Source organism: Gilliamella sp. Nev3-1 (assembly GCF_001690435.1).
Lineage (GTDB): Bacteria > Pseudomonadota > Gammaproteobacteria > Enterobacterales > Orbaceae > Gilliamella > Gilliamella apicola_C.
In genome coordinates this window covers 57,672-173,014 of record NZ_LZHN01000074.1, presented here as the reverse complement: position 1 = coordinate 173,014, position 115,343 = coordinate 57,672, and the positions used below count along the sequence as shown (strand labels likewise).

Genomic DNA, 115,343 nt, shown 5'->3' with positions numbered 1-115,343 from the left:
CGTTTAGGATGTAATGATAAAAGCGCTATATAGCGCTTTTTATTTGCCAGATATCCAAAATATTACTTAATAATTTGTGAAATAAATCCCAATATTTTACAACACTGTTTTGTACTGTTAATTTTTCCATTAATAATCTAGATTTTGCTATTATTGGAACTTAGCATTATGTCTTCACAACCAGCTTCGTTAATGCCACGGGAAAAGCTGTTAAAATTTGGCGTTGAAACTCTCAGTGATGCAGAATTACTGGCACTTTTTTTACGAACAGGCACCAAAGGCTTACCTGTTTTAGAGCTATCACAAAAATTGTTAAATGAGTTTGGCTCTTTTTATAACTTAATTAATGCAAGCCATAGTGATTTTTGCAAAAAGCATGGGTTAGGCACAGCGAAATACACCCAACTAAAAGCTGTTGTCGAGCTGTCACATCGTTATCTAAAAGTTAAAATATCCAATGAAAACTCACTAACTTCACCAGCACTAACCCACCATTATTTAGCTAGCCGTTTGGCAGATAAAGAACGTGAGGTTTTTATGGTGATTTTTCTAGATAACCAAAATCATGTTATTTCATCAGAAGAAATGTTTATCGGTACCTATAATTGTGTAGAAGTTCATCCGCGAGAAATCGCTAGACGAGCATTACAATATAATGCCGCTGCATTAATTTTGGCACACAACCATCCTTCAGGCATGGCTGAACCCAGTCAAGCTGACCGTGCGCTAACAGTAAAAATAGATGAAGTTTGTAACTTGATTGATATTCGTATTATTGATCACCTTGTAATTGGTAAAGGCGAATATGTCTCTTTTGCCGAACGGGGATGGATTTGATAGCCATTTTTACTTACAATGTGACATTATATATTAATGTATACATAAGCCTGTTTTTATGAATCAACAACTAGAATTACTTGAAACTAAAGTTGCTTTTCAAGAAATTACCATTGAGGAATTAAACCGTATGGTAGCAACCCTTCAAGCAGATATCAGCAAATTAAAAGAGCAATTGACTTTATTATCCCAAAAGCTACAAGCAACACAATCATCGAATATTGCCAACTTATCGGAAGAAACACCACCGCCTCATTATTAGCTAACTATACTTACATCGATAATTGTTATTCAACCTGTCTTAGTTAGTTGATAATGCTTTAGTATCATTTAACCAATAACTAACTTTAAATAAAGTTGGCAATTTATAATTTAAAATATAATTACAATAAATGTAAATGAGAAAATAAAAAACCGGCATATAGCCGGTTTTAATACGCAATGATTTAATAATTATTCAGCTGTTGCTTCTGCTTCTACTGCAGGGCGATCAACTAATTCGATATAAGCCATTGGAGCATTATCTCCATCACGGAAACCACATTTTAAAATACGTACATAACCACCAGGACGGGTGGCAAAACGTGGGCCTAAATCTGAAAATAATTTCTTCACTGTATCTTTATCACGGATACGAGCAAAAGCCAGACGGCGATTAGCTACGCTATCGCTTTTGGCTAGCGTAATTAACGGTTCAACAACACGACGCAACTCTTTTGCTTTAGGCAATGTAGTTTTGATGATTTCATGTTCAACAAGTGAACTTGTCATGTTACGAAACATTGCTTGACGATGGCTGCTATTTCGGTTCAGTTGACGACCACTTTTACGATGGCGCATAACTTTATCCTTCTTATATAAATTTTATCTTAGTCTTCAACAATACTTGCTGGTGGCCAATTCTCAAGACGCATGCCTAAAGATAAGCCACGAGAGGCGAGCACATCCTTAATTTCAGTAAGCGATTTCTTACCAAGATTAGGAGTTTTAAGTAACTCAACTTCAGTACGTTGCACTAAATCACCAATATAATGAACTGCTTCTGCTTTTAAGCAATTAGCAGACCGAACAGTTAATTCCAAATCATCTACTGGACGTAAGAGAACTGGATCAAATTCCGGTTTATCTTCTTTCACTTCTGGTTGACGCACATCACGTAAATCAACGAAAGCTTCAAGTTGTTCAGCCAAAATAGTTGATGCACGACGAATAGATTCCTCAGGATCGATAGTCCCATTTGTTTCCATATCGATAACAAGCTTATCTAAATCCGTACGTTGTTCCACACGAGCAGCATCAACAGAATATGCAATGCGCTCTACAGGGCTATAACATGCATCAACTAACAAACGACCTATTGGTCGTTCTTCATCTTCTGACTTAACGCGAGCAGAAGCAGGGACATAACCACGTCCTCGTTGTACACGAATACGCATACTAATTGAAGCATTGGCATCAGTAAGATGACAAATTACTAAATCAGGATTAACAATTTCAACATCACCATCGTGAGTGATATCAGATGCGGTTACTGCACCAATACCTGATTTATTTAACGTCAGCATAACATCATCTTTAGTATGTACACGCACTGCTAATTTTTTTAAATTAAGCAAAATATCAAGTACATCTTCTTGAACGCCTTCTTTAGTACTGTACTCATGCAGAACACCGTCAATTTCAACTTCGGTTACTGCATATCCCGGCATAGATGATAATAAAATGCGGCGTAGTGCATTACCTAAAGTATGACCAAAACCACGTTCAAGTGGCTCTAAAGTCACTTTGGCGTGTGTTTGGCTGTATTGAACAACATCAACTAGGTGAGGTTTTAAAAACTCTGTTACAGAACCCTGCATTATGTCCTCTCTTAAGTGCTAAACTTTACTTAGAGTAAAGTTCGACGATCAAATGTTCGTTGATGTCAGCAGATAAATCTGAACGTTCTGGTAAGCGTTTAAATACGCCTTCCATTTTGCTAGCATCAACTTCTAACCATGTTGGTTTTTCACGTTGTTCAGCTAACTCTAAAGCGGCTTTAATACGTGCTTGTTTTTTTGACTTTTCGCGAACACTAATCACATCTTCAGGTGAAACTTGGTAAGATGCAATATTTACAACGCGACCATTAACAAGAACAGCTTTATGACTAACTAATTGACGAGCTTCAGCGCGAGTAGCACCAAATCCCATGCGATAAACAACGTTATCTAAGCGACGTTCTAAAAGGCCAAGTAGGTTTTCACCTGTATTGCCTTTAATACGCGCTGCGCTTTTGTAGTAATTACGGAATTGACGTTCTAAAATTCCATAAATACGTCTAACTTTTTGTTTTTCACGTAACTGAACACCATAATCTGATAAACGCGGTTTACGCGCACCATGTTGCCCAGGAGCTTGTTCTAATTTACATTTACTGTCAACCGCTCGGACACCAGATTTAAGGAATAAATCTGTACCTTCACGACGACTTAATTTGAGTTTTGGTCCCAAATATCTTGCCATTTTATTTCTCCAATAATCCTAAACATTCAATGTTTAATAAATTAAACACGACGTTTCTTTGGTGGACGACAACCGTTATGAGGAATCGGAGTAACATCAGTAATGTTAGTGATGCGATAGCCCGCAGCATTTAATGCACGAATTGTTGACTCACGACCAGGACCAGGTCCTTTTACCATAACTTCCAGATTCTTAATTCCGTAATCTTTGACAGCTTCAGCACAACGTTCCGCTGCTACTTGAGCTGCAAAAGGTGTTGACTTACGAGAGCCACGGAAACCAGAACCACCAGCGGTTGCCCAACCTAACGCATTACCTTGACGATCGGTAATAGTTACGATTGTATTGTTGAATGATGCATGAATATGAGCTATACCATCAGAAACTTGCTTTTTTACACGTTTACGTGTACGAACAGGTGTCTTTGCCATTTAATTATACCTCAATTATTTCTTGATTGGCTTACGCGGTCCCTTACGGGTACGAGCGTTAGTCTTTGTGCGTTGACCGCGAACAGGAAGTCCACGACGGTGACGCATGCCACGATAACAACCAAGGTCTAATAAACGCTTGATACTCATAGTTACTTCACGACGTAAATCACCTTCAACGGTAAATTTAGCGACTTGTTCACGTAACTTTTCAATCTGATCTTCAGATAGTTCTCTGATCTTAACATTTTCAGGAATACCGGCTTCAGAACAAATTGTCTTAGCACGGGTAGCTCCAATACCATAAATCGCTTGTAAAGCAATCACAGCATGTTGTTGATCAGGAATGTTAATGCCTGCTATACGGGCCACTATGCACTCCTTTATTGTTAATGTTTAGCAAATTCACCATACTGAAAAGCCCGTTTTCAGGATACTCAAACGGTGAATTCACAACTAAATCTAAGCTGGCTATTCTAGCCAGCTTTACTATACTTTGGCAAGTAAAATATGCAAATCAACTTCTAGTTAAATAAATTAACCTTGACGTTGTTTATGTTTACCTTCAACGCAAATGACACGAACAATGCCATTACGTTTAATGATTTTACAATTTCTGCATAATTTCTTGACTGAAGCACGAACTTTCATATTTTTCTCCGTAACTTCTGGCTAACTTATCGACCGTAGCCTTTAAGATTCGCTTTCTTTAACATTGACTCATAACGATTTGGCATCATTAAAGTCTGTACTTGTGCCATAAAATCCATGATTACAACAACAACAATTAATAACGATGTTCCACCAAATTGAACCGGAACTTTCATTGCACTTGTCATAAACATCGGAATCAAACAAACAACAGTAATATATATCGCACCAATTAGTGTTAAACGAGTCATCACTTTGTCAATATACTTAGATGTTTGTTCGCCTGGGCGGATACCTGGAATAAATGCACCAGATTTTTTAAGCTGATCTGCTGTTTCCCTCGGATTGAAAACCAATGCTGTATAAAAGAAACAAAAGAAGATAATTGCCGCCACAAAAAAGATTATATATAACGGTTCATCATGAGAGAAATATTGATAGATAAGTACCATAATATATCTCCAGCTTTCACCATCTCCTTGGAACCAAGAAGCCATCATAGATGGTAACATAACAATTGTTGAAGCAAATATTGCAGGAATGACACCTGCCATATTAATCTTTAATGGTAAATGCGTGCTTTGCGCCGCATAAATACGACGACCTTGTTGTCGCTGTGCATAGTTAACAACAATACGACGTTGACCACGCTCAACAAAAACAACAAAATAAGTCACACCAACCACTAAGGCAGCGACCACTAATAGTAAAATCGGATGCAGTGAACCAGAACGAGCTTGTTCAATAGTTTCATATATTGCATGAGGAAGACCAGCCACAATACCAGCAAAGATAATGATCGAAATACCATTGCCTACGCCTCGCTCTGTGATCTGCTCACCTAGCCACATAAGAAACATAGTGCCAGTAACTAAGCTAACCGATGCAATAAAATAGAAAGAAAATCCAGGATTAATCACTACATGACCGTAATCTGGATGATTAGGTAAACCAGTCGCAATACCAACAGCCTGCACTATCGCTAACCCTAATGTGCCATAACGCGTATACTGACTAATTTTCTTACGGCCTGATTCACCTTCTTTCTTCAATTCTGCCAATTTAGGACTAATTGTAGTTAATAGCTGCACTATAATCGATGCAGAAATATAAGGCATTATCCCTAAAGCAAAAATTGAAGCACGGCTTAAAGCACCACCAGAGAACATATTGAACATACCAACAATACCATTTGAAGATGCTTTTGCTAGTAAGTCCGATAACGCTTTAGTATCAATACCAGGAACTGGAACATAAGAACCTAGACGAAAAACAATAAGCGCTAAAAGCACAAACATTAAACGTCTTGTAAGCTCACCGCTACCACTTCGTGCTCTTTGAAAATCTAATCCTGGTTGCTTTGCCATCTTTCTAATTATTCCTCAATTTTTCCGCCAGCAGCTTCAATTGCAGCTTTAGCACCTTTAGTTACTCGAATACCACGAACAGTTACTGGTTTAGTTACTTCGCCAGATAACATGATTTTTGCATATTCGATATGTGAATTAATCACATTTGCAACTTTTAAGCTATTTAAGTCAACAATATCGCCTTCAACCTTCATCAAATCAGAAAGACGAACTTGAGCTGTAACTAAAGCTTTACGTGAGGTAAAACCAAATTTTGGTAAACGACGATATAAAGGCATTTGACCACCTTCAAAGCCACGGCGAACGCCACCACCTGAACGGGATTTTTGACCTTTAACACCACGAGTACCTGTTTTACCTAACCCAGAACCAATTCCTCGGCCTAGGCGTTTCGGTGCATGCTTTGAACCTTCAGCAGGAGATAAAGTATTTAAACGCATTACTATTACTCCTCAACTTTAACCATGTAATAAACTTGGTTTACCATACCGCGAATTGCAGGAGTATCCTCACGCTCAACAGTATGACCAATACGACGTAATCCTAATCCAACTAACGTTGCTTTATGCTTCGGTAGACGACCAATAGAACTACGGGTTTGTGTAATTTTAATTGTTTTTGCCATGGTTAATTACCCCAAAATTTCTTCGACGGTTTTACCACGCTTAGCAGCAACCATTTCTGGTGATTTCATATTTTCTAAGCCATCAATAGTTGCACGAACCACATTAATTGGGTTAGTAGAACCATATGCTTTAGCTAGAACGTTACGAACACCAGCAACTTCTAAAACGGCACGCATCGCACCACCAGCGATAATACCAGTACCTTCTGATGCTGGTTGCATATAAACACGAGAACCTGTGTGAGCACCTTTAACTGGATGCTGTAAAGTGTCGTTGTTTAAAGCAACATTAATCATATTACGACGTGCTTTTTCCATTGCTTTTTGAATTGCTGCTGGCACTTCACGTGCTTTACCATATCCAAAACCTACGCGGCCATTACCGTCACCAACAACTGTTAGTGCAGAAAAACTAAAAATACGACCACCTTTTACGGTTTTAGAAACTCGGTTAACTGCGATTAGTTTTTCCTGCAGTTCACCAGCTTGTTTTTCGATGTTTGACATCTTTAACTCCTACCTTAGAACTGTAGGCCAGCTTCGCGAGCAGCATCTGCTAGCGCCTGAACTCGACCATGATATTGGAAACCTGAACGATCAAATGAAACTTCTTTGATATCTTTCGCTAATGCACGCTCTGCAATTGCTTTACCAACCGCCGCTGCTGCATCTTTGTTTCCGGTGTATTTTAAACTTTCACTGATAGCTTTTTCTAATGTAGAAGCGGCTGCCAGTACTTCTGATCCGTTTGGTGCGATAATTTGCGCATAAATATGACGCGGAGTGCGGTGAACTACCAAGCGAGTTGCAAGTAATTCATGCATCTTGCGACGCGCTTTAGTTGCACGACGGATACGAGCTGATTTCTTATCCATAGTGTTACCTTACTTTTTCTTAGCTTCTTTAGTACGCACAACTTCATCTGCGTAACGAACACCTTTACCTTTATAAGGTTCAGGACGACGATAAGCACGGATATCTGCAGCCACTTGTCCAATTAACTGTTTATCAGCACTTTTGAGTACAATTTCAGTTTGAGAAGGACATTCAGCTGACACACCTGCAGGTAATTGATGTTCAATTGGATGTGAATATCCAAGAGATAAACCAATTGCATTACCTTTAACTTGTGCACGATAACCAACACCAACTAGCTGAAGTTTTTTAGTAAAACCTTCAGTAACACCAATAACCATCGCATTAATCAATGCACGAGCCGTACCAGCTTGAGCCCAAGCATCAGCAAAGCCATCGCGAGGAGCAAATTTAATTTGGCCCTCTTCTTGATTAATCACAACAGCATTATTTATTGTGCGAGATAACTCGCCATTTTTACCTTTAATCGTAATTACCTGACCATCGAGTTTTACCTCTACGCCAGCAGGAACAACGACAGGTGCTTTTGCAACACGAGACATTCTTTTCTCCCTTACGCTACGTAGCAGATAATTTCACCACCAAGACCCGCTTGGCGTGCTGCACGATCAGTCATAACACCTTTAGAAGTAGAAACAACTGCGATACCTAATCCAGCCATAACTTTTGGCAATTCATCTTTACGCTTATAAATACGTAAACCTGGACGGCTAACACGTTTAATACTTTCTACAACAGCTTTGCCTTGGAAATATTTCAAAGTAATTTCCAATTCTGGCTTAGTGTCACCAACAACTTTATAGTCCCCGATATAACCTTCTTCTTTTAGCACATTGGCAATTGCCACTTTTAGCTTAGAGGAAGGCATGGTGACTGCAACTTTATTCGCAGATTGACCATTACGAATACGGGTCAACATATCTGCTATAGGATCTTGCATGCTCATCTATAACACTCCCCTGATTACCAACTTGCCTTTTTAAGACCAGGAATCTCACCACGCATGGCTGACTCACGAACCTTAATACGGCTTAAACCAAACTTACGAAGGACGCCATGAGGACGACCAGTTTGACGACAACGACGACGTTGACGTGATGGACTAGAATCACGAGGAAGCGTTTGCAATTTAAGCACTGCATTCCAACGATCTTCATCTGATGCATTAAGATCAGAGATAATCGCTTTTAATTCTTGACGCTTTGCAAAATATTTTTCTGCTAGCTTTACGCGTTTCTTATCGCGTTCAATCATTGATTGTTTAGCCATTATGCCCTACCTTACTTACGAAATGGGAAGTTAAAGGCAGATAATAAAGCTCGGCCTTCTTCATCTGATTGTGCACTGGTTGTGATAGTAATATCTAAACCACGAACACGATCAACTTTATCATAATCGATTTCAGGGAAAACGATTTGTTCACGAACACCCATGCTATAGTTACCACGACCATCAAAAGATTTTGCGCTTAAACCGCGGAAATCTCGAGTACGAGGAAGAGCAATATAAACTAGACGTTCAAAAAATTCCCACATACGTTCGCCACGTAAAGTGACTTTACAACCAATAGGATACCCTTGACGGATTTTAAAACCAGCAACTGATTTGCGTGCTTTAGTGACAAGTGGTTTTTGACCACTGATTGCTGCTAAATCTGCAACAGCATTATCTAATAATTTCTTATCAGTAATTGCTTCACCCACACCCATATTCAAGGTGATCTTTTCGATCCGAGGGACTTGCATGACAGATTTGTAGCCAAACTGTTCTTGCAGTTTATTTACTACCTGTGCTTTGTAGTAATCATGCAGTTTCGCCATCGTACACTCCAAATTACTTAATTGATTAATTCATTAGTAGACTTATAAAAACGGACTTTTTTACCGTCTTCAAAACGAAAGCCTACGCGATCTGCTTTGCCTGTAGCTGGGTTAAAAATTGCCACGTTAGAAACATTAATTGCTGCTTCTTTTTCAACAATTCCACCTTCTTGATTTAATGCAGGTACTGGTTTTTGGTGTTTTTTCACCAAATTAATACCTTCAACAATCACTTTACCTGTAGACAAAACGCTTTTTACTTTACCGCGCTTACCTTTATCTTTTCCGGTTAACACGATAACTTCATCTTCTCGACGGATTTTCGCTGCCATTACCCGCTCCTTACAGTACTTCTGGTGCTAATGAAATGATCTTCATAAACTTCTCAGAGCGAAGTTCACGAGTGACCGGTCCAAAAATACGCGTACCAATCGGTTGCTCACTGTTATTGTTTAAAATAACACAAGCATTACGATCGAAACGAATGACAGATCCATCAGGACGACGAACACCTTTTCTAGTGCGCACGACTACAGCTTTAAGCACATCACCTTTTTTAACTTTACCACGAGGAATTGCTTCTTTAATGGTAACTTTGATGATATCACCTACCGCTGCATAACGACGGTGCGATCCACCGAGAACCTTGATACACATTACGCTACGTGCGCCAGAGTTATCGGCAACATCTAGCCTAGTCTGTTCTTGGATCATTTTAATGCTCCGTATAAATAAATTATTGTCTAATCTACCTTCATCCACCTCAACTACCATGGATAAGAATAGACAACCAAAAACCCACTTATGTGAGGGCGCATAGTATAACACCACTCAAATAAAATGGATAGCATAAAATAAACGGCTACTAAGCCGTTTATTATATTATGTACAGTTTTTAACCAAAAAGATTAAATAACTGCTTTTTCAACGATTCGAACAAGAGTCCAAGATTTGGTTTTTGATAATGGACGACACTCTTTAATTTCTACAGTATCACCAATACCACACTCGTTGTTTTCATCATGTACATGCAATTTAGTCGTACGTTTAATGAACTTACCATATAACGGATGCTTCACTTTACGTTCAATAGCTACAGTTATAGATTTATCCATTTTGTCGCTAATAACACGACCTTGCTGAGTACGAATTTTTACTTCAGTAGTCATATTACGCACCCGCCTTCTCAGTTAATAATGTTTTAACACGTGCAATATTACGACGCACTTGTTTTAACATATGAGTCTGTGTTAACTGACCTCCAGTTAATTGCATACGTAAGTTAAATTGCTCACGTAATAAATTAAGAAGTTCAGTATTTAACTCTTCAACGCTTTTTTCGCGTAGCTCTTTTGCTTTCATTTACATCACCGTCTTAATCACAAAGGTGGTTTTAATTGGCAGTTTTGCAGCTGCCAACGCAAATGCTTCACGAGCAACTTCTTCCGGTACACCGTCCATTTCATAAAGGACTTTACCTGGTTGAATCTGAGCAACCCAGTATTCAACGTTACCCTTACCTTTACCCATACGCACTGCAAGTGGTTTTTCAGTAATTGGTTTATCAGGGAAAACTCGAATCCAGATTTTACCTTGACGCTTAACTGCACGAGTCATTGCACGACGTGCCGCTTCGATCTGGCGCGCAGTCAAACGACCACGACCTACAGCCTTAAGACCGAATGTACCGAAACTAACATCAGTACTTACAGCAAGACCACGATTGCGGCCCTTGTGCACTTTACGGAATTTTGTACGCTTTGGTTGTAACATCAGCGACGCTCCTTATTGTTTTCGGCCTTTGCGCTGCTTTTTCGGTTGAGCAGCAGGTTGTTTTTCTGCTTGTTCAACGGCAGCCATACCACCAAGGATCTCACCTTTGAAGATCCACACTTTAACACCAATAATACCATAGGTAGTTAATGCTTCAGACAATCCATAGTCGATATCAGCTCGTAAGGTATGTAAAGGCACACGACCTTCACGGTACCACTCACTGCGAGCAATTTCAGCGCCGCCTAAACGACCACTTACTTCAACTTTGATACCTTTAGCACCCGCTTTCATTGCGTTTTGTACCGCACGTTTCATAGCACGACGGAACATAACACGGCGTTCTAACTGAGAAGTAATGCTGTCAGCAACTAATTTTGCATCAAGTTCTGGTTTGCGAACTTCTGCAATATTAATTTGTACCGCAACATCACGCTTCTCTTTTTTGTCTTTATATTTATTGACAATAGAAGCTACGGCATTACGTAATTTTTCAACGTCCTCACCTTTTTTACCAATCACAATCCCTGGACGAGCGGTGTGAATAGTAATTCGAACGTTAGTTTCTGCTGAACGGTCGATCACAATTTTAGAGATTGACGCTTGAGCTAATTCTTTATTTAAGAATTCACGCACTCTAAAATCACTTTCTAAATTATCAGCGAATGTCTTTGTACCCGAATACCATGTAGATGTCCAAGGCTTAACAATGCCTAATCGGATACCATTTGGATTTACTTTTTGACCCATTGCTATTCTCCAGCCTAGCGATCTGAGACGATCACGGTGATGTGACTCGTACGCTTCAAAATTCGATCTGCACGACCTTTCGCACGAGGCATAATGCGCTTCATGGTTGGACCTTCGTCTACGAAAATTTTCGCAACTTTTAGATCATCAATATCAGCACCATCGTTATGCTCTGCATTAGCAATAGCAGACTCTAATACTTTTTTAACAAGTACAGCCGCTTTTTTATTGGTGTACGTTAAAATATCTAGTGCCTGAGACACTTTCTTACCGCGAACAAGATCTGCAACTAAGCGAACTTTTTGTGCAGAAGAACGAGCGTGGCGGTACTTTGCAATTGTTTCCATCTCTTTCTCCTACTTATTTCTTCTTAGCTTTCTTATCAGCTGCGTGACCGCGATAAGTACGAGTCGGCGCGAATTCACCCAATTTATGACCAACCATTTCATCGGAAACATAAACTGGAACGTGCTGACGACCATTATGGACAGCGATGGTCAAACCGATCATGTTAGGAAAGATCGTTGAACGACGGGACCAAGTACGAATTGGTTTCTTGTCCCCGCTTTCCACCGCTTTCTCTACCTTCTTCAGCAAGTGTAGGTCAATAAAAGGACCCTTCTTGAGAGAACGTGGCATAGCTAATCCTCTATATTAATTATTTCTTATTGCGACGGCGAACAATATACTTATCAGTACGTTTGTTGCTACGCGTTTTCAATCCTTTGGCTTTTTGACCCCATGGAGACACAGGATGTTTACCAAAGTTACGACCTTCACCACCACCATGTGGATGGTCTACCGGGTTCATTGCTGTACCACGAACAGTAGGACGAACACCACGCCAACGCGTTGCACCCGCTTTACCTAGTACGCGAAGCATATGTTCTGAGTTACCCACTTCACCAATAGTGGCGCGGCAATCAGATAATACTTTACGCATTTCACCTGAACGTAGACGTAATGTTACATAAGCACCATCACGTGCAACGATTTGCACATAGCTACCAGCCGAGCGAGCGAGTTGTCCGCCTTTACCTGGTTTCATTTCAATGTTATGCACGGTAGAACCGACTGGAATATTGCGCATTGGTAAACAGTTACCTGTTTTAATTGATGCATCAACACCAGATTGGATCTGATCACCTGCTTTTAAGCCTTTAGGCGCTAAAATATAACGACGTTCACCGTCTTTATATAAAACCAATGCAATATTTGCACTACGGTTTGGATCATATTCCAAACGTTCAACAACTGCTGGAATACCATCTTTATTACGCTTAAAGTCGACAATACGATAATGTTGCTTATGACCACCACCGATATGACGGGTAGTGATTCGACCATTATTATTGCGACCACCAGTTTTGCTTTTTGAATCAAGCAACGGTGCATAAGGCTTACCTTTATGCAACTCTGGGTTAACCACTTTAACAACGTGGCGACGACCCGGAGATGTAGGTTTACACTTAACAACTGCCATTGTTCTTACTCCTCCGAATTACTCAGCGACGCCAGCAAGGTCTAAATTTTGACCTTCTGCTAAAGTAACGTAAGCTTTTTTCCAGTCGCTACGGCGACCGATTTGTTGACCACGACGTTTAACTTTGCCTTTAACAACAAGTGTATTAACGTCATCTACTTTAACTTCAAATAGTTGTTCAACTGCGGCTTTAATCTCTCTCTTAGTAGCATCTTTAGCAACTTTCAATACTAATGTATTTGTTTTTTCCATTGAAATAGATGCTTTTTCAGAAACATGTGGTGCTCGCAGGACTTTAAGCAGACGCTCTTCACGAATCATGCTAACATCTCCTCTACTTGTTTAACGGCATCAACAGTGATAACCACTTTGTCAAATGCAATCAAACTAACTGGATCAATACCTGCTACATCACGCACATCAACTTTATGCAAGTTACGTGCTGCTAAGAAAAGATTTTCATCAACTTCAGAAGCGATAATAAGAACATCATTAAGATTCATATCATTTAATTTCTGAGTTAATAATTTAGTCTTAGGTGCTTCAACAGTAAATGTTTCAACCACAACTAAACGTTCTTGACGCACTAATTCAGAGAAAATACTCTTTAATGCACCACGATACATTTTACGGTTAACTTTTTGGCTATGATCTTGTGGTTTTGCTGCAAATGTTACACCACCACTACGCCAAATTGGGCTCTTAATAGAACCTGAACGAGCACGACCAGTGCCTTTTTGACGCCATGGTTTTTTACCTGAACCAGCGATTTCTGCACGAGTTTTTTGTGCGCGTGAGCCTTGACGAGCAGCAGATGCATAAGCAACAACTACTTGGTGAACTAACGCTTCATTAAACTCACGTCCGAAGGTAGTTTCGGAAACAGAAAGCGCTTGCGCGTCTCTTACTACTAATTCCATCTCTATCTCCTCGACGTTAAGCCTTGATTGCTGGTTTAACAATTACGTCACTATTGATTGCACCAGGAACTGCACCTTTAATTAATAAAAGGTTACGTTCTGCATCAACACGCACAATATCTAAGTTTTGAACTGTTACACGTTCATTACCTAAGTGACCTGCCATTTTACGACCTTTAAACACTTTACCCGGAGTTTGGTTTTGACCGATAGAGCCATGACCACGGTGTGCCAAAGAGTTACCATGAGTCGCATCTTGAGTACGGAAATTCCAACGTTTAGTAACGCCAGCAAAACCTTTACCTTTAGATGTTCCAGTAACATCAACTTTTTTAACGTCAGTAAAAATATCAACGTTAATACTTTGACCTACAGTAAATTCACCTTCTTCAAAACGGAATTCCCATAGACCACGACCAGCTTCAACGCCAGCCTTAGCGAAATGACCTGCTTCAGGTTTATTTACGCGGCTTGCTTTTTTACTGCCAGTAGTAACCTGAATAGCTTGATAACCATCATTCTCAAGGGTTTTAACTTGAGTAATACGATTACTTTGAACTTCTACTACGGTGACAGGAATAGAAACACCCTCTTCAGTGAAGATTCGTGTCATTCCTACTTTACGACCGATTAAACCAATCATTGTTTCGACCTCTCAATCATTCAGCCTAGGATTAACCTAAACTGATCTGCACATCAACACCGGCAGCAAGATCTAGACGCATTAAAGCATCAACTGTTTTTTCAGTTGGCTCAACAATATCAACTAGACGCTTATGAGTGCGAATCTCATACTGATCACGCGCATCTTTGTTAACGTGCGGAGAGATCAATACAGTAAAACGCTCTTTGCGTGTCGGTAATGGAATAGGACCACGAACCTGCGCACCTGTGCGCTTCGCAGTTTCTACAATTTCAGCAGTTGATTGATCAATCAAACGATGATCAAACGCTTTTAACCGGATACGGATTCTTTGGTTCGACATGAGACCAGAGCTCCATTATTTAAAAGTTATAACAAAAGACTACTCCTCTTGCCCTGTTTCGATTGACAGGAGAGTGTAATCCGTTCTTTTTCGTAACCCCCAAATCGGGAGTATTGTCGATATAATTAGCTATTTTCTGTTGTAGAAATTATATCTTTTCATCATTTGTTTATATAAAGGCAATAAACAAAGTGGGCTGATTATACCCTGTTAATTAACTAACGGCAAGAAATAAATACAGATATTTAGAATCGAAAGATATGGCTGTTCGCTTGATTATCGGTTCAAAATTATGAAATTTAAAACGAATCACCAAGCTTAATATTATTCTTTACATCAAATTATAGATAGGTAATCATTCTGACTATTAATTAATGATCTTCTTTGGCGTGATTAAGGCTATATCTTGGAATTTCGACTTCTAGATCTTCATTCGCTACACGAGCTTGACAACTTAAACGGCTATAAGGCTCGACTCCCCAGGCTTTATCTAACATATCATCTTCTTGCTCATCACTTTCCTCAAGTGACTCGAACCCTTTACGAACAATACAGTGACATGTAGAACAAGCACAAGACATCTCACAAGCATGCTCTATTTCAATATCATTGCGCAATGCCACGTCTAAAATAGATTCACCTTCCTGCGCTTCAACAGTTTTTCCTTCAGGGCAAAGATCGGCATTGGGTAAAAAAGTAATTTTTGGCATAATAATCCCGTTAGTTAAATATCATCAACTTTATGGCCAGCTAAGGCACGATGGATTGACCTATCCATTCGCCTAGCGGCAAAATCTTGTGTCACACTATCAACAATTTTAATGTGCTTTTCAATTGTATAACTATCATCTGACTCACGTGCTACTTGCAATTGGCGCTGAGCGGCTAAAATTTGGCTAAGCTCGCTATCGTTTAATAAATCAGCATCTTTGTCTAAAGCGCCTTGTAAACTCTCTAGCACACGTGCCGCCTCAACTTTTTTTTCAGCAAGCATTCTGGCTTGTTTATCTTGCTGTGCATGACTAATTGAATCTTGAATCATGGTCGCAATCTCTTTATCGGTCAGACCGTAAGAGGGCTTAACTTGAATTGTAGCTTCTACACCAGTTGATTTTTCCATCGCCGTAACACTTAATAAACCATCGGCATCAACTTGAAAAGTCACCCGTATATGTGCACCGCCAGCGGGCATAGCAGGAATTCCCCTCAATGTAAACCGAGCTAAGGAGCGACAGTCGGCAACACTTTCACGCTCACCTTGCAAGACATGAATCATCATGGCTGTTTGACCATCTTTAAAAGTGGTAAATTCTTGCGCTCTTGCACATGGAATAGTGCTATTACGAGGAATAATCTTTTCGACTAGTTCCCCCATAGTTTCAATCCCTAAAGACAATGGAATGACATCAAGTAGCAGCATATCAGAATCAGATTTATTCCCTACTAATATATCCGCTTGAATGGCAGCTCCAATAGCAACAACTTTATCTGGATCAATAGACGTTAACGGCTGGGTTTTAAAATAATTACCAACTAATTCTCTTACTAACGGTACTCGAGTAGAACCACCAACCATAACGACTTCAAGCACTTCATCCACGCCTATTTGCGCATCTTTTAACGCCCGACGGCAAACAGCCAAAGTGCGTTTAACTAATGGCTCTATTAATTGTTGAAAATGCTGACGAGTAATAGTTAATGATTGATTATTAAGTGTAAATATAGCAACATCTTCATTACTCAGTAATATTTTTATATCCGTCGTTTGATCACTAATATTTTGATTAATAATAGTATCTATATTATCAGTTAAGCCAAATTCCTTTTTTATATAGTCAGCAAGCAACCTATCAAAATCATCACCACCAAGAGCAGAATCACCACTGGTTGCTAGCACTTCAAAAACGCCTTTATTTAGGCGAAGAATCGAAATATCAAAAGTTCCGCCACCTAAATCATAAACGGCAATGACCCCTTCTTTTTTAGAATCTAAGCCATAAGCAATGGCGGCGGCAGTTGGTTCATTTAATAAGCGAAGCACATGTAAACCAGCTAATTTTGCTGCATCTTTAGTTGCTTGCCTCTGGGCATCATCAAAGTAAGCTGGCACAGTTATCACAGCACCGTCAATTTCACCGTTTAAACTTTCTCTTGCTCGTTCGGCGAGTGCAACCAAGATATCAGCAGAGACTTGTACTGGATTGACCTGACCATTAGGCAGATTTAATAACGGGACACCACTTTCTGTTTGCGAAAAGGTATAAGGAAAATGGGATTGTTCTATATCTGCTAAACTTCTACCCATTAATCGTTTAACAGAACTAACCGTATTTTGGGGATCATTTATAGCATTGGATTTGGCATATTTACCAATAGTAATAACAGGGTTATCATCATGATCAACACCGTAATGTACAACCGATGGCAACAATGAATCGCCTTGCAAATCGGGTAAAACCTCGGCTTGCCCACTACGAACCGTTGCTACGAGTGAATTAGTTGTACCAAGATCGATACCCACTGCAATGCGACGCTGATGTGGCATTGGTGTTTGTCCTGGTTCACTAATTTGTAATAATACCATTTAATCTATCTCTATTGATTCATCACTTATCGTAAATTATAAATCAAATTGTTTGTCTTGTAACTTTTCGATTTGTTCAATCAATCGAGCTAGATAACGAAGCTTATAGATTTGATTAAGCGCACTTTGCCAATCTTGTTTTACTATGTCTTGTTTTACTATGAGTTGTAATAGTTGGTTATATACCATTTTTTCACGTTCGATAATTTCTTTATGAAAGTCATCTAATGCTTGAAAATTAGCTTGGTTTTCAATACTATCAAGCTTCTCACGTAAAGCAAATTGCTCCATTAAAAAATCGGCATCATGAATGATATTTTTTTCTGTGGCAACACCAAAACCTTGCAAAGATAGATAATATTCCGCAGCTTTAATTGGATTTTTTAGGATTTGATAACCATCATTAATGGTGGCTGATTTTTGCACAGCGGCCATTTTTTCACTATCAGTTGCTACAGCAAAATTATCTGGATGATATTGCCGTTGCAATTGCTGATAATGGGTTGTTAACGAAATCACATCCACCGGCAACTGAACAGGTAAATTGAATAACTCGAAATAATTAACCATAATTATTGCGCCCAATTACACGTTAAAACTTTCACCACAACCGCATTCATTATGAGCATTAGGGTTATTGAATTTAAAGCCTTCATTTAGCCCTTCTTTGACAAAATCAAGCTCTGTTCCATCAATATAAACTAAGCTCTTCTTATCAACGATAACTTTGACATGTTTATCTTCAAAGACACTATCATCGTCATTAATCACATCGGCAAACTCTAAAACATAGGCCATACCTGAGCAACCGGATGTTTTAACACCTAATCGTAATCCAATACCTTTTCCACGATTAGCCAAAAAAGCTTGAACACGATCAGCAGCGCTATTAGTCAATGTGATTGCCATTAACGTTGTCCTTTTTTCGTTTTATAGTCATCGATTGCTGCTTTAATCGCATCTTCGGCTAAGATCGAGCAGTGAATTTTAACAGGCGGTAAAGCCAACTCTTCAGCAATATCCGTATTTTTAATCGCTTCGGCCTCATCTAATGATTTACCTTTAATCCATTCGGTTACTAAAGAGCTTGATGCAATTGCGCTACCACAACCATAGGTTTTAAACTTAGCGTCCTCAATAATGCCATTATCATTCACTTTGATTTGTAAACGCATTACATCGCCACACGCAGGCGCCCCAACCATGCCACTACCGACATTAGGATCATTTTGATCAAAAGAACCTACATTACGAGGGTTTTCATAATGATCAACAACTTTTTCACTGTATGCCATAATTTGCTCCTAATATTAATGGGCTGACCATTTAATTTTTGTTAAATCAACACCATCTTTAAACATTTCCCAAAGTGGCGATAAATCTCTTAATTTATCAATAGAGTTTTTAATTAATTTAATCACATAGTCCACTTCTTCTTCAGTACTAAATCGACCCAATGAAAAACGAATTGAGCTATGCGCAAGCTCATCATTGAGCCCTAATGCACGTAGCACATAAGAAGGCTCTAAGCTCGCTGATGTGCACGCCGAACCAGATGAAACCGCTAAATCCTTTAAAGCCATCATAAGCGATTCACCTTCAATATATGCAAAACTCACATTTAAAATATTTGGTACACTGTGTTCTAAAGAACCATTGAGGTAAACTTCTTCGATATCTTTTAACCCATTCCATAAACGATTTTTTAGCGCTAAAAGGCGAGGCATTTCAGCTGCCATTTCTTCTTTGGCTATATGGTACGCTTCACCCATACCGACAATTTGGTGCACAGGTAACGTGCCTGAGCGCATACCGCGCTCATGACCACCTCCATGCATTTGCGCTTCAATTCGCACACGAGGCTTACGTCTTACATAAAGTCCACCAATTCCTTTTGGACCATAAATCTTATGACCAGAAAATGACATTAAATCAACTTTTAACTTGGCCACATCAATGGGTAATTTACCTACAGATTGTGTTGCATCAACATGAAAGACAATGCACCGTTCACGGCACATTTCACCAATTTTCTCGATGTCTTGAATAACACCTGTTTCATTATTAACATGCATAATAGATACAACAGTTGTATCACTACGCATTGCCTCTGCAAGTTTATCTAAATCAAGAATACCATCTGATTCAGGAGCTAAATAAGTTACTTCATAACCTTCTCGCTCAAGCTGGCGACAAGTATCAAGCACGGCTTTGTGCTCAGTTTTACAAGTAATAATGTGCTTACCTTTCGCTTGATTAAAATGAGCAGCGCCTTTGATAGCTAAATTATCGGCTTCAGTTGCACCAGATGTAAAAACAATTTCTCGTGAATCAGCACCAATAAGATCAGCAATTTGATTGCGAGCAATATCAACTGCTTCTTCTGCTTGCCAACCAAATTTATGAGAACGAGATGCCGGGTTACCAAAAATCCCATTTGGGGTTAAATACTGCATCATTTTTTCAGCAACTCTAGGATCAACAGGGGTTGTCGCTGCATAATCCATATAAATAGGTAGTTTCATTAATCACTCCCAATGACAAATTCTATATTCTATTTTTATTAATTGATCTGAACGTGTTGTATATTACTTTGTCGGCTAGCAACGGCTTTAACTTCTTTATCATTAACCAATTCACTTAACGTAATGCTAGTTAAAAAGTCCTCAATTCGCTCACTTAGTTCATTCCACAATGTGTGAGTTAAACATCTCACACCACCTTGGCATCCATCTTGCCCATGACATTTTGTTGCATGCACTGTCTCATCAACAGCTTTAACAATTGAGCTAATCGCAATTTGATCCATAGAGCGACTCAATATATAACCGCCACCAGGACCTCTAACACTCTGTACTAAGCCATTTTTACGTAAACGAGCAAACAATTGTTCAAGATAAGAAAGTGAAATTTCTTGACGTTCTGAAATCTCTGCAAGTGATACAGGCCCTGAATCAGCATGTAATGCAACATCAAGCATTGCTGTCACCGCATATCGTCCTTTTGATGTCAATTTCATTAATCATTCCCCTATGCGTTATCGCTTTATTGTATATATCCATTTAATTTAGTCAAGTATTTAGTTGAGTATTTTAGTAGGAATTAAGCCGTTAGTTGATTATCGACGAATCGTAACAGAATATGCTAATCTAACGAACTAAATTAATATAGGAGTTAAGGGATGAAATTAGTATTACGTTATTTTTTGATAATATGTCTACTTTATACATGTAGTATTTACACAGGTAGTGTTTACGCAGACAGGTCGCAAAAGGAGCAACGAGAACATTATCAAAAATGGCTTAATTCCTATCAATCGCTTAATTTTGAAGACCAACAAATATTGCTTTCTAGCATAAAAAATTATCCATTATATCCTTATGCTGCTGTACAGTTTTTTCAAAAAAATATCAAATTGGTTTCACCTGAAATGGTAAGTGACTTTGTTAACCAATATAAGGACTTTCCATTAACAGACTCACTAATACAATCTTATCTAACAGAACTAAGTTCTCGTCAAGACTGGAATTCAATCATTTCTTTTCCAAAAGATAATTCTATTCTCTCTAATTGCCGCTATCAGTATGCATTACTACAACAAGGAAATAACCAAGCTACCTTCAGTACTATCGAATCACTTTGGAAGACTAGCAAAGAGCTTCCTTCTGCATGTGATCCATTAATCAACGCTTGGACTCAAGCAGGTAAACGAACAGCTAATTTAATACTATTACGCATTGAACTTGCTATTGAAGCAAATAATTTAAAATTGGCCAAACATCTAACTAACCTACTTGATGACAACAACAAAACAACTAAAATCAATTTGCTCGCTGTACTTGATAATCCCAAAAAGTTAGAGGATTTTTCAAAAAATATTAAAGCTAGCACCTTCACTAAAAAAGTAGTCTTAGCATCATTCCCTCGCTTAGTAAAAACTGATATGAATTTAGCTGCATTGTTATTGCCAAAATTAGTTAAACAGCAGGCGTTAACTGAAGTAGAGCAAGCTGAATTACAAAAGAGTTTAGCCAACAGCTACTTTAAAGATTCCGCTACTAGTGAACAAATAAAATGGCGTGATAACTATATTACAAAATACCATGATACGGCATTGGTCGAAAAGCGTATCCGCCTTGCCATAGATGCCTATAACTTTTCTGATATTGCCTATTGGCTAGCGCAATTATCACCAGAAGATCAATTAAAAGAAGAATGGCAATACTGGCAAGCTCGAGTATTACTCAATAATAAACAAAAAAATGAAGCTAATAAAATTTTACAAGCGCTCACAAACAAACGTGGATTTTATGGCATGATAAGTGCACAAACACTTAACCAACCTTATTTACTTAAGAACCAGTCGCCAAAAATTACACAAGCAGAAATATCAACATTAAAAGCCAAATATGACAATCAACCTTATGTAAAAAGAATTAACGAATTACGTTATTTTGGTATGGTATCAGAATTAAGTAACGAATGGCGTTATATGTTGAATCACCAAACAAATAAAAGTGAATACTTAGCATTATCTCAATATGCCTTACAAAAAGGATGGGGGGATCTTAGCATTCAAGCAACCATTGTTGGCAAGCTTTGGAATAACTGGACGGAACGTTTACCCATTATGTACAAAGATTTATATAACAAAGCATTAAAAAATAAAAGTATTCCGCTTTCTTATGCTTTAGCGATATCTCGTCAAGAAAGTGCCCTTAATAGCACCGCTAAATCGCCAGCTGGTGCTCGCGGGTTAATGCAATTAATGCCAGCGACAGCAAAAGAAACAGCTAAAAAAGTAGATACAGTGACTTATGTCTCATCGGCACAATTGTTTGATCCTAAAACCAATATAGAATTAGGCACTTCGTACCTAAATACCGTTTATCTACAAAATAGTAATAATCGTATATTATCTTCAGCAGCTTATAATGCTGGGCCTAATCGTGTAAAAAAATGGCTTAATAACAGTAATGGTAAACTTGACGCAGCCGCATTTATTGAAAGCATACCGTTTACGGAAACACGTAACTACGTAAAAAACGTATTGGTATATGATTATATTTATCAAACAATCTTAGGAAAGAAAGATGTCAATATTCTTAATCCCAATGAATTTAATCAACAATATTAATGGTGATTACAATGAAAACTAAAGAATGGAAACAAACCGTTGGAATATTACACCAAGCATTTAACGATGGTTATTCACTTGATATATTAAAGTTATTAATGACTGCTGATGAACGCGACGCTTTAATTACTCGCGTCAAAATTATACATTCATTACTTGATGGTTCAACCAATCAGCGCCAGCTCAAAGAGCAACTTAAAATTGGGATTGCAACAGTAACTAGGGGATCAAATAGCCTTAAAGAGGCAACTCCAGAATTCAAAAAATGGTTAGAAAATATTTTATTAAACTCAGATAACTAAATATATCGGTCAATGTCTATCTACTGCTTTTTAGATCTTGTTATAACAAAATTAGTTGCTATAAATTTGGTTGGATATTGACTTCACTTTCTGTCACAACCGGCACACAATAATCGCACTCCATATGTGTAATATTCTTAATTGATTCAGTAATGTCATTATGATGATTATGATGAATTTCAATTACACAACTGGAACTGCGCAAACGTACCTTTAACGCTGGCATCGCGGCTAAATGAACTTGCGAAATAAAATCACTAAACTCATCAGGAGTGCCAATATATTTAAAACAAAGATATAAACCACCCTCACTTACAAATTGTTCTATGTACTCAAGATTATTATTCTGATCTAAGGCAATGGTATAAAAAAGATCTCGCTCATTGTCATTATCTTTACTTTTTAAGATCTGATTAAATGCATAAATTTTATCGGGTAGATTCTGATTTTTGTGTGTACAGCGAGATAAGTAATTATTAAAAAACTGCTCTCGGAGTTTAATTTCTTCATCTAGCAATCGACTTAATGTACAATTATTTTTATAGGTAATTCCCCAAAAAGTTTGTTTTGGCATATTAACAAATTTTGGCTCAGGCAATAAAAGCTGATTTTTATTTAGCTCAATAGCTGGTGTTAACCCTGTAGGATCCCAAAATTCTCCTCGACGATAACTTGCTGGGGTTTCATTAAATTGTTTTTTAAAAGATCGGGTAAATGTTTGCTGAGAATCAAAACGATATTGCATTGCAATATCTAAAATAGGCTTACTTGTCATACGTAAAGCAAGCGCTGCATAAGTTAAACGGCGATGACGAATATAAGTACCAAGAACCTGACCAGTAACTTCTTTAAACATGCGTTGTAAGTGCCATTTTGAATAACCTGATTTTCGTGCAACATGATCAATAGATAATGGTTGTTCCAAATTCCTTTCAATCCAAACGATAAGATCTGAAATAATACTAACTTGATTCATAAAACCCCATCATAATGTCAAATGGCAAACATCAACCGATTATGACTTAATCCTAGCAATAAGCAAGGTCTAAGTAAAAATTATTTTCTTTCAAATTTAGCAAAAAGAATGGGCGCCAGCTTGGTGTTCTGTAATATCTCTAACACCTGCCAGTTCAGGAAACTCTGCCATTAATTGTTTCTCAATGCCTTCTTTTAAAGTGTAATCAACCATTGAGCAACCATTACAACCGCCACCAAATTGCAATATGGCATAGTTATCTTCTGTCAATTCAACTAAGCTCACATGCCCGCCATGGTTTGCCAATTGTGGGTTAACTTGAGCTTGAATCACATAATTAACGCGTTCAATTAATGGGGCATCATCAGCCACCTTTTTCATTTTCGAGTTTGGCGCTTTTAATGTCAATTGTGAGCCTAACTCATCAGTCACATAATCAATGACAGTTTCTTCTAAAAATGGTGCACTAATATCATCGATAAAAACTGAAAAATCATTAAATTTCTCTTCTATATCGCTATCTTCTACTGTATCAGCTGGACAATATGAAACCCCACATTCTGCGCTTGGTGTGCCTGGGTTCATAACAAACACCCGAATTTGTGTTCCATCCGGTTGATTAGCAAGCAATTTTTTAAAGTGCTGTTGAGCTGATTCAGAAATAGTGATAATAGACATAACCCCTCACAGTAATGTAATTAGGTACAAATAGACCTAACATCATTTATTATAATAGTTGACTAACTTTCTTGGTTATTATAGGGATTGTTTAGGATTTTACAATACTGTACGGCACAAACAAACAACATGAACACTTGTTGCACCACATTTTTTTAATTGTTGGCTAATGGCATTAATTGTATTACCAGTTGTGACAATATCATCAATAAGCATTACCGATTTGTGCGAGAGATGTTGGCGGCACATAAAAAGTGTTTCGACATTCGTAATTCTTTCGGTAAGTGATAGATTTTTTTGATCACGTAAATTTTGCTTACGGGATAACAAATGAGGGTAAAAATCACAATTTAGCCATCTAGCGATCGGTTTTGCCAATAACTCGGCTTGATTAAAACCTCGAGACCAGTAGCGAATGTGATGTAACGGCACACAAGTCACCAAATCAGGTTTAATTAAAGCACCTGCTTCTCGTCGTTGATACCATGCCAAAAACATTAATCTTGCCAATGCAATATTTAATTCAATTTTACTGTAGAACTTAAAATGATGAACCAATTTTTTTAATGGATTAATATAATCAGACACAGCTATCAACTCATCCCAGTGCGGTTGCTTTGCACGACATCGATAACAGATATCAGTCGATAAAGAATGCGGTAAACAGCACTGATGACAAACCTTATAAAATTTAGGTAGATTTTTAACACACTGACAACAAATGCCATGATGGGGCAAAAATAAAGGCATATCACACAAAACACATCGCATAAGATTTAATAAACTGTTTGTAAAAAATTTTCAGGTAATATAAAGTGTTAATATAAAACGGTAGCAACCCCAAACAACAATTGGTTATAAGAGTGCCACTTTACCTACTCGAAATTATCAAGACACATTAATACAATAGGAATATTACTTTCGTTGTATACAAGAAAATACTTCTGCGAGTTACAACACAAAAAATTACCTAATTTTTCATAATAGTTATTTATAATAATCAAATATCCAGTATAATCACCCAACTTCCACAGGATAAAGGAATTAATATATGGAAAAAATCAAAATGCTATTTATTACAGCATTACTCACTTTATTTTCTACCGTTGCTTTAGCTGATACCAAGGTATTATTACAAACCAGCATGGGGGATATTGAACTTGAATTAGACAGCGAACACGCACCGATCACTACGAAAAACTTTCTTGATTATGTTAATAGTGGTTTTTATGAAAATCTAACTTTTCACCGAGTCATTCCTGGCTTTATGATTCAAGGTGGTGGAGCTGATGATCAACTAAAATTCAAAGACAATAACCCACCGATTAGAAATGAAGCGAATAATGGCTTAAAAAATGAGCGCGGCACGATTGCAATGGCAAGAACCAGTGATATAAACAGTGCAACTAGCCAATTTTTTATCAACGTTGTCAATAATGATTTTCTTAATTACCAATCACCAGAACAATATGGCTATGCCGTATTCGGTAAAGTAATTAAAGGGATGGACGTTGCCGATAAAATCGTCGCTGTTCCAACTAAACGTATGGGACCTCATCAAAACGTACCTGTTGAGCCTATTTATATTAAAAAAGCTGTGGTTATTGAAAGCAATTAAACATTAATACTTGCTCAAGAAATAAAAAGCCACTTTTACACTTAATACCATTCAGCTAAGCTTTTTTAATAGAATCTGGTAACGTTTTTAGAACAACGAATGCTGCGCCTTTTTGGGCGCTTTCTTTTATCAGGAAAATATAACGTTTTCTTGCATACAGCAGAATTATTCAATATGACAAAGAAAACCATTCTATGACCAGATTATGGCGATATGAAATAGAAGGTTAGCTCACGTTAATGGTTAGCGATTTCAGCTAATGAAAGAAGCACATTAGATAAAGCATAACTCACCCCATGCTGTTTTAATCCTGCACTAAATTTTTTGTGCCATACTGTGTTCTCCTATGATTGTTAGCTATATCATAGATGCGGTATTTGTCCATTTTTATTCTATAATCACTGTGGAATTATAACCGTGTATCGGCGGTATTGTGAGCTAAAACTTCATTTTAAGGCTAAGCGTAAAAAACGTATACCACCATGAAGCTTTGAAAAGCTATCGGCTCCTAATAAATAAAGTAAATGTTGGTCAATGAATTTTATGAGTGGCAATAGTTGTATCCATATATCCTGATAGCGACTGTTTAGAATTACCAAAATAAAATTACTCACGCATGAATAAAAAAATCCAACTATATTTAGTCGGCTTAATTTCAATGCTAAAAAAATACAATATAGATATATTGGATTTATATAATTTTATAAAGCTATACATTATCGTTGATTTAGTGAGAAATATGCACTAATATTTACTTCATTTAAGTTATCGGATTTTATTATGAAAAAAACTTTATTTATTTTATCTATATTCCCTTTTTTAGCATTAGCTAATGATTCGCTTGATAAAAAAATTGACACATGCAAATCTATGACTGATAGCAAGCAAAGACTCTCTTGTTATGATTCTCTTTTTGAAAGAAAAGTTGAGGTAAAATCTGATGAAAACAATATGGGTAAATGGGTTGTTACAGAAGATGTATCACCAATAGACGATAGCAAGACTGTAATGCTAACTCTTGATGCAGATACGCCAATACAAGTGAGATACGGTGAAAAAACTCCTTACCTAGTTATACGCTGCAAAGAGAAGATAACTGAAATGTATATTGGGTTTGATACTTTCTTGGGTTCTAACACAATTTATCCAACGACAAGAATTGATTCAGAGAAAGCCGTTTCAAATATGAAATGGTCAATTGCAACCAACCATAGCTCTATGTTCTATCATGGTTCTAATAATAAAACATCTGTAAAAATCACTGATTTTCTGAAAAATCTACAAACAAAAAACAAATATTTTGTGCAAGTAACACCGTATAGCGAAAATCCTGTCAATACCACATTTACTATAACTGGGCTTGATGAAGCTATAAAACCTTTAAGAGCCGCTTGCGGTTGGTAGAAGCCCTGAAAGGGCTTCTAATATTAACGCTGAGCAATTAGAGTTTTGTAATTATGTTTAACGATACTTAAAATCTGATTTGATTTATCTCGTTATACTTTTAGTTATGTGCAAGATTTCGCATTCTATGACTTTTTTATCTTAATTTAACATATAGTTATAATATCTTGATTAAAAAGCACCTTTAAAAACTTAACACTGATCAGTTAAAAAACTCCTGCAAATACAAGAAAATGTTAAAAGTTATATTTTGGCCTGACAAAATATAACGCCCCAAAAAGGGGCTTTCGTTGTTCTAAAATCCGTTACTCTATTCGATTAAAAAAGCTTAACTGAATGGTGTTACTTTCACAGTGGCTTTTTTAGCTTTCTGATAAATTTAGAGATTATTTAAGGTGACTAAGCAAATTAGCAACCGTCCTAATCCCTACTCCTGTTGCCCCTGCAGCCCATAAGGCGGTGGCGCTTTTACGGAATGTTGCTGAACAATCGATATGTAGCCAATTTTTCTGATAATTTTCAATGAAATGTGATAAAAAGGCCGCAGCGGTACTGGCTCCTGCGGTATTAGGCAATCCTGAGTTTGCCATATCGGCAAACGATGATGGGAATTGAGAACGGTGAAATTCTGCTAATGGTAATCGCCAGAATGCTTCATTTTCAATATGGCTACTAGCTAACAATTGGTTAGCAAAGTTATCATCAAATGTAAGTAATGATTGATAATCATTACCCACCGCAATTTTTGCCGCACCTGTAAGGGTTGCGCAGTCAATAATATAATGCGGTTTGTCGTTATCGGCACAAATTAAACCATCAGCTAACACAAGTCGTCCTTCAGCATCGGTATTATTAACTTCTACCGTTTTACCGTTACGGTAATGAATAATATCGCCTAATTTAAATGCATTACCGCTCACTAAATTATCGGCACAACACAAATAAAGCTTGATACGCTGATTTAACCCTCTTGCAATTGCCAATGCTAAAGCGCCCGTTACTAGTGCAGCGCCTCCCATATCAGCACGCATTGATTCCATAAAGCTACTTGGTTTTAAGCTATAGCCACCAGAATCAAAGGTAATACCTTTACCGACTAAACAAGCAACAATTGGCGCTTTAGGGTTTTTAGTCGGATTATAATCAAGTTCAAGAAAAGCGGCAGGCCTGTCCGATCCCTTACCTACCGTATAGATCCCCGTATAATTGTGTTCTTTTAAAGCTTCGCCTGAAATAATTCTATGAGCCACATCAGACGAGTAAGTACTAATTAAATTAGCAGATCTTGCCGCTAACTCAACAGGGCTTAATGTCTCGGCTTGCTCATTAACAATATCCCGACACCAATCAATAATCGCTAAGCGATGTCCCAATTCTTGTTCGTCTTTAGTATCAAGTTTTGGTCCAATTACTTCAGCGCTTTTTTTGGCATTACGATAACCTAACAAAAAATGCCAACAAGCTTCAAGATCCCAATCTTCGCCAACTAACTTAACCGAATTGATTTCTTGGCTATCTAACTTTCGCCCTGCACGTTGAATCATATCCAAACGACGTTCAGCTTTATAGTGAATAGTAATAGTTTTATCTGAGAAGCTCAGCAGTGCGTCTTTTCCCCACTGGGTTGGAGCCTCTTGATTAGAAAGCAAAATCGATAACATTGACATAGTAAGTACCTTAATCATTTATGAATCGGAAACAATGGATTAATTCTAATCAGAAACATGTTAATATGGCAAGTAAAGTTAAGCATAAATAAGGATTAGTCATGAATTGTATTGTACCAATAAAAAATGGAATTAATTTTCGCGATTTAGGCGGTATTAAAACAATCGACGGTCGCCAAATTCGCTCTGGCATGTTATACCGTTCAGGTGCCTTCTCACTTATTACACCAGAAGAGCAAAATTTTTTATGTGATGAATTAAATCTGCATTATATTTTGGACTATCGCGATAATGACGAAATTGCGCGGAATCCCGATAAATTATGGCAAAATACTCATTACATTAATGTACCCGCTAACCCTTTAAACGATACCGTCACAGCAAGTTTAACAAGTGAAATAGGAAATAATCCATTAACGCTTAAAAAAAGCTCACCATTTGATTTTATGATTAAACTTTATCAGCTACTTCCTTTTAATAATCTTGCCTATCAAAAACTTGCATCAACGTTACTTAACGCACAAGGAAAACCATTAGTACAACATTGTGCCGTAGGTAAAGATCGCACGGGTGTTGGCACTGCGCTAACGTTATTTGCTTTAGGTGTGAGTGAAGAAACTATCATGCAAGATTACTTATTGACTGAAGAGCTTTTATCAGATTATCGAGAAAATCTATTAAGTAAATACAAACATAAAGTAACGCCTGAAGAGTTTGAAAACCATAAAGTGATTTTTGCGGCTAAAAAAGAGTACTTAAACGCCGCCATTAACGCAATCAAACAACGTTATAGCACGATTGATAATTGGCTCGCACAAGAATATCAATTGGATAACAGCAATAGAAAAATCTTACAAGACATTTATTTAATCTAAAAAGATAAATAAGTTAGGGTTATTAATTGTCGGATTTACTCACACTATTTACCATATTAAGAGAAAATTCTATGATGGATAGGTAAAAATAATGCTGAATATGCGTATTCAACAATCTTTGAAACAATTTATTTTGGCTCAATTTAGGTATTATTTGAATATCTTATTATTAAGGAGAGTAAATGGCCATTCCTGATTATCAAACATTGATGTTACCACTTTTAAAATGGTTATCTGATGGAAAACCTCACACAGCGAGAGAAACCTATAATCACTTAAGTCGGTTATTTAAATTAACCGCTGATGAGATGAGTCAGGAACTACCCAATAGCAATCAACCTATTATTGAAAATCGAATTGGCTGGGCGAAAACGTATCTTAAAAAAGCAGGGTTGATTAATAATACCCAGCGAGGTATTTGGCAAATAAGTGAGCAAGGCTCAAGGTTGTTACAAACTAATCCCACTAAGTTAACCAATCAAGAGTTATTAAATATTCCTGAATTTTTATCATTTAAACAGCTATCGCACTCATCAGAAAATCAAACCAAACAAACTGAAGTCAATACGGATGAAAATACACCAACAGAATTAATGGATTCTTCTTATCAAAAAATACGAGAAACATTAGCCGCAGAATTACTTAATTGCATTAAAGCTTGTTCACCAGCGTTCTTTGAACGTTTAGTTGTTGATGTTATGTTAGCATTGGGTTACGGTGGCTCTCGCCATGATACAGGAAAGGCAACACGTTTAACCAAAGACGGCGGGATTGATGGCATCATCCAAGAAGATAAACTAGGGTTAGATATGATCTATCTACAGGCTAAAAGGTGGGAAGCAACCGTTGGCCGACCTGATATACAAAAGTTTGCTGGTGCGCTACAAGGCGAAAGAGCCAAAAAAGGCGTATTTATCACGACTTCTGATTTTAGCTGTGAGGCAATCAATTACGTTAAACATTTAGATGTAAAAATCATTTTAATTAATGGTGCTAGATTGGCTGAATTAATGATTGATTACAATGTGGGTGTTTCAACGAGACAGGTTTATGAAATGAAACAAATTGATGGCGATTACTTTGAAGATGCAGATTAAAAACCCACTATCGTTATCTAACTTGAAATATTTTTCAAATTCTGGCGTAATATTGGAGTCTAAAATAGGTAAAAATAAAAACTTCAATAAAATCAATGGGTTTTCTGACTGATTTTTTTACCATGTCGATTTATCGTTCTTTCTGACACATCATAGCCCTATATTCCTGATATCGTGCACTAAGCTTAATGCGACTATACGTGCACCAAAATGGTTAGCGATTTTCAGTTAATGAAAGAGGGGCATGAGATAAGGCATAATCCCCCACCTATTGTTTAAGCTCTACTAAGTGTTTTGACTATAATGAGTTGTTCTATGATTGTTATTTATATCATAGAAGTGATATTTGTCCATTTTGGGATAGCCCATCAAATAAAATTTAAGGTATAACAATGATGATATCTATTTGCCATACTAACCTCGTGGCAACATTCTAGCCTTTACGATTGCACCACCAATTGCCTAATCGGCACATCGCAATTAACAGAAAGATGAATATCGCCAATTTGTTGATACTGATAATAAAAGTCCTGTCCAAATGGGGCGTTAATTAACTGGTTTTCAATATCTACTTTTACCGATCTTATTTGCCAAACGCCTTTAGCATATAATTTCAGCGCAGATTCCTTTAATGTCCAAAGTTGCCAAAAGGCGGTTAATGTATCGCTTTGTTTTAGCATCCATTGATATTCTTCATCAGCAAAAAAATTTTTGGCGACATTTACATAATTGTGACGCGGCCGAGCAACTTCGATATCAAGCCCTACCTTGCCATTTAACGATATCGCAACCGCGACCCAATCTTGGCTATGGCTGATGTTAAAATCAGGAAGATGCGGCGCTAAAAAGCAGGGACGGCGATTATCGCCAATGATCATCATCGGCAAATTAGCAATTTGACAATATTGTTTAAGTAAATTCGCTAAAATTGATCGACAAACTAAAAACTGTTTTTTCCGTGCACCATTTAATAATTGAGCATCATTAATGACTTGTGGTGACAGTAGTGAATAATTCACTTCTGCTGTATCTAAATGGGCAAGTTGGGCAATTAACATGTTGGATAAGCCAGTTTAAACAAAAATTATTTTTTACTATTTTAACAGCATGCTATGCTAACTGTTATCGAAATTTATCAGATCACTAAGGATGCGTCATGTCTTTACAAACAAAATTAGTTCATGCTGGTCGAAAAACTCGCTACACCCAAGGAGCGGTAAATTCTGTTATTCAGCGAGCTTCATCGCTGGTTTTTAACTCAATAGAAGCCAAAAAAGAAGCCACAGAAAATCGAGCAAAAGGGGCTCTATTCTATGGGCGCCGTGGCACATTAACCCATTTTGCCCTACAAGAAGCCATGACCGAAATTGAAGGCGGTGCAGGTTGCTACCTTTATCCTTGTGGGGCCGCAGCAATTGCTAATGCCATTTTAGCTTTTGTGAAAAATGGCGATCATATCCTTGTATCTGAAGCCAGTTATGAACCTACTCAAGAATTTTGTGAACATATATTAAAAGATTTTGGAGTAGAAACCGATTACTTTTCGCCACTAGTGGGGAGTGATATTATCAAATATATCAAACCCAATACTAAAGTTGTATTTTTAGAATCACCAAGCTCAATTACGATGGAAGTCCAAGATGTGCCAGCAATCGTTAAAGCCATTCGCAGTGTGAATCCTGAAATCGTCATTATGATGGACAACACTTGGGGAGCCGGCGTGTTATTCAAAGCGTTAGCGCACGGCATTGATATCTCAATTCAAGCTGGCACTAAATATTTAATTGGTCACTCAGACGCCATGTTAGGTACCGCGGTTACCAACCAACGTTGTTGGGATAAGTTACGTGAACGATCTTATTTAATGGGACAGATGTGTGATGCCGATACAGCCTATATGGCAACGCGTGGATTACGAACCCTAGCAATTAGGCTCAAGCAACATCACGAAAGCAGCTTAAAAGTGGCAAATTGGTTAGCCAATCATCCTAAAGTGGCAACCGTCAATCATCCAGCATTAGAAAGTTGCAAAGGGCATGAATTTTTTAAACGCGATTTTAGTGGTGCCAGTGGTCTATTTTCATTTGTCCTTCAAGAACATTTAAGCGATGTCCAATTATCTGATTTTTTAGATAACATGACCCACTTTTCCATGGCTTATTCATGGGGCGGATTTGAATCATTAATTTTAGCTAATCAACCTGAAGATCTTGCCAAAATACGTCCAGTATCGGGGATTGATTTTAAAGGTACATTAATCCGATTACATATTGGTCTTGAGGATCCTGATGACTTAATTGCTGATCTTGCCGCAGGCCTAGATAGAATCGAACGACATAAAAATAAAGTGAATGCGTTACAAAGCTTGGTATAAATAAGCATAAATTAGTAGAAATGGATAGCAGATGAGCCATCAAAGCCAAACACAAATCGACAGCATGGTTGAACAAACTATTTTACCACACCTAAATGGCCGACAATCGCTACTCGTTGCCTTTAGTGGTGGCGTCGATTCGACCGTATTAATGCAAGCATTAGTCAATTTAAAGCAACAGTTACCACATCTACAACTTAGAGCAATTTATATTCATCATGGTTTAAGTGCAAACGCTGATAACTGGGCGGCACATTGTCAACAACAATGCCAAATTTGGCAAGTGCCATTAATTATTGAAAAAGTCAAACTTGATCAACAAGCAGGCAATATTGAAGAACAAGCCAGAAATGCACGCTACCAAGCCATTTATCACCATTTACATCATGATGAAACCTTGTGCACCGCACAACATCTTGATGATCAGTGCGAAACCTTTTTTTTAGCGCTAAAACGTGGCAGTGGCCCAACTGGCTTATCTGCAATGCCGATTGAAAACGGAAACCATCTTCGACCACTACTAACCATTACACGCGCACAAATTGAAGCTTATGCTAAACATCATCAGCTTAACTGGATAGAAGATGAAAGTAACCAAGATGATCACTACGACCGCAATTTTTTACGCTTAAAGGTATTACCACACCTTAACCAACGTTGGCCACATTTTTCGCAAATGGTGGCTCGCAGCGCTGAATTATGCCAGCAACAAGAAGCATTAATTAATGAATTATTATTGGCTGATTTTAAACAAGCCACAACCGAGCAAGGGCAATTGTGTTTAACACCATTATTTGGCTATTCAGAATATAAACGTAATGCCATTTTACGCATGTGGTTTCGATCGCAACAAATCAACATGCCAAGCCAACAGCAACTCGCCTTAATTTGGCAAACCGTTGCTTTAGCTAAAGAAGATGCCAATCCCCAATTTATATTACATAACAAACAAATCCGTCGTTATCAAAACCAGCTTTATCTATTGCCATTATACCAAAACATTGAATCGCAAATGCTTAATTGGGATTTAACGTTGCCGTTAACACTCCCTGATAATGTGGGGCAATTACAGGTGAATTATCAACCCCCTTTACCTTGCCGTTTACCCCATGCAGATGAGCAAGTGACCGTTCGATTTCATGCTCAAGGGCAACTACAGATTGTTAATAGAAAAGGCTCAAGAGCGATAAAAAAACTATGGCAAGAACATCATATTCCACCGTGGATGCGAACACGAATCCCAATGGTTTACTATAATGAACAGCTTATCTGTGCGGTGGGCGCTTTTGTCACAGAACAAGGAAAAGGCGCACAAATCGGTTTCAAACTCATCAATAATGGCTTATAGGTTTTATCGATAAAGTTTGATACGCAAAACAATAATATATTTAAAAGGTTAGCTAAAATAATCATATTTGTTAAAGCCAATATAGCTTAGTTAAATAACAGCAATTAAGGTTAATATGATTATCAGAAAATATTAGGATTTATCATCATGATGCTTCTATCTGATTATCTAAAATCTACAGATATTGAATTAATCCATAGTAAGTTAAAAAAACTGGCCATGACAAGCTTAACGCACATTCTTAATAATAACTACACCGAATTAGAGCTTAATACGAAGCAAGATATCAAAACACTAACTTTTCAAGAAAGTCTAAGTGTAATTTTAACGGGAGATTATACTGAACCTGTTTTTCAAATGTGCTTAAAAATTTATAAAGATGAAATGTATCTTGGTTATTATCACTATTTGACAACATTAGACCTTACCTTTGTTGATGAATTCTTTGTAATCAGATAGAATCAATTATTTGATTATATATCAATTAGATATTAAATTATGATGAAAAAATTACATTTATTAAGCTGCTGTCTTTGCCTGTTACTACCATTAAAAACGCAAGCTGTTGTTGTCAATGATGTGACAGGCATGACACCAGTACAAGTCGCGGCTATTGTTCAGCCTGAATCCACCCAACAAGTTGCTGAGCTGGTTAAAAACGCCTCTGGACCAATCAGTATAGCTGGTGGCAAATACAGCATGGGTGGACAAACTGCAATAACAGGGGCAATCCAGATAGATACCAAAAAACTTAACCATGTGATTGATTTTAATCCTGAACAAAAACTTTTAACCATTGAATCAGGTGCCAACTGGCGCCAAGTGCAAGAATTGATTGATCCTTACAACTTATCAGTGAAAATTATGCAAAGTTATGCCAATTTTAGCATTGGTGGATCACTCAGTGTTAATGTGCATGGTCGCTATATTGGGGAAGGCCCTATAATACTATCAGTAGAAAAATTCAAAATTGTACTGGCTGACGGCTCAATAGTCATCGCTAGCCCAAAAGAAAACTCAAATATATTTTATGGCGCAATTGGTGGTTATGGCGGTTTAGGAATTATTACTGAAGTCACATTACAACTTGTTGATAATGTTAAAGTTAAGCGCCTCAGTGAAGTCATGCCAATAACAAAATATTACTCGTATTTTACTCAACATATTCGTTCTGATAAAAGTGCAATATTCCATAACTCGGTAATGTATCCACCTGATTTTGAAACAGTTCGCGCCGTTACATTTAAACAAACCCAAGAGCCATTAACTATTTTAGACAGGTTAAAACCTAATACACAATACTCACGGACTCAGGAACAAAAAATAAAAATCGTCACCTCATCAACTTTGGGCAAACAGTTGCGTAAATTATATGATGAAGTTGATTACACAAAACAACCTGTCATGTGGCGTAACTATGAAGCAAGTTACGATGTATCTAATTTAGAGCCTATTGCAAATAAAGACAAAAGTTACGCACTAGAAGAATATTTTATCCCAATAGAACGATTTGATGATTTTTATCCAGAACTCATTGCTATTTTGAAAAAACATCAAGCTAATGTCATCAATATTTCGATTCGTCATGCTAAGCCAGATAGTGGCTCGCTACTAGCATGGGCTAAAACTGAAGTGTTCGCTTTTGTTATTTATTATCAGCAAGCAACTGATGAAAACAGCAAAAAACAAGTAGGCATCTGGACTCGGGAACTAATAGACGCCGCACTAGCAAACAATGGTAGCTATTATTTACCTTATCAGTTGCATGCCACGGCTGAACAGTTTCAGCGTGCCTACCCACAAGCAGCACGTTTTTTTAAGCTCAAAGCACAGTTAGATCCAAACAATAAATTCAGCAATATGATGTTAGATAAATATCACCCTAAAAAAGCTGAGTAAGCAACTGACAAAAGCCAAATAGCCTATTGCGGTATTGATGCTTAAACATAGACATAAGCTAAAATATTTTAACAACATTTATACGAATTTATTGAATTGATTAATGATAACGAATAATAAAGGAGGCCATTAGCCTCCTTATGCTACCACCAACTTTATACGATTTATTTTCCGCTCTTGGCCTTCCAACGTTTGAGTAACAATGCATTGGTAACCACACTCACACTACTTAACGCCATCGCTGCGCCAGCAATCATTGGGTTTAAATAACCTAGCGCCGCTAATGGAATACCAATCAAATTATAGACAAACGCCCAGAATAAATTCTGCCTGATTTTATTATAAGTTCGACGCGAAATATCAATCGCATCAGCGATTAAAAATAAATTGCCTCGCATCAACGTAATACTTGCTGCATGCATTGCCACATCGGTGCCCGTTCCCATAGCAATACCGATATCGGCAGCAGCTAAAGCGGGCGCATCATTAATACCATCCCCGACCATAGCCACTTGATTATTGGCTTGTGTATAGCTTTCTTTCTGTAATTGATAGATATAATTTGCTTTGTCTTGAGGCAATACTTCAGCAATAACTCGATCAATAGCTAACTGATCACCGACATAATTTGCTGCTTTCTGATTATCACCAGTTAACATTACCGTATTAACATGTAGTTGATGAAGCGCATCAATTGCACTTTTTGCTTCATCTTTAATCATATCAGCAAAGCCTAATATCGCCAAAATCACCACATTGCCTTCTAACTGTTGTTTAGCTAAAAATGAAACGGTATAACCTTTGTTAGTTAATTCGCTAATTTTATCATCCATATTCATAACATAAGCGTTTAATGACTTCATCCAACGCAAACTTCCTAAATAATATTCGGTATTATCAAGGGTAGCCATTACACCTGAACCTGTTACTGAAGTCATATTTTGCGCATAACGAAACTGCCCTGCTTTACTTAAAATCGCCTTAGCAAGTGGATGCTCACTACCCGCTTGTAATGACGCAGCAATCGACAAAATTTGCTCAGGCGTCTCGCTACTTATAATATCCATTTCGACTAATTCAGGTTTGCCCATGGTTAAAGTACCTGTTTTATCAAATGCGACCGTATTAATACTGTGCAGTGTTTCTAATGCTTCGGCATCTTTAAATAAAATACCATGACGAGCAGCTACTCCAGTACCAACCATAATGGCTGTTGGCGTTGCCAACCCTAAAGCACATGGGCAAGCAATCACTAACACCGCAATACAATAAAGTAATGCTTGTTGCCAATCATGCGATATTATTCCCCACACCAATAACGTAACAAGTGCAATTAATAAAATCATCGGTACAAAAATCGCACTAATGCGATCAACAATGCGTTGAATCGGCGCTTTTTTTTCCTGAGCTGATTCAACCATTCCGATAATCTTCGATAGTGTTGAGTCGGCCTGAATGGCGGTCGCTTTAACAATCAATAATCCTTCACCGTTAATCGTGCCACCAGTAACCACATCGTTAACCATTTTATTGACAGGCAAACTCTCACCAGTTAACATCGACTCATCGCTACTTGATTGACCTTCTATCACAATGCCATCAACCGCGATACGATCACCAGGTTTAACAATAACAATATCACCAACTTTAACTTGGCTTATTGGTAAACTTACTTCCTGATCACCTCGCCTAACTAAGGCGATATCCGGCCTTAAAGCACAAAGTGCTTCAATCGCTTGTGTGGTCTGATGTTTAGCGCTTGACTCTAGCCATTTTCCCACCAAAATTAAGGTGATAATCACCACTGAAGACTCAAAATAAAGATGTTCAGTATTTCCCGTTATAAATTGATAAACTGAAAGCCCATACGCCGCACTCGTGCCGATAGCAACCAGTAAATCCATATTGCCTGACAACGCTTTAACCGCATTAAAAGCACTTCGATAAAATTTTGCCCCCAAACCAAATTGCACTATAGATGCAATAACCAATTGCAACCAAGCAGGCATCATCAAATTCAAACCAAACAAAGCTAATAACATAGGGAAGACAAAAGGAATGGCAAAAATAATAGCAACAATAATTGGATATATAGATGATTGCCTTTTAGATTTTCTTTGATTATCCGTTGATTCGGTAATTTCAACCGCATGATAACCAGCTTTATCCACTGCCGACATTAATGCTTCCAGCTTAACAGAAGCATTAGCATTAACCATTGCTATTTCGGTAGCAAGGTTAACACTAACATCAATCACTCCATCTACTTTCTTGATTGCCTTCTCAACGCGCCCAACGCAAGATGCACAGCTCATTTCTTCGACAATAAAATTGTATTGGACAGTTTTCATTCAAAGCATCCCCCACTTATTATTTATGTTGTTGGCAATTAGTATATACCCAAAATAAAAAAGGGTTCACGAAAATAAGCATAAAACAGCAGGGTAAGATTAACCCTGCCTTAGGAAAAAAAGGAAGGTTAATTACGAAGATTTTCTGGCCATTCGTTTTGGGTAGAAACCAATAAATCTTTAACAACACGAGGGTTACCCGCCACAATATTACCAGAAACCATATAGTTATTACCGCCAGCAAAATCAGTAACAACCCCACCAGCTTCGCGCAAAATAAGCTCACCAGCTGCGATATCCCACGGTTTTAGGCCAATTTCAAAAAAACCATCTAAACGACCAGCAGCAACATAAGCAAGATCTAACGCAGCCGAGCCAGCACGGCGAAAATCACCGCATTTAACAAACAATTTTTGTAAAACAGTAAAATAACTATCGCTGTATTGTTTCGCTTTAAATGGGAGCGCAGTAGCAAGCACACTTCCCTCCAAACCCTTGGCATTACTAACACGAATACGATAACCATTAAGCTGAGCACCTTTACCACGAGCGGCGGTAAACAGCTCATTACTCATTGGGTTATAAACCACAGCAATTTCGGTTTTACCTTTAACTCGGGCAGCGATTGACACAGCAAAATGCGGAATATTTTTGATAAAATTAGTCGTACCATCAATTGGATCGATTATCCACTGTGTATCAGCATCATTCCCTTTCGCCAAACCACTTTCTTCAGCAATAATAGTATGATCAGGGTAAGCTTTTTTGATTGTCTCAATAATCAAAGCTTCAGCTGCACGATCAGCATTAGTAGCAAAATCATTAGTGCCTTTGGCTTCAATCTCGATTGAACTTGGGTTTTCATAAGCCTTAATGGCAACATTCCCTGCTTTACGAGCAGCACGGATAGCGATATTCAGCATCGGATGCATAATTTTCTTCCAATTGATGATGTTAAAGAACGGGTTGATTTAGCAAAGCAATTAGCCTTACTAAAAATTGGAGTATAGTATAAAGGTTTTACAACCTTATTACCAGACTATACCTGCATTGATGACAAAAATAGATTTAATTGATCTTGATAAAAAATCGTAAAAATTTTTAATAAAACAAGCTCAATTTTTATTGTAAAAATCAGCAGGTAATGTTTTCTCTCTATTTTTTATTTATTTTGTTGTTTTAAAATGGCTTTGTTTCGAGTGTTTGGTTTTCGCATAAAAAATAAGCCATTGATGATATTGCCCGATTTAGGAGATTTGTGCCCAATATTTTACAACGCCACGTATGGCGTTAGATGGCTAAAAATAAGATATTTTTTCACTTAAAAAACAGGTCAGGAAAAATACTGATTTTATTTTTCTAGATTACACCCAAATGCTGACGCCATACCTTATTCGGCGCCAAAATATATCGCTGATAAAGGCGATAAACAAAGCCTTACCCATTTATTAAGCAGAATAACCGCTTTCTATTCGCATTACTCTCGAAATTATTGCATAATACACAGCGTATAAATTACCGAAATTAAGTTAGGAATAATTATGGAACTTCTTTGTCCAGCTGGATCGTTGCCCGCTCTTAAAGTAGCAATCGATCATGGTGCTGATGCCGTTTATATTGGTTTGAAAGATGATACCAATGCCCGCCATTTTGCTGGTTTAAATTTTAATGAAAAACGGTTGTTAGAAGCTTCAGATTATGTACATAAACGCGGTAAAAAGTTACATATTGCCATTAATACTTTTGCTCATCCTGAAAATTTCCAACGTTGGCAACATGCTGTCGATACAGCTGCAAATATTGGTGCTGATGCGTTAATTATTGCTGATCTTGCCATGCTTGATTATGCGGCTGGAAAGTACCCTGATCTTGAGCGTCATGTTTCTGTGCAAGCGTCTTCAACCAATGAAGAATCGATTAAGTTTTACTATAACAACTTTCAGGTACATCGTATTGTGTTACCGCGTGTACTTTCGATGCATCAAGTTAAACAACTATCACAAGTTTCTCCTGTTCCGCTAGAAGTATTTGCTTTCGGCAGCCTGTGCATTATGGCGGAAGGACGTTGTTATTTATCATCCTATTTAACTGGTGAATCACCCAATACAGTTGGGGCTTGTTCGCCAGCTAAATTTGTTCGCTGGGAAGAGACCGAAAAAGGGCTTGAGTCACGACTCAATAATGTGTTAATTGATTGCCATAAAAAAGGTGAAAATGCGGGTTACCCAACGCTATGCAAAGGGCGTTATTTTGTTGGCGATAAGCTTTATCATCCAATCGAGGAGCCAACCAGCTTAAATACCATTGAGCTATTACCTGAACTATTTGCTGCTAATATTGCCTCGGTTAAAATTGAGGGGCGTCAGCGTAGCCCTGCTTATGTTGAACAAGTAACCAAAGTATGGCGACAAGCCATCGATCGCTATAAAGCCAATCCGCAATCATTCCAAACAGAAAAAAGCTGGATGGATACGCTTGGATCAGTTTCAGAGGGAACACAGACAACATTAGGCGCTTATCACCGTAAATGGCAATAATTTAATTTTTTTATTAAAACAAATAATTAAAAAATATACATTTTAAATGTAATATTTCGCTTTTTATATCTTCTGTTTTTTGTAAATAAATACAGGTGATAAGGTATTATCTTTAATAATTTAATTCATTTAATATAAACAATATTGTGAGCAAAACTATGAAATACGCATTAGGACCAGTGCTTTATTATTGGCCTAAAACCACAACAGAAGCGTTCTATTACGCCGCTAGAGAGAGTCAAGCGGATATTATTTATATGGGCGAAACAGTATGTACCAAACGCCGTGAAATGAAAGTTGCCAATTGGATTGAACTGGCAAAAGAAATTGCTAAATCGGGTAAACAAGTAGTGCTTTCAACCCTAGCATTACTTGAAGCGCCATCAGAATTAAACGATTTACGACAATTAGTTAATAACGGCGATTTTTTAGTCGAAGCAAATGATTTAGCTGCCATTAATATTGCGCAAGAGCATAAATTACCATTTGTTGCAGGCCCTGCTATTAACTGTTATAACGCATTAACTTTAAAATTATTACAAAAACAAGGGATGGTGCGTTGGTGTATGCCAGTTGAGCTTTCTCGTGACTGGTTAACCAATGTACTTAATCAATTTGAAAATTTAAATATTAAGCGAAATTTTGAAGTTGAAATATTCAGTTATGGTTATTTACCTTTAGCTTATTCAGCGCGTTGTTTTACCGCTAGATCAGAAGACAAGCCTAAAGATAAATGTGAAACATGTTGCATTAATTATCCCGCTGGGCGTGAAGTGTTCTCGCAAGAACAGCAAAAAGTATTTGTGTTAAACGGTATTCAGACTCAAAGTGGTTATTGTTATAACTTAGGCAATAATCTTAAAGAGATGAAAGGATTAGTGGATATTGTTAGAATTTCACCACTTGGTCTTGAAACGCTCGATATTGTCAAACGGTTCAAAGCTAATGAAGATGGATTAAATCCGCTACAAATTGAACATAAACGAGATTGTAATGGTTACTGGAATGGTATTGCCGGACTTGAACTTACCCAATAAGCATTTTGTGCCTGAGCAATTTAGGGCGGATTTTCCTGCGCTTAATAGTGAAAGTGTCTATCTTGATTCGGCAGCAACCGCACTTAAACCACAAGTGATGGTTGATGCAACGCTTGCCTACTATTTAGAAAATACCGCAACAGCCCAGCGTAGTTTGTATAATACCGCACTGCAAGTCACCGCAACGATTGATAAAGCAAGACAAAATGTTGCTAATTTAATTCACGCTCAAAGTAGCACTGAAATTATTTGGACTCGTGGTGCGACTGAGTCATTTAATTTAATTGCGCAAAGTTACGCTCGTCCGTTACTACAATCTGGCGATGAAATTATTGTGAGCGAGTTGGAGCATCATAGCAATTTATTGCCTTGGTTGATTGTTGCGGAGCAAACAGGCGCTAAAGTCATTCAATGGTCGTCAGATGTTAATGAGCTATCTTTATTAATGTCTGCTAAAACAAGAATTGTTGCAATAACGCAAATGTCGAATGTAACGGGTTTTTGCCCTGATTTAGCTACAATTAGCCACATTGTTCATCAACATAATGCGGTTTTAGTTGTTGATGGTGCGCAAGGCATTGTTCATCATGCGCTTGATGTCCAGCAATTAAATATCGATTTTTATGCTTTTTCAGCCCATAAATTGTATGGACCAACGGGTCTTGGTGTTTTATATGGTAAAAAGTCCTTACTTGAACAAATGTCGGTTTGGCATGGTGGCGGAAAAATGCTAAAAAGCGCTTCATTTGATGATTTTATTCCTGAAGATCTTCCCTATAAATTTGAAGCAGGCACACCCAATATTGCTGGCATTCTTGGCTTTAACGCAACACTTGAATGGTTAAAAAGTTGGGATAATAAGCAGCAAGCAGAAAACTACACAAAGCGACTCGCTGACTACGCAAAATCACAACTAAACCAATTTGCGGATATTCAATTTTATAGTGTGGATAGTAGCCCGATTATTACGTTTAATATCAATGAGATTCATCATAATGATATTGCTATCTTATTAAGTGAACAAAATATTGCGATCCGCACTGGTGAGCTTTGTGCCCAGCCTTTGATGAATAAATTAGGATGCCACGGAGCGGTTCGTGTTTCATTGATGCCATATAATAATCAGCAAGATGTGGATAAATTTATTTCAGAGTTGCAAAATGCAATTGAAATATTAGTGTGATTTTATACTGAAACGTATAGTTTCCTGAAACTTTTTTACAAGCAGTTAACCGTAAATAGGTCAATATTATGCTATCACAGCAAAGCTTAACCGAATTATTTGCAAAGCAACGTACTTGGCAAGATCGTTATCGACAATTAGTAATGCTAGCAAAGCAATTACCTGATTTCCCTGAAAATGAAAAAACTGAGCAGAACCAAGTCCACGGATGCGAAAACCGTGTATGGCTAACTTATCAAAAACAACAAGATAATAAGTATATTTTTCAAGGTGATAGTGAGGGAAGGATCGTCAAAGGCTTGTTGGCCATTTTAATCATCATTGCCAATCACAAAACAGCACAAGAAATTGCAGCTATCGATTTTCAATCCCTATTAAGTCAGTTAAAAATTTCTGATGAGCTAAGCCAATCACGTTTGCAAGGGCTTGCTAAATTAATTGAGCGCATAAAATCGGTTGCATAAAAAAGGGGCTAATGCGCCCCCTGTCTTTTATATAGTTACCGTTAATTTTCAGTATAAGTGTAAAGTGTAATGACTTTTTTTACACCACTGACTTTACTTGCAATTTCAGCTGCTGCTTTACCTTCTTCTGGGGTAACCATTCCAATTAAAAACACTTCGCTATTTTCGGTTACCACTTTAATTTTGCGAGCTTTTGTTTTAGCATCTAAAACTAACCGAGATTTAACTTGAGTTGTTATCCAAGTATCATTAGTAATAGTTACTGCCCCAACGGGCTCCCCAATACGAATTTGGTTATAAACTTTTTTTACTCCGTCAACTTGATAAGCAAGCTTTTCTGCTTGTTCAACTTGTTGACTATTTGCTTGTCCAACCAAAAGGATATTACCACCATAAGCACTCGAAACAATACGCGAACCAATAAACAAAGGTCCATGGTCTTTAATTTTTATCCCCATACGTGAACTGAGCGTTGTATCATCAACTTGGGTACCAGTAGTGCGAGGATCAGAGGCAACTTTTGCCGTAGCCCCTGCACCAATTCCTATAACAGCAGCAACGCAGCCTTGCAATATTAATGTGCAAGAGATTAACATTGCCATTATGGCGATCTTTTTCATTATAGCTCCTTATGATTTATTGCTCTGTAATAATCAAATTCTAATAGATTGTTTGTATTATGCCTTGTAGATATTGATTTGCAAATAATTTTATGATTTATGCTAGCTTATAGCAGCATTTCTATTTTATGAAACTATATCATAAATTTCTGTTTGAATTTCAAGTGTTATTTTAGTGTGAAATCTGCTATCTTTGTATAATAAATAAAATAAATCAGATGATTGGAATACAAATATGAATCAAGATTGTGTTGATTGGCTATATGGTTTATCTGCACCAATGGTTGTAATAAACATAGAAAATGGAGCTAGTTATACTTCGCCATTTTTTTATCCAGATCGAGATTTTGTTGATATGAAAGAGAGTTGGGCTATTGATTCCCGTGAAACTTTACTTAACTGTGTGTTCGGCATGGTTGATGATGGGCACGCTTCAGCATTGTCTAAATATTATTTGATGTATTCTCGACTTTCCGAATTTGATTGGTATGACCATTATCAAGAACAAGATGACTATCAAAAAGTTTTGCTTGATTTTGTCAAACAAACCTTTTCTGTGTGTGGTACTGCAGGTATCCGTAGTTGGGATTATGCTCGAATGGGATATATCTTACGAAATGGTACTACTAATAAATATATCACCGAACAAGAGGCCTTATGGATTCTTTCTCGAATAGGGCTCCGTTGTCAATATTATTATAGAAACTGGCACCATTACTTTACAGGCTGGTTTGTTGGTTATCAATATTGGATATCACTCAATAGCAAAGAAGACTTAGAAACATTACGCTGTGAATTGACTCGAGCATCACGCGCTCATACCATGGCAAATTTACATGAAGATAAAGATGCCCCACATAATCATTTACCTTGGTATATTAATATTGAAGAACTAGAAAAACCAGAGTCACTAATGGAGTATGATTGGTCATGAATGAAAATATTTGGCAACTGTTAGGCATTGAAAAAACAACCGATCAAGCGGCTATTCGTCAAGCATATCGAGCACAATTACCTTCATATCACCCTGAAACTGATTCCGATGGTTTTAAAGCATTACGCGAAGCCTATGAGTCAGCAATAAAATATGCACAATCGCCCGAAATAATGGTCGATGAACCTAAGTCTGAATCAGAACAACAAGAAGTATCAGTATCCTTAACAGAAGAACAGCTTAAAGCCAATGAAATTTGTGAGGCTTATCAAACATTGTTAGATGATCCTCAACGTTGTTTTAATGTTAACGAGTGGCAAAAATTTATTGGTTCATTTTATGACTACTCAATGGCAGTTATTGATTCTGTAAAATGGCGATTGTTAGAAATAAGTTATGAATCAAAAAATATATCAGAGTCATGTGTCAAACTATTAGCCGATAGTTTACGTTGGCGGCAACAGCTAATGATCCAATTTGCCGATGATTTTGAAAAGTATGATAGTTATTTAAATCATATTGATCGCGGTGATTTATTTGATTACACATGTTTGCCAACAACCAATAAAACACTACAAAATGCAACTATCGATTATATATATAATGCCAAATGGTTATTTTGGGAACGTAGATCAGAAGATGTTTATGCATTTTTAGCTCAAGATACCATTATTTATCTTCCTGATGATAAGAAATTTATGCTCGAATTTGCTCATTGGCATAGTACTGCGAGCCTAAAAAATCAATCTATTTTAGATTATGCTTTAAAATGCATTGCCGAAGGCGATGAAGATGAAAATATTATTATCGAGTGGAAATATATTGCCGCCATTCAATATACGCTACTTGATAATAAACAAGAGTCCTTACAATCTTGGCTAGATCTTTATAGTTCAGGCCATTATCAAGATAAAGCAGCCAGCTGGATAGCTGGTTGGTGCGAATATTATAATAAAGATTATTTCCCATTATTAATCATGGCTCTTAATAATTCTTACTGTATTGCTATAGATAACACTGAAAATTATTTAAATGCAATACCTCAGCTAACAGCAACAACTGTTTCACGATTAGCGGAACTAGAGGATAGCGATTATTCCCCTGAAATAGCCAATTTTATTGACTGGGCTTTAAATGTAAATTGGAATTATAGACAAGTTTTATCCATGCTATTACTTGATGACGGTACCAATCGATTGTATCGCTTATATCGCCATGCCATCATGCTTCGCCACGGTAATGAAAGATTATTGCAAGAAATCCTTGATGAACGCAGCGATGATCCATTTGAACAATTTATTTTGCAAAATTTACAACGGCAAGCACGACAAAACCTAACATGGTTATCAGAACTACCGCCCGTACAAGAGTTTAAAGCTTGGCTATATGATAGTGATGAAAATACGCCTATCCCAGCTAAATTTGATCCTAACTCTGAAGATAATCATTGTTTTTATTGTCGTTTATGGCTAGATAGGCTTGATTATTTGCCGTTTGTTGCCATATTTCATCTTTATAATAATTTAGAGTATTCATATATGGAAATGTATGATTGGGTAGCTTTTCTTACAATACGAATACCTTACAAACTACCTGCTCCACCAGATGCTTCTATCTGTTCAAGTAATAAAAATGCCTATTGGCAATGGTATCGTAATTGTTTATTAGTTATATCAATTGCCAGCCAGCCTTTTGCAACGGCCAAATATCTTCAAACTGAGAATAATACATTCCAACTACCGAATGACAATTTGCTATCTCCTCTTATTAATATTTTTAAACAAGGAAACTGGCAAAATGAAACAGAGTTATATAATCTGATTAACAATGACAGTAAGTTAATTAATTGCATCTTAATAAATTATCCAAATTCAATTGAATCGTATATTGATGATACACCTGATAGCATTGATTTTAAGGAAATTGAGCAAAAACTTGAACAAGTATGGCAACCTAAATTAGCAAAACAAAACCCTCTCTACTTGATTATTTTATACAACATAGTATTTTATAAACCCGATCAAAAAACAAAATTAGATCAGATGTTGAAAAGTGTTACTGGTGATAATAAAGAGTTAATAGAAACAGCAAAAAATCTAAAAAAGAGTTGGATTGCACCATTTTTTGATCGCAGTATGAAATACAATTATACTAAACAAACTGATGAAATAATGATACTTACTAAACGTTTGTCTAGCTATTACGGTATATACGATGAAGATGAACTTGAAGTGTTATACAATTTTAAAAACAACAGTGACAATGATTTAGTCTTACGGCTTTGTGCAGCATTACTTATAGCAAAAAATCATGAAAATCAACAAAAACTGGAATCACAGCCATTACCTAAAAATAAATGGTGGCAGTTTTGGCGTTGGAAAGGACGAACTAATATAAAAGGTTTTATTATACAATTATGTTGTAGCTTCATTGTGTTAGGATTGATGATCGTACTTAACAGTAATTCTGAATTGAATAGTCCTACTTTTTCTATGATTTGTTATTCTATTGCTGTAACCAACATGATTTTTGCTTTAAAACGACGTTTTAATGATATTGATAGAGGAGAACCCGTGACCCAAATGTTGGTTTCTCTCTTATTTTTTATGCCATTTTTGGGTTCCGGCATCAAACACACTAACCGTTTTGGACCACCAGTGGAAAAAACACCCAAAGAAAAGGAAAAGTAAACAAAATAAAGTCCTCTTTTTTATCTCTAAAAAAGAGGACTTTTTATATTTTTAAAATTTTATTGGCTATCGATTCAGATCTTTTAGATTAGATTCAATTTCACAACGAATTTTGTTAATTTCTTCAGAATTTTGTCTATTTAATACTTCCATAAAAACTTCGATATATGATCCAATTAATAGACGTTCATCACCCAATGATTGTGCCCATGCACGTTCCAGCCTTGCTAATAAAGTACGATTCGGCATTTCGTCGCGAGGGTGAATTTTAAGTGCTTTTAAGCGATCATGACTGTCTTGTTTTTGTTTGTCTGTTAATCCAATTGGACTATGATCAATCACTTTGCCATGTTGTTTGCCTGTCTCAAGTAAAACCACATCAACTTCTAATAAGCCATTTAGATCATAACTAAAGCGAACATCAATCCCTTGTGTTTTTTCCATTGGCGTTAGAGGCACTTCAAACTCATCAATTAAAACATTGTTTTCAACGCGTGGATTTTCACCTTGATAAACCGAAATACATATCACTTTTTGCTGAGGGTGAGTTGTGTAAAATGTTTTTACTTTCGAAGTTGGTACAATAGTATTACGTTCAAGAATGGGTGAAAATAACCCACTGACATTATTTGAACAACTTTCAATCCCAAGAGTATAAGGACACACGTCGGTGAGAATGACTTCTTCTACATCTTTATTACGCAATCGGCAAGCAGCTTGAACAGCGGCACCTTGAGCGACAATTGTAGTTGGGTTTATATGACGATATGGTAATTTTCCAAATAATTTAGTAACCAATTCGCGCACCACTCCAAGTTGTGATGAACCGCCAACTAATACAATATGCTCTAGCTGATTAGGCTTTAAACGTGCATCATTTAACGCTTGTTCGACCGGTGCTCGTAAACGATTAAGTAACGGTAACCAGATCATTTTAGCTCGGCTTTCATTGAGTGCAAATTGCCACTGCTTATCTTGCCAAAACCACGTCAAATTATGCATCTGTTCACCATTTAATTTGCATTTTAATTGCTCTGCCAAATCTAACAATCGAGCATAATCATCTGCTGGAATATCTTGTTGTTTAAGATTCCACTCACTTAAGCAAGCTTTAACAAGCTCTTGGGTAAAATCTTCACCACCTAAATAGTTATCACCTGCCGAAGCATGCACTTCAATAATTGGCATCGAATATTCAAGCACAGTCACATCAAACGTGCCACCACCTAAGTCAAATACTAAAGTATTACCTGATTGTTCTTCGTGTAATCCGTATGCCATAGCAGCTGCTGTTGGTTCATTGATTAAACGCACAGCATTTAATCCCGCTAACTCAGCAGCAAAGCGAGTCTGCTTGCGCTGCTCATCATTAAAATAAGCAGGCACCGAAATGACAACATCACAAATTTCTTGCTTTAAAAATACTTCTGCATCCGCTTTAAGTGATTTTAAAACCATCGCTGAAAGTTCGGTTGGCGTAAACTTTTTGTCGCCTAATTCAAAAACTTTGTTTGAACCTAAAAAGCGTTTAAAAGCGGCTGCACTACGATTGGGATGCGTGGTTAAACGGGACAATGCCGCATGTCCGACTAGAATAGAATCGTCTTCGTCAACACTAACTGCAGATGGTGTAACAACTTCACCAATTGAATTAGGAATAAGGAATGGTTTTCCATCTTGCCAAACACAAATTAAACTATTTGTCGTACCTAAATCAATACCTATCGGGTAACTCATAACCCCTCTGAATAATATAATAATTTCCTATTGTTCAGATTATATACTAGTGATCACTTGAATTGCAAAAATGATGTTAAAAACTGGTAAAAACAGTCTATGAATGTTCTTTAAAGATAACGAGTTTATTCGTTAATTTCGATAATTTGACTAACCAGTTTTCCTTTCTTTAATCTTGTGACGATAAATTCCCCAACAGTCACCTGCTCACAGCGACGAACCACTGTGTTATTTTGGTTTATGGTGACAGAATAACCTCGCTCAAGTGTAGCAAGTGGGCTAACATTATTGAGTTGCGAAGTTTGTAACACAAATTGATGCTGTGACTTTGTTAATTTCTGATCAATTAAATTAATGAGTTGCTGCTGTTTTTGTCGAACCAATTGCCCTAAATAGGTGATGTTATTTTGTGGCGATACTCGTAATAATCGTCTATCTAAAAAATTATAGCGATTTGACTGCTTGAAAAAATATTGCTGAATATTTTCATATAATGAATGACGATAGGTTAAAAGTTGATTCAATTGTTTTTCTAATTTTGTTTGTGGATGTTGAGTCTGCAATAGATGATGCCATTTATTGAGTTTTTCTCGACACTGCATTAAATAATAATCCATTGCCATGGATAGATGCTGTTCTTTTGCTTGAATGCGTTTTATCTGATCTAAATTATCATGACTTACTAACTCGGCAGCAGCAGATGGTGTAGCCGCTCTGACATCAGCAACAAAATCTGCAATGGTAAAATCAATTTCATGTCCAACCGCACTAACCGTCGGTATTTTGCTTGAAAAAATGGCTCTTGCTACTATTTCTTCATTAAATGACCATAAGTCTTCAAGCGAACCTCCGCCTCGCCCAATAATTAACACATCACATTCTTGCCGAATATTGGCAATTTGAATCATCTTAGCAATTTGTCCCGCGGCCTCATTGCCTTGTACTTGAGTTGGGTAGATGATTAAATGTAAGCTAGGATCACGGCGCTTTAATATCTGGCAAATATCATGTAGCGCAGCACCCGTTGATGAAGTGATAATGCCAATGGTACGAATATTTTCAGGCAGTGGCTGTTTATACATGGGATCAAATAAACCTTCGTCTGACAGTTTTTGTTTTAACTGCTCAAACTTTTGCTGTAGTAATCCTGCTCCTGCGGGTTGAATTTTATCAATAACTAGTTGATATTCCCCGCGCGATTCATACAGTGTAACTGTTGCTCGAACTAAAACTTGCTGTCCATTTTGTGGTGTAAAGCCAGCACGGAAATTACTATTGCGAAACATTGCACAGCGCACCTGTGCACTGTCGTCTTTTAATGAGAAATACCAATGACCCGACGATGGACGAGAAAAGTTTGAGATTTCGCCTATCAACCAAACTTGGCCAATAGCATCACAAAGCAACTCTTTCACCATTTGATTGAGATCTTTAATCGATAAAATTGAACTACCTTGCATGCTATTATCCTTATGGTAACTATATTTATGGTTATGCTAAATCAAATTGAGCCCAAATTGGTGCATGATCAGATGGTTTTTCCATCGCTCTAATATCATAATCAATACCTGTTTGCAGGTAGTAATTCATCATTTTTTTGCTAGCTAAAATCAAATCGATACGTAGCCCAATATGGGTATCAAAACCTTTAGAACGATAATCAAACCAAGAATATGTTTTTTCTTTTGGATAAGCATTACGGTAAGTATCAGTAAAACCAAGTGACATTAAATTTTTTATCCATTCACGCTCTTCTGGCAAAAATGAACATTTACCTGTACGTAACCAACGTTTTCGGTTTTCTTCGGTAAGACCTATATCTAAATCGGTTGGGCAAATATTCATATCCCCCATTATTAATGATAATTGGCTATTTAATTGTTGCTGTTCGATATAAGTTATTAGATCTTGATAGAATTTACGCTTAGCAGGATATTTTATTTCATGATGTAAACTTTCACCTTGCGGAAAATAACCATTAATTACCATCAAATTGCCTTGGCTAGTTGGTAACTCAGCAATAATCAAACGGCATTGTGCGTCTTCGTTATCGGTTGGAAAACCACACTGTACTGAAATGGGTTTTTGTTTAGTTAACAATGCCACACCATAGTGACTTTTTTGCCCGTGATAATATAAGTGATAACCAAACTGAGCAAGCTCTTCAACGGGAAATTGGTCATTATGTACTTTGGTTTCTTGAAGACCAATAATATCTGGTTGGTGGATATCAATAATTGCCGCTAGCTGATGAATTCGGGCTCGAAGGCTGTTAATATTAAAAGAGATGACTTTCATGATTATTTTATTGTGTTACATTTAATGTTGTAGTTGCCCCATCCTACCAAAAATACGTTATACTGTTAAGCTATTACATAAAGAGTTGTCATTTGTGATAAAAGGAATAGCCGAATATGTCTACGGAATTAACTGCCTTGCGCGATAAAATTGATGAAGTTGATAAATCAATTTTATCATTAATTACCAAACGATTAGCATTAGTTACCGAAGTTGGTGAAGTAAAAAGTAAACATGGTATTCCTATTTATGATCCTAAACGTGAAGCAGAGATGCTAAATAAAAGGAGACAAGAAGCTGAAAATGCGGGTATACCTCCCGCATTAATTGAAGATATTTTACGTCGTTTGATGCGTGAATCGTATATTAGCGAAAATGACAAAGGTTTCAAAAAAGTTTATACAGGCCAAGGTTCTATAGTTATTGTTGGTGGTAATGGACAAATGGGGCGGTTGTTTGCTCGGTTATTTACATTATCAGGCTACCAAGTTAAAACGTTAGGCTCTAAAACTATGCATCAAGCTACTGAAATAGTTGCTGATGCTGCTGCGGTTATTGTCACAGTGCCAATAAATAAAACTTGTGAAATCATAAAGCAATTACCGCAATTGCCAACAGATTGTATCTTAACGGATTTTACTTCTATCAAAGCTAAACCACTTGAAACAATGCTAGAAAAGCATCAAGGACCAGTTGTCGGATTGCATCCTATGTTTGGCCCTGATGTGCCTAATTTAGCCAAACAAATCATCGTTTATTGTGAAGGTCGCGAACCTACTAAGTATCAATGGTTAATTGAGCAAATGCGTATATGGGGTGCTAATTTATGCGCTATTGATGCCAAAGAGCATGATAAATGCATGTCGTTCATTCAAGCATTACGCCATTTTACCTCTTTTTCATACGGCGTAAATTTACAACGTGAACAGGCTGATTTAGAGCAACTAATTGCACTATCATCTCCTATCTATCGGCTTGAGCTGATGATGGTTGGACGGTTGTTTGCTCAAGATCCGGCTCTTTATGCCGATATCATTATGGCATCAGATGATAATATCGAATTAATCAAGCGCTATTACGAGCGCTTTGGGCAAATGGTGAGATTAATTGAACAACGTAATAAAACTAAATTTATTGATAATTTTAATGAAGTCACCGCCTGGTTTGGCAATTATGCAGAACGCTTTATCAAAGAGAGCCAAGTATTATTAAAATTTGCCAATGATAGTCGAGAATAGCTTTATACTGAAACGTATATTTTATTGAGTTTTTTTACAACTTGGGGTATGCGTTTTATCAAAAAATAATCGCATACAACTTTAAAGTAAAGTATAGTTAATTAAATGTTGTCCAAAATAACAAATATTAGTGTAAGGGAACAAAATGTCTAATCGGAAATATTTTGGTACAGATGGGATCCGCGGTAAAGTTGGAATGTATCCTATCACACCAGATTTTGCGCTCAAATTAGGCTGGGCAGCGGGTCGTGTGCTTGCCAAAGATGGGGTGAAAAAAGTATTAATCGGTAAAGATACTCGCATTTCAGGCTATATGCTTGAGTCAGCACTGGAAGCAGGTTTTGCCTCCGCTGGCGTTGCCGCTGCTTTTACAGGCCCTATGCCAACCCCCGCCATAGCCTATTTAACTCGTACTTTTCGGGCTGATGCTGGGGTGGTCATTTCTGCTTCACATAACCCTTTTTATGATAATGGTATTAAGTTCTTTTCAGCCGAAGGGAAAAAGCTTGATGATGCTATTGAATTAGAAATTGAGGCTGAGCTTGAAAAAGAGATCGATTGTGTAGAATCAAAACAACTTGGTCGAGCAAGCCGTATCACCGATGCAGCGGGACGCTATATCGAATTTTGTAAAAGCACATTCGATCATGATTTAAGTCTAGCTACATTAAAAATTGTTGTCGATTGCGCTAATGGTGCGACTTACCACATCGCTCCTAAAGTATTACGAGAGCTTGGCGCGCAAGTGATCAAAATTGGTTGTGAACCTGATGGTGTTAATATCAATGAAAACTGTGGTGCAACTGACGTTAAGGCTCTCGCTAAATGTGTTATTGATGAAAAAGCAGATTTAGGCTTTGCATTAGATGGTGATGGCGATCGTATCATCATGGTTGATCATAAAGGACGCAAAATTGATGGTGATCAAATTATTTACATCATTGCTCGCGAGGCACTGAGACAAGGTCAACTCAAAGGTGGAGTTGTTGGCACATTAATGAGCAATATGGGGCTTGAAATTGCACTTAGAAATCTTGGAATTCCTTTTGTCCGAGCCAAAGTGGGTGATCGTTATGTGCTTGAAAAATTAGTAGAAAAAAACTGGCGCTTAGGTGCTGAAAATTCAGGTCATGTGTTATTATTAGATAAAACCACCACCGGTGATGGTATCGTTGCGGGCTTACAAGTACTAGCGGCAATGGTGCGTAATGATATGTCATTAGCTGATTTATGCAGTGGCATGACAATGCTACCGCAAGTCTTAATTAATATCCATTTTTCAGGCAAAGAAGATCCACTAAATAGCAATGTAGTAAAATCAGCTATTGAACAAGCAGAAAAACAGCTTGGCAATCATGGGCGAGTTTTGCTCCGTAAATCGGGTACAGAACCACTTATTCGCGTCATGGTTGAGGGAAACAATGAAATGGAAGCACAAAAATTAGCAGAAACTATTGCCATAGCGGTTAAAAATTAAAAATAGCCTCATTTATGCCCATTAATTAAGCCATTGATTGAACAATATTTGGTTTAAAATAATGGGTAAAGTTGCGCATATTTACACAAAATTAGTAAAAAGTGTCTAAATTTTTAATTTCGTTAATCAAAGGTTGACTTAATATAGGTAATTGGGTTTAAAATAGTGGCTTCAATTATTACAACGATTGCTTATACCTTTTCTTGGTAAATAAGCAGTATTCTTTGTTTTTAGAAATAAGTAAGAGGGTTATATGTCTGTTTCCTCTCCAGCTTCACCACAAGCTTACATCAAGCATCATCTTGAGAACTTGCAAGTAGGTTCGGGTTTTTGGACCTTAAACCTTGACTCACTGTTCTTTTCAATTCTACTTGGTGTAATCTTTTTATGGATTTTTCACCGCGTTGCTAAAAAAGCAACTAGTGGAGTGCCAAGTAAATTACAATGTGCTGTTGAGATGATTTTTGAATTTGTAAACAATACCGTTAAAGATATGTTCACAGGTCAAAATAAACTCATTGCACCATTAGCTTTAACAGTGTTTATTTGGGTTTTTTTAATGAATTTTATGGATCTTATCCCGGTTGACTTTCTACCTTATGCAGGCCAATACCTAGGTCTATCACATTTAAGGGTTGTTCCAACAGCTGATGTTAGCATCACTATGTCAATGTCTTTAGGCGTGTTTGCCCTTATTATTATTTATTCTATTAAATATAAAGGGATTAGTGGTTTCATTAAAGAATATACACTTCACCCTTTCAATCACTGGGCATTTGCGCCTATTAATTTAGTGCTTGAATTAGTTAGCCTTTTAGCTAAACCTGTTTCTTTAGGACTTCGACTTTTCGGAAATATGTATGCTGGTGAACTTATCTTCATCTTAATTGCTGCATTATTACCTTGGTGGTCACAGTGGGTATTGTCATTACCTTGGGCCATCTTCCATATTTTAATTATTACATTACAAGCATTTATTTTTATGGTGTTGACGATCGTTTATTTAGCTATGGCGTCGGCAACGGAAGATCATTAATTTTAATATTTTTTTGATAATAAACTGGAGTATATAATGGATATTAGTATGTTATTTGTAGCCGCAGGTATAATGATGGGATTAGCTGCAATTGGTGGTGCAGTTGGTATTGGTTTATTAGGTGGTAAATTTTTAGAAGGTGCTGCTCGCCAACCAGAATTAATGCCTATGTTACGTACTCAATTCTTTATCGTTATGGGCTTAGTTGATGCGATCCCAATGATTTGTGTGGGTATTGCGCTTTATGTTATTTTTGCTGTCGCTGGCTAATAAAAATTTAAGAGGAATCGTGTCATGAATATGAACGCAACGCTCCTCGGCCAAGCAATTACATTTGTATTGTTTGTTTGGTTCTGTATGAAGTTTGTTTGGCCTCCAGTTATTGGCGCAATTGAAAAGCGTCAAAAAGAGATAGCCGAAGGACTTGCTTCAGCAGAAACAGCAAAAAAAGATTTGGAATTAGCCAAAGCAAATACATCTGACATAATGCAACAGGCTAAGGTTGAGGCCAATGCAATTATTGAGCAAGCAAACAAACGCAAAGCAGCCATTCTTGAAGAAGCAAAGCAAGAAGCTTCTCGTGAAAAAGAACGAATTGTTGCTCAAGGGCTTGCCGAAGTAGAGGCCGAACGCAAACGAGCTAAAGAAGAGCTCAAACAACAAGTCGCTACACTCGCTATTGCTGGTGCAGAAAAAATTATTCAACGTTCTGTTAATGAAGCCGCAAATAGCGACATCATTGATAAACTCGTAGCTGAACTATAAGGAGATATGAGCAATGGCTGACTTAATTACGATTGCTCGCCCTTATGCTAAAGCCGCTTTCGAGTTTGCGGTAGAAAAAAACAGCATCGAATCATGGCATAAAATGCTAGTGTTGACATCAGAAGTAAGCAAAGATGCTCAAATAAAGAGTGTTTTAACATCTGACATGAAAGCCGATTCGGTGGCTAATTTACTCATCAATATCTGCAAAGATGTGTTAGATGAGTTTAGCACTAACTTTATTAAGATTATGGCTGAAAACAAACGGTTATCACTTCTTCCCGAAGTACTAACTTTGTTTGAGCAATATTGTTTAGAGAAAGATGCCCAAGCAGATGTAGATGTGATTTCTGCTAGTGAGCTAACCAATGAACAACTTAATAAGATTTCTGTCGCTGTCGAAAAACGTTTATCACGAAAAGTAAAACTAAAATGTCACATAGATAAATCGCTCATTTCTGGTTTTATTATTCGTACGGGCGATATGGTTATTGATAGTAGTATCAGAGGGCGTTTAAATCGTTTAAATGACGCTCTACAGTCTTAAGGGGACTGATAATGCAGCTAAATTCAACTGAAATAAGTGAACTAATTAAAGAGCGGATAGCTCAGTTCAATATTGTGAGTGATGCTCACAATGAAGGAACTATCATATCTGTAAGTGATGGTATCCTTCGAATCCATGGACTAACTGATGTAATGCAAGGTGAAATGATTGCATTACCAGGAGGTCGCTATGCAATGGCTCTCAACCTTGAAAGAGACTCTGTCGGTGCAGTGGTCATGGGACCATACGAAGATTTGTCTGAAGGAATGAAAGTCCAATGTACTGGTCGTATATTACAAGTACCAGTCGGTGAAGGTTTATTAGGTCGCGTTATTAACACACTAGGTGAGCCAATTGATGGTAAAGGTTCACTTCAACATGATGGATTTTCACCAGTTGAAGTTGTTGCCCCTGGTGTTATCGATCGTAAATCCGTTGATCAAGCATTACAAACTGGCTATAAAGCCGTTGACTCAATGATTCCAATTGGCCGAGGTCAGCGTGAACTTATCATCGGTGACCGTCAAACCGGTAAAACAGCACTTGCTATTGATGCGATCATCAACCAACGTGACTCTGGCGTAAAATGTATCTATGTCGCTATTGGACAAAAACAATCAACTATTGCCAATGTTGTGCGTAAACTTGAAGAACATGGTGCATTAAAAAATACGATTGTTGTTGTTGCCTCTGCATCTGAATCAGCAGCATTACAATATTTAGCACCATATGCAGGTTGTGCAATGGGCGAATACTTTCGCGATCGTGGTCAAGATGCATTAATTGTTTATGATGATTTATCTAAACAAGCGGTTGCTTACCGTCAAATTTCGTTATTACTTCGTCGCCCACCTGGACGTGAAGCTTACCCTGGTGATGTATTTTATCTTCACTCGCGTTTACTTGAACGTGCTGCGCGTGTCAACGAAGCCTATGTTGAAGAGTACACTAAAGGCGAAGTTAAAGGTAAAACAGGTTCTTTAACTGCATTACCAATTATTGAAACTCAAGCTGGTGACGTTTCGGCATTCGTACCAACTAACGTAATTTCGATTACTGATGGTCAGATATTCCTTGAAACTAGCCTATTTAACTCAGGAATTCGCCCAGCGGTTAACCCAGGAATTTCAGTTTCACGTGTAGGTGGTGCAGCGCAAACTAAGATAATGAAAAAATTATCAGGTGGTATCCGTACTGCGCTTGCACAATATCGTGAATTAGCTGCGTTCTCACAGTTTGCATCTGACTTAGATGAAGCAACAAGAAATCAATTAAGCCACGGTGAAAAAGTAACCGAATTGTTAAAACAAAAGCAATACTCACCAATGACTGTTGCTGAACAATCAATTGTACTTTACGCCGCTGAGCGTGGTTATTTAGAAGATGTTGAACTTGCTAAAGTGTTACCATTTGAAACCGCACTACTTGCTTATGCTCATAGTCAACATGGCGATTTTGTTAAACAAATTGATGAGACCGGTAATTACAATGATGAGATTGAAAGTAAGCTAAAAGCATTACTTGAAAGCTTTAAATCAACTCAAACTTGGTAAGGGTGGGGGTAAAAAATGGCTAATGCAAAAGAAATTAGAACCAAAATTGCCAGTATCCAAAGTACGCAAAAGATCACTAAAGCGATGGAAATGGTTGCTAACTCTAAAATGCGTAAAACGCAAGATAGAATGGCCGCTAGCCGACCATATGCAGAGATGATCCGTGAAGTAATTGGACATTTAGCGTTAGCTCAGATAGGCGCCAAACATCCTTATTTAGAACAAAGAGATGTAAAGCGAATTGGCTACCTTATCATTTCAACCGATCGTGGTTTATGTGGTGGTTTAAATATCAACCTTTTTAAAAGTGTTATTGCCGATATGTCAGCATGGCAAGAAAAAGGGGTGGAAACTGATGTTGCTTTAATTGGCTCTCGAGGTGTTTCATTTTTTTCATCATTGAAAACAAACATCTTAACCCAAGTCACTAACTTGGGAGACGAGCCAACTTTATCCAATTTAATTGGTCCGGTAAAAACAATGCTTGAGGCATATGACAGCGGTAAAATTGATAAATTATATATTGTTACCAATAAATTTATTAATACGATGTCGCAAAAGCCAACAATACAGCAATTATTACCATTACCACCATCAGAAGATAAAGAGCTCAAAGCTTCATCATGGGATTATATTTATGAGCCTGACGCTAAATCACTATTAGATGTGATTTTACGTCGCTATATTGAATCACAAGTCTACCAAGCAGTGGTTGATAATTTAGCGAGTGAACAAGCAGCAAGAATGGTAGCCATGAAAGCGGCAACAGATAACGGTGCAAACCTAATTAATGAATTGCAAATTGTGTATAACAAAGCGCGCCAAGGTGCGATTACTAATGAATTGATTGATATTGTATCCGGTGCAGCCGCGGTTTCAGGTTAGTGCTAAATATTGGCTTATAGTTAAGAAAAAGACGTAGAGGATTAAAAATGGCTACTGGAAAGATTGTCCAGATCATCGGTGCGGTGGTTGATGTCGAATTCCCCGAAGATGCAGTACCAAAGGTATATGACGCATTAGAAGTGGAAACTGGCACTGAAAAATTAGTTCTGGAAGTTCAACAACAATTAGGTGGTGGCGTTGTTTGTTGTATTGCGATGGGATCATCTGATGGTTTAAGACGTGGACTTAAAGTGGTAAACACTGGTCACGGCATTGAAGTACCAGTGGGGACTAAAACACTGGGGCGTATCATGAACGTACTTGGTGATCCGGTTGATAAAGCAGGTCCAATTGGGGAAGAAGAGCGTTGGGCTATCCACCGCGCAGCACCGACTTATGAAGAACTTGCAAACTCAACTGAATTACTTGAAACAGGTATTAAAGTTATTGATTTAATTTGCCCATTTGCTAAAGGGGGTAAAGTGGGTCTATTCGGTGGTGCTGGTGTGGGTAAAACCGTTAATATGATGGAGTTAATCCGTAACATCGCTATCGAACACTCTGGTTACTCAGTATTTACAGGTGTAGGTGAACGTACTCGTGAAGGTAATGACTTTTATCACGAAATGAAAGAATCAAACGTGCTTGATAAAGTATCGTTAGTTTATGGTCAGATGAATGAGCCACCAGGAAACCGTTTGCGCGTTGCGTTAACTGGTTTAACCATGGCAGAAAAATTCCGCGATGAAGGTAAAGATGTATTATTATTCATCGATAATATTTATCGTTATACCTTAGCTGGTACCGAAGTATCTGCATTATTAGGTCGTATGCCATCGGCTGTAGGTTATCAACCGACATTAGCCGAAGAAATGGGCTTACTACAAGAGCGTATCACTTCAACTAAAACTGGTTCAATTACTTCAATCCAAGCTGTATATGTACCAGCAGATGACTTGACTGACCCATCACCAGCAACAACATTTGCTCACTTAGATGCAACAATCGTATTGAGCCGACAAATCGCCTCATTAGGTATCTATCCAGCGGTGGATCCATTGGATTCAACCAGCCGTCAATTAGATCCTTTAGTGGTTGGTCAAGAGCACTATGATTGTGCCCGTGGTGTTCAATCGATTTTGCAACGTTATCAAGAATTAAAAGATATTATTGCGATTCTTGGCATGGACGAGTTATCAGAAGAAGATAAATTAATTGTTGCTCGTGCGCGTAAGATTCAACGCTTCTTATCTCAACCATTCTTTGTTGCAGAAGTATTTACTGGTTCACCAGGTAAATATGTACCATTGAAAGATACGATAAGTGCATTTACGGGTATCATGAAAGGCGATTATGACCATATACCAGAACAAGCGTTCTATATGGTTGGTTCAATTGATGAAGCGATTGAGAAAGCAAAATCTCTCTAGGAGATTCATTGAGCAGATCGTATTAACGGAGATAGTAATATGGCACTAACTTCCTATCAATTAGAAGTTGTTAGTGCTGAATCTCACCTATTTTCAGGTGATGTTCAGCGAATCAGAGTAACTGGTCAAGAAGGCGAGCTCGGGATTTATCCTGGTCATACACCTTTACTCACAACAATAAAACCTGGTATGGTTGGTATTGTGAAAACGAATGGCGAAGAAGAGTTTATCTATCTGTCTGGTGGTATTTTAGAAGTTCAACCTAACATCGTAACCATCTTAGCAGATACTGCTATTCGCGGTGAAGACTTAGATGAAGCAAGAGCACAAGAAGCGGTAAGGCAAGCGCAGGAACATATTAATCACCTAAGTGATGATGTGTCATTTGCTCAAGCATCTGCCGAACTATCTAAGGCATTAGCAAAAATTCGTGTTATTGAATTAACTCGCCGTGTCGGCCAATAATTTGCTTTTTATGTTGTAGTGCACGAAAAAGGTTACTGGATAGAATTGCTGAGTAACCTTTTTAATTTTAGCGTTCCAAATGTTAAGCGTTAGTTTTCTTTCAATACTCTTCAGTATTATTTTCTTATTAAATTGATACTGAAACCTACATTTTTCTAAAACTTTTTAATAGAAAACTCGCAATAACTTAAAATTTCTTTTTTATTTAAATATAGGAAAATTAGGGTTATACCTACTACTTAGCTGTTTTCGTAAAGTAACAAGGGTAGTTATTCAACAGTTTTTGAAACAAAGTAAACTACACCCAATCCAGCAGAGCAAGAATCATAAATATCATTTTCATTAGCCTCTACAGCGTCATTTTTCGTTATGGCTTGATAACTGTTACCATCATCATCATAGAAAACAAAATGATAAACTTGTGTATATATATACTGTTTTTTTATTGTAGTATTTGTATTTTTCTTCTTTTCTGAAGCCAATAAGGTGACTTTGGTTTTGGACGGATCTAAATTTCCCATATCAACGATACCAACATATTGCATCTGCCTTAGTGCATCGTTCATAAACTGATTTGAACAATTAGGTACTTTAGCAAAAGAGATAGCTGGTAATATTAGCCCAATAATTAAAATAATTTTTTTCATATTATAACCTTAATCTTGTTTTCCTTATTCTGTATAGCTAACTTGTAAAGCTACAGTATCAATTCATTAAATAAATTTTGAAATCTTTGGCAATCTGATCCATTAATCAAAATAATCAATTTGGCGTTTTGATACTAAATAACTATCAACTTCACCTATTGAGCAGTCTTTATTAGAAGCTTCACTTTTGGTGATAACTTCATAAGCTTTATTTTTATTATCATAAAAAACAAAATGGTAAATTTGCGTATATAAATCCTTACTTTTCTGTTCAGATGCTAAAAGGGTTATTCTCAATTTTGATTGATTCAAGTTTTCAATCTCCACTATATTACTATTTTTCAACCACTCCTTAGCCTTATCCAAAGCGCGAGTATGGCAATCTGGCCCTTTAGCAAAAGATAGCATTGGGCATAATATTAACAATATTACTAAAGAAAGCTTTTTCATATAATTACCTTAAGTTATTCTTTTTTTAAATTATATTATTTTTATCATTGACTAAAAACACGCTAAAATGCCAAATTTACTTGCCTATTATTAGATAAGCTACTAATGAACTTGACTTTTGGATATTAGATATTTATTCACATCACTGATTGAACATTCTTCATATGATGCTTGGCTTTTGGTAATAACTTGGTAGCTATTACCATGTGTATCATAAAAAACAAAGTTATATATTTGCGTATACACCCCTTTTTTTATTTCTTCTGATACCAACTGTGTTATTTTAGTTTTAGATTCATCTAACTTTCGAATATCGACTATGTTCTCGTTTTTCATCCAAGCCAAAGTCATATTCATCGGCCAAGAATAACAATTAGGTCCTTTAGCAAAAGAGGCTAATGGGCACAACATTAACAATATTAGTATAGAAAACTTTTTCATCTTATTACCTCAATTCATTCATTTCTTATCTTTGGCAGAATATAACCACTTAATAATTTAACAATAGTTCGATTGATAACTGGCTAATAAGTTTTTGCCCTTGCCCAACTTACCTCTTCAATTAAACTTATTGTTTTCACATAATTATTTAATTTAATTATTTTATAGTGAGTTAGCTTATCATAAACGTGTATTGTTAATACACTATTTGTTATATTAATCCTCGCCCCCAAAATGGATAAATGCCACCGCTGTGATATCAATAAAAAGGGGGGAAGCAAGAGCTTCATATTTGGCCTTCTGGTTTAGATAAACAAGTCAAAGAAATTGGTGATAAAAAAGGCTAAACCAATGAAAATGATTAAGCTAGTTGTTATATTGTTGGTTAATTTTATAGGGGGATTACTAAGTTATCGATAGTGTTATCACTTTATCAGGAAACACGGTACACCTGAGTCTTATTATTTACTATTTTATGGTTTGTGTTATTGCTGTTTTATTATTATTTCAATCGTTATATTAAATAAAACGACCATCAGGTTTAGTTTTTTGTGGGATGATTGTTGGTATTTTAATAAGTTTTATCTTATGGATTACCTGTCCATTCATTGTGGAAAATTATCATAGATCATCAGCCCTGAATGTAGATATTATTATAATCTATCTATTTATACCATCAGCTATTACCCTTAATTTCGCCATATTTCCAGTAAACTTATTGTGTTGTCATTACTCAATTGTTTGGATTGAAAAAATATATAATAAAATTATTCATATGATTAGGTCATCTTAAACCGTATAGAGACAACCAATACGGTATGTCCATTCAAATTAAGTTCTAGTACAATAAAAATCAGTCAGAAAAACCATTGATTTTATTGAAGTTTTTATTTTGAAAAAATGATAAGAAATAATAACATGAATCCTTTTGCTGCAAGCTATACCTTATGGTGTACGGGTTAATACATTAAGTCTATTGTAAAGGCGGATACTATTTAATATTTTGGCTAGGATCATATAAAGTATTGAGATTTAATCTTACATAACTTATTAAATAAAATAATATTATGGATTTTTATAATAAAAAAAATGATATAGTATGAAAGATTAATTTTTGATTATTAATAAAGATGTGATTTTTTAATGAAGAAAATTACTTCCTTCTTATTTTTTATACCCATTATATGGTTAATGTTTTCTTTTTCATGTTTAGCTAAACCAAAAGTTATCCATGTTCTTGTTGCACTATGTGATAACAAATACCAAAAGATTGTTCCTGTTCCAAAAGCTATAGGTAATGGACAAGATCCAAAAAGTAATCTTTATTGGGGAGCCGCTTATGGTTTTAAAACCTATTTTGCAAAACAAAAAGAGTGGCAAGTTATAAAAATTAATCGGCCAAGCAATGATAAAATATTAGAAGAAATAATTTATAAACATCAAAATCAAGATGTTTATATCATAGCGCAAGCATATAATGGTAAATATATAGATGATACTGTCAATGATTTTCTAGATTATGCTGCTGGTAAAAAAGAGCAATCCTATTTGTTTGGTGATAAAAAAGTTATTGTTGGAGGCAAGGCTGACTTAGTTGTTTATATTGGTCATGATTCGTTAATGGAATGGTCATGGCGTAAATATTTACCTGATAGCTGGCGATGGGAAACACTCTCAAAAGAGCAACAGGCAAAACAAAAATCGCGTTATGCAGCAGTATTTGCATGCAAAAGTCAGCAATATTTTTCACCACCGCTATCTCGTTTAGGTATTACGCCACTGATTTTAACTATGCACCGAATGGCACCTGAAGCATATAGCGTTTATGCAATGATTGATAGCTGGCTAAAAGTTGAACCAAAAGAAGTTACCCGCCAAAAGGTAGCAAGCGCTTATAGCCAATATCAAAAACTAAATAAGCCAGCATTACAGATTTTTACAACTGAATATAAGCAATAATCCTAATTATTTTTTTAATCACACGATAAGCACTATAGATGTTTAATTTATAGCAAAATAATTAAATAGCGAAGGTATATATACAATTATGAAAGCACCTAAAATTGTCATTTTAACTGGCGCTGGTATTTCAGCTGAATCTGGATTATCAACGTTCCGTGCACAAAATGGATTGTGGGAAGGGTATAATGTAGATGATGTTGCAACCTATGAGGGATATATTCGAGATCCGATTGCTGTTCATCAATTTTATAATATGTTGCGTAATAAATTACAAGATCCTAATGTAAAACCCAATGCTGCGCATTTTGCATTGGCAGAACTAGAACAAAAGTTAGGTTTTGATAACGTATTAATTGTGACACAAAATGTAGATAATTTGCATGAACAAGCTGGATCAAAAAATATTATTCACATGCATGGTGAGTTATTAAAAGTTCGTAATGAAAAAACAGGGCAGATTATTGATTGTAATAAAGATATCGATTATGCACAAAATACATTAATCCGCCCACATATTGTTTGGTTTGGAGAGATTCCATTACAAATGGATGCTATCCATGACGCACTGTTACAAACAGATTATTTTATTTCAATAGGTACATCAGGGAATGTTTATCCAGCAGCGGGGTTTGTTCAGATTGCAAATCAATCTGGTGCTAAAACCATTGAACTGAATTTAGAGCCTAGCTTTAAACAAAATTTATTCCAAACAAAAATTTATGGACCTGCAAGTAAAATTGTTCCTGAATTTATTAAGACATTTATCTAACAATAAACGCTATTTTAGCTTTTTTAGATAATTTTTATTACCCAAATTATTCATTTGGTTATAAATCCATTTAGCTCTTTTTTGTACCCGTTCACTTGCTATTGTTGGACTCCAACGCCTTGGGTTAGGTAATATTGCTGCAAGTAAACTTGCTTGCTTTGCAGTTAACTGATTAGCACTAACATTAAAATAGTGCTGAGCGGCGGCTTCAATACCAAAAATACCCTCTCCCCATTCAGCACAATTTAAATAGATTTCCAGTATACGTTTTTTGGGCCAAAATAGTTCTATCCACAATGTAAACCAAGACTCAACACCTTTGCGAATCCAGCTACGAGATGGCCATAAAAAGATATTTTTAGCAACTTGCTGAGTGATTGTGCTAGCTCCTTTGATTTTTTTGCTATTTTGATTATGATCTAAGGCGATGCGAATAGCATTAAAATCAAATCCCCAATGCACAGCAAAATTTTGATCTTCTGAGGCTATTACGGCAATTTTAATATTGTCCGAAATTTCATTCCAATCTTTCCAAACTCGTTGTTGAGGTATATTCCAATGCATGACTTTACGTTCTATCATTAACATAGACCCATATGGAGGATTCCACCAACGCATAACTAAAGTTGAAAAAACAGATAGTAGCATTAGTCCGATTATTACCTTTTTGGCAATGGCTAGAATTTTTTTTAATAAACGAATCATGCTAATTTTATATAATATAAAGTAAAAAGGTAGATAAGATACGATATATTATTGTTTAAATAAATATCTTTTTATAAAATCAACAATTTGAATTGGTTGATTGATATCAAAAATAGGCACAGAAACATCTAATGGTTCATCACTGGCTATCGCTATTGTAAACTCATCTATATAGAGGGGCTTTTTATTTGCTTGACGATGACAAATGATTTTAGGAATATTTTCGTCTTTAAATCCTTCAATCAATATAATATCAACATCATTAAATTGATTAATGAGCGTGATTAAATCTGCTGGTTTATTCGGTGTTTCTTGAATCATTGCATAACGATTATTACATGCAATAATTGTTTGCAAAGATCCAGCTTTTCGCAATTCATAACTATCTTTACCAGGAATATCAAACTCAATGTTATGGTGCGCATGTTTTAATGAACCAATAGTAAAACCTTGTTCAACGAATAATTCAATGATCTTTTTTAGTAAAGTTGTTTTGCCGTTACCACTATAACCACAAATCCCAATAATTTTCCGGTTGTTCATCGATTCTTTACTCTAATGTGCTATATTGAAGATTAGGTAATATTACACTATTTTATACAATGCCTGTTGGAGAAGGAGCGTTATATGTACGATTTTTTGAATGATTATAATCAAACGGTTCACCCTCATTTACTAAAAAATTTTATTGATATTGCTGATAAAAAATTGAGTGGTTATGGTTTAGATGATATCTGTGATCATGCAATAGAAAGCATAAAAAAACAATTGAAATCACCAAAGGCTGATATTCATTTTATGCCTGGAGGAACTATTACTAATTTAACAGTAATTTCACATATATTAAGACCTTATCAAGCGGTTATTGCAACTGACACAGGGCATATTAATGTGCATGAAACTGGCGCTATTGAGGCGACAGGGCATAAAGTGTTAACAGTGCAAACGGAAGATGGGAAACTGACACCAGAATTGATTAAGCCTGTTTTAACTCATCATTGCGATGAGCATATGGTACAACCTAAACTTGTCTATATCTCAAATACGACAGAACTCGGTACGGTATATACCAAGCAAGAACTCAAAAAACTATATCAATTTTGCCAAAAAAATCACCTTTATCTTTATTTAGATGGTGCAAGATTAGCGATGGCATTAACGGCAAAAGATAATGATATTACTTTTCCTGATTTAGCAAAATATACTGATGTATTTTATATTGGTGGAACTAAAGTGGGGGCTTTTGCTGGTGAAGCGGTGATATTTAATAATCTTTCCATTAATCAAGATTTTCGTTTTAGCATGAAGCAAAAAGGAGCAATCTTAGCCAAAAGCTGGATTATTGCCATACAAATTAAAGCATTAATGCAAAATAATCTTTATTTTGAGTTAGGGAAGCACAGTAATGAGATGGCTGATAAATTAAAAACACTATTTGAGAAAGCAGGGTTAACATTTATCGCCAAACCACAAAGTAATCAGCTATTTGTTAATTGTCCAATCCAACTGGCTGAAAAAATTCTTGCTCATTACGCCGTAGATAATCTTGGACAAACTGATGCTAAACACATTGGTTTGCGTTTTTGCACCTCATGGTCCACACAAGATGAAGAAATAGAATTATTTGCTGAGCAATTTCAGAAATGGTTAGCATAACAAATAAATAGCGATTAGGCGTTGATATGAACTACTTTAAATAAAATAACCTGCTCCCATTATTAAGGCTATATTATCTATTGATAAATAGCCTTAATACCGATGATATACTTATCTTATTTCTATCTCAGTAGTTTTTTATTTGATTTGCTTGTTTAAGTTCTTCAGGCGTATTGATATTAATAAAACAAAAAGTCTGATCATTAAAATCAACGGATTTTGCATCAATTTGTTCTAAAAATGACATTAATTTACGATTACCTTGTTCCAAATACAATTTAAGTTTTTGGATAACTGCTTTATGAATAAGCAAAATAGTTGGGTGATTATACTGACCATCACACGGGTAGATTGCTTTGCTGTTTGAAGTATGTATTGCTAAACGCGCGATTAAATCATTTGGTAAGAAAGGGGTATCACAACTAACAAATAAATTCCAATCTGTTTCACTACGTAATAACCCACTGTAAATGCCAGATAATGGCCCTAAATAGCCAGTTAGATCATCGCTAAATACTGGGTATTGAGCTTTTCGATATTGATTAGTATTACGATTGCAGTTAATCATAATTGAGTCAACTTGAGGTTTGATATGGTTAATGACATGTTGGTAAAGCGGTTTTCCGTTTAACAACAGTAATCCTTTATCATCACCATTCATTCGTAAACTTTGCCCTCCTGCTAGAATAATTGCAGTAATTGGTACACTTTTCATAAATTATTTCTCTTTTGCATTGCCAAAAAACAAAATAACATTACTATATAACAAAGTTGTTTTAAGTTTTAGCATACATATTTTAAACATAGCAGCTCAATTATTCATGAAATTGAGTATATACCAGCCTGTTTTTAATATGTAAATTAAATTTTATATCATCATCTTCAATTGCTTTGAGGATTAAAAAAGGTATTAATTATGAAATGTCATCGTATTGATGAAGTAATGGAATTATTACAACCCGCTTGGGAAAGTGATTCAGATCTTAACCTATTACAATTTTTAGCTAAATTGGGTCAAGAAGCGGGGTTTGAAGGTGAATTAAAGGACTTGAGTGACGAAGTTTTAATTTATCATTTAAAAATGCGAGGCTCAGATAAGAGCGAAGCTATTCCAGGCCTAAAAAAAGATTATGAAGAAGATTTTAAATCTGCGTTGTTAAAAGCACGTGGAATTATAAAAGAATAAGGAGGATTATGAATATGAAAAAAACGCTGATAGCAATTAGTATTGCACTTTTTTCTGTAAACTGTTTTGCAGATGAAGGTAAAACAACAACTAAATCCGAAGTATCAACAACCACAACTGCGCCAGAGCCGATCGAATTAGGCAAACAATATGCTGCATTGCCAACAAACCCTTCACCTGACAAAGAAGTTATAGAGTTTTTTTCGTTTAATTGTCCAAGCTGTTTTAGATTTGAAATTCAAAATCAAGGTTCGCACACCATTGGTAAAGCTTTACCTGAGGGAGTCAAATTTAAACGTTATCATTTAGAGGATTTTGGACCACTAGCTAAAGAGCTTGCGCAAGCGTGGGCTGTAGCGAATGTCCTTGGTATTGAAGATAAAGCTTCAGTTGCACTTTATAATGCAGTTCAAAAAGATAAAACAATAAAAACAGCTGATGATATTAAAGTGGTTTTTGAAAAATTAGGTATCAGTGGTGAAGTGTATGATAAAACCAAAGATGGCTTTTTAGTTAAAGCCTTTATGGCGCAACAAGCAAGTGCAATTAAAGAGATGAAACCAGAGTCTATTCCTACTGTTATTGTTAATCGTAAGTTTTTTATCATAGCAAATCAACTTAATATAACTAGTGATGAAGCATTTATTAATGACTATGCAAGAGTGACTGCATTTGTTGCTGGGTTAGATCCTAATGCAAAAGTAGAGCAAAAAACAAATTCCGATAAAAAATAATGTGATGATATATCATTGTTATCATTTTTTACTAAAAGTATAACTTATTATTTTTAATAGATAAGTTAAGCGTTTAGTACTAATATTACCATCCCTTTGCATAGCTATTTTATGCAAAGGGATTTTTTATTATAAGAATATGATTATTCTCTTTCTAAAGCATGAATAGGATCAAGCTTAGCAGCTCGTCTTGCTGGAAAGTAGCCAAAGATAATGCCAATTATACTGGAGCAACTAAATGCGGCAATAATGGCAAGAATGGAAAAACTCATAGCAAATGACGTAACAACAGCATTAAAAACAAACCCAATAGCAAATGAAAGTAAAATACCTATTGTTCCACCAATTAGGCAAACTAATACTGCTTCGATCAAAAATTGTTGTAGTATATCACTTGAACGAGCACCAACCGCCATACGTACACCAATTTCGCGAGTTCTTTCGGTGACCGAGACTAACATGATATTCATCACCCCAATACCGCCAACAATAAGTGAAATTAGCGCAATAGCTGAAACCAATAGAGTCATTACCCGAGTTGAGGAATTAATTGTTTCTCGTATATTGTCTGAGTTAAAAATATAAAAGTCTTTTGTGCCATGCCTTTTTAACATAATTTGATTAATAGCTTGCTCAGCAACCGATAGATCAACATTATCGTTAACGCGTACCGTAATACTTTTTAATGACGTTTGCCCAACCATACGATTAATAACTGTGGTATAAGGTAACCAAATATTTAAACTCTCATTGCTACCAAACCCTTGTTGTTGTTTGGTAGCAATACCAATTATTCTTACTGGTAATTGTCCCACCATTAAAATTTTTCCAATAGGATTTTGATTGGCAAATAATCGTTTAACCGTATTTTCATCGATTACCGCATCTTGTGTGGAAGCAATAATACTTGTTTCATCGAAAGATTTCCCCTGTGTAATATTATAGCCACGAACGGCAAAAAATTGCTCACCAACACCATTTACAGTTCCTATTACAGCAAGGTTGTTAATTCGAAAATAGACACTGGTTGCAAGGTTTGGGGTCGTACTATGAACAAAGCTTTGTTGAGCTAAAAAATCCGCATCAGATGAGCGCAATGTAGTGATTTTATCCGCATTGCGATCACCAAATCCCGATCCGGCATAAATTTCTAAAGTACTCGTTCCTAATGAATTAATATTAGATAAAATTTTTTGTTTGGTACCTTGACCTAACGCAACAACTGACACCACAGAGGCAATACCAATTATAATACCTAACATAGTTAAAATAGTTCGTAACCGTTGTGAGACCATCGATAAAATAGCCATTTTAAACGCATCACGAAAACGATAATATTTTGCCCAGAAATTATCTTGCGTTTTAGTCGCTTCGATCTGCTTAACTTGGCGATTAGCATTGCAATTTTGTTCAGATTGGTAATTTTGGTTAATTGAATCAGAAACAATATTCCCGTCACTAATTTCAACAACTCGCTGGGCACTTTTAGCAATATTTGTATCGTGAGTAACAATAATAACCGTGTGACCTTGTTGGTGTAATTCTTGTAATATTGCCATCACTTCTAAACCACTTTTACGATCGAGGGCTCCTGTTGGTTCATCAGCTAAAATAATTTGTCCACCATTAATTAAAGCTCGACCAATACTGACTCGTTGTTGCTGTCCTCCCGATAACTGGCTAGGTTTATTATCTATTTTGTCGGCAAGCCCTAAACGGGTTAAAATTTCATTCGCTCTTTTTTGTCGTTGCTCGCTGGTAATACCCGCATAAATAGCAGGAATTTCTACATTTCCACGTGCGGTTAGTGCATTTAATAAATGATAACGTTGAAAGATAAAGCCAAAATGCTCACGACGTAATTCAGCTAGCTCATCAAGGGATAACTTCCTTGTTGCGCGTCCACTAATAGAGTAAGTCCCTGAGGTTGGTTTATCTAGGCAGCCTAAAATATTCATCAAAGTGGACTTTCCAGATCCTGAAGCCCCAATAATAGCTACCATTTCACCAGCATTAATTGTCAGATTGATGCCTTTAAGAACTTGTATGGTTGAATCTCCTGCAGGAAACTCACGAACAATATTCTCAAGCTTGATAAGCGGTATATTATTCCCCATGTTAGAATCGAATCCTTGGTGATCTTGCATTATTGCCTATTGAAGCGCCATTAGCACTACTGACCACAACAATATCACCTTCTTTAATACCTGATTTTATTTCAACATTGATATTGTTATCGGCACCCAAAATAACCTCACGCTCTTCAATTTCTTTATATTTATTTAACAGATAAATAACCGCTTTATTTTTGTCTAATTTTTTTTGGATTGCTTGAGAAGGAATAGTTAGCACATCTTTTGCTTCGGACAAAACGATATAAACTTGCGCTGTCATTGAAATTCTTAAAATATGATCGGGATTATCCACATCAAATAACCCATTGTAATAAATTGCACTTTTTGTGGATGATGAGCTTGACGAGGTTGCCTCTGTATTAATCGAGTCTGGCGCAGGCTCGATTGCGCGCAGAGTTAAACCATCAAAACGCCTATTAGGTTGACCTAAAATAGTAAAATAAACTGGCATTCCTTTTTTAACATTAACCACATCAGCTTCAGAAATTTGTGCCTCAATGGTCATTTTATCAAGCTGAGCTACTTTAACTATGGTTGGTGCACTTTGCACGGAGTTAACTGTTTGCCCTTCATCGACTGGAATTGCGACAATTACACCATCAATAGGTGAGCGAATTTTAGTATATCCTAAGTTCACTTTCGCTGTATCTACAGCAACTTGTGCTTTAACAATATCGGCATCAAGTGCTGCAATATCGGCTTTAATTACATCAAGCTCGGCTTTTGCTGCATCCAAATCAGATTGAGCACCAACGCCTTTATTAACTAACTTGCGATGGCGATCATAAGTTAATTGATAGTTAATTAATTTCGCTTTTTTAGCTTCACGCTGTGCTTCTAAACTATTGAGTGATGCTTCTGATTGTTTTAAATCATTACTTTGTTTAAGATCGTCAATCTCGGCAATCATATCGCCTTGTTTAACTTCATCACCCAATTCAACATAAAGCTTTTTAATTTGACCTGAAACTTGAGCACCAACACTGACTTGTTTAAATGCACTAATTGTCCCATCTGCTAGGACTGTTTTTTCAATATTGCCTTTTGTTGCTGGTGACGTAATATAATTAACTGTCGTTTGCGAAGAGAAAAAAATTATTTTTGTAATATAAATAATTGCAAAAGTAATGACGGCTATGAATAAATACTTTTTTTTAAAAAACTTTAACAATCTTTTTCATCCTTATGTTTTGTTATTATTTTTTAACCATTGTATCGCAATAAATAAAAATGAAATTGATAACTATTATTAATAAATTGTAATAATTATGAAAATTATCTAATATAAATTATCTATTTTATACTACAACGCATATTTTTCTGAAACTTTTTTACAATAATTGAACGACCCAATCAGCCATAATGTGATCTTTATTCTGATTTATTCGCGATTGCGCTATAATGGCGCAAATTTCTAGAGTTGATGAAGATAACAAAGCAATGGCACTAAAAATAACATCAAAATGTATCAATTGTGATATGTGTGAGCCTGAGTGCCCAAACGAGGCTATCTCAATGGGCTTTGACACATATGAAATCGATCCGAATAAATGTACGGAATGTGTGGGTTATTATGATCATTCTACATGCCAGTGTGTTTGCCCTATTCAAAATGCAATTATTGCCGATCCTCAACACGTTGAAACACAAGAGCAATTACTCGTAAAATTTGAGCGACTTAAAGCTATTACTAAATAATCAGCTAGATTTAACATCGATGCGTAATTCTTTAGGAATTTCAAACGTGATATTTTCTAAAATGCCATCCGTTTCAATGAGTGATGTACAACCAAGAATTTTTAAGTGATCAATGACTTGCTGCACTAAGATATCGGGGGCAGAAGCACCAGCGGTTACCCCTATCGTATGCGCATTTACTAACCACTCTTTTTGGATGTCTGAAGCAAAATCAATTAAATAAGCCTGTTTACTGTTGCGTCTAGCAAGCTCTGCTAGACGATTTGAATTAGATGAATTTTTAGAACCGACGACCAAAACAATATCTGCGCATGAGGATAGTTGTTTTACCGCTTGTTGGCGATTGGTTGTGGCATAGCAAATATCATTTTTACGTGGACTACGAATATCAGGAAAACGTTTTTTTAAAGCGACAATGATCTCGGCAGTATCATCAACCGATAAAGTTGTTTGAGTGGTAAAGCAAAGGTTATTTTCGTTTTTTACTTGTAGTTTTTGTACATCATCGATCGATTCGACTAAATAAATACCACCTTCAGGGTTATTATACTGCCCCATTGTCCCATCAACCTCAATGTGACCAGCATGACCGATTAAAATAACTTCTTCGCCACGATAACTAGATCGAGCAACTTCCATATGTACCTTAGTCACAAGTGGGCAAGTCGCATCAAAAACACGCAATTTACGTTGTTTTGCTTCTTCTCGAACGGCTTTAGATACACCATGCGCTGAAAATATAAGAATCGTGTTATCGGGGACTTCATTAATATCTTCAATAAAAATAGCACCTAATTCTTTTAGGCGATTGACAACGTAACGATTATGTACAACCTCGTGGCGGACATAAACGGGTGCGCCAAATAATTCTAGTGCACGTTCAACAATGGTGATAGCACGATCAACACCGGCACAAAATCCACGCGGGTTAGCTAAAATAATTTGCATGTTATGCCGTCTTCTTCGGTTTTTTGTAACTACAGAAAATAAATAAGCCAATACCAGCACAAATTGCACAGTCAGCAATATTAAAGGTTGGATAATGCCAATTACCAAAGTTGACATCTAAAAAGTCAACCACAAAACCATGGTAAATACGATCAAATAAATTACCAAATGCTCCTCCCAGAATCAGTGATAATGAAAGGTTCTCTAATTTTTGTTTACGACTATTGCGATATAACATGTGCATAATCACGACACTGATTATCAAAGCAAAAACAGCAAGCATTGTACGTTGACCTTCAAAAATGCTAAAGGCAGCCCCAATGTTGCGGACATAAGTGATCGAGAAGAAGGGTAGAAGGTTTACTGATTCAAATAACGAGAAGTTATTTATAATCCAAAATTTACTTGTTATATCAATGATAAAAACAATGATTGCAAATAATAACCAGTAAAGTCCGTTATCTTTTTTCATATAATTTATGCTCATTATTATATTTCCGCCGACAATCGTCGGCGGGAAAGGTACTAAGTTGCTATAGGGATCGCTATAGCTGATTTTGTGCGTTAAATGGCTTTATTATTGCTTATGCAAAATACCTTATCTCGCCATTGCCATGGATGTTTTCCTCACAACGCTTACATAAATGTGTTGTTGGTTCATTATCTGTTGTGTAGTGCCAACAACGAGGACATTTATCGCCTTGTGCTTTGGCCAACTCAATTTTCAGTCCTTGAATATCACTTTGTACCGCGTTTTCTGGTGCTGTTTGTAATGGTTTAACACTAGCTTGTGATGTAAGTAAAACAAAACGTAACTCGTTTTCTAAGTTAGCTAATGTTGTAGCAATCTCTTCATCAGCATAAAGAGTAACATCCGCTTCAAGAGCACCACCGATTACTTTATCATTACGACCTTGTTCAAGTACTTTATTCACTTCGCTACGAATTGTTAAAATTTTCGACCAGTATTCACTATTCAAGATTTCATTATCCGATAATGCAAATAATGCGCTATACCATTCATCTTCAAAAACGAATTCTTGTTTTTCTGCTGCTGGTAAGTATTGCCAGATTTCATCTGCAGTAAATGATAAGATCGGAGCAATCCAGCGAACCATCGCTTGAGCAATATGATATAAAGCGGTTTGACAACTGTGGCGTGCAATACTATCACTTTTGGCTGTGTACTGACGATCTTTAATGATATCTAAATAAAATGATCCCATTTCGATTGAACAAAATTGCATAATGCGTTGTACAACTTTATGGAAATCATAATTTTCATATGCCTGAATAATGTGTTCTTGTGCTTCTTTCGCCATGCTCACCGCCCAGCGATCAAGTACAACCATATCATCTGGCTTAACCATATCGGTCACTGGATCAAATCCATTTAAATTCGCTAGCAAAAAGCGAGCAGTATTACGAATACGACGATAGCTATCCGCCGCTCGCTTGATAATTTCATCTGAATAACTCATTTCACCCGAATAATCGGTAGATGCAATCCATAAACGTAAAATATCGGCACCAAGCTTATTCATCACTTCTTGGGGGGTAACGATATTACCGAGAGATTTAGACATCTTACGACCTTGTCCATCAACCACAAAACCATGAGTAAGTACTTGCTTATAAGGTGCTTTGTTATCAATTGCAGTAGATAACATTAACGAAGACATAAACCAACCACGATGTTGATCTGAACCTTCTAAATATATATCGGTATCATGACCTTCGAATTCTGGACGAGCGCGAACCACCGATGAAAAAGTAGATCCCGAATCAAACCAAACATCTAACGTATCAGGAACTTTACGATAATCATCAGCATCTGGACCGAGAAGATCTTTAATGTCCGCATCCCACCAAGCTTGAATGCCATCTTTTTCAACTAGCTTAGCTATTTTTTCAATTAAAGCTAATGTGTCTGGGTGAAGTTCCTCAGTCTCTTTGTGTACAAACAATGTCATAGGTACACCCCACGTACGCTGACGAGAAATACACCAGTCTGGGCGATTAGCAACCATAGTTTCAATGCGCGCTTGCCCCCAATCCGGGATCCAACGCACTTGTTTAATTTCTTTTAATGATTGCAAGCGCAAATCTTGTTTTTCCATGCTAATAAACCATTGCGGTGTCGCACGAAAAATAACGGGTGTTTTATGGCGCCAACAACATGGATAGCTATGTTCAATATTTTCAAAGTGTAATAATGCATTATGTTCTTTTAAGATCTCAACAACGGCTTTATTCGCTTTAAATACAAATAACCCGTCTAAGCCTGCACCTGTTCCTGGCAAGTAACAACCATTACCACCAACTGGATTTGCCACTTCAAGACCATATTTTTGACCGACCATAAAGTCTTCTGTACCATGTCCGGGTGCGGTGTGTACTGCACCAGTACCAGCATCAATAGTAACGTGATCACCAAGTACAACTGGCTCATCAAAATCAAGAAATGGATGTTTAAAACGCAATAACTCAAGGGCATCACCATGACAGTTACCTAACACTTTCCATTCTCTGATATTGGCGCGTTGCATCACAGACTCAACTAAATCAGTTGCTAAAATTAAGCACTCTTTATCATTGATTTGAACAAGTTGATATTCAAAATCAGCATTTAAAGCTATCCCTCGGCTAGCTGGTAATGTCCAAGGGGTGGTTGTCCAAATAACAGCATAAATGGTTAAATTAGTATTGATACCAAATTTATTTGCTACGGCTTGATTATCAACAGCTTTAAATCTCACATCAATGGCAGGCGATGATTTATCATAATATTCCACCTCAGCTTCAGCCAAAGATGACATACAATCCGTACACCAATAGACGGGTTTGGCACCTTTTACTAAATGGCCATTTTTTATAACGTTACCTAAAGTGCGGATAATATTTGCTTCCGTATTATAGTCCATTGTACGGTAAGGATTTTGCCAATCACCCAATACACCCATACGGATAAAATCCGCCTTTTGTAGTTCAACTTGTGAAGCCGCATAATCACGGCAAATTTGGCGAAATTCAGCAGACGAAACTTTAACCCCAGGTTTACCAACTTGCTCCTCAACTTTTTGCTCAATCGGTAAACCATGACAGTCCCACCCAGGGATATAAGGTGAATTATAGCCACTCAATCCTTTTGATTTGATAATAATGTCTTTAAGGATTTTATTAACGGCATGACCAATATGTAATTTCCCATTGGCATAAGGAGGACCATCATGCAAAATAAAGCTTTTTTTGCCTTTTTTCGCAGAGCGAATTTTGCGATAAAGTTCTTTATCGTACCAATTTTGTAACATTGCTGGTTCGCGCTTAGCAAGATCGCCTCGCATAGGAAACCCTGTTTCAGGTAGATTCAATGTATTTTTATAGTCTGTCATGCTGATTTATTCCAGTTAAATTTGTTGATACTACTTTTAATTGGTTAATTGTGCACTGATATTTTTCGCAGTGCAAACATCTTGTGTAATTTGTTGTTTTAATTCTGCTAATGAATCAAATTTTTTCTCATCGCGTAATTTTTCGATGAATGTTATGTCTAAATATTGTCCATAAATATCATCCGAAAAGTCAAATATATTCACTTCTAAAATCGCCTTTTTTCCATTAATGGTTGGTCTTAAACCAATATTGGCAACGCCATCATAAAGTTGATTATTACAAATATTTCTAACTTTAACAAAATAGACGCCTTGTAGTGCAGGCTTTTTTCGGTGTAAGTGAATATTTGCGGTTGGAAAACCTAATTGTCTTGCCAAAGCATTACCATGTATTACGCGACCTTGAATGGTATAATCTCGACCTAAAAGACAATGAGCCAATTTAAAGTCGTTATTTAAAAGTGCTTGGCGCACAGCAGTGCTACTAATACGAAAATTATTCCAAACGAATGTTGGCATACTTTCGACGATAAAATCGTTGGTATGTGCATATTGCTGTAAAAGGTTTATATCTCCTTTACGGTCAAATCCAAATCGAAAATCATCACCAATGGCGATATATTTAGCTTGTAGCTCATTAATCAACCAATCTTGAATAAAATGATTCGCTGACATGTGAGCAAATTTTTTTGTAAATGGAATTGCGAGAATATAGTCAACACCAAATTTTTCAATAAAAATGACTTTTTCCTGAAATGAAGTTAACCGTGAGGGCGCATTATTTTGTGTAAAAAACTCTAACGGTTGTGGCTCAAACAACATAACAACTGTAGGCAAGTTTCGTTTTTTACCTTGTTTAATAATATGGTTAATTAACTGTTGGTGCCCTAAATGAACGCCATCAAAATTTCCCAAGGTTAAAACACATTGAGAGAATTGATTTTTTAAATTAGTTATACCACGGATAATCTTCATGAAAACAATGTTATTTATATTAAGTAACCAAGAATTATACCAATCTTTATTGAAGATGCACGAAATATAAAGCTAGGTATTGCGGTTTTCTATCGAGCTTTTTGTACTAGTTTTGGCAACAGCTTGATTGTTGACCAGTGTCTAAAACTTAATTAGCCAAATATAACCATTAGTAAGATCAGTAATGATTAAGTGCCCGTAAAAACTCTTGTCTTGTGCTTGGATTAGTTTTAAATCCACCACCAAGCGCAGTAGTTGTTGTGATGCTACTAGAGTCTTTAATTCCTCTTGCTTTTACACAGTAGTGGGTGGCGTCAATTGAAACAGCAACATTGACCGTACCAAGCAAAGTTTGTAGAGCCACTAAAATTTGCTGGGTTAACCGTTCTTGTACTTGGGGACGCTGTGAAAAAAACTCAACAATGCGATTGATTTTAGACAGGCCAATTACTTTATCTTTTGGAATATAAGAAACCGTTGCTTTACCGTCTATTGTTACAAAATGGTGCTCACATACACTAGTTAATGTAATGTCACGAACGGTAATCATCTCATCCACTTGCATTTTATTGTCGATTAACGTAATTTTCGGAAAATTTTCATAATAAAGGCCAGAAAAAATCTCATCAACATACATTTTTGACACACGATGAGGGGTCTGAGCAAGGCTGTCATCTGTCAAATCAAGTTCCATTAATTTCATAATTTCACGAAAATGAGCCTCGATTTTTGCTTTACGCTCATTATTATTCATAGCTAGATGGCATGATGGAGTTTCAAGATTTTTGGCTGCTAGTGCATCTTTGACTTTTTGCGCGGCAAGACTTAATACTGTCATTTATCAAATACTCAGGTGAAATTGAATACAATATTATATAACACTTGTTGTGCAATACATAGTTTTTTGCTGAAACGTCTAACTAACCTGAAATATCTTTACATTATATTATCTATGATGATAAGAATATTATGACTAATTAGGTTATACTGTCAGTTATTATATAGCATAACGTTTAGGTAACTATAATGCCAAATAACACACCAATTATTTTAATTGATGGATCTTCTTATCTTTACCGTGCTTTTTTTGCATGCCCTCCGTTAACTAATGCCAAAGGTGAACCAACAGGCGCTATTTTTGGCGTCATTAATATGATTCGTAGCTTGTTAAATCAATACGATCCGACACATATTGCTGTTGTATTTGATGCTAAAGGCGGATCGTTTCGTAACGAAATTTATAGTGAATATAAAGCTACTCGTGAAGCGATGCCTGAAAATCTTCGCCCACAAATTGAGCCTATTCATACCATTTTAAAAGCGATGGGACTACCACTGCTTTGTGTTGAAGGTGTTGAAGCAGATGATGTAATTGGTACATTGGCTAGGCAAGCAGAAAAGGCAAATCTTGAAGTCTTGATTAGTACTGGCGATAAAGATATGGCGCAGTTAGTAAGCGATAAAATTACACTTATTAATACCATGAATAATACCATTCTTGATTCAAAAGGTGTCATGGAAAAATTTGGTGTTCCACCAGAAAAGATGATTGATTATTTAGCGTTAAGAGGTGATTCTTCCGATAATATTCCTGGTGTGCCTGGAGTAGGTGAAAAAACAGCACAAAGTTTATTATCCCAATTTGATGGCGTAAAAGATATTTATAATCGATTAGATGATGTTGAAAAATTGGCTATTCGAGGAGCTAAATCCTTAAAACAAAAATTGATTGATAATCAGAATGATGCTGAACTTTCTTATCTATTAGCAACAATCAAAACGGATGTTAAATTAGATTTTACCAATGAACAATTATTGATCGGAAATATTGACGTTAATGCGTTAATTGAGTTATTTAGTTATTATGGTTTTCATCGTTGGCAAAAAGAATTAATTGCAGGTACCTTCCTAAAGCAACAAAAAAATATGGTTGTCGAGATTGAAGATGATTTATTTTCTCAAGAACAACCTACAGCAACTTTGCAAAAAAATGAAACCGATTACCAGTGTATATTAACCAATGAACAACTCGATGAATGGATAACCAAATTAAGCAACAGCAAGCAATTTGCTTTTGATACCGAAACGGATAATGTTGATCATGTGCACGCTAAATTAGTTGGTATCTCATTGAGTGTTGAACCTTACCAAGCGGCTTATATTCCACTTGCTCACCAATATTTAGGTGTTCCAAAACAGCTTCCTCTCAATGATGTTCTGGCTAAATTGAAACCAATACTTGAAAATCCAGAAATAAAAAAAATCGCTCAAAATGCAAAATTTGATTACAGCGTATTGGCCAACTATGGCATAACCGTTCAAGGTATCGCATTTGACACTATGCTTGAATCTTATGTACTAAACAGTACTGAACGTTATGATATGGATAGTTTGGCCAATCGCTATTTGAACCACAAGACGATTACTTATGATGAATTAACTAAATTTGATAAAATTCAAGTTACTATTGATGCTATTGAGGTAGAAAAAACCACACAATATGCTGCGGAAGATGCCGATATTACATTGCAATTGCATCATAAGTTATGGCCAACTCTTGAAAAAAACCAAAAATTAAAAAAACTATTCACTGATATTGAAATGCCACTTGCTATTGTAATAGCTGAAATGGAAAGAACAGGCGTTCTGGTGGATGCTAAATTATTAAATAAGCATTCAGCTGAGTTGAATAACAAATTGAACGAAATTCAAGAAACGTTACAATTGTTAGCAGGTGAAAAATTTAACCCAGCATCACCTAAGCAAATTCAAGTCCTTTTATTTGATAAGCATCAATTACCAGTACTCAAAAAAACGCCCAAAGGCGATCCTTCAACTAGTGAAGAGGTTTTGAGAGAGCTAGCTAATCAATATGAGCTACCACGCATGATTTTACTTTATCGTAGCTTAGCTAAGTTGAAAAATACGTATACTGATAAATTACCATTAATGCTTAGCCCAGTTGATCATCGGATACACACTAATTATAACCAAATTGGTACGATAACAGGACGATTGTCTTCAAATGAGCCTAATTTACAGAATATTCCTGTTCGCAATGAAGAAGGTCGTCGAATTCGACAGGCATTTATTGCACCAACAGGTTATAAGATTATTTCTGCCGACTACTCACAAATCGAATTGCGTATCATGGCACACTTATCGCAAGATAAAAGTTTACTTGATGCTTTTTCTCACAACAAAGATATTCATCGTGTCACAGCTAGCGAAATTTTGGGAAAATCTGAATCTGAAGTAACTTCTGAAGAGCGAAGACGAGCAAAAGCCGTTAACTTTGGGCTAATTTATGGTATGAGTGCATATGGCTTATCAAAACAAATTAATATTGCTCGAAAAGAAGCCCAATTTTATATCGATCGCTATTTTGAACGCTATCCAAGTGTTCAAACGTATATGGACGAAATCCGCCAACAAGCGACAGAACAAGGTTATATTGAAACGCTATCTGGTCGACGATTATATCTACCTAAAATTAAATCAGGAAGTGGCATTGAACGCCGAGGAGCTGAACGAGCCGCCATTAATGCGCCAATGCAAGGTACGGCGGCTGATATCATCAAAACAGCGATGATTAAAGTAAGTGAATGGATTAAAAGCCTGCCTATAGGTAATATTAGGATGGTGATGCAAGTCCACGATGAACTCGTATTTGAAGTAAAAGAGGAATTGATTGAACAGTATCAAACTCAAATAAAATCAATTATGGAAAATTGTTATCAGCTATCTATACCATTAAAAGTGGATGTCGGCGTGGGCGATAATTGGGATGAAGCACACTAATGAGGCTAGATCAGTACTAAATAAATTAGCTTTAACTTAAATAAAATGGCTAAATGTTAATTTTATACTGAAACACATGCTTTTCTGAAACTTTTTTACACAGCATGGTTTAACTTTCTAACATTAATGGCACTATTGCCGAAACCTTTCGGCGTGTTAGAATAGGTAACTAAATCAAATTTATATCAAAATGTTATTCTGTCAGAGCAACAGGCAGAATAAGAAAAGGGAGCGTAAGCCACAGTCTGGTTAATGAGGCGCTCGTTTTTGTTATTTTTAGGATTATTTCATGAAAATCAAAACCCGTTTTGCACCCAGCCCAACAGGCTATTTACACGTAGGTGGTGCTCGTACTGCACTTTATTCTTGGCTTTATACTCGCCATGCAAAAGGTACATTTGTATTACGTATTGAAGATACCGATCTTGAGCGTTCAACACCCGAAGCGATTGAAGCGATTATGGAGGGTATGAATTGGTTAAAATTATCATGGGATGAAGGTCCTTATTATCAAACTAAACGTTTTGATCGTTACCATCAGGTCATTGATGAAATGTTAGCCAAAGGTACCGCTTATCGTTGTTATTGTTCTAAAGAACGCCTTGAAAAATTGCGTGAAGAACAAATGGCAAAAGGTGAAAAGGCGCGTTACGATGGCCATTGCCGTTGTGATTCGGTACAAAAAGAACATTCTCATGATGAACCTCATGTTGTTCGTTTTGCTAATCCTATTGATGGTACCGTTATCTTTAATGATTTAATTCGTGGACCGATTGAGATTGCCAATAAAGAGCTTGATGATCTTATTATTCGTCGCACTGACGGTTCACCAACTTATAATTTCTGTGTGGTTGTTGATGATTGGGATATGGAAATTACTCACGTTATTCGTGGAGAAGATCATATTAATAACACACCTCGTCAGATTAATATTCTAAAAGCGTTAGGTGCACCGATTCCTGAATATGGACATGTATCGATGATCTTAGGAGATGATGGACAAAAATTATCTAAGCGTCATGGTGCGGTAAGTGTAATGCAATATCGTGATGATGGCTATTTGCCTGAAGCTCTACTTAACTATTTAGTGCGCCTTGGTTGGTCTCATGGCGATCAAGAGATATTTTCAGTACCCGAAATGATTAGTTATTTTTCATTAGATGCGGTGAGTAAATCAGCCAGTGCATTTAATACTGAAAAACTACTTTGGTTAAATCACCATTATATTAATCATTTAGATGCAGATTATGTTGCTCAGCATTTAGTTTGGCATATGAATCAACAAGGCTATGATTTAGCTAACGGTCCCGATCTCATTACAATCATTAAGCTATTTGGCGAACGTTGTAAAACGCTAAAAGAAATAGCTGAATCTTGTTCTTATTGTTATCAAGACTTTGCTGAGTTTGATGCTGATGCGGCTAAAAAACATTTACGTCCAGTCGCCAAAGAGCCATTAGAAGCAATTAAAGCAAAAATTGAAGCGATTGCTGATTTTGATTGGCAAATTGATAAAATTCACCATGCCATTGAAGCAACGGCAACTGAGCTTGATGTTGGTATGGGAAAAGTCGGCATGCCACTACGCGTTGCCGTAACAGGCATCGGGCAATCACCATCGGTTGATGCGACGGTTTTTGCAGTTGGTAAAAAGCGCACGCTTACTAGAATTGATAAGGCGCTGGCATATATTACACAGCGAGAACAATCTCAAAATTAATAGACATTTATTGCAGGGGATAGATACCCTGCAATTATTTTTGCCAAATCGAGAACTATTATGGTTCGCTTAAAAAAACGCTATTGGATATCACTGAGTATCTTATTTTTGATCGTACTATTTTGCTTGTATGGATGGCGTTATTGGCAGTCATTCAAGCAGAAACATGGGATTATGGTCGACTGGCATGGTGCTAGCATTGGTTTTAAAGGTCTTACTTTTGATGAACTTACTGTAAGTAAGCAATCTCAAATCTCTATAACGGCTAGAAATGTGTTAATTTCGTGGTCACATTTATCAGCAAACAATTTGGATGTTCACTGGCAAATAAATCAATCTGAAACGGTTTTAGATTCTGTCGGCAACGTAGTTGATACTGCTACTGAAAATCTTAATCAATCCGATCTTGATCTCTCTTTGATTCCAACGATTATTTATTGGTCACCTAAGACAATTCATATAGATACATTGCGATTTTATGAACAAGATAAAGAACAATTAGATTTAAAAGTCGATATCAGTAAACAGCAACAAGCTATACAACTTAATCTATCAACCAATACTCAAGATATCACACAATTATCGGCAACTTTATTCTTTGATCAAACTGCCTCACAGTTTAATGTACAAAACGGTCTTTTTAAGTCATCTTTAAATCAATTTGGTCTAAAAAATAGTCATGTAATATTGCCATTTACTGGCTGGGTGTCTGGTAATCAATTGGCGTTAATGACTTCAGATAAAGCTTCAATTAACATAGAAAAGACGAATCTTTCTAACGATTTAATCCTTGACTCTGCCGCAGGGAATTTGAACATTCAACTTGAATCAAAAATTCCATTTGATCGTAATCAACTCTTTGTTACAGCAATGCTAACGATGAATAAACTCAATGGTATTTATAAAAGTAGTGAAATCAAATCGGTGACAGGTGATGTCAATATTATTGTTAAAGATAACCGATTTATGATTTCGACGCCGGCGTTAAATGTCCAAGAAGTAAATATGGGTATCGCCTTTAAAAAGGTAAAATTAGTGGGTAGTTATTCCGCTTCATTTAAAGCTCCTAGCAAAGGAGTAGTGACTTGGAAAAAGCTTCAAGCTAATATTTTTTCTGGTTCAATTTTTATTGAACCGAGTAAATTGAATTTAGCTAAATTACCCCAACAATTAAGCTTAAAGCTAAAGCAAATACAGTTAAAAGAGATTCTTGCTAAATACCCAGCTGAAGGACTTGCTGGGGTAGGTACAATTGATGGTTATTTACCCGTTACATTACTAAAAGCGAAAAAGAAAGATGGATCTGTGTTTGAACTTGCGATTAAAAATGGTCAGTTAACCACAATCAACGAAGGCTATTTACAGTTTGAAAATTCTGCTTTGAAAAATTATGCACAAAATAACCCTAATATGAAAATACTCACTGATATTATTAAAAATTTTCATTATACTAAGCTACAAGGTACTGTTAATTATGCCAACGAAATAGCCAAGCTTGGATTAAATATTCAAGGAAGCAATTTAGATGTCGAAAATGGCAAAGCGGTTAATTTAAATATCAATCTTGAAGAAAACATGACTAAATTGCTGATGAGTTTACAGTTGTCTGATCAAATTAGCGAACCAGTTCGTAAACGAATTCAAGCACATTTAAAAAAAGAATCTTCAAAATAAGGGGTTATTTTATGATGCGAAATGTTATGGTTATAATGGTATTAGCAGGTATGTTAATCGGATGTTCGCCGACGGTTAAAGTACAAGCACCTAGCGAGCCAATTAATATCAATTTAAACGTTAAGATAGACCATGAAATTAATATTAAGGTTGATAAAGCATTAGATAATATAATCAATAAATCTGGATTATATTAATTGTATAAGTTTTATTTTCATCTATTCTTTTGATTGTGGTCAATAGAACAATCTATATTCACACTCAAATCAATAAAATATGATGTATTTACTAAGGAGTTTGTTATGACTATCTGTAAAAAGGCAACCATAGCATTATTGTCCATTATGTTATCTTTTTCTGCATTTGCATTAAATTTAGAGCAAGCTATGGATTCATTAAGCCAAGCCAAAGCGCAAGGTCTTGTTGGTGAACAGGCTGATGGTTATTTAGGCGTTGTTAAAAATGAAGGCGACGCCAGTGAAATTGCGCAACTGATTAATCAGGCACGTAAAACCCAATACCAGAAAGTGTCCAATGAAAGCCATGTCCCTTTAAATGAAGTAGAAAAAAAAGCGGGTAGTAAAGCGCAAGAAAAGACACCAGCAGGCCAATATATAAAACGACAAGGTCAGTGGTTAATAAAATAATCATTGCTTTTTGCAACAACCGAGAAAGTATAACGACATTGCACTTTAATTGTGTATTAATAATGTGTATGCTGTTTGCTTAAATGTTTGTTTACCGCTTTTTTATATTTATCTATTTAATAAAAAGATGGTAAAGTTTTTATCTAATTAGTTTTTACTTGTAATAGTATCGCTTATGCGATTTGAAATGGAGAAAATCAATGTGTTCGATTTTAGGTATTCTTGATATTAAATCAGATCCAGAACAACTACGAACAAAAGCACTAGAGTTATCATGTCTACAGCGTCATCGTGGTCCTGATTGGTCTGGTATTTTTGCGTCTGATAAAGCTATTCTTGCTCATGAACGTTTATCAATTGTGGATGTCAATACAGGATCTCAGCCCCTTTATAATAAAGATAAAACCCTAGTTTTAGCGGTAAATGGCGAAATTTACAATCATCAAGAACTCCGAAATCAGTACAAAGATCGTTATGAGTTTCAAACAGGTTCTGACTGTGAAGTGATTCTTGCTTTATATCAAGAAAAAGGTATTGATTGCCTTGATGAATTACAAGGTATGTTTGCTTTTATCCTTTATGATATCAATAAAGGGAGCTATTTTATTGGCCGTGACCACATTGGTATTATTCCAATGTATACAGGTCATGATGAAAATGGCACATTTTATGTTGCCTCTGAAATGAAAGCCTTAGTACCAGTTTGTAAAACCATTGAGGCTTTCCCTCCAGGATGCTATCTATCGAGCACCGAAGGTGAAATCAAAACGTATTACAAACGTGACTGGATGGATTACGAAAATGTGAAAGACAATAAGACGGATATTAATGCACTGCGTGTTGCATTAGAAGATTCGGTAAAAAGCCACTTAATGTCTGATGTGCCTTACGGTGTTCTATTATCAGGTGGGCTTGATTCTTCGGTCATTTCAGCAATCACTAAAAAATTCTCAGCACGCCGTGTTGAAGATCACGAAAAATCAGAAGCATGGTGGCCACAGTTGCACTCATTTGCTGTAGGTTTAAAAGGTGCTCCAGATCTTAAAGCTGCACAAGCGGTTGCTGATCATCTAGGTACAGTTCACCACGAAATTAACTTTACCATTCAAGAAGGTATTGATGCGATTCGTGACGTAATTTATTTCATTGAAACTTATGATGTCACCACTATTCGTGCGTCCACACCAATGTATTTAATGGCGCGTAAAATCAAAGCCATGGGCATCAAAATGGTACTTTCTGGTGAAGGTGCTGATGAAGTGTTTGGTGGTTATCTCTATTTCCACAAAGCACCAAATGCCAAAGAGTTCCATGAAGAAACCGTACGCAAATTAGCAGCGTTACATATGTATGATTGTGCTCGTGCTAATAAGGCAATGGCGGCATGGGGTGTTGAAGCTCGAGTTCCATTCCTTGATAAGAAATTCTTAGATGTTGCTATGCGCATTAATCCAAAAGATAAAATGTGTGGTAGTAATGGTAAAATGGAAAAACACATTGTGCGCGAAGCCTTTGAGTCTTATTTACCAGCATCGGTTGTTTGGCGTCAAAAAGAACAATTCTCTGACGGTGTGGGTTATAGCTGGATTGATACATTAAAAGAGATTGCCGAAAGTAAAATTACTGATCAGCAATTAGAAAATGCAAAGTTCCGTTTCCCATACAATACGCCGACTTCAAAAGAAGCCTATATGTATCGTGAGATTTTTAACGAACTATTCCCACTTGAAAGTGCAGCTCATTGTGTACCTGGTGGTCCAACAGTTGCTTGCTCAACTGCGAAAGCAATTGAATGGGATGAATCATTTAAAAACCTAAACGATCCGTCAGGGCGTGCGGCGGTAGGTGTGCATAATGATGCCTATAAGAAATAAAGATTAGACTCAAGATAACATTATCTAATTCAAATCTGTAAAAAGGGCTATATGCCCTTTTTTTATATTTAGCTGGAGTATTCTGATTAATCTAATTTTTGTAAAATTCAATTTAACTAAAATATCATAGTTTAATAGCTATATATTCCCCATTTTTCACTCAACGATAACCTAATCATTTATTGAAAACTTTTCATTCTTTTAAAATTTAGTTTGTCCGTTTCATTGATTGATATGTGTTTTTGAAAAAACGCAATTTTCTATACATCATGTCTTGAATCATTTTATGAAAATATTTTATTAAATATGTGATCTAAATTCATTTTTCTCTGAATTTAATAAACTATACTTAATGTTACCAGTCACATAGTGATTGGGTAGGAAGTAGATACTGTTTATTTTCCAATAAATATAATTGTAAGAGTGGTGATTTATTAATTAGGAGCATTGAGTGAAAAATTATAAAATTGCAATAATCAACTCAAGTAGTTTTGGGAAATATTTTCCTGATCATTTAAAACGATTAGAAAAAATAGGTGAAGTAAAACATTTTACTTTTGAAAATAGTATTTCTGGAAAAGAATTAGCTGATGCATTGCAAGGGTTCAATATTGTAATTGCAAGTGTCAGACCATTTTTTGATAAAGCATTTTTTGATAACAAAAAAGATCCTTTATTTTTACTTTCTCGCCATGGAATAGGGTTTAATAACGTTGATGTTATTGCTGCTAAAGAGCATGGAACAATTGTTACTATTGTTCCCCCGTTGGTTGAACGCGATGCTGTTGCTGAAAATGCAGTAACCAATTTGCTGGCATTAATCAGACAAACAGTGCAATCTCAAGCTGCCGTTAAGTCAAATGAATGGAAAAATAGAGCCTCTTTTTTAGGTATTAATGTTACTGGTAAAGTTGTTGGTATTATTGGCTGTGGCAACATTGGTAGTCGAGTAGCAGAAATATTTAAACATGGTTTTAATGCCCAGCTACTTGTTGTTGATCCTAATGTCAATAAACAGTGGGCGAGTGAAAATAACATTGAAATTGTCGATTTAAATTATCTACTACAACATGCAGACATCATCTCTTTAAACGCATCCTTAAATGAAACCAGTTACCACATTTTAAAAGCGCACCAATTCTCTTTAATGAAAAAAGGTGTTTATATCACCAATACCGCAAGAGCTGAATTGATTGATGAAAGCGCATTATTAACTGCGCTTGATAGTGGTATTGTTGCTGGGCATGCAACTGACGTAATGTATGCTGAACCAGCATATAACGATAACCCCTTAGTTAAACATCCTAAAGTGCTTGTTACACCACATACTTCCGCTTATGCAATTGAATGTTTGCAAGGTATGGGGGAAAAATGTGTGCAAGATGTAGAGAATTTTGTTAATAAACTAGAACTTCAATCAGTTGTTTCTTAATGATTTATTTTTAATTATTAAGTAATAATAAAAAACATTAAGGAGTTTATATATGCCAGAAATGCATGTAACTTTTCTGCAGGCAGCGATTATTTCTGTATGGGTTGCGATGGTAATGTCACGGGGATTGGGGGGAGCAACATTAACGTTAAGATTTACTCCAATGATGACAGGTTTAATTGTTGGTGTTGTATTTAATGATATTGCAAATGCAATGATAACAACAGCTGCAATACAGCTAATTTATATGGGTGTCTTTTCTCCTGGTGGTCAAATGCCATCAGAGCCTTCCATTGCTACAGCAGTTGCTGTTCCTGTTGCATTACTTGGAAAAATGGAACCAACAGCTGCTGTTGCGGTCGCTGTCCCTGTAGGTTTATTAGGCTCTTATTTATATCAACTACGATTTTTCTTTAATACTATGATTATGAAATTAACTGAAAAATATGCGCAAGAAGCCAATAGTTCAAAATTAACTTTCTCCATAATCATACTACCCATTATTTGTAGCTGTGCTTTATTTATACCATTTATGTTTGTCGCATTATACTTTGGTGCGCCGATTATTGCCGATGTAATTAAATCAAATGCTGGTGGACTTGTTTTTCATATCCTTAATGTTATAGGTGGTGGGCTGGCAGCTGTTGGTATTGCATTAACCATTTATGTGATTGGTAAAAAGAGTTACATCATATTCTTCTTATTGGCTTATTTTATTGCGGTAATTGCAAAACCACTTAATGTAACAATGGTAACCTACGCCATTGTTGGCGCTATTGTTGCATTTATTTTTGTTTTAGCAAAAAGTGAAGCAGTGAATTGTGCGGCAGAGCAACCTAGAAATAATCCCAATAATAACAATCAAGATGATGACGATTATTAATCTGTAGTTATTCGATTAATAAACTAGATAGAGGAATATTATAATGACAGAAATCGTACAAGAAAGTATTGATCTGAAGCCAGAAGCAATCACGAAAAAGGATATCACAATTGCTTGGTTACGATGGTATTACGCAAATGAAATCCCACACTCATTTGATCGTTATCTTGCTGCATCTTTAATGTGGGGATTAATGCCAATTCTTAAAAAACTATACAAATCAAAAAGTGAACTTGCTGCTGCCTATCAAAGACATTTATTGTTCTTTAATACGCAAATAACATGGGGTGGTGGGACAATTTCGGGAATTATGGCCTCACTTGAATCTGTTAGAGCCGATGAAGTTTATCAAAATAAACCTATCAGTATTGATAATGACGTACTTTATAACACTAAAGCAGGTTTAATGGGGGCTTTAGCTGGCATTGGTGATGCTATTGATTCTGGTACAATACAATATATTTTTATTGCAATTGCACTCCCTTGGGCACAAGAAGGATTGGCTATTGGTGCATTATTCCCCTTCTTTGCCTTTGTAATCTACCAACTTTTTGTAGGCTATTATTTTGCTCAACTAGGATTTAAATTAGGAAGAAACGCTGCGACAGAAGTTGTGGGTAACAAAATGCAGATGCTTATCGAAGGCTTATCTATTTTAGGTTTATTTATGATGGGCATCTTAGCAGCTAGCTATATTAAAGTATCCTCAAGTTTAAAATTTACCTTATCAGGCAAAGATTTTGTTATACAAGATACATTAGATAAGATTCTACCTGGTGCGTTACCCCTCATTGTTGTAATGGGATTGTATTTTTATTTCTCCCAAAAAGGTTTAAAAGTAACCAGAGCATTAGTAGGATTAACCATTATACTTGGTGTTTTAGCAGCAATTGGTATTTTATAAAATAATTAAAAAAGAGGTTTTAAATTATGGGAAAAGTTGTTTTAGCTCGAGTGGATAGTCGTCTTATTCATGGTCAAGTTGCAACTAATGTTTCTAAAGCGGCTGGTGCTAATGCTTTATTTGTTGCAGATGACTATTCAGCAAATGACGAATTCACAAAAAATATCATTCTAGGCGCCGGAGCTAGCACTGGACATAAAATCAGAGTACTAAAAGAAGATGGTGCTGTAAGATATTGGAATGATCGTAAGTACGATGACTTTAATGTTATCTTACTTACTAAAAATATTGAAGTAATGTATAAAATCATTAAAGCAGGCGTACCAATAACAAACCTAAATATTGGAGGTTTACCGCTAGTACCTGGGGCAACATCAATAATTAAAGAAGTATCGATAAACAAAGAGCAACTTGATCTATTGATCGATTTACAAAATAGTTACCCAGATATGGATATCTACTTTCAAGCAACGCCTTCATTGAAAAAAATAACATTAAATGAAGCAATCAAAATGTTTGAGTAATATAGGAAGGTAAAAATGATAGGTGTCTTATTAATTAGCCATGGCAACATGGCTGCGGGAATGAAAGATAGTGTAACAATGATAGTTGGGGAACAAGACAAATTTGAAACACTATCACTTAATCCAGGGCAAGATATTAATCAATTAAAAACGGATCTATTTAATTGTTCAAAATCTTTAGATTCAGGCAAAGGAGTCTTAATTTTTGTCGATCTATATGGAGCCTCTCCTTACAATGCTTCAATGAGATGCGTGCCTCAATGGCGTGAATTGGGTATGGATGTTAGAGTTATTACCGGCATGAGCTTACCAATGGTAATTAATGCGGTATGTAATAGAGACTCATTGTCAGTACAAGAATTAGCCAAAGAGTGTCTTGAGGCGGGTCATGATAATATTCAAGACGCTATTGCTAATATTACTCATTCCAACCAATCTCAGAATGAGGATGATTATTAATTAGTTTAATTTTGCTAATTGATAATATTATCAAGTGTATAGTGAATATGATTAACAAAGTCATATTCACTATAATGTTTAATTTTTATATCTAAATAGTTTATTAATAATGGAAATACTTAAAGATCTTGTGCTCCGATACTGTGTCATATTTGGTAAACGATTTTCTGCTAAACAAAAGATTGCTTTTTTAAGAGTGATATCTAAAGAACTAATTCAATTAGGCTATATGGTTGATGCTAAACTAGCCAAGTTGAAATTAGCAACAAGACGATATGAAAACTATTACAATGCTTATATTGGTGATTTCAATAAAGCTGAATTAATTATTTGCACTTATTACGATACTGGCGTTAATAACTTTAATTTTCAAAAAAAATACGCATTTTCTCCACAATTTAGTAAATTAAGTTACTTTATCAGTATTGCGCCAATCATTATTTTATTCATTGCTTCATTGATACTAAATTATTTTGTTTTTATTCCTGATATCCGTACTCAAGGTTTTTTTAGTATTTCAGGCGTTGGCTCAATTATTTCAACGGTTTTGTTATTTTTTTTCGTCTTTAAATTTAAAAGTGGCATTCCTAACCAAAAGAACTTTGTTTGTAATTCATCAAGCATTATTACCATCATAAATTTAATTAATAAACTTAATAAAAAAGAGAAGAAAAAAATAGCTTTTGTTTTATGTGATGGTGGCAATAGTAACCAATATGGTTTAAAAATGTTGGAAAACTATTCTAACCAAATGAAAAACAAAAAATTTATTTTTATCGATAGTATTGGCAATGGTAACAAGTTAATATTTCTAAAACCGCAACAATCAAATCTACAACTAAAAAATATTACTTTTTACAGTGACAAAATGGAAACACAACTACCTAATTACATCATGATCACATCGGGTGATATAGATGAAAATGGTAAAATTGTTATAAAAAATGCCCATAGCGCAAAAGATAACTACTTGTCGGATAAAGTGATAAACAAACATACTCAATCCCTGCTTGAAATAAGTCGAGCATTGATAAGTAGCAATAATGATAAATAGTAGAGGTAACGTTATTGTGAAGATAAGAAATCACCCCAACCAAAATAATTAGGTAGGGGTGATACATCAATTAATGCGCAACGCCTTTTGGTGCACCAATCGGTAAAATAGTACGACCAAATTGCTCATTAATCACTTCTGCCATTGCCAAATAAACGGCACTTGCTCCACAAATAATGCCTTCAAAACCAGCAATATGAATAATACTATGATTACCTGAAATATTACCAATAGCTAATAAAGCAAATAAAATGGTTAAACTCGCAAAAACAAATTGTAATGCTCTATTACCTTTTAATGTACCAATAAACATAAACCCAGTAAAAATGCCCCATAAAGCAAGAAAAATACCAACAAAAGTTGCATCAGATGGTGCTGTGGCAGCAGAGGTCGGTAAATACCAAATGCCCACTAACGCAATCCAAAAGAAGCCATAAGACGTAAATGCTGTAGTACCAAACGTATTGCCTTTTCGAAATTCTAAAATGCCAGCAATGACTTGTGCAAGACCACCATAAAAAATACCCATCGAGACAATAACCGTCATAGCAGGGAAAAATCCTGCATTATGAATATTTAATAAAATTGTTGTCATACCAAACCCCATTAAGCCTAAAGGGCCAGGATTTGCAAGTTTTGTTTGTTCCATAAGGATCCTATAAATTAAGTTTGATGATTAAAAAGAGCGGCAATAATAAGTGCAGAAAACGCGATAATCAAGATTTCAGGAAAAATTATTTTTTATCACCCCTTGATATTAATAATAATGTTCCCATTTATGTGAAAACAAAAACATTTCTTTGTGAAATTAAGGGCTTGAAAATTCATATTTAAACCCTATATACAAGGAATAAATTACAGATTTTTAGGAGAATAAATTATGGGTAAAATTATTGGTATTGACTTAGGAACAACAAACTCATGTGTTGCTGTAATGGACAATGGTCAAGCAAAAGTATTAGAAAATGCAGAAGGCGATCGCACAACTCCTTCGATTATTGCTTATACCCAAGATGGTGAAACATTAGTTGGTCAACCAGCAAAACGCCAAGCTGTAACCAATCCACAAAACACCTTATTTGCAATTAAACGTTTAATTGGTCGTCGTTTTGAAGATGCTGAAGTGCAACGTGATGTTAGCATCATGCCATATAAAATTGTGAAAGCAGATAATGGCGATGCATGGGTTGATGTTAAAGGTCAAAAAATTGCACCACCACAAATTTCTGCTGAAGTATTAAAGAAAATGAAAAAAACAGCAGAAGACTATCTTGGCGAAGCTGTTACTGAAGCAGTAATTACAGTTCCAGCTTATTTTAATGATGCTCAACGCCAAGCAACTAAAGATGCAGGCCGTATTGCTGGGCTTGATGTTAAACGCATTATCAACGAACCAACAGCTGCAGCACTCGCTTATGGTTTAGACAAAGATGTCGGCAACCGCACTATCGCTGTTTATGACCTTGGTGGTGGTACATTTGATATCTCAATCATCGAAATCGACGATGTTGATGGTGAAAAAACCTTTGAAGTATTAGCAACAAATGGTGATACACACTTAGGTGGTGAAGATTTCGACTCACGCTTAATCAATTATTTAGTTGACGAATTTAAACGTGAACAAAACTTTGATTTGAAAAATGATCCACTTGCTATGCAACGCTTGAAAGAAGCAGCAGAAAAAGCAAAAATTGAATTATCATCTGCTCAACAAACAGATATTAATCTACCGTATATTACAGCTGATGCAAGCGGTCCAAAACATTTAAATATTAAAGTAACACGTGCAAAACTTGAGTCTTTAGTTGAAGATTTGGTTAAACGCTCAATGGATCCTGTAAAAACAGCATTACAAGATGCAGGTCTTTCTGTTTCTGACATTAAAGACGTTATTCTTGTTGGTGGCCAAACACGTATGCCAATGGTTCAAAAAGCGGTTGCTGACTTCTTTGGTAAAGAGCCACGTAAAGATGTAAACCCTGATGAAGCGGTTGCTGTTGGTGCTGCTGTTCAAGGTGGTGTACTTGGCGGTGATGTTAAAGATGTTTTATTACTTGATGTTACACCATTGTCTTTAGGTATTGAGACTATGGGTGGTGTGATGACAGCGTTAATTGAAAAGAACACAACTATCCCAACTAAACATAGCCAAGTGTTCTCAACTGCTGAAGATAATCAATCAGCCGTAACTATTCATGTATTACAAGGTGAGCGTAAACGTGCGGGTGATAATAAATCATTAGGTCAATTCAATCTAGATGGTATTCAACCTGCACCACGTGGTATGCCACAAATTGAAGTGACATTTGATATTGATGCTGATGGTATTTTACATGTATCGGCAAAAGACAAAAATACAGGACGCGAGCAAAAAATTACGATTAAAGCCTCTTCAGGATTAAGCGAAGAAGAGATTCAAAAAATGGTAAATGATGCGGAAGCTAATGCTGATGCAGACCGTAAATTTGAAGAACTAGCTCAAACTCGTAACCAAGCCGATCATCTTGTTCACTCAACACGTAAACAAGTGACTGAAGCTGGTGATCAGTTATCAGCTGATGATAAAAAAGCAATTGAAGATGCCGTAAGCGCTTTAGAAGTTGCCGCTCGTGGCGAAGATAAAGCAGAAATTGAAGCAAAAATTAATGCATTAATGGAGGCATCTAAAAAATTGCTTGAATTAGCACAACAACAAGCCCAAGCAGCTCAAGGTGCGGGTCAAGCAAATAGCGGAAGCTCTACTGCGCAAGATGATGTTGTTGATGCAGACTTCAAAGAAGTTGATGGTGATAAAAAATAGACATTAACTAAAATGTTTTTTAATGAGTTATTTCAACAAGTTTTAAACATATAACAAGTTAAACGGGCGCGAGGTAACTCAAGCCCGTTTAGTTCTTTATGAAAAGAAACAAAAATAAAGGTTAATTATGGCGAAGAAAGATTATTATGAAACATTAGGCGTTAGTAAAAGTGCTAGTGAAAGCGAGATAAAAAAAGCCTATAAACGTCTAGCCATGAAATATCATCCTGATAAAAACCAGGATAATAAAGACGAAGCTGAAGCAAAATTCAAAGAAGTAAAAGAAGCCTACGAAATCCTAACTGATCCGCAAAAAAAGGCGGCTTATGATCAATATGGTCATGCGGCATTTGAACAAGGGCAAGGAGCAGGATCTGGTGGTTTTGGCGGATTTGGTGGTTTTGGTGGTGGAGCATTTGACGATATATTCAGTGATTTTTTTGGTGGAGGTAGAGGGCGTAGTCAAACCACTTCTCGGGGTAATGACTTACAATACAATATCACCCTAACATTAGAAGAAGCCGCAGCCGGTGTTAGTAAAGAAATTAAAGTACCAACTTGGGTAAGTTGTGATACTTGCCATGGACAAGGAGCTGAAAAATCATCGGATGTGGTGACGTGCAATACTTGTCATGGTTCAGGTGTTGTACAAATGCGACAAGGTTTTTTTGCCGTGCAACAAGAGTGCCCAACTTGTCATGGGCGAGGAAAAGTTGTAAAAAATCCATGTAAAAAGTGTCATGGTGAAGGTCGTGTACAAAAAACGAAAACACTTTCTGTTACTATTCCAGCCGGTGTTGATACAGGTAATCGTATTCGACTTTCTGGCGAAGGTGAAGCAGGTTTAAACGGAGCACCTGCAGGCGATTTATATGTACAAATGCAAGTTAAACCACATGCTATTTTTGAGCGAGATGGTACAAACCTGCATTGTGAAATCCCGATTAATATTGCACTCGCATCACTTGGCGGGGAAGTTGAAGTACCAACGCTTAATGGTAAGGTCAGCTTAACGATTCCTGCTGAAACACAAACAGGAAAAATGTTCCGACTACGTGGTAAAGGCATTAAATCGTTGCGCGGTAGCACTATCGGTGATCTTTACTGTCATGTTGTGGTTGAAACACCAGTCAACTTAACAAGCAAGCAAAAAGAATTGCTAAAAGAATTGGCTGAAAGCTTTAAAGCTGACAAAAGTTCTAAACACAGTCCCAAAGAAAAAAGCTTTTTTGACAAAGTGAAAAAGTTTTTTGAATAAAAAAATCACAGCTGAAATAATAGCGAGATTAGGCTACTAATCTCGCATTTAAATTATATAACATTTTTTAATTTAAATATTTTTAGTTTTTCTACTTTGATAAAATAAAGTTTCCTTACAACAATATTTTCATTAATAATCTTATTAGATAATCGATAGTTATTAACTTTAAATGAATGTAGTATACATTAGTTAAATTATTAATATTAGTTATGTATGATTTTAATGGCATGAAGGGAATAATATATATGTTTTTTAAAAATTTTTGGAAAAAATCACCTCCTAATATTAAAGACATACCAAAAGAGCAACAAAGCTCACAAAATCATTTAAGTTTGATAATTCAGGACTTTTGGCAACAGGTAAAAAAATCTGAACAATCTTTTAATGAATTTGAATTTATCGATATAATGAAAAATATCAATAAGCTATTAGATGAAAATCAGTTAGATGTAATTGCTGAAATTACTATAGGGGATACTAAAAAGCATAAAATTATTTTTACCACAAATGGAAAAATTGATCGATTCGAGTATGTAATGGAAATTACCCGACAAGCACCTGATCTTCAGTTTTTCGAAGTAGAAGCATTTCGTCAGCGTATTAATAATGTAGATACATTTGTTATAAAATCTAAAGAGAGTTCTTTCTCATTAGGCGCAACTGATTTATTAATTCAATATAAAGAAAGTTATCGTAAAATATCTATCGGTATTATGTTTGCTAAGACTGTTCCAGAAGATATGGTAAAACAAGCAGAAACGATGGCATTGATTTATCTCGATCATCTATTGGGTGAATATGATTTTGCTGTCAGAGTAGAATCTATTGAGTTTTTAAAGACAGATCACAATGCTGCTACAATTCCTGCTAACCAATTTGTCACTATTTTTGATCGATTATGGAAAGAAGATTTAAAACACACAGGTGTACTTAATGCTCAAGAGGATCAATGGATTGTATTTGAATTAACTGATCTTAAAATGCTAGTGCATCGTAATGAAGCGGCTAATTCTTTGGTAGGGCATGAAAATTATTGTTATGCACTTAATGTTATCGTTGATATTGATAGCAAAGAGACTCTTTCACTTGTTTATGAATTAGAAGATGCTATCAATCTTGCTTTATGTGCTGATGAGCGAGGTATTCATTGTCAAAACAGTTTTAGTCAAGGTATAAGGAATATGTTATGGCATGTAGGAAATAAACACTCAGCACTTCAGTTAGTACAACAAATAACAAACCGATATAATACATTATCAGTTAAAATTGAATGCGAGTTCGATCCTTTCTGGCGACAGTACTTACGTTGGGCTGAATGTCATCAAGCATAAAAAGTATCTACGATTAATGGATACTTTTCCTCACTAATAACTATTGCGTTAGTATATTGTTATATTTAAGTCATAAAAAAAGATAACCTAATTACTTAGATTATCTTTTATAAAACTTGAACTCAATTTAATTAAATTTTCGTTGTAAATGTACGAGCAATAACGTCGCGTTGTTGTTCTGCAGTTAACGAGTTAAAACGCACTGCATATCCAGAAACACGAATTGTTAATTGTGGGTATTTTTCTGGATTTTTTACTGCATCTTCTAAAGTTTCACGACGAAGAACGTTAACATTTAAGTGTTGACCACCTTCAACTTTGATGGTTGGTGCAACATCTAATGGAACTTCACGATATTCGAATTGACCTAATTCGGCAGTTGGGATAACTTGATCTTCTTTATAAACTGATTTAGCTGCCACACAACGAGCTTCTTTAGTAGCGTCATCTAATAACCAAAAAGAGTTAAGAAGTGCTGCATTGTCTGCTTTAGTAATTTGGATACCTGTAATCATTTTAAATCCTCCTAACGGGGCCTTATTGCCCTAAAATAACTAGGGTTAATATAGCACTTTCAAAATTTGATTAAAGTCAAAAAAAGCTATCAATTCAATAAGTAATACCTTTAGTTAGTATTTTTTCTATGTCCCTGAAAATCTATTTATCGCATTAATTCTTTTAAATTTATTAACTATACATTTGTATTATCTAAACATAAGGGTAGATAACATAATACTTTATTTAGTGTAAAGTGTAGCGTAATTGGAAGTATTATAAGAATATTTTATTAGCATTGCTGTCTTGAGCAATAAAGCAACATTTTATATTTAAATAAATATTTTGGTTTAGTGAACCTTAAGCTCATTAGCATTAGGTTTATTATGATTTTTAGGTATAATTATTGCAATCAGCAAATAGTGTTGTTGAGTCATATAAAAATTAGAACATAGGTATTGTATGAATAATCAATTAACATGGCATGATGTTATTGGCGCTGAAAAAGAAAAGCCCTATTTTCAACAAATAATGCAATTTGTGGCATCTGAGCGGGCGAAAGGTAAAATTATTTATCCACCACAGCATGATGTGTTTAATGCATTTCGTTTTACGCCATTTAATCAAATTAAAGTGGTGATTTTAGGGCAAGATCCTTATCATGGCCCTAATCAAGCACACGGACTTTCATTTTCTGTTTTACCAGGAATTAAGCCACCCCCATCGTTATTGAATATCTATAAAGAATTATCAGCAGATATTGAACATTTTAAGATTCCTTCTCATGGTTATTTAGCCTCTTGGGCAACTCAAGGTGTATTATTATTAAACAACGTGCTAACGGTTGAAGCAGGACAAGCCCATTCTCATGCAAAAATAGGTTGGGAAACTTTTACTGACCATGTGATAGCAGCAATCGATCAATATCTTGAAGGAGTGGTTTTTTTATTGTGGGGGTCTCCTGCGCAAAAAAAAGGGCAGTTTATTAATCGCCAAAAACATCATGTATTAACTTCAGTACATCCATCGCCGTTATCCGCCCATCGAGGTTTTTTGGGCTGTAAGCATTTTTCCAAAGCAAATGATCTAATTATACAGCAAGGTAAAACTGCTATAGATTGGCAGCCAAAGCTACCGGAAAAAGTGAATGAGTAATAAAAGACGTCGAACAAGTTTGCAAGAAATTGCCAATTTAATTGGGATAAGTAAAATGACAGTCAGTCGTTTTCTACGTGATCCTAACCTTGTATCAAAACCACTCCAATTACAAATTTCAGCAGCGATAGATAAGCTAGGATATATTCCCAATAAAGCACCCGATATGCTGTCTAACGCTAAAAGTAATGCTATTGGTATTGTGTTCCCTTCTTTAACCAATCAGGTTTTCGCCGATATTTTAAAAGGTATTGAGATGGTGACTGATGTAAGAGGATATCAAACCATGATCACCCATACCGGATACAGTGCTGACAAAGAAGAGTTACGTTTACGCTCATTACTTTCTTATAATATTGACGGGTTAATTTTAACGGAAAGAACGCATACTCCAGCAACATTAAAGATGATTGAAATTTCGGGTGTTCCTGTGGTTGAAATTATGGACAGTGTTTCACCTTGTCTTGATATGGCTGTCGGATTTGATAATTTTACTGCAACGAAAAATATGATTCATCGTATGATAGATAAAGGGCGTCGTAATATTGTTTATTTTAGCGCAAGGCAAGATCAACGAAGTATTATTCGTCAACAAGGCTATGAACAGGCAATGCAAGAAGCGGGATTAAATCCACGAACATTAGCAACTAAAGAAGCGTCATCTTATGAGTTAGGCGCACGATTTTTGCATCAGATTTTAACAGAATTACCTTGCGTTGATGGCATTTTTAGTACCAATGATGATTTGGCCTTGGGCGTATTATTAGAGTGTCAGCGAATGCGTATTGAAGTTCCAAAACAGATAGCGATTGTTGGCTTTCATGGGCATCAAATTGGTCAATATATGAATCCTAAATTAGCTTCTATACAAACACCAAGAATTGAAATGGGGAAGATTGCGGCTGAACTGTTATTAAAACGAATCAACGGCGAGAAGATTGATCGAAAAGTGGTTGATTTGCCTGTTGAATATTTAGATGGAGAAAGTATTTAATAAAATAAAAGGTAACATTGAAATTATTAACCCCATCACGTTTGGTGATGAGGCTAATAGCAAACTATAACCCTTTAGGGTTTTCACCGTATTGGTTGCTGCCTGGTGTTGAATCTAGGCATGCAAACACAAATAACACAATAGCGCCAATTAGTGGGATTAATCCAATCAAAATCCACCAACCTGATTTATTAATATCATGTAAACGACGTACTGTAACCGCTAAACCAGGAATAATTAGTGCAAGAGAAATAATGCATTGGACAAAAACCATCACTGATAGTAATGAATGGCTGATTGAGCCAAAAATTAAGGCAATAAAGTTTAATGCAATCCCTAAAAGACAATTGAAAAGAACATACATCCAATACTCTTTTCTACGTGCTCGCCCATTAAAATTTGCATAATTTTTTGTAATACAATCAATAAACCAATTCATTCTTTATATTCCTTTTTTAATTAAATTACTGAAATAAATTATTCAGGCCACATATTTTAATGAAAAAAAACAAAAATAAAACTCATTTTTATTATTAAATTACTTATTTTTGCATGTTTTTTTATTAATAGTTATATTACTAGTCTACGTGTTACTAGTTTTCATCAAGTGAGATCTATGTTAAAATCACCGCTCAGTGGTTATTTATACCGACTAACCGATTATAGAAAATAACACTGAGGCTCTCCATGAAAATAGTTGAAGTAAAACACCCTCTTGTCAGTCATAAAATTGGATTAATGCGTGAATACGACATTAGCACCAAAGAATTTCGTGATCTTGCCAGTGAAGTTGGCAGTTTATTAACTTATGAAGCAACGGCTGATCTACCTACCGAAAAAGTAACGATAGAAGGTTGGTGTGGGCCTGTTGAAGTTGAACGTATCAAAGGTAAAAAAATTACCGTCGTACCTATCTTGCGCGCAGGTTTAGGTATGATGGATGGCGTGCTTGAACATATACCAAGTGCCCGTATTAGCGTTGTTGGTTTTTATCGTAATGAAGAGACTCTCGAACCTATCCCTTATTTCCAAAAGTTAACATCTGATATTGAAGAACGAATGGCTTTAGTTGTGGATCCAATGCTTGCAACAGGTGGTTCAATGGTGGCAACAATCGACCTGCTTAAAAAAGCAGGTTGTAAAAATATTAAAGTATTAGTTTTGGTTGCTGCACCAGAAGGTATTAAAGTACTTGAACAAGCTCACCCTGATGTTGAACTTTATACCGCATCAATTGATGAGAGGTTGAACGAAAAAGGCTACATACTACCAGGACTTGGGGATGCTGGAGACAAAATATTCGGCACAAAATAAAATCTCAAATTTTAGACCGGTTAAACCGGTTTTTTTATGCCTGTCAAACAGGCAAGTTATACAAAAAATTTAGTTAAGTAAGAGAGGCGAGATGTGAGCAACATCACAACAGACAAAACAGAAAATATAACATCACAGCATAAGCATTCTTGGCAGGATATTTTTACTGGCGCACAAATGTTATTTGTCGCATTTGGAGCATTGGTATTAGTACCGTTGTTAACTGGGTTAAATCCCAATGTAGCGCTTTTTACTGCTGGAGTAGGTACTTTATTATTTCAATTAACCACGAAAGGTAAAGTACCGGTATTTTTAGCTTCATCATTTGCGTTTATTGCCCCTATCTCATTTGGCGTTGCGCAGTGGGGGATCCCCGCTACTTTAGGTGGTTTAGTTGCCGCGGGTTTGGTCTTTATGTTTTTTGCTTTCTTAGTCAAAATGAATGGTAGCCATATTATTGACCGCATTTTACCGCCGGTTGTGACAGGCCCAATTATTATGGTTATTGGCTTATCGCTTGCGCCGGTTACCGTTGGGATGGCAATGGGTAAAAATAGTGGACTACAAGCTGAAAATTATCAATTGATTCTTATTTCAATGGCATCATTATTAACGACTTTAGTGGTAGCTATTTGGGCAAAAGGATTTTTAAAATTATTACCTATTATTTCGGGTATTGTGGTTGGTTATACGCTTTCTTGTATGTTCGGTATTGTCAATTTTCAACCAGTGATTGATGCGCCATGGTTTAAAGTACCTGATTTCACATTTCCTGAATTTCACTGGCAAGCCATTTTGTATATGCTGCCAATTGTGATTGCACCAACCATTGAACATGTGGGTGATATTATGGCAATTAGTACTGTCACAGGTAAAGATTACACGCGTGATCCTGGCTTACAGCGCACATTACTCGGTGATGGACTGGCAACATCGACAGCGGGATTTTTTGGTGGTCCACCCTGTATTACTTATGCAGAAGTAATTGGTGCGGTAACGTTAACACGTAATTTTAAAACTCGCGTCATGACATGGGCGGCAATTTGGGCCATTTTAATGTCTTTTATTGGCAAGATAGGCGCTTTTTTAAGTTCAATTCCAACAGTAGTCATGGGGGGAATTATGGTGCTATTGTTTGGTTCCATTGCATCAGTAGGCATAAATATTTTAGTTAAACACAAAGTGGATCTTTCCGTGCCTCGAAATATGTGTATTGTCTCATTAGTCTTAGTTTTTGGGATTGGTGGGATGATCTTTGATTTTGGATCGTATGCTTTACAAGGTATCAGTTTGTGCGGAATTTTAGCCATTGTGTTAAATCTGATCCTGCCACATCAAATCAAACCGACTGATAACCACTAAATTAATTCAATTATCGTTGACTATAAATATAGTCAACGATATTTATAATATGGCTATGTTAACCTATTACTATAAATTCTCAATTAATCGCCAAACGGTATAGAATTCTGAATATTTTTTACAAAAATATCGCTTAAAACGTGAATATCCCATTTTCATTAAAGTCGCTATCTCTTTCTGTTTTTTCATTCATGGGTGGGCAAGCTATTTTGCTAATTGCTGATTAATACGATGGTTATCACAGATTTTTACTAGTAGGTGCTACAAATTCTCAATTAATCACAAAACGGTATAGGATCGTGAATATTTTTTACAAAAAATATAATCTAAAAAGTGAATAGGTGGATAAATACCTCATAATTATCACACAACTTGCGTATAAAATTATATTGCCTGTTTTATACTCAATCTATTTTATAATTTTATTTATAAATAAGCTACTTATCCGTGATAAGACGAAAGTTTTTATATGGTTATTACAGTCGTTTGTCAAAAAGTTTCAGAAAACTATGTGTTTTAGTATAAAAACACACTTATCAGAAAATAAGTGTGTTTTTAGCAATAAACGCTTTATTTCACTGGACGCATCGTCGGGAATAAAATAACATCACGGATAGTATGGCTGTTAGTAAATAGCATCACCGTACGGTCGATACCAATACCAAGTCCTGCCGTTGGTGGCAAACCATGCTCAAGGGCAGTAATGTAATCTTCATCATAGAACATTGCCTCATCATCGCCAGCGTCTTTTTGGGATACTTGATCTGCAAAACGTTGTGCTTGATCTTCTGCATCATTGAGTTCTGAGAATCCATTGCCAATTTCACGGCCACCAATAAAAAATTCGAATCGATCAGTAACAAATGGGTTTTCATCATTACGACGAGCCAGCGGTGAAACTTCTGCTGGATACTCAGTAATAAAGGTTGGTTGAATTAAATTTGCTTCAGCCACTTCTTCAAAAATTTCAGTGACAACACGACCAAGTCCCCAACCTTTTTCAATTTTGACGCCAATAGATTGGGCAATGGCACAGGCTTTATCAAAATCATCTAAATCGGCATTATTGGTTTCAGGACGATAATGGCAAATCGCTTCACGCATGGTCATTTTAATAAATGGTTTACCAAAATCAAAAGTATGATCGCCATATTGCACAACAGCATCGCCAGTTACAGCAATAGCTAAACGACGGAATAATGCTTCTGTTAATACAATCAGATCTTTGTAGTCAGCGTAAGCCATATACATTTCCATCATGGTGAATTCTGGATTGTGTCTTGGCGATACCCCTTCGTTACGGAAGTTACGGTTAATTTCAAAGACACGTTCAAAGCCACCCACCACTAAACGTTTTAAATAAAGTTCTGGCGCGATTCGTAGATACATGTCTAAATCAAGCGCATTGTGATGCGTAATAAATGGTTTCGCTGATGCGCCACCTGGAATGACTTGCATCATTGGGGTTTCAACTTCCATAAAGTGATTTTCAAGCATAAAGTTACGGATTTCGCTAACCACCTTTGAACGCGCTTTAAACGTCTCTCTTGATTCTTGATTGGTGATAAGATCCAAGTAACGCTGGCGATAGCGCATTTCTTGATCAGAAAGCCCATGAAACTTATCAGGTAATGGGCGTAGTGCTTTGGTTAGTAAACGAATTTCTTCACAATGAATAGAAAGCTCGCCTGTTTTCGTTTTAAATAGGTAACCTTTCGCACCGACAATATCACCTAAATCCCATTTTTTAAATTGCTCGTTATAAAAGCCGTCAGGGAGATCATCACGGGTAACATAAAGTTGGATCTGCCCAGCAACATCTTGCAAAGAAACAAACGACGCTTTCCCCATAATACGGCGCATCATCATACGTCCTGCCACCGTTACGGTAATTTTGTTTTCAATGAGTTCTTCGTTAGTTTTATCGCCATATTGTTTGTGGAGATCGTTTGAAATCGCATCACGGCGAAAATCATTAGGAAACGCAACACCTTGTTCGCGAAGATGAGCGAGCTTTTCGCGACGTACTTTTAGTTCGTTATTTAACTCTTCAATTTGATTTTGTTGATCTTGCTGCTCTGTTGACATAGTTTTACCTTTTATTTATAGCCAAGCGGTTTATAAGCCTGCTTTTAAGCTTTCTTCAATAAATTGATCTAAATCGCCATCTAATACGGCCTGCGTATTACGCGTTTCAACGCCAGTGCGTAAATCTTTAATACGTGAATCATCAAGCACGTAAGAGCGAATTTGACTGCCCCAGCCGATGTCAGATTTGTTTTCTTCCATCTGTTGTTTTTCGGCATTTTTTTTCTGCATCTCAAGCTCATACAGTTTTGCTTTTAACTGCTTCATAGCTTGATCTTTATTGCTATGTTGTGAACGGTTATTTTGACACTGCGTCACAATACCAGTTGGAATATGGGTAATACGTACGGCAGACTCGGTTTTATTCACATGCTGCCCACCGGCACCCGATGCACGGTACACATCAATGCGAAGATCGGCTGGGTTAATGTCGATATCAATATCATCATCAATTTCAGGATAAACAAATACTGACGAAAACGAGGTGTGGCGTCGATTGCCTGAGTCAAATGGGCTTTTACGGACAAGGCGATGCACCCCAGTTTCCGTACGTAACCAACCGTAAGCATAATCACCCGATACTTTAATCGTTGCTGATTTAATACCGGCAACATCGCCATCAGAGACTTCCATCACGTCGGTTGCAAAGCCTTTTGATTCAGCCCAACGCAAATACATCCTAAGTAACATTTCAGCCCAATCTTGTGCTTCAGTGCCTCCTGAGCCTGATTGGATATCCAAATAACAATCTGCGCTATCGTAATTGCCTGAAAACATACGCCGAAATTCAAGGCCGGCCAGTTTTTTTTCTAGTTGATCAAGTTCGCTGTTTGCTTCATCGAAAGTCTCTTGATCTTCCGCTTCAATAGCCAGTTCAAGTAAGCCTTCAACATCGTCAAGACCTTGCGTTAATGAATTGATAGTATTGATAATTTCATCTAGTGCGACGCGCTCTTTACCTAACGCTTGCGCTTTTTCGGGATCGGCCCAAACTTCGGATTGCTCTAATTCAGCATTGACTTCTTCGAGCCGTTCTTTTTTTACATCATAGTCAAAGATACCCCCGAATCACAGCCGTGCGTTCGGTAAGTTCTGCTATCTTTGATTTAACAGGATTAATTTCAAACATGATTTAAATTGATTTGCTCAGTTTTATGATTTTTTACAAGCGTTCATTGTAGCGGATTTGGGCATAATTTAGCAATTGCCAATTACCGTTTTGACTTAAACTTGATGAATAAAGTGCTCAGCGAAAAGTAAAAATAGCGCATAAAGCGCCATCTTTTTAGTTGAAGATATTTAGTGCAAGCTAGGTTATTTTTTTGCTTCAGCGTATAGCTCAGCAACTTTATCCCAGTTAACCACATTCCAAAATGCACCGATGTAATCAACACGACGATTTTGGTATTTCAAATAATAAGCATGTTCCCAAACATCAAGCGTTAGGATAGGTGTACCAAAAACGCCAGCAAATTTATCCCCCATTATTGGAGAATCTTGGTTAGCTGTTGAAACCACTTCAAGTTTACCATTTTGTAATACTAACCAAGCCCAACCAGATCCAAAGCGAGTGGCTGCCGCTGCTGCAAATTTTTCTTTAAATGCATCAACTGAACCAAAATCTTTTTCGATGGCAGCTTTAAGTTCACCTTTTAGTTCGGTACCGATTTTTAATAATTCCCAGAAAAGCGTGTGATTAACATGACCACCTACATTATTTTTAATGCCAGTAAGTTTATCAGCCGGCACTTTATCTAAATTTTTTAATAAATCGCTTGGGCTAAATTCTTTAATTTCAGCAGGTAAAGTTTCAACGATAGCATTGGCATTGTTGACATAGGTTTGATGATGTTTATCGTGATGAAGATGCATCGTTTCAGAATCGATATAAGGTTCTAATGCATCATAAGCATAAGGTAAAGGGGGTAAAGTATAAGCCATGAAATTTGCTCCTTTCATATATTAGGTATTATCAACTACTTTATCTTATGAGTATACGGGCTATTAGAATAGCCCTCAAACTATCACTTAGATAGTTAGTGGCTATCTGTGATTAGGCTGATGATTATTTTTCTAATTAGCTTTCATTACTTGCTATAAATGGAGTATACATCATAATTGCATGGTTTTCGCTGATGAGCTTTTCTTCGACATGGTTATCAATTAAATGTGTTTTGCGTTGCCATATTTTATTATGTCTGGTGTAGCCTCCCCACCACTGTTGTTCAATGCGATGATCGGTTTCTAGGATTTCATAATGATGAGTTAAGGGGATATTAGCAAGTAATTCACCATGTAAATATTGATCATCAAGCCAAAGATTAAGCCGGTAAGTGGTATTAGTTTTATTGAGTAATTGTAAATCTACATAGTTATAAGACAAGGTCGCGCCACAAGCAAAAGGAATTGTACGATTGATATCGGGGAAAACATCAAAACTATGCCGCCAACGCTCCATAATGGTGAGATCAGAATGTAACACAATCCAATAAATCAAATTACCTAATTGGCATAATCCACCACCAATATCTTTGCCTATCTGTCCATTATGTAATGATAGCCCTTCTAAAAATCCTCGTTTTTTGGATGGACGCCCTACTTTTTGCCAGATCGAAAAACGTTGATTGGGCTTAATGATTGAACCATTAAGTTTTTCAATGGCTAATCTAAGATTCGTGATCTTGTTATATTGTAAATACATATCAACATCTTTTAGTGGTCTTAATAAAACAGACTGATGTTTTTTGTGTGAATAACAACAGGTATTATTATTTATGTCGACAGTACTATAAATGTTACGATGTCGCCACCAATCTAATTTTCGTTTTAAGATAAAATACTCTTTGCCTAATTTCAGCCTTAATTTACTGCGTTTTATCGGTTTATCGACAATGATACCTTTCATATTTTCTATTCCCTTATCTACAATATATAATCAGTTATTTTTCTAAAGATGATTGATAGTGCTGGCTCAACTTGTCGAGAAAAGCGAAAAGTTTTTGATTCATTGCCGTGTAATCATGCGAGCGAAGCATTTCAGGCGTATCAACAAAGCGGTAATTGGCAGCTTGATTAAGCTCTTTTTGCGAATGGGCAATCAGCAATTCAACAACTTCAGGCGTGAACTCCATATGGCATTGAAACCCATAAACGAATTTATTATAAGCAATGATTTGCCGAGGGCAGCCTTCACTATAAGCAATAATTTGGGCATCTTTGGTTAAACCAGGCATATCATTGTGCCAATGGCCAACTTCTAATGCACTTCCAAAATCAGCAAATAAAGGATTGGCTTTACCGATTTCAGTTAGTGTAATAGGAAACTTCCCAATCTCTTTTTCTGGGCTTTTGGCATAGTTTGCCCCTAATGCTTCGCCAATTAATTGTGCACCTAGACACACACCAATGACCATTTTACCCGCTTTTATCGCAGATAAGATCACGCCTTGTTCTGCTATGGAATCAAAATGGGCACACTCTTGTTTGGTTGTTGACGGCGATTGTGGACCACCCATAACAATAAGAAAGTCGATATCATCAATGCAATTAGGAAGCGGTTCATTAAGATAAATGCGAGAATAAGTTATAGTGTGATGATTATTTATCGCCCATTGTTCATAAGCTCCAGGCGCTTCAAAAGCTTCATGAATAATAAAATGTATATGCATTAATAAAGACTCCTTGCCTATAAATATTATCACCAAAATCATGGTTCAATGACATTATATATATCTAACAATAAATTTATTATGAATAATTTTTTCGCAAATACAATATAGACTTTTAATATCAACAGGATAAAAATTTGGAATAAAGGAAAGAAGCTGTGTATAAGAAGTAATTTATCTCAGATGGCTTTGGGATTTAGAAGTTGGCTCCTCCAACAGGACTTGAACCTGTGACATACGGATTAACAGTCCGCCGTTCTACCGACTGAACTATGGAGGAACCGAAATGTAGCGCACATATTATAGATTTAATGGCGCTATGTCAATAGTAAAATGATTTTTTGTGTTAATTACCTCCTTTTAGGATAATTCAAGTGTTAGGATTGTCTTGAATAAGTGTTTTTGTCTGAGTAATTGTTGTGGATGCGAACCGAGCTCTTGTTGTGGGATGCTCTGTTTTAGATCGCGATAATAATCAATCCAATAAGGCAAAATTTGATTTGTCGTTACATCCTTAAAATTCATTGAATATAATGCGAAATAATCACTACCTTGTTTAGTTTTAAAGGCATAAGTAATCAGTTCACTGCAATAAAAACCTTCCGCATTGGGATGAAAGCTATGATTGTAAGGTGAACCTAAGCAATGTTTAGCTCGCTTTAATGCATTTTGAATAACAGCTAAATCATGGATCCTACCAATGATATTACGTCTAGCCATACCAACAAAGTCAGGCAAAGATTGTTCAATTACGCCATATTTTTGTGTCGCTTCAATGACGCTATTATTGCCAATATATAAACCGACATGATTGATATTTCTTGTTATCTCATCCATATTAGGCACTGCGCCAGAACGGTTTATAGCATCACTAAAATCATTATCGTCGTTAAGGCTTTGGAAAATGATATCGCCACTTTGAATATTATTGATTTTTAGCACGATAACGCCATAGCGAAAACATTACACAAGTTGCAATAATAAATTTAAGTGCATCAATACCAACAAATGGAAAATAACCCACTTTTAACGCATCAATAAACGTAATATGTAAATAGCCCATTAAATAAACAACGCCAAATACAAATAACAATTGATGTGCAAAGGCAAATGCAATTAAGCCTAAAATGAAGCGACGATCATACCCCTTTTCTGCTGCAAAACCAGCTAAATAGGCACTAAATACATAGCCATATAAGTAACCGGAAGAAGGTGATGCTAGCGCCATAATCCCACCACTGCCATTAGCAAATAGCGGTAATCCCATCGCACCTAAAAAAAGGTATTGGATTATTGCTAATGCGCCTAATTTACGACCTAAAAAAGCACCAATTAGCAATACTGCCAATGATTGTAATGTAAATGGAACAGGATAAGTCGGAATACTAATATTAGCGGCTAATCCTAAAAGTAATGCTGCGCCGGTGGTGGCCAATAATTTACGTTGCCAAGAAGATAAATTGACCAGTGTCGTGATAAATGTTGGATAATACGAAGAGAGTTGTTGTTTCATTATTTTCTACCTTTGATACATAAATAGTAGAACTATAATAGCGCAACGTATTTCAATGTAAACTATTTTTTATATAAAAAGTTTACATTAAGATTAATTTGTTGCTATCTCACTCTAAGATAAAGAGCGGGATAGCAAAAAACAAGGTTTTGCTTAAACTAAGTAAGGATTGCTGATTCGTTCATGACCAAAACTTGACATTGGGCCGTGTCCTGGCACAAAAATAAAGTCATCACCAAGAGGTAATAATTTGTTAGTGATTGATGCAATTAAATCGGTATGATTGCCTCGAGGAAAATCAGTTCGTCCGATACTGCCTTTAAATAATACATCGCCGACAAAAGCCAATTTATCCAAATGATTAATAAAAACAATATGTCCTGGAGTATGCCCTGGGCAAAAAAGCACATCAAGGGTAATTTTACCTATTTGGATCTGATCCCCTTCTTTTAACCAACGATCAGGTAAAAAACTGTCAGTATGTGGAAAACCAAACTGTACGCATTGTTGTGGCAAAGAGGTTAATAAAAATTCATCTTCTTGGCTTGGTCCAATAATCTTTACATTATAATGTTGAGCTAATGTGGTTGCCGCACCAACATGATCCAAATGTCCATGGGTTAATAAAATCTGTTTAATATTTACGCCCAGTTTTTCAACGGCTTTTTTCAGTAGTTCTGGTTCACCGCCAGGATCAATCAATGCGCCCTCCATGGTTTGATCACACCAAATAATGCTACAGTTTTCTTGAAAAGCGGTAACGGGGATGATTTGATACTGAAACATATACTTATCTCCTTGTTTCTTGGTTATGGGTGATTAGATTTTGGCCATCTTCTTTTTTTAGTTGCGCAAAAATAATGCTTGATAGCACTGTAACCACACCGAGTATAACAAATGTTAATTGAAATGCGTGAATAGTACTAGCTGAGTTGCTAATTAATCGCAGTAAAACTGCACCAAATCCTGTACCAAAACTAATAGCAAGTTGTTGATTCACTGCCATTAAACTATTGCCACTACTTGTATTTTCGTTTTCTAAGTTCGCTAAGGTTATGCTATTCATCGCGGTATATTGCATAGAATTGATACCACCGATACAAAATAGCAATAAACTGATTAAGATAAGGGGTGTTGATAAATTTAGTAGAGACATTAAAATAATCATCACGCCCGCTAAAATGGTATTAGCAACGAGCACAAAACGATAGCCTAAACGAGCTAAAATACGAGGAATAACGATTCGAGTACAAATTGAAGCAATAGCCATTGGCATTAGCATCACACCGGCAAAAATAGCCGAGTAGCCAAAACCGACCTGTAATAACAAGGGAATTAGAAAAGGTACGCCAGATATACCTAATCGGCAAATTAAATTGCCAATAATACCTATTTTGAACGTATGAATCTTAAAAAGTGATAGGGGAAATAATGGTGTTGGTTTCTTTTTGGCATACCCATAATAGATAAGTAAAAAAAAGAAGCTGATTGCGGCAAGTAGCAATGAAAAATAATATGTTTGATTTTGGTTTAAAACCTCTACACTTAAAGTGGCACTAACAAAGGCAATCACAATAAATATAAAGCCAAACAGATCAAAAGGCATGCGTTCACCCTTTAGATTCGGCATATATTTCCAACTAATTATCACGCCTAAAATACCAATGGGTAAATTAATAAAAAACACCCAATGCCAACTCACCATATCAACCAAATATCCCCCTAATACCGGTCCCAAAACAGGTCCAATTAAACCGGGAATGGTGGCAGTATTTAAGGCGGCTAAAAAATCACTACGCTTAAAAGATTTAATTAATACTAAACGTGATATCGGTACCATCATTGAGCCACCAATACCTTGAATAACACGCGAGATATCTAAAAAAATTAATGAATTGGATAAAGCACAAAGCAATGAGCCAAGTGTGAACAGTGAGACAGCCATCACAAAAATATTTCTAGTGCCAAATTTATCCGATAAAAAGCCACTGACTGGAATAAATAATGCTAGGGTTAAAGCATAACTTATCACTGCCGATTGCATATTTAAGGGTGATTCATTAAGATCTTTTGCCATCGTGGGAAGCGCAGTGTTTAATATCGAGGTATCAAGCGATTGCATAAAAAATGCAAATGCTGCAATCCATGGTAATATTCGATAAACAAAAGGCGGTAACTGTAATTCGCTATTCATTTTAATTTGGCCTGAAATTAATTTAAATGCTAGGTGAGCGGTTGAATATAAGCTCGGAAAATTAAGCTCTCTTACTACCTATTTTATGAAGAAAGAGAGCAGATGAATGCCATTTTACAATATTATTTATTAATTATTGGTTTTTTTCTTATTTTTAACAGGTCTATCTTGCCAATAGCCAGCTAGTAATCAACCTAAATTATTGTGCCAAACCGAAAATACTACAGCAGGCAGTGCTGATAAAAGAGGGGGTATAGAGAAAACA

124 protein-coding genes and 1 tRNA gene are annotated in these 115,343 nt (G+C 36.3%); 53 read left to right on the top strand and 72 right to left on the bottom strand.

The annotated features are described in order from the left end of the window. Positions 1–168 precede the first annotated feature (168 nt). Together radC and A9G40_RS12440 are read left to right on the top strand one after the other, a co-directional pair. On the top strand, positions 169–837 hold the full coding sequence (gene radC, locus A9G40_RS12445) for a RadC family protein (protein WP_065583276.1): 669 nt from the start codon (positions 169–171) through the stop codon (positions 835–837). A 58-nt stretch (positions 838–895) separates the two neighbouring features. After that, on the top strand, positions 896–1,099 hold the full coding sequence (locus A9G40_RS12440) for a SlyX family protein (protein WP_065583275.1): 204 nt from the start codon (positions 896–898) through the stop codon (positions 1,097–1,099). Between the two features lie 191 nt (positions 1,100–1,290). Here A9G40_RS12440 and rplQ read toward each other — a convergent pair whose 3' ends face one another. The 35 genes from rplQ to iscR form a co-directional block, all read right to left on the bottom strand. Further along, positions 1,291–1,677, bottom strand: coding sequence for a 50S ribosomal protein L17 (rplQ, locus tag A9G40_RS12435; protein ID WP_065558593.1), 387 nt, complete (start codon positions 1,675–1,677; stop codon positions 1,291–1,293). A 29-nt stretch (positions 1,678–1,706) separates the two neighbouring features. Beyond that, positions 1,707–2,696, bottom strand: coding sequence for a DNA-directed RNA polymerase subunit alpha (locus A9G40_RS12430; protein WP_065567149.1), 990 nt, complete (start codon positions 2,694–2,696; stop codon positions 1,707–1,709). Positions 2,697–2,721: 25 nt separating this feature from the next. Further along, positions 2,722–3,342: a 30S ribosomal protein S4 gene (rpsD, locus tag A9G40_RS12425; RefSeq protein ID WP_065567150.1), complete on the bottom strand. Its 621-nt coding sequence runs from the start codon at positions 3,340–3,342 to the stop codon at positions 2,722–2,724. A 41-nt stretch (positions 3,343–3,383) separates the two neighbouring features. Then, the gene (rpsK, locus tag A9G40_RS12420; protein WP_025314405.1) at positions 3,384–3,773 is read right to left on the bottom strand and encodes a 30S ribosomal protein S11; all 390 of its coding nucleotides are present in this window, start codon (positions 3,771–3,773) and stop codon (positions 3,384–3,386) included. Positions 3,774–3,788: 15 nt separating this feature from the next. After that, positions 3,789–4,145, bottom strand: coding sequence for a 30S ribosomal protein S13 (rpsM, locus tag A9G40_RS12415; RefSeq protein WP_065567151.1), 357 nt, complete (start codon positions 4,143–4,145; stop codon positions 3,789–3,791). Between the two features lie 165 nt (positions 4,146–4,310). After that, positions 4,311–4,424: a 50S ribosomal protein L36 gene (gene rpmJ, locus A9G40_RS12410; protein WP_025314403.1), complete on the bottom strand. Its 114-nt coding sequence runs from the start codon at positions 4,422–4,424 to the stop codon at positions 4,311–4,313. Between the two features lie 26 nt (positions 4,425–4,450). Beyond that, entirely contained in the window at positions 4,451–5,791 is a 1,341-nt protein-coding gene (gene secY / locus A9G40_RS12405; RefSeq protein ID WP_065583274.1) for a preprotein translocase subunit SecY, read from the bottom strand. Positions 5,792–5,799: 8 nt separating this feature from the next. Continuing rightward, on the bottom strand, positions 5,800–6,234 hold the full coding sequence (gene rplO, locus A9G40_RS12400; RefSeq protein ID WP_065567153.1) for a 50S ribosomal protein L15: 435 nt from the start codon (positions 6,232–6,234) through the stop codon (positions 5,800–5,802). A gap of 5 nt (positions 6,235–6,239) precedes the next feature. Beyond that, entirely contained in the window at positions 6,240–6,419 is a 180-nt protein-coding gene (gene rpmD, locus A9G40_RS12395) for a 50S ribosomal protein L30 (protein WP_025314400.1), read from the bottom strand. Positions 6,420–6,425: 6 nt separating this feature from the next. Then, the gene (gene rpsE, locus A9G40_RS12390) at positions 6,426–6,926 is read right to left on the bottom strand and encodes a 30S ribosomal protein S5 (protein WP_025314399.1); all 501 of its coding nucleotides are present in this window, start codon (positions 6,924–6,926) and stop codon (positions 6,426–6,428) included. Positions 6,927–6,940: 14 nt separating this feature from the next. Further along, positions 6,941–7,294 (bottom strand): 50S ribosomal protein L18, encoded by a 354-nt coding sequence (gene rplR / locus A9G40_RS12385; protein WP_025314398.1) that lies wholly within the window; start codon positions 7,292–7,294, stop codon positions 6,941–6,943. Positions 7,295–7,303: 9 nt separating this feature from the next. Next, complete coding sequence (gene rplF / locus A9G40_RS12380) at positions 7,304–7,837, bottom strand: 50S ribosomal protein L6 (RefSeq protein ID WP_065567154.1); 534 nt, start codon at positions 7,835–7,837, stop codon at positions 7,304–7,306. A gap of 11 nt (positions 7,838–7,848) precedes the next feature. Further along, positions 7,849–8,241 (bottom strand): 30S ribosomal protein S8, encoded by a 393-nt coding sequence (gene rpsH / locus A9G40_RS12375; RefSeq protein WP_065567155.1) that lies wholly within the window; start codon positions 8,239–8,241, stop codon positions 7,849–7,851. 17 nt (positions 8,242–8,258) lie between these two features. Then, on the bottom strand, positions 8,259–8,564 hold the full coding sequence (gene rpsN, locus A9G40_RS12370; RefSeq protein ID WP_025314395.1) for a 30S ribosomal protein S14: 306 nt from the start codon (positions 8,562–8,564) through the stop codon (positions 8,259–8,261). An 11-nt stretch (positions 8,565–8,575) separates the two neighbouring features. Next, the gene (rplE, locus tag A9G40_RS12365; RefSeq protein WP_065558584.1) at positions 8,576–9,115 is read right to left on the bottom strand and encodes a 50S ribosomal protein L5; all 540 of its coding nucleotides are present in this window, start codon (positions 9,113–9,115) and stop codon (positions 8,576–8,578) included. A 17-nt stretch (positions 9,116–9,132) separates the two neighbouring features. Beyond that, complete coding sequence (gene rplX / locus A9G40_RS12360; protein ID WP_065567156.1) at positions 9,133–9,447, bottom strand: 50S ribosomal protein L24; 315 nt, start codon at positions 9,445–9,447, stop codon at positions 9,133–9,135. A gap of 10 nt (positions 9,448–9,457) precedes the next feature. Next, the gene (gene rplN / locus A9G40_RS12355) at positions 9,458–9,829 is read right to left on the bottom strand and encodes a 50S ribosomal protein L14 (RefSeq protein WP_025314392.1); all 372 of its coding nucleotides are present in this window, start codon (positions 9,827–9,829) and stop codon (positions 9,458–9,460) included. Between the two features lie 194 nt (positions 9,830–10,023). Continuing rightward, entirely contained in the window at positions 10,024–10,284 is a 261-nt protein-coding gene (rpsQ, locus tag A9G40_RS12350; protein ID WP_034911151.1) for a 30S ribosomal protein S17, read from the bottom strand. Between the two features lies 1 nt (position 10,285). Continuing rightward, a complete protein-coding gene (gene rpmC / locus A9G40_RS12345; protein ID WP_065567157.1) occupies positions 10,286–10,477 on the bottom strand; it encodes a 50S ribosomal protein L29 in 192 nt (63 codons plus the stop codon). Then, on the bottom strand, positions 10,478–10,888 hold the full coding sequence (gene rplP / locus A9G40_RS12340; RefSeq protein WP_034911153.1) for a 50S ribosomal protein L16: 411 nt from the start codon (positions 10,886–10,888) through the stop codon (positions 10,478–10,480). A 12-nt stretch (positions 10,889–10,900) separates the two neighbouring features. Next, on the bottom strand, positions 10,901–11,638 hold the full coding sequence (rpsC, locus tag A9G40_RS12335; RefSeq protein ID WP_034884234.1) for a 30S ribosomal protein S3: 738 nt from the start codon (positions 11,636–11,638) through the stop codon (positions 10,901–10,903). A 14-nt stretch (positions 11,639–11,652) separates the two neighbouring features. Beyond that, positions 11,653–11,985 (bottom strand): 50S ribosomal protein L22, encoded by a 333-nt coding sequence (gene rplV, locus A9G40_RS12330; RefSeq protein WP_034884235.1) that lies wholly within the window; start codon positions 11,983–11,985, stop codon positions 11,653–11,655. Positions 11,986–11,998: 13 nt separating this feature from the next. Next, complete coding sequence (gene rpsS / locus A9G40_RS12325) at positions 11,999–12,277, bottom strand: 30S ribosomal protein S19 (RefSeq protein ID WP_024496505.1); 279 nt, start codon at positions 12,275–12,277, stop codon at positions 11,999–12,001. 19 nt (positions 12,278–12,296) lie between these two features. After that, positions 12,297–13,121, bottom strand: coding sequence for a 50S ribosomal protein L2 (gene rplB, locus A9G40_RS12320; protein WP_065558580.1), 825 nt, complete (start codon positions 13,119–13,121; stop codon positions 12,297–12,299). Between the two features lie 18 nt (positions 13,122–13,139). Continuing rightward, positions 13,140–13,442 carry a 50S ribosomal protein L23 gene (gene rplW / locus A9G40_RS12315; RefSeq protein WP_034885052.1) on the bottom strand — a complete coding sequence of 101 codons (303 nt, stop codon included), beginning with the start codon at positions 13,440–13,442 and terminating at the stop codon, positions 13,140–13,142. Next, complete coding sequence (gene rplD / locus A9G40_RS12310) at positions 13,439–14,041, bottom strand: 50S ribosomal protein L4 (protein ID WP_065567158.1); 603 nt, start codon at positions 14,039–14,041, stop codon at positions 13,439–13,441. Before rplD ends, rplW begins: the two co-directional genes overlap by 4 nt. A 16-nt stretch (positions 14,042–14,057) precedes the next feature. Next, positions 14,058–14,684 carry a 50S ribosomal protein L3 gene (rplC, locus tag A9G40_RS12305; protein ID WP_065567159.1) on the bottom strand — a complete coding sequence of 209 codons (627 nt, stop codon included), beginning with the start codon at positions 14,682–14,684 and terminating at the stop codon, positions 14,058–14,060. Positions 14,685–14,715: 31 nt separating this feature from the next. Continuing rightward, positions 14,716–15,027: a 30S ribosomal protein S10 gene (gene rpsJ / locus A9G40_RS12300; RefSeq protein WP_006120582.1), complete on the bottom strand. Its 312-nt coding sequence runs from the start codon at positions 15,025–15,027 to the stop codon at positions 14,716–14,718. Positions 15,028–15,398: 371 nt separating this feature from the next. Next, positions 15,399–15,737, bottom strand: coding sequence for an ISC system 2Fe-2S type ferredoxin (fdx, locus tag A9G40_RS12295; protein ID WP_065583273.1), 339 nt, complete (start codon positions 15,735–15,737; stop codon positions 15,399–15,401). Between the two features lie 14 nt (positions 15,738–15,751). Then, positions 15,752–17,611 carry a Fe-S protein assembly chaperone HscA gene (gene hscA, locus A9G40_RS12290; protein ID WP_065583272.1) on the bottom strand — a complete coding sequence of 620 codons (1,860 nt, stop codon included), beginning with the start codon at positions 17,609–17,611 and terminating at the stop codon, positions 15,752–15,754. 36 nt (positions 17,612–17,647) lie between these two features. Beyond that, positions 17,648–18,181: a Fe-S protein assembly co-chaperone HscB gene (gene hscB, locus A9G40_RS12285; RefSeq protein WP_065583271.1), complete on the bottom strand. Its 534-nt coding sequence runs from the start codon at positions 18,179–18,181 to the stop codon at positions 17,648–17,650. Between the two features lie 15 nt (positions 18,182–18,196). Beyond that, on the bottom strand, positions 18,197–18,520 hold the full coding sequence (gene iscA / locus A9G40_RS12280; RefSeq protein ID WP_065583270.1) for an iron-sulfur cluster assembly protein IscA: 324 nt from the start codon (positions 18,518–18,520) through the stop codon (positions 18,197–18,199). Further along, on the bottom strand, positions 18,520–18,906 hold the full coding sequence (gene iscU / locus A9G40_RS12275; RefSeq protein ID WP_065567163.1) for a Fe-S cluster assembly scaffold IscU: 387 nt from the start codon (positions 18,904–18,906) through the stop codon (positions 18,520–18,522). The genes iscA and iscU overlap by 1 nt, the downstream gene beginning before the upstream one ends. Before the next feature lie 15 nt (positions 18,907–18,921). Further along, entirely contained in the window at positions 18,922–20,136 is a 1,215-nt protein-coding gene (locus A9G40_RS12270) for an IscS subfamily cysteine desulfurase (protein ID WP_065583269.1), read from the bottom strand. A 38-nt stretch (positions 20,137–20,174) separates the two neighbouring features. Next, positions 20,175–20,630, bottom strand: coding sequence for a Fe-S cluster assembly transcriptional regulator IscR (gene iscR, locus A9G40_RS12265; RefSeq protein WP_065567165.1), 456 nt, complete (start codon positions 20,628–20,630; stop codon positions 20,175–20,177). Between the two features lie 162 nt (positions 20,631–20,792). On the opposite strand from iscR, the gene sltY reads away from it, so the two are divergent. Continuing rightward, entirely contained in the window at positions 20,793–22,748 is a 1,956-nt protein-coding gene (gene sltY / locus A9G40_RS12260; RefSeq protein WP_065583268.1) for a murein transglycosylase, read from the top strand. Positions 22,749–22,759: 11 nt separating this feature from the next. Then, positions 22,760–23,050 carry a trp operon repressor gene (trpR, locus tag A9G40_RS12255; protein ID WP_218057753.1) on the top strand — a complete coding sequence of 97 codons (291 nt, stop codon included), beginning with the start codon at positions 22,760–22,762 and terminating at the stop codon, positions 23,048–23,050. A gap of 58 nt (positions 23,051–23,108) precedes the next feature. Here the strand turns inward: trpR and robA are convergent, their stop codons facing one another. From robA to A9G40_RS12240, 3 genes are all read right to left on the bottom strand, one after another. After that, positions 23,109–24,026 (bottom strand): MDR efflux pump AcrAB transcriptional activator RobA, encoded by a 918-nt coding sequence (gene robA / locus A9G40_RS12250; protein WP_065583266.1) that lies wholly within the window; start codon positions 24,024–24,026, stop codon positions 23,109–23,111. Positions 24,027–24,122: 96 nt separating this feature from the next. Beyond that, positions 24,123–24,698 carry a Fe-S biogenesis protein NfuA gene (gene nfuA / locus A9G40_RS12245; RefSeq protein WP_065579554.1) on the bottom strand — a complete coding sequence of 192 codons (576 nt, stop codon included), beginning with the start codon at positions 24,696–24,698 and terminating at the stop codon, positions 24,123–24,125. 105 nt (positions 24,699–24,803) lie between these two features. Beyond that, on the bottom strand, positions 24,804–25,454 hold the full coding sequence (locus tag A9G40_RS12240; protein ID WP_176700496.1) for a phosphoribosyltransferase family protein: 651 nt from the start codon (positions 25,452–25,454) through the stop codon (positions 24,804–24,806). 301 nt (positions 25,455–25,755) lie between these two features. Between A9G40_RS12240 and A9G40_RS12235 the strand changes: the two genes are divergently transcribed. Together A9G40_RS12235 and A9G40_RS12230 are read left to right on the top strand one after the other, a co-directional pair. After that, positions 25,756–26,322: a peptidylprolyl isomerase gene (locus A9G40_RS12235; RefSeq protein ID WP_065583264.1), complete on the top strand. Its 567-nt coding sequence runs from the start codon at positions 25,756–25,758 to the stop codon at positions 26,320–26,322. Between the two features lie 780 nt (positions 26,323–27,102). Continuing rightward, positions 27,103–27,726 (top strand): type VI secretion system-associated protein TagO, encoded by a 624-nt coding sequence (locus tag A9G40_RS12230; RefSeq protein WP_065567171.1) that lies wholly within the window; start codon positions 27,103–27,105, stop codon positions 27,724–27,726. A 386-nt stretch (positions 27,727–28,112) separates the two neighbouring features. Here the strand turns inward: A9G40_RS12230 and pepB are convergent, their stop codons facing one another. After that, positions 28,113–29,411, bottom strand: coding sequence for an aminopeptidase PepB (gene pepB, locus A9G40_RS12225; protein WP_065583263.1), 1,299 nt, complete (start codon positions 29,409–29,411; stop codon positions 28,113–28,115). Between the two features lie 83 nt (positions 29,412–29,494). On the opposite strand from pepB, the gene A9G40_RS12220 reads away from it, so the two are divergent. Together A9G40_RS12220 and A9G40_RS12215 are read left to right on the top strand one after the other, a co-directional pair. Next, positions 29,495–30,268: a tyrosine-protein phosphatase gene (locus tag A9G40_RS12220; RefSeq protein WP_065583262.1), complete on the top strand. Its 774-nt coding sequence runs from the start codon at positions 29,495–29,497 to the stop codon at positions 30,266–30,268. A gap of 182 nt (positions 30,269–30,450) precedes the next feature. Next, positions 30,451–31,365 (top strand): restriction endonuclease, encoded by a 915-nt coding sequence (locus A9G40_RS12215; protein ID WP_065583261.1) that lies wholly within the window; start codon positions 30,451–30,453, stop codon positions 31,363–31,365. Between the two features lie 440 nt (positions 31,366–31,805). Here A9G40_RS12215 and A9G40_RS12210 read toward each other — a convergent pair whose 3' ends face one another. Then, positions 31,806–32,423: a 4'-phosphopantetheinyl transferase family protein gene (locus A9G40_RS12210; protein ID WP_065583260.1), complete on the bottom strand. Its 618-nt coding sequence runs from the start codon at positions 32,421–32,423 to the stop codon at positions 31,806–31,808. A gap of 98 nt (positions 32,424–32,521) precedes the next feature. On the opposite strand from A9G40_RS12210, the gene metC reads away from it, so the two are divergent. The 4 genes from metC to A9G40_RS12190 all read left to right on the top strand — a co-directional run bounded on the left by metC (position 32,522) and on the right by A9G40_RS12190 (position 36,986). Beyond that, positions 32,522–33,739, top strand: a complete 1,218-nt coding sequence (metC, locus tag A9G40_RS12205) for a cystathionine beta-lyase (RefSeq protein ID WP_065583259.1) — start codon at positions 32,522–32,524, stop codon at positions 33,737–33,739. 31 nt (positions 33,740–33,770) lie between these two features. Then, a complete protein-coding gene (tilS, locus tag A9G40_RS12200; protein WP_176700495.1) occupies positions 33,771–35,087 on the top strand; it encodes a tRNA lysidine(34) synthetase TilS in 1,317 nt (438 codons plus the stop codon). Positions 35,088–35,234: 147 nt separating this feature from the next. Then, positions 35,235–35,546 carry a hypothetical protein gene (locus tag A9G40_RS12195; protein WP_065583258.1) on the top strand — a complete coding sequence of 104 codons (312 nt, stop codon included), beginning with the start codon at positions 35,235–35,237 and terminating at the stop codon, positions 35,544–35,546. Positions 35,547–35,585: 39 nt separating this feature from the next. Then, complete coding sequence (locus tag A9G40_RS12190) at positions 35,586–36,986, top strand: FAD-binding oxidoreductase (RefSeq protein WP_141675265.1); 1,401 nt, start codon at positions 35,586–35,588, stop codon at positions 36,984–36,986. Positions 36,987–37,150: 164 nt separating this feature from the next. Here A9G40_RS12190 and A9G40_RS12185 read toward each other — a convergent pair whose 3' ends face one another. Together A9G40_RS12185 and suhB are read right to left on the bottom strand one after the other, a co-directional pair. Next, positions 37,151–39,337 (bottom strand): heavy metal translocating P-type ATPase, encoded by a 2,187-nt coding sequence (locus tag A9G40_RS12185; protein WP_065583257.1) that lies wholly within the window; start codon positions 39,335–39,337, stop codon positions 37,151–37,153. A 128-nt stretch (positions 39,338–39,465) separates the two neighbouring features. Further along, complete coding sequence (gene suhB, locus A9G40_RS12180) at positions 39,466–40,269, bottom strand: inositol-1-monophosphatase (RefSeq protein ID WP_065583256.1); 804 nt, start codon at positions 40,267–40,269, stop codon at positions 39,466–39,468. Between the two features lie 609 nt (positions 40,270–40,878). Between suhB and ubiU the strand changes: the two genes are divergently transcribed. The 4 genes from ubiU (at position 40,879) to csdE (ending at position 44,558) form a co-directional block, all read left to right on the top strand. Further along, positions 40,879–41,874 carry a ubiquinone anaerobic biosynthesis protein UbiU gene (gene ubiU, locus A9G40_RS12175; RefSeq protein ID WP_065583255.1) on the top strand — a complete coding sequence of 332 codons (996 nt, stop codon included), beginning with the start codon at positions 40,879–40,881 and terminating at the stop codon, positions 41,872–41,874. A gap of 158 nt (positions 41,875–42,032) precedes the next feature. After that, entirely contained in the window at positions 42,033–42,911 is an 879-nt protein-coding gene (locus tag A9G40_RS12170; protein ID WP_065583254.1) for a U32 family peptidase, read from the top strand. Next, positions 42,880–44,094, top strand: coding sequence for a cysteine desulfurase CsdA (gene csdA / locus A9G40_RS12165; RefSeq protein ID WP_065583253.1), 1,215 nt, complete (start codon positions 42,880–42,882; stop codon positions 44,092–44,094). The genes A9G40_RS12170 and csdA overlap by 32 nt, the downstream gene beginning before the upstream one ends. Positions 44,095–44,162: 68 nt before the next feature. Next, a complete protein-coding gene (gene csdE / locus A9G40_RS12160) occupies positions 44,163–44,558 on the top strand; it encodes a cysteine desulfurase sulfur acceptor subunit CsdE (protein ID WP_065583252.1) in 396 nt (131 codons plus the stop codon). Positions 44,559–44,599: 41 nt separating this feature from the next. On the opposite strand, the gene dolP is transcribed toward csdE, so the two are convergent. Beyond that, positions 44,600–45,178 carry a division/outer membrane stress-associated lipid-binding lipoprotein gene (gene dolP / locus A9G40_RS12155; protein WP_065583251.1) on the bottom strand — a complete coding sequence of 193 codons (579 nt, stop codon included), beginning with the start codon at positions 45,176–45,178 and terminating at the stop codon, positions 44,600–44,602. Positions 45,179–45,413: 235 nt separating this feature from the next. Here dolP and A9G40_RS12150 point away from each other — a divergent pair, with 235 nt between their 5' ends. Both A9G40_RS12150 and A9G40_RS12145 read left to right on the top strand, forming a co-directional pair. Beyond that, positions 45,414–46,112, top strand: coding sequence for a DUF1266 domain-containing protein (locus A9G40_RS12150; protein ID WP_065583250.1), 699 nt, complete (start codon positions 45,414–45,416; stop codon positions 46,110–46,112). Next, a complete protein-coding gene (locus A9G40_RS12145) occupies positions 46,109–48,802 on the top strand; it encodes a hypothetical protein (RefSeq protein WP_065583249.1) in 2,694 nt (897 codons plus the stop codon). The genes A9G40_RS12150 and A9G40_RS12145 overlap by 4 nt, the downstream gene beginning before the upstream one ends. Positions 48,803–48,868: 66 nt before the next feature. Here the strand turns inward: A9G40_RS12145 and A9G40_RS12140 are convergent, their stop codons facing one another. The 3 genes from A9G40_RS12140 to xthA all read right to left on the bottom strand — a co-directional run bounded on the left by A9G40_RS12140 (position 48,869) and on the right by xthA (position 52,837). Then, the gene (locus tag A9G40_RS12140; RefSeq protein ID WP_065583248.1) at positions 48,869–50,539 is read right to left on the bottom strand and encodes a molecular chaperone HscC; all 1,671 of its coding nucleotides are present in this window, start codon (positions 50,537–50,539) and stop codon (positions 48,869–48,871) included. A gap of 125 nt (positions 50,540–50,664) precedes the next feature. Then, positions 50,665–51,999, bottom strand: coding sequence for an exodeoxyribonuclease VII large subunit (gene xseA, locus A9G40_RS12135; protein WP_065583247.1), 1,335 nt, complete (start codon positions 51,997–51,999; stop codon positions 50,665–50,667). Positions 52,000–52,030: 31 nt separating this feature from the next. Then, positions 52,031–52,837, bottom strand: a complete 807-nt coding sequence (gene xthA / locus A9G40_RS12130; RefSeq protein WP_065583246.1) for an exodeoxyribonuclease III — start codon at positions 52,835–52,837, stop codon at positions 52,031–52,033. A 116-nt stretch (positions 52,838–52,953) separates the two neighbouring features. On the opposite strand from xthA, the gene tyrA reads away from it, so the two are divergent. The 10 genes from tyrA to A9G40_RS12080 all read left to right on the top strand — a co-directional run bounded on the left by tyrA (position 52,954) and on the right by A9G40_RS12080 (position 62,233). Beyond that, positions 52,954–54,075, top strand: a complete 1,122-nt coding sequence (gene tyrA / locus A9G40_RS12125) for a bifunctional chorismate mutase/prephenate dehydrogenase (protein ID WP_065583245.1) — start codon at positions 52,954–52,956, stop codon at positions 54,073–54,075. 145 nt (positions 54,076–54,220) lie between these two features. Further along, on the top strand, positions 54,221–55,552 hold the full coding sequence (gene glmM / locus A9G40_RS12120) for a phosphoglucosamine mutase (protein ID WP_065583244.1): 1,332 nt from the start codon (positions 54,221–54,223) through the stop codon (positions 55,550–55,552). A 253-nt stretch (positions 55,553–55,805) separates the two neighbouring features. Next, positions 55,806–56,588: a F0F1 ATP synthase subunit A gene (atpB, locus tag A9G40_RS12115; protein WP_065583243.1), complete on the top strand. Its 783-nt coding sequence runs from the start codon at positions 55,806–55,808 to the stop codon at positions 56,586–56,588. 36 nt (positions 56,589–56,624) lie between these two features. Next, positions 56,625–56,858: a F0F1 ATP synthase subunit C gene (gene atpE / locus A9G40_RS12110; protein ID WP_442902731.1), complete on the top strand. Its 234-nt coding sequence runs from the start codon at positions 56,625–56,627 to the stop codon at positions 56,856–56,858. A gap of 24 nt (positions 56,859–56,882) precedes the next feature. Beyond that, positions 56,883–57,353 (top strand): F0F1 ATP synthase subunit B, encoded by a 471-nt coding sequence (gene atpF, locus A9G40_RS12105; protein ID WP_065568354.1) that lies wholly within the window; start codon positions 56,883–56,885, stop codon positions 57,351–57,353. Between the two features lie 13 nt (positions 57,354–57,366). Then, positions 57,367–57,900 carry a F0F1 ATP synthase subunit delta gene (gene atpH / locus A9G40_RS12100; protein ID WP_065583242.1) on the top strand — a complete coding sequence of 178 codons (534 nt, stop codon included), beginning with the start codon at positions 57,367–57,369 and terminating at the stop codon, positions 57,898–57,900. A gap of 11 nt (positions 57,901–57,911) precedes the next feature. Further along, positions 57,912–59,453, top strand: coding sequence for a F0F1 ATP synthase subunit alpha (atpA, locus tag A9G40_RS12095; protein ID WP_065583241.1), 1,542 nt, complete (start codon positions 57,912–57,914; stop codon positions 59,451–59,453). Positions 59,454–59,468: 15 nt separating this feature from the next. After that, on the top strand, positions 59,469–60,338 hold the full coding sequence (atpG, locus tag A9G40_RS12090) for a F0F1 ATP synthase subunit gamma (RefSeq protein ID WP_065583240.1): 870 nt from the start codon (positions 59,469–59,471) through the stop codon (positions 60,336–60,338). 47 nt (positions 60,339–60,385) lie between these two features. Then, positions 60,386–61,768, top strand: a complete 1,383-nt coding sequence (gene atpD / locus A9G40_RS12085; RefSeq protein ID WP_065583239.1) for a F0F1 ATP synthase subunit beta — start codon at positions 60,386–60,388, stop codon at positions 61,766–61,768. 39 nt (positions 61,769–61,807) lie between these two features. Next, positions 61,808–62,233, top strand: coding sequence for a F0F1 ATP synthase subunit epsilon (locus A9G40_RS12080; protein ID WP_065568359.1), 426 nt, complete (start codon positions 61,808–61,810; stop codon positions 62,231–62,233). A 269-nt stretch (positions 62,234–62,502) separates the two neighbouring features. Here the strand turns inward: A9G40_RS12080 and A9G40_RS12075 are convergent, their stop codons facing one another. The 3 genes from A9G40_RS12075 to A9G40_RS12065 all read right to left on the bottom strand — a co-directional run bounded on the left by A9G40_RS12075 (position 62,503) and on the right by A9G40_RS12065 (position 63,771). Further along, complete coding sequence (locus A9G40_RS12075; protein ID WP_065583238.1) at positions 62,503–62,880, bottom strand: hypothetical protein; 378 nt, start codon at positions 62,878–62,880, stop codon at positions 62,503–62,505. A 102-nt stretch (positions 62,881–62,982) separates the two neighbouring features. Next, positions 62,983–63,330, bottom strand: a complete 348-nt coding sequence (locus tag A9G40_RS12070; RefSeq protein WP_065579508.1) for a hypothetical protein — start codon at positions 63,328–63,330, stop codon at positions 62,983–62,985. A gap of 102 nt (positions 63,331–63,432) precedes the next feature. After that, positions 63,433–63,771, bottom strand: coding sequence for a hypothetical protein (locus A9G40_RS12065; protein WP_065568362.1), 339 nt, complete (start codon positions 63,769–63,771; stop codon positions 63,433–63,435). 1,143 nt (positions 63,772–64,914) lie between these two features. Between A9G40_RS12065 and A9G40_RS12060 the strand changes: the two genes are divergently transcribed. Then, the gene (locus A9G40_RS12060; RefSeq protein WP_141675264.1) at positions 64,915–65,730 is read left to right on the top strand and encodes a hypothetical protein; all 816 of its coding nucleotides are present in this window, start codon (positions 64,915–64,917) and stop codon (positions 65,728–65,730) included. Between the two features lie 88 nt (positions 65,731–65,818). Further along, a complete protein-coding gene (gene cobB / locus A9G40_RS12055) occupies positions 65,819–66,502 on the top strand; it encodes a Sir2 family NAD+-dependent deacetylase (protein WP_065583236.1) in 684 nt (227 codons plus the stop codon). 9 nt (positions 66,503–66,511) lie between these two features. On the opposite strand, the gene mtgA is transcribed toward cobB, so the two are convergent. Both mtgA and mobB read right to left on the bottom strand, forming a co-directional pair. After that, positions 66,512–67,207 carry a monofunctional biosynthetic peptidoglycan transglycosylase gene (gene mtgA / locus A9G40_RS12050; protein ID WP_065583235.1) on the bottom strand — a complete coding sequence of 232 codons (696 nt, stop codon included), beginning with the start codon at positions 67,205–67,207 and terminating at the stop codon, positions 66,512–66,514. A gap of 48 nt (positions 67,208–67,255) precedes the next feature. After that, positions 67,256–67,750, bottom strand: a complete 495-nt coding sequence (mobB, locus tag A9G40_RS12045) for a molybdopterin-guanine dinucleotide biosynthesis protein B (protein ID WP_065568366.1) — start codon at positions 67,748–67,750, stop codon at positions 67,256–67,258. An 84-nt stretch (positions 67,751–67,834) separates the two neighbouring features. Here mobB and A9G40_RS12040 point away from each other — a divergent pair, with 84 nt between their 5' ends. After that, on the top strand, positions 67,835–68,863 hold the full coding sequence (locus A9G40_RS12040) for a threonine aldolase family protein (protein ID WP_065583234.1): 1,029 nt from the start codon (positions 67,835–67,837) through the stop codon (positions 68,861–68,863). A 127-nt stretch (positions 68,864–68,990) separates the two neighbouring features. Here A9G40_RS12040 and mobA read toward each other — a convergent pair whose 3' ends face one another. Beyond that, the gene (gene mobA / locus A9G40_RS12035) at positions 68,991–69,578 is read right to left on the bottom strand and encodes a molybdenum cofactor guanylyltransferase MobA (RefSeq protein WP_065583233.1); all 588 of its coding nucleotides are present in this window, start codon (positions 69,576–69,578) and stop codon (positions 68,991–68,993) included. A 201-nt stretch (positions 69,579–69,779) separates the two neighbouring features. Between mobA and A9G40_RS12030 the strand changes: the two genes are divergently transcribed. Both A9G40_RS12030 and A9G40_RS12025 read left to right on the top strand, forming a co-directional pair. After that, positions 69,780–70,049, top strand: coding sequence for a YihD family protein (locus tag A9G40_RS12030; protein ID WP_065568369.1), 270 nt, complete (start codon positions 69,780–69,782; stop codon positions 70,047–70,049). A gap of 8 nt (positions 70,050–70,057) precedes the next feature. Further along, the gene (locus A9G40_RS12025) at positions 70,058–70,783 is read left to right on the top strand and encodes a thioredoxin domain-containing protein (protein ID WP_065583232.1); all 726 of its coding nucleotides are present in this window, start codon (positions 70,058–70,060) and stop codon (positions 70,781–70,783) included. Positions 70,784–70,926: 143 nt separating this feature from the next. Here A9G40_RS12025 and A9G40_RS12020 read toward each other — a convergent pair whose 3' ends face one another. Together A9G40_RS12020 and A9G40_RS12015 are read right to left on the bottom strand one after the other, a co-directional pair. Beyond that, positions 70,927–72,930, bottom strand: coding sequence for a MacB family efflux pump subunit (locus tag A9G40_RS12020; protein WP_255307317.1), 2,004 nt, complete (start codon positions 72,928–72,930; stop codon positions 70,927–70,929). Next, a complete protein-coding gene (locus A9G40_RS12015; RefSeq protein ID WP_065583230.1) occupies positions 72,902–74,089 on the bottom strand; it encodes an efflux RND transporter periplasmic adaptor subunit in 1,188 nt (395 codons plus the stop codon). The genes A9G40_RS12020 and A9G40_RS12015 overlap by 29 nt, the downstream gene beginning before the upstream one ends. A gap of 269 nt (positions 74,090–74,358) precedes the next feature. Here A9G40_RS12015 and A9G40_RS12010 point away from each other — a divergent pair, with 269 nt between their 5' ends. Continuing rightward, positions 74,359–74,616, top strand: a complete 258-nt coding sequence (locus A9G40_RS12010) for a YfhL family 4Fe-4S dicluster ferredoxin (protein WP_065583331.1) — start codon at positions 74,359–74,361, stop codon at positions 74,614–74,616. Here the strand turns inward: A9G40_RS12010 and ispH are convergent, their stop codons facing one another. The 5 genes from ispH to folE form a co-directional block, all read right to left on the bottom strand. Continuing rightward, positions 74,617–75,564 (bottom strand): 4-hydroxy-3-methylbut-2-enyl diphosphate reductase, encoded by a 948-nt coding sequence (ispH, locus tag A9G40_RS12005; RefSeq protein WP_065583229.1) that lies wholly within the window; start codon positions 75,562–75,564, stop codon positions 74,617–74,619. It abuts the gene before it with no gap. 1 nt (position 75,565) lies between these two features. After that, the gene (lspA, locus tag A9G40_RS12000; protein WP_218058018.1) at positions 75,566–76,051 is read right to left on the bottom strand and encodes a signal peptidase II; all 486 of its coding nucleotides are present in this window, start codon (positions 76,049–76,051) and stop codon (positions 75,566–75,568) included. 97 nt (positions 76,052–76,148) lie between these two features. After that, on the bottom strand, positions 76,149–78,956 hold the full coding sequence (ileS, locus tag A9G40_RS11995; protein ID WP_065583227.1) for an isoleucine--tRNA ligase: 2,808 nt from the start codon (positions 78,954–78,956) through the stop codon (positions 76,149–76,151). A 36-nt stretch (positions 78,957–78,992) separates the two neighbouring features. Next, positions 78,993–79,931: a bifunctional riboflavin kinase/FAD synthetase gene (gene ribF, locus A9G40_RS11990; protein ID WP_065583226.1), complete on the bottom strand. Its 939-nt coding sequence runs from the start codon at positions 79,929–79,931 to the stop codon at positions 78,993–78,995. Between the two features lie 178 nt (positions 79,932–80,109). Further along, entirely contained in the window at positions 80,110–80,769 is a 660-nt protein-coding gene (gene folE / locus A9G40_RS11985; protein ID WP_065566090.1) for a GTP cyclohydrolase I FolE, read from the bottom strand. Positions 80,770–80,957: 188 nt separating this feature from the next. On the opposite strand from folE, the gene polA reads away from it, so the two are divergent. The 12 genes from polA to A9G40_RS11925 all read left to right on the top strand — a co-directional run bounded on the left by polA (position 80,958) and on the right by A9G40_RS11925 (position 94,903). Beyond that, positions 80,958–83,732: a DNA polymerase I gene (gene polA / locus A9G40_RS11980; protein ID WP_065583225.1), complete on the top strand. Its 2,775-nt coding sequence runs from the start codon at positions 80,958–80,960 to the stop codon at positions 83,730–83,732. Between the two features lie 289 nt (positions 83,733–84,021). After that, positions 84,022–85,452, top strand: coding sequence for a glutamate--tRNA ligase (gltX, locus tag A9G40_RS11975; RefSeq protein WP_065583224.1), 1,431 nt, complete (start codon positions 84,022–84,024; stop codon positions 85,450–85,452). A 60-nt stretch (positions 85,453–85,512) separates the two neighbouring features. Then, entirely contained in the window at positions 85,513–87,126 is a 1,614-nt protein-coding gene (locus A9G40_RS11970; protein WP_065583223.1) for an intermembrane phospholipid transport protein YdbH family protein, read from the top strand. A gap of 11 nt (positions 87,127–87,137) precedes the next feature. Continuing rightward, positions 87,138–87,323 carry a YnbE family lipoprotein gene (locus tag A9G40_RS11965; RefSeq protein WP_218056985.1) on the top strand — a complete coding sequence of 62 codons (186 nt, stop codon included), beginning with the start codon at positions 87,138–87,140 and terminating at the stop codon, positions 87,321–87,323. A 105-nt stretch (positions 87,324–87,428) separates the two neighbouring features. After that, complete coding sequence (locus A9G40_RS11960) at positions 87,429–87,773, top strand: YdbL family protein (protein WP_065583222.1); 345 nt, start codon at positions 87,429–87,431, stop codon at positions 87,771–87,773. A gap of 200 nt (positions 87,774–87,973) precedes the next feature. Then, positions 87,974–89,647 (top strand): asparagine synthase B, encoded by a 1,674-nt coding sequence (gene asnB / locus A9G40_RS11955; RefSeq protein ID WP_065583221.1) that lies wholly within the window; start codon positions 87,974–87,976, stop codon positions 89,645–89,647. A 451-nt stretch (positions 89,648–90,098) separates the two neighbouring features. Next, on the top strand, positions 90,099–91,079 hold the full coding sequence (locus A9G40_RS11950; protein ID WP_065583220.1) for a D-isomer specific 2-hydroxyacid dehydrogenase family protein: 981 nt from the start codon (positions 90,099–90,101) through the stop codon (positions 91,077–91,079). A 61-nt stretch (positions 91,080–91,140) separates the two neighbouring features. Beyond that, positions 91,141–91,962: a PTS sugar transporter subunit IIC gene (locus tag A9G40_RS11945; RefSeq protein WP_081295699.1), complete on the top strand. Its 822-nt coding sequence runs from the start codon at positions 91,141–91,143 to the stop codon at positions 91,960–91,962. Between the two features lie 43 nt (positions 91,963–92,005). Further along, on the top strand, positions 92,006–92,866 hold the full coding sequence (locus tag A9G40_RS11940) for a PTS system mannose/fructose/sorbose family transporter subunit IID (protein ID WP_065583218.1): 861 nt from the start codon (positions 92,006–92,008) through the stop codon (positions 92,864–92,866). A 26-nt stretch (positions 92,867–92,892) separates the two neighbouring features. Further along, positions 92,893–93,390, top strand: coding sequence for a PTS system mannose/fructose/N-acetylgalactosamine-transporter subunit IIB (locus A9G40_RS11935; RefSeq protein ID WP_065559971.1), 498 nt, complete (start codon positions 92,893–92,895; stop codon positions 93,388–93,390). 15 nt (positions 93,391–93,405) lie between these two features. Beyond that, complete coding sequence (locus A9G40_RS11930) at positions 93,406–93,849, top strand: PTS sugar transporter subunit IIA (RefSeq protein WP_065583217.1); 444 nt, start codon at positions 93,406–93,408, stop codon at positions 93,847–93,849. Positions 93,850–93,958: 109 nt separating this feature from the next. Then, a complete protein-coding gene (locus A9G40_RS11925; RefSeq protein ID WP_065583216.1) occupies positions 93,959–94,903 on the top strand; it encodes a hypothetical protein in 945 nt (314 codons plus the stop codon). Positions 94,904–94,973: 70 nt separating this feature from the next. On the opposite strand, the gene satP is transcribed toward A9G40_RS11925, so the two are convergent. Continuing rightward, a complete protein-coding gene (gene satP / locus A9G40_RS11920; RefSeq protein ID WP_065583215.1) occupies positions 94,974–95,552 on the bottom strand; it encodes an acetate uptake transporter in 579 nt (192 codons plus the stop codon). A gap of 231 nt (positions 95,553–95,783) precedes the next feature. On the opposite strand from satP, the gene dnaK reads away from it, so the two are divergent. The 3 genes from dnaK (at position 95,784) to A9G40_RS11905 (ending at position 100,295) form a co-directional block, all read left to right on the top strand. Continuing rightward, positions 95,784–97,703: a molecular chaperone DnaK gene (dnaK, locus tag A9G40_RS11915; protein ID WP_065583214.1), complete on the top strand. Its 1,920-nt coding sequence runs from the start codon at positions 95,784–95,786 to the stop codon at positions 97,701–97,703. Between the two features lie 127 nt (positions 97,704–97,830). Beyond that, positions 97,831–98,961: a molecular chaperone DnaJ gene (dnaJ, locus tag A9G40_RS11910; protein WP_065583213.1), complete on the top strand. Its 1,131-nt coding sequence runs from the start codon at positions 97,831–97,833 to the stop codon at positions 98,959–98,961. A 248-nt stretch (positions 98,962–99,209) separates the two neighbouring features. After that, complete coding sequence (locus tag A9G40_RS11905; RefSeq protein ID WP_065583212.1) at positions 99,210–100,295, top strand: hypothetical protein; 1,086 nt, start codon at positions 99,210–99,212, stop codon at positions 100,293–100,295. 131 nt (positions 100,296–100,426) lie between these two features. Here the strand turns inward: A9G40_RS11905 and grcA are convergent, their stop codons facing one another. Beyond that, a complete protein-coding gene (grcA, locus tag A9G40_RS11900; RefSeq protein WP_065566106.1) occupies positions 100,427–100,810 on the bottom strand; it encodes an autonomous glycyl radical cofactor GrcA in 384 nt (127 codons plus the stop codon). Positions 100,811–101,252: 442 nt separating this feature from the next. On the opposite strand from grcA, the gene ung reads away from it, so the two are divergent. Both ung and gntR read left to right on the top strand, forming a co-directional pair. Continuing rightward, positions 101,253–101,945 carry a uracil-DNA glycosylase gene (gene ung / locus A9G40_RS11895; RefSeq protein ID WP_065583211.1) on the top strand — a complete coding sequence of 231 codons (693 nt, stop codon included), beginning with the start codon at positions 101,253–101,255 and terminating at the stop codon, positions 101,943–101,945. Further along, complete coding sequence (gntR, locus tag A9G40_RS11890; protein WP_065583210.1) at positions 101,938–102,939, top strand: gluconate operon transcriptional repressor GntR; 1,002 nt, start codon at positions 101,938–101,940, stop codon at positions 102,937–102,939. The genes ung and gntR overlap by 8 nt, the downstream gene beginning before the upstream one ends. A 64-nt stretch (positions 102,940–103,003) precedes the next feature. Here the strand turns inward: gntR and A9G40_RS11885 are convergent, their stop codons facing one another. Next, positions 103,004–103,378: a DUF805 domain-containing protein gene (locus tag A9G40_RS11885; protein WP_065583209.1), complete on the bottom strand. Its 375-nt coding sequence runs from the start codon at positions 103,376–103,378 to the stop codon at positions 103,004–103,006. A 248-nt stretch (positions 103,379–103,626) separates the two neighbouring features. On the opposite strand from A9G40_RS11885, the gene upp reads away from it, so the two are divergent. Both upp and A9G40_RS11875 read left to right on the top strand, forming a co-directional pair. After that, positions 103,627–104,253 carry a uracil phosphoribosyltransferase gene (gene upp, locus A9G40_RS11880; protein WP_065583208.1) on the top strand — a complete coding sequence of 209 codons (627 nt, stop codon included), beginning with the start codon at positions 103,627–103,629 and terminating at the stop codon, positions 104,251–104,253. Between the two features lie 102 nt (positions 104,254–104,355). Next, the gene (locus A9G40_RS11875; RefSeq protein WP_442902732.1) at positions 104,356–105,615 is read left to right on the top strand and encodes a uracil-xanthine permease family protein; all 1,260 of its coding nucleotides are present in this window, start codon (positions 104,356–104,358) and stop codon (positions 105,613–105,615) included. 570 nt (positions 105,616–106,185) lie between these two features. Here A9G40_RS11875 and lysS read toward each other — a convergent pair. The 10 genes from lysS to A9G40_RS11825 form a co-directional block, all read right to left on the bottom strand. Next, entirely contained in the window at positions 106,186–107,703 is a 1,518-nt protein-coding gene (gene lysS, locus A9G40_RS11870) for a lysine--tRNA ligase (protein ID WP_065583207.1), read from the bottom strand. A gap of 30 nt (positions 107,704–107,733) precedes the next feature. Then, a protein-coding gene (prfB, locus tag A9G40_RS11865; protein WP_141675263.1) for a peptide chain release factor 2 occupies positions 107,734–108,832 on the bottom strand; the annotation gives its coding sequence in 2 pieces (ribosomal slippage) (positions 107,734–108,756 and positions 108,758–108,832; 1,098 coding nt in all). A 185-nt stretch (positions 108,833–109,017) separates the two neighbouring features. Beyond that, the gene (locus A9G40_RS11860; RefSeq protein WP_065583205.1) at positions 109,018–109,644 is read right to left on the bottom strand and encodes a Fe-Mn family superoxide dismutase; all 627 of its coding nucleotides are present in this window, start codon (positions 109,642–109,644) and stop codon (positions 109,018–109,020) included. A gap of 136 nt (positions 109,645–109,780) precedes the next feature. Next, the gene (locus A9G40_RS11855; protein WP_065583204.1) at positions 109,781–110,608 is read right to left on the bottom strand and encodes a VanW family protein; all 828 of its coding nucleotides are present in this window, start codon (positions 110,606–110,608) and stop codon (positions 109,781–109,783) included. Between the two features lie 34 nt (positions 110,609–110,642). Next, a complete protein-coding gene (locus tag A9G40_RS11850; protein ID WP_065583203.1) occupies positions 110,643–111,371 on the bottom strand; it encodes a type 1 glutamine amidotransferase in 729 nt (242 codons plus the stop codon). A 204-nt stretch (positions 111,372–111,575) separates the two neighbouring features. Beyond that, positions 111,576–111,651: transfer RNA gene (locus tag A9G40_RS11845), tRNA-Asn, on the bottom strand. A gap of 80 nt (positions 111,652–111,731) precedes the next feature. Then, positions 111,732–112,313: a YiiX/YebB-like N1pC/P60 family cysteine hydrolase gene (locus A9G40_RS11840; protein ID WP_065583202.1), complete on the bottom strand. Its 582-nt coding sequence runs from the start codon at positions 112,311–112,313 to the stop codon at positions 111,732–111,734. After that, positions 112,297–112,884, bottom strand: a complete 588-nt coding sequence (locus A9G40_RS11835) for a biotin transporter BioY (RefSeq protein ID WP_065583201.1) — start codon at positions 112,882–112,884, stop codon at positions 112,297–112,299. Before A9G40_RS11835 ends, A9G40_RS11840 begins: the two co-directional genes overlap by 17 nt. 153 nt (positions 112,885–113,037) lie before the next feature. Then, positions 113,038–113,670: an MBL fold metallo-hydrolase gene (locus A9G40_RS11830; RefSeq protein WP_065583200.1), complete on the bottom strand. Its 633-nt coding sequence runs from the start codon at positions 113,668–113,670 to the stop codon at positions 113,038–113,040. A 4-nt stretch (positions 113,671–113,674) separates the two neighbouring features. Next, complete coding sequence (locus A9G40_RS11825; protein WP_065583199.1) at positions 113,675–115,078, bottom strand: DHA2 family efflux MFS transporter permease subunit; 1,404 nt, start codon at positions 115,076–115,078, stop codon at positions 113,675–113,677. Positions 115,079–115,343: the final 265 nt, after the last annotated feature.

Bases quoted from the DNA above. Each gene is read 5' to 3' on its own strand.
- radC (WP_065583276.1), top strand. From the start codon at position 169: ATGTCTTCACAACCAGCTTCGTTAATGCCACGGGAAAAGCTGTTAAAA.
- A9G40_RS12440 (WP_065583275.1), top strand. From the start codon at position 896: ATGAATCAACAACTAGAATTACTTGAAACTAAAGTTGCTTTTCAAGAA.
- rplQ (WP_065558593.1), bottom strand. From the start codon at position 1,677: ATGCGCCATCGTAAAAGTGGTCGTCAACTGAACCGAAATAGCAGCCAT.
- A9G40_RS12430 (WP_065567149.1), bottom strand. From the start codon at position 2,696: ATGCAGGGTTCTGTAACAGAGTTTTTAAAACCTCACCTAGTTGATGTT.
- rpsD (WP_065567150.1), bottom strand. From the start codon at position 3,342: ATGGCAAGATATTTGGGACCAAAACTCAAATTAAGTCGTCGTGAAGGT.
- rpsK (WP_025314405.1), bottom strand. From the start codon at position 3,773: ATGGCAAAGACACCTGTTCGTACACGTAAACGTGTAAAAAAGCAAGTT.
- rpmJ (WP_025314403.1), bottom strand. From the start codon at position 4,424: ATGAAAGTTCGTGCTTCAGTCAAGAAATTATGCAGAAATTGTAAAATC.
- secY (WP_065583274.1), bottom strand. From the start codon at position 5,791: ATGGCAAAGCAACCAGGATTAGATTTTCAAAGAGCACGAAGTGGTAGC.
- rplO (WP_065567153.1), bottom strand. From the start codon at position 6,234: ATGCGTTTAAATACTTTATCTCCTGCTGAAGGTTCAAAGCATGCACCG.
- rpmD (WP_025314400.1), bottom strand. From the start codon at position 6,419: ATGGCAAAAACAATTAAAATTACACAAACCCGTAGTTCTATTGGTCGT.
- rpsE (WP_025314399.1), bottom strand. From the start codon at position 6,926: ATGTCAAACATCGAAAAACAAGCTGGTGAACTGCAGGAAAAACTAATC.
- rplR (WP_025314398.1), bottom strand. From the start codon at position 7,294: ATGGATAAGAAATCAGCTCGTATCCGTCGTGCAACTAAAGCGCGTCGC.
- rplF (WP_065567154.1), bottom strand. From the start codon at position 7,837: ATGTCTCGTGTTGCAAAAGCACCTGTCGTTGTTCCTGCTGGCGTAGAG.
- rpsH (WP_065567155.1), bottom strand. From the start codon at position 8,241: ATGAGCATGCAAGATCCTATAGCAGATATGTTGACCCGTATTCGTAAT.
- rpsN (WP_025314395.1), bottom strand. From the start codon at position 8,564: ATGGCTAAACAATCAATGATTGAACGCGATAAGAAACGCGTAAAGCTA.
- rplE (WP_065558584.1), bottom strand. From the start codon at position 9,115: ATGGCGAAACTGCATGATTACTACAAAGCACAGGTAGTAAATAAACTG.
- rplX (WP_065567156.1), bottom strand. From the start codon at position 9,447: ATGGCAGCGAAAATCCGTCGAGAAGATGAAGTTATCGTGTTAACCGGA.
- rplN (WP_025314392.1), bottom strand. From the start codon at position 9,829: ATGATCCAAGAACAGACTAGGCTAGATGTTGCCGATAACTCTGGCGCA.
- rpsQ (WP_034911151.1), bottom strand. From the start codon at position 10,284: ATGACTACTGAAGTAAAAATTCGTACTCAGCAAGGTCGTGTTATTAGC.
- rpmC (WP_065567157.1), bottom strand. From the start codon at position 10,477: ATGAAAGCAAAAGAGCTACGCGAAAAAAGCGTTGAAGAGTTAAATACT.
- rplP (WP_034911153.1), bottom strand. From the start codon at position 10,888: ATGTTACAACCAAAGCGTACAAAATTCCGTAAAGTGCACAAGGGCCGC.
- rpsC (WP_034884234.1), bottom strand. From the start codon at position 11,638: ATGGGTCAAAAAGTAAATCCAAATGGTATCCGATTAGGCATTGTTAAG.
- rplV (WP_034884235.1), bottom strand. From the start codon at position 11,985: ATGGAAACAATTGCAAAGTACCGCCACGCTCGTTCTTCTGCACAAAAA.
- rpsS (WP_024496505.1), bottom strand. From the start codon at position 12,277: ATGCCACGTTCTCTCAAGAAGGGTCCTTTTATTGACCTACACTTGCTG.
- rplB (WP_065558580.1), bottom strand. From the start codon at position 13,121: ATGGCAGTTGTTAAGTGTAAACCTACATCTCCGGGTCGTCGCCACGTT.
- rplW (WP_034885052.1), bottom strand. From the start codon at position 13,442: ATGATTCGTGAAGAGCGTCTGCTTAAAGTCCTGCGAGCACCACATGTT.
- rplD (WP_065567158.1), bottom strand. From the start codon at position 14,041: ATGGAATTAGTAGTAAGAGACGCGCAAGCGCTTTCTGTTTCCGAAACT.
- rplC (WP_065567159.1), bottom strand. From the start codon at position 14,684: ATGATTGGTTTAATCGGTCGTAAAGTAGGAATGACACGAATCTTCACT.
- rpsJ (WP_006120582.1), bottom strand. From the start codon at position 15,027: ATGTCGAACCAAAGAATCCGTATCCGGTTAAAAGCGTTTGATCATCGT.
- fdx (WP_065583273.1), bottom strand. From the start codon at position 15,737: ATGCCAAAAATTACTTTTTTACCCAATGCCGATCTTTGCCCTGAAGGA.
- hscA (WP_065583272.1), bottom strand. From the start codon at position 17,611: ATGGTATTATTACAAATTAGTGAACCAGGACAAACACCAATGCCACAT.
- hscB (WP_065583271.1), bottom strand. From the start codon at position 18,181: ATGGTTAATTATTTCGAGTTATTCAATTTACCTGTTCAGTTGCCGGTG.
- iscA (WP_065583270.1), bottom strand. From the start codon at position 18,520: ATGGCAATCACATTGACTAATAGCGCTGCTGATCGTGTTCAAGCTTTT.
- iscU (WP_065567163.1), bottom strand. From the start codon at position 18,906: ATGGCATACAGTGAAAAAGTTGTTGATCATTATGAAAACCCTCGTAAT.
- A9G40_RS12270 (WP_065583269.1), bottom strand. From the start codon at position 20,136: ATGAAACTACCTATTTATATGGATTATGCAGCGACAACCCCTGTTGAT.
- iscR (WP_065567165.1), bottom strand. From the start codon at position 20,630: ATGAAATTGACATCAAAAGGACGATATGCGGTGACAGCAATGCTTGAT.
- sltY (WP_065583268.1), top strand. From the start codon at position 20,793: ATGAAATTAGTATTACGTTATTTTTTGATAATATGTCTACTTTATACA.
- trpR (WP_218057753.1), top strand. From the start codon at position 22,760: ATGAAAACTAAAGAATGGAAACAAACCGTTGGAATATTACACCAAGCA.
- robA (WP_065583266.1), bottom strand. From the start codon at position 24,026: ATGAATCAAGTTAGTATTATTTCAGATCTTATCGTTTGGATTGAAAGG.
- A9G40_RS12240 (WP_176700496.1), bottom strand. From the start codon at position 25,454: ATGCCTTTATTTTTGCCCCATCATGGCATTTGTTGTCAGTGTGTTAAA.
- A9G40_RS12235 (WP_065583264.1), top strand. From the start codon at position 25,756: ATGGAAAAAATCAAAATGCTATTTATTACAGCATTACTCACTTTATTT.
- A9G40_RS12230 (WP_065567171.1), top strand. From the start codon at position 27,103: ATGAAAAAAACTTTATTTATTTTATCTATATTCCCTTTTTTAGCATTA.
- pepB (WP_065583263.1), bottom strand. From the start codon at position 29,411: ATGATTAAGGTACTTACTATGTCAATGTTATCGATTTTGCTTTCTAAT.
- A9G40_RS12220 (WP_065583262.1), top strand. From the start codon at position 29,495: ATGAATTGTATTGTACCAATAAAAAATGGAATTAATTTTCGCGATTTA.
- A9G40_RS12215 (WP_065583261.1), top strand. From the start codon at position 30,451: ATGGCCATTCCTGATTATCAAACATTGATGTTACCACTTTTAAAATGG.
- A9G40_RS12210 (WP_065583260.1), bottom strand. From the start codon at position 32,423: ATGTTAATTGCCCAACTTGCCCATTTAGATACAGCAGAAGTGAATTAT.
- metC (WP_065583259.1), top strand. From the start codon at position 32,522: ATGTCTTTACAAACAAAATTAGTTCATGCTGGTCGAAAAACTCGCTAC.
- tilS (WP_176700495.1), top strand. From the start codon at position 33,771: ATGAGCCATCAAAGCCAAACACAAATCGACAGCATGGTTGAACAAACT.
- A9G40_RS12195 (WP_065583258.1), top strand. From the start codon at position 35,235: ATGATGCTTCTATCTGATTATCTAAAATCTACAGATATTGAATTAATC.
- A9G40_RS12190 (WP_141675265.1), top strand. From the start codon at position 35,586: ATGATGAAAAAATTACATTTATTAAGCTGCTGTCTTTGCCTGTTACTA.
- A9G40_RS12185 (WP_065583257.1), bottom strand. From the start codon at position 39,337: ATGAAAACTGTCCAATACAATTTTATTGTCGAAGAAATGAGCTGTGCA.
- suhB (WP_065583256.1), bottom strand. From the start codon at position 40,269: ATGCATCCGATGCTGAATATCGCTATCCGTGCTGCTCGTAAAGCAGGG.
- ubiU (WP_065583255.1), top strand. From the start codon at position 40,879: ATGGAACTTCTTTGTCCAGCTGGATCGTTGCCCGCTCTTAAAGTAGCA.
- A9G40_RS12170 (WP_065583254.1), top strand. From the start codon at position 42,033: ATGAAATACGCATTAGGACCAGTGCTTTATTATTGGCCTAAAACCACA.
- csdA (WP_065583253.1), top strand. From the start codon at position 42,880: ATGGTATTGCCGGACTTGAACTTACCCAATAAGCATTTTGTGCCTGAG.
- csdE (WP_065583252.1), top strand. From the start codon at position 44,163: ATGCTATCACAGCAAAGCTTAACCGAATTATTTGCAAAGCAACGTACT.
- dolP (WP_065583251.1), bottom strand. From the start codon at position 45,178: ATGAAAAAGATCGCCATAATGGCAATGTTAATCTCTTGCACATTAATA.
- A9G40_RS12150 (WP_065583250.1), top strand. From the start codon at position 45,414: ATGAATCAAGATTGTGTTGATTGGCTATATGGTTTATCTGCACCAATG.
- A9G40_RS12145 (WP_065583249.1), top strand. From the start codon at position 46,109: ATGAATGAAAATATTTGGCAACTGTTAGGCATTGAAAAAACAACCGAT.
- A9G40_RS12140 (WP_065583248.1), bottom strand. From the start codon at position 50,539: ATGAGTTACCCGATAGGTATTGATTTAGGTACGACAAATAGTTTAATT.
- xseA (WP_065583247.1), bottom strand. From the start codon at position 51,999: ATGCAAGGTAGTTCAATTTTATCGATTAAAGATCTCAATCAAATGGTG.
- xthA (WP_065583246.1), bottom strand. From the start codon at position 52,837: ATGAAAGTCATCTCTTTTAATATTAACAGCCTTCGAGCCCGAATTCAT.
- tyrA (WP_065583245.1), top strand. From the start codon at position 52,954: ATGTCTACGGAATTAACTGCCTTGCGCGATAAAATTGATGAAGTTGAT.
- glmM (WP_065583244.1), top strand. From the start codon at position 54,221: ATGTCTAATCGGAAATATTTTGGTACAGATGGGATCCGCGGTAAAGTT.
- atpB (WP_065583243.1), top strand. From the start codon at position 55,806: ATGTCTGTTTCCTCTCCAGCTTCACCACAAGCTTACATCAAGCATCAT.
- atpE (WP_442902731.1), top strand. From the start codon at position 56,625: ATGGATATTAGTATGTTATTTGTAGCCGCAGGTATAATGATGGGATTA.
- atpF (WP_065568354.1), top strand. From the start codon at position 56,883: ATGAATATGAACGCAACGCTCCTCGGCCAAGCAATTACATTTGTATTG.
- atpH (WP_065583242.1), top strand. From the start codon at position 57,367: ATGGCTGACTTAATTACGATTGCTCGCCCTTATGCTAAAGCCGCTTTC.
- atpA (WP_065583241.1), top strand. From the start codon at position 57,912: ATGCAGCTAAATTCAACTGAAATAAGTGAACTAATTAAAGAGCGGATA.
- atpG (WP_065583240.1), top strand. From the start codon at position 59,469: ATGGCTAATGCAAAAGAAATTAGAACCAAAATTGCCAGTATCCAAAGT.
- atpD (WP_065583239.1), top strand. From the start codon at position 60,386: ATGGCTACTGGAAAGATTGTCCAGATCATCGGTGCGGTGGTTGATGTC.
- A9G40_RS12080 (WP_065568359.1), top strand. From the start codon at position 61,808: ATGGCACTAACTTCCTATCAATTAGAAGTTGTTAGTGCTGAATCTCAC.
- A9G40_RS12075 (WP_065583238.1), bottom strand. From the start codon at position 62,880: ATGAAAAAAATTATTTTAATTATTGGGCTAATATTACCAGCTATCTCT.
- A9G40_RS12070 (WP_065579508.1), bottom strand. From the start codon at position 63,330: ATGAAAAAGCTTTCTTTAGTAATATTGTTAATATTATGCCCAATGCTA.
- A9G40_RS12065 (WP_065568362.1), bottom strand. From the start codon at position 63,771: ATGAAAAAGTTTTCTATACTAATATTGTTAATGTTGTGCCCATTAGCC.
- A9G40_RS12060 (WP_141675264.1), top strand. From the start codon at position 64,915: ATGAAGAAAATTACTTCCTTCTTATTTTTTATACCCATTATATGGTTA.
- cobB (WP_065583236.1), top strand. From the start codon at position 65,819: ATGAAAGCACCTAAAATTGTCATTTTAACTGGCGCTGGTATTTCAGCT.
- mtgA (WP_065583235.1), bottom strand. From the start codon at position 67,207: ATGATTCGTTTATTAAAAAAAATTCTAGCCATTGCCAAAAAGGTAATA.
- mobB (WP_065568366.1), bottom strand. From the start codon at position 67,750: ATGAACAACCGGAAAATTATTGGGATTTGTGGTTATAGTGGTAACGGC.
- A9G40_RS12040 (WP_065583234.1), top strand. From the start codon at position 67,835: ATGTACGATTTTTTGAATGATTATAATCAAACGGTTCACCCTCATTTA.
- mobA (WP_065583233.1), bottom strand. From the start codon at position 69,578: ATGAAAAGTGTACCAATTACTGCAATTATTCTAGCAGGAGGGCAAAGT.
- A9G40_RS12030 (WP_065568369.1), top strand. From the start codon at position 69,780: ATGAAATGTCATCGTATTGATGAAGTAATGGAATTATTACAACCCGCT.
- A9G40_RS12025 (WP_065583232.1), top strand. From the start codon at position 70,058: ATGAATATGAAAAAAACGCTGATAGCAATTAGTATTGCACTTTTTTCT.
- A9G40_RS12020 (WP_255307317.1), bottom strand. From the start codon at position 72,930: ATGCAAGATCACCAAGGATTCGATTCTAACATGGGGAATAATATACCG.
- A9G40_RS12010 (WP_065583331.1), top strand. From the start codon at position 74,359: ATGGCACTAAAAATAACATCAAAATGTATCAATTGTGATATGTGTGAG.
- ispH (WP_065583229.1), bottom strand. From the start codon at position 75,564: ATGCAAATTATTTTAGCTAACCCGCGTGGATTTTGTGCCGGTGTTGAT.
- lspA (WP_218058018.1), bottom strand. From the start codon at position 76,051: ATGAGCATAAATTATATGAAAAAAGATAACGGACTTTACTGGTTATTA.
- ileS (WP_065583227.1), bottom strand. From the start codon at position 78,956: ATGACAGACTATAAAAATACATTGAATCTACCTGAAACAGGGTTTCCT.
- ribF (WP_065583226.1), bottom strand. From the start codon at position 79,931: ATGAAGATTATCCGTGGTATAACTAATTTAAAAAATCAATTCTCTCAA.
- folE (WP_065566090.1), bottom strand. From the start codon at position 80,769: ATGACAGTATTAAGTCTTGCCGCGCAAAAAGTCAAAGATGCACTAGCA.
- polA (WP_065583225.1), top strand. From the start codon at position 80,958: ATGCCAAATAACACACCAATTATTTTAATTGATGGATCTTCTTATCTT.
- gltX (WP_065583224.1), top strand. From the start codon at position 84,022: ATGAAAATCAAAACCCGTTTTGCACCCAGCCCAACAGGCTATTTACAC.
- A9G40_RS11970 (WP_065583223.1), top strand. From the start codon at position 85,513: ATGGTTCGCTTAAAAAAACGCTATTGGATATCACTGAGTATCTTATTT.
- A9G40_RS11965 (WP_218056985.1), top strand. From the start codon at position 87,138: ATGATGCGAAATGTTATGGTTATAATGGTATTAGCAGGTATGTTAATC.
- A9G40_RS11960 (WP_065583222.1), top strand. From the start codon at position 87,429: ATGACTATCTGTAAAAAGGCAACCATAGCATTATTGTCCATTATGTTA.
- asnB (WP_065583221.1), top strand. From the start codon at position 87,974: ATGTGTTCGATTTTAGGTATTCTTGATATTAAATCAGATCCAGAACAA.
- A9G40_RS11945 (WP_081295699.1), top strand. From the start codon at position 91,141: ATGCATGTAACTTTTCTGCAGGCAGCGATTATTTCTGTATGGGTTGCG.
- A9G40_RS11940 (WP_065583218.1), top strand. From the start codon at position 92,006: ATGACAGAAATCGTACAAGAAAGTATTGATCTGAAGCCAGAAGCAATC.
- A9G40_RS11935 (WP_065559971.1), top strand. From the start codon at position 92,893: ATGGGAAAAGTTGTTTTAGCTCGAGTGGATAGTCGTCTTATTCATGGT.
- A9G40_RS11930 (WP_065583217.1), top strand. From the start codon at position 93,406: ATGATAGGTGTCTTATTAATTAGCCATGGCAACATGGCTGCGGGAATG.
- A9G40_RS11925 (WP_065583216.1), top strand. From the start codon at position 93,959: ATGGAAATACTTAAAGATCTTGTGCTCCGATACTGTGTCATATTTGGT.
- satP (WP_065583215.1), bottom strand. From the start codon at position 95,552: ATGGAACAAACAAAACTTGCAAATCCTGGCCCTTTAGGCTTAATGGGG.
- dnaK (WP_065583214.1), top strand. From the start codon at position 95,784: ATGGGTAAAATTATTGGTATTGACTTAGGAACAACAAACTCATGTGTT.
- dnaJ (WP_065583213.1), top strand. From the start codon at position 97,831: ATGGCGAAGAAAGATTATTATGAAACATTAGGCGTTAGTAAAAGTGCT.
- A9G40_RS11905 (WP_065583212.1), top strand. From the start codon at position 99,210: ATGTTTTTTAAAAATTTTTGGAAAAAATCACCTCCTAATATTAAAGAC.
- grcA (WP_065566106.1), bottom strand. From the start codon at position 100,810: ATGATTACAGGTATCCAAATTACTAAAGCAGACAATGCAGCACTTCTT.
- ung (WP_065583211.1), top strand. From the start codon at position 101,253: ATGAATAATCAATTAACATGGCATGATGTTATTGGCGCTGAAAAAGAA.
- gntR (WP_065583210.1), top strand. From the start codon at position 101,938: ATGAGTAATAAAAGACGTCGAACAAGTTTGCAAGAAATTGCCAATTTA.
- A9G40_RS11885 (WP_065583209.1), bottom strand. From the start codon at position 103,378: ATGAATTGGTTTATTGATTGTATTACAAAAAATTATGCAAATTTTAAT.
- upp (WP_065583208.1), top strand. From the start codon at position 103,627: ATGAAAATAGTTGAAGTAAAACACCCTCTTGTCAGTCATAAAATTGGA.
- lysS (WP_065583207.1), bottom strand. From the start codon at position 107,703: ATGTCAACAGAGCAGCAAGATCAACAAAATCAAATTGAAGAGTTAAAT.
- A9G40_RS11860 (WP_065583205.1), bottom strand. From the start codon at position 109,644: ATGGCTTATACTTTACCCCCTTTACCTTATGCTTATGATGCATTAGAA.
- A9G40_RS11855 (WP_065583204.1), bottom strand. From the start codon at position 110,608: ATGAAAGGTATCATTGTCGATAAACCGATAAAACGCAGTAAATTAAGG.
- A9G40_RS11850 (WP_065583203.1), bottom strand. From the start codon at position 111,371: ATGCATATACATTTTATTATTCATGAAGCTTTTGAAGCGCCTGGAGCT.
- A9G40_RS11835 (WP_065583201.1), bottom strand. From the start codon at position 112,884: ATGAAACAACAACTCTCTTCGTATTATCCAACATTTATCACGACACTG.
- A9G40_RS11830 (WP_065583200.1), bottom strand. From the start codon at position 113,670: ATGTTTCAGTATCAAATCATCCCCGTTACCGCTTTTCAAGAAAACTGT.
- A9G40_RS11825 (WP_065583199.1), bottom strand. From the start codon at position 115,078: ATGAATAGCGAATTACAGTTACCGCCTTTTGTTTATCGAATATTACCA.